Consider the following 114,261-nt stretch of genomic DNA (forward strand, 5'->3'; position numbering starts at 1 on the left):
TGAGACCCATCCTTCACGAACACGGGGCGGTCGAACATCATCAAACTCATCTGGTCCTCCAGGTCGAACGAGCTCTTGCGTGACGGAACTGGCCTCGAGCGCCATCGGCAGAGGCTCAGCGGCGATATGTGATTGGCGCCGAAGCGTTTCAAGGACGGGAGGCCGTTCATTGTCGACACTGCCAATGGCAGAAAGCCGATACATTCAATGGTTTCAGAAGGATGGTAGCCAGACGAGCGACGCCGATGTTAGCTGATGAGAAGGAATGGCACGCCGAAGACGACCTGCGCACGCTGAGCGAAGCGTGCTTGGTGGAAGCAGTGCCTGTGTACTCAGCGGCACGGCATCCAACTTCGACAGGTCGTCGCGCGCCAGCGTCATCAGCCTGGCGATGCTTCGTGCCGAAGGCGTGCGAGCAAGCGCGCTTTGATCGGCCTTTTCGGCCAGACGTCGGCGCCGCGCCCATTCAGAGACGACGCCGCTCTGGCCACGGAAGCCTTTCTCGCGCATTTCGCGCCAAAGCGCCGATGCATTGCGCGCGCATTGCTCCCAGCGGCTGTTCGATGCGTTGTCTAACGCCGCCACGACGGAAGAAATCACGGCTGAGCAGGCGCGGGTGGAACTTCATGAGACGATCATCGCGATGGTCGCCAGAAGCCATGGTTAGACATCGTGGATATTGGCGCAGCTTAATCGTTTAATTTCATACGGGGAGCGGCATGATCTACTTCGACGCCACATCTGATGGAATCTGGGGGCTTCTGTGAGGCCCGCGGACGAGGCCGCCGTACACCTGATGTGAAGAAAGAGAAGTGCCACGGCCACTTCCAGAGCTCGCCAGGGCCTCTTTGGGCGAGCCCTTCATATCGCCCATCGCAATACGCCATCGCGTATGTCTTGGGTTCAAAAGCGGGCCAAGAAAAAGCCCGCCACGTTACCGGTGGCCGGCATTGGCAGGCGCTTTGAGGGGGACTGGAGGTGGCCTACCTGCAATTTTGCGTGAATATTTTGTTAACCATGCCACCGTGAAGCATTCCGCAAGACGGCAACAGATGACGAAAGTCACCATCTTTCGATAGACGCGCCCGGGCGCTGATTTTGTCCTTGTGCGCGGTAGCGATATCATCGTCGCCGCAATTGGCAGGACATCGGAACGACACTCGCCACCAGGGGAGACGTGAACCATGACCCGACTGACAGCGAAAGACTTCGGCCCGGAACTTCTGGAACTCTACGATTTCTATGCGCACGGCATGATTACCAAGCGCGAATTTCTCGACCGGGCTGCGAAATTCGCGGTGGGCGGCATGACTGCCGCAGCAATCCTGTCGGCCATGAGCCCGAACTATGCGCTCGCCGAGCAGGTGTCGTTCAATGATCCCGACATCACGCCGGATTGGATCACCTATCCTTCACCAGAGGGCCATGGCGAGGTACGCGCCTATCTGGTGCGGCCGAACGGGGTCGATGGCGCGCCAGGTGTCGTCGTGGTGCACGAGAACCGCGGGCTCAATCCCTACATCCGGGATGTCGCGCGGCGGGTCGCCAAGGCGGGCTTTATCGCCCTCGCTCCCGACGGGCTGACGACCATGGGCGGATATCCCGGCAATGACGAGGAGGGCCGCGCGCTGCAGCAGCAGGTGGATGGCGAGAAGCTGATGAACGACTTCCTTGCTGCCGTCGAGTTCCTGATGGCGCACGACGCGGTCAGCGGCAAGGTCGGCATCACGGGTTTCTGCTACGGTGGCGGTGTCGCGAACGCGGCGGCGGTGGCCTATCCGGAGCTTGGGGCGGCCGTGCCCTTCTACGGCCGCCAGCCCAACCCGGCCGATGTGCCACGCATTCAGGCGCCGCTCCTGCTTCAATACGCCGAACTGGATACCCGCATCAACGAAGGCTGGCCGGCCTATGAGGCGGCGTTGGAAGAGCATGGAAAGACCTACGAGGCTCACATCTATCCGGGTGTGAACCACGGTTTCCACAACGATTCCACGCCCCGCTATGACGAAGAGGCGGCGGAACTGGCCTGGCAGCGTACCATCGATTGGTTCCGTCGGCATTTGATGGATTGAGGCGGCAGTAGCCATCTGCCTTGCAATCCGCCGGTCGTGATCAGGATGATCGTCGGGGGAGCGGTCGTCATAAGGAATCCATCCCGTGGACTTCAAACGTTTGGGGCCTTGCTGCGCGCAGAGGCGGCACGCAGGTCAGCCGGCCGCTTTCGGTGCGCTCGACCGAAACGGCCACCCCGTAGACCGTGGAGAGCGTCTCGGCGGTCAACACGTCTTCGGGGCGGCCGGCGCAGTGGATCGCGCCGTCGCGCATCAGCATGACCTCGGAAGGGATGCACGTCAGGAACCCCTGGGGCTCTCCGGACAACTGGAGGGAAGTCGGAGCTCACGTCACCGAGCAAATCGCTCGTTGGCCTGGTCATAGGAGCGGATTTCATTGATGCCCTGGATGTATTCAAGCAGCCGCGACAAGGTGTCGGCAAACTGCCCGACGATCGGAGTTTTGCCCCATTTGCGGGGTGATGGATATTCCCACTTGCTGGAAAAATATTCTAGCATTGGTCAAAAGCCCTCCTAAGGCTGAACAAGTGCGCATTACTTAAGGGACGCCATGCCTGCCAGCCGCCTATCCCTCGCATCGTTCGATCCGTGCACCCTGCAGCCGGATAAGGTCGCAATCTTTCTCGATTTCGACGGCACGCTCGCCGACATCGCAGCAAATCCCGATGCCGTTTCGGTACCGCAGGAAACATGTGATGATCTTGCACGCCTTCACAAGCAGACGGGCGGCGCGCTCGCCATCGTCACCGGGCGCGCCATTGCCGACATAGACCGCTTTCTCGCCCCGCTCATCCTGCCGGTCGCCGGCGTGCACGGGCTGGAGCGGCGCGACGGCCGGGGCGCGCGCAGCGACGCGCGCGTCGACGAAGACAAGCTCGCCGTCGTCTTTGCGCAATTGCAGGTGTTCTCGCGTGAAAATCCGGGAACGCTGGTGGAGCGCAAGGCGGGCTCGCTCGCCCTTCACTACCGCCAGCGCCCCGAAAGCGCCGAGGCCTGCTTCATCGCCGTGCACAGGGCGGTGGACGGCCTCACGGGCCTGCATATCCTGCAGGGCAAGATGGTCATCGAGGTCAAGGCCGGTACGGCCGACAAGGGCGGCGCGGTGGCCGCTTTCATGAAGGAAGCGCCGTTTCGCGGGCGCCTGCCCCTCTTCGCCGGTGACGACACGACGGACGAGGATGCCTTTCGGGAGATCGCCTCCCTAGCGGGCATCTCCATCAAGGTCGGCGGCGGCCCCACCGCGGCCGTGCTTCGAAGCGAAAGCACGGATGCCTTCCGGGCCTGGCTCGGCCTTCTGGCCGACAGTTTCGAGTCAGATCGTTGTCAGAACGAGGTATTTTGAGGTGACCACACTAGATCTCGGCGCGATCGGTAATTGCACCTATTCCGCACTTGTCGATCAGCAAGGCAAGGTGGTCTGGTGCTGCCTGCCGCGCTTCGACGGGGACCCGGTCTTCAATGCGCTCCTGAAGGGCGGCAAGGATCCCGACGATGGCTATTTCGCCATCGAGCTGGAGGACCTTGCCCGCACGGAGCAGGAATACGATCCCAACACGGCCGTCCTGACGACGCGGCTTTTCGGCGAGTCCGGCACGCTGGAGATCAGGGATTTCGCGCCGCGTTTCTTCGCCCGCGACCGCATCTTCCGCCCGCAGACCCTGGTGCGTCGCATCCGGCCGCTTTCCGGCACGCCGCGCATTTCGGTACGCATCCGCCCGACCTTCTCCCATGGCACCGTTCGGCCGCAAAAGACACGCGGCTCCAATCATGTGCGCTATGTGGGGCCGGAGTTCGCGCTCCGCCTGACGACAGACGCGCCCATCGACTATGTGGTGGAGGAAACGCGCTTCAGCCTTTCGACGCGGATGAATTTCATCCTCGGGCCGGACGAAACGCTGGATTCGGCCGTCGAGGACACCGCCCGCCATTTCGAGGAACGCACCGTCGCCTATTGGCACAACTGGGTCAGCCAGCTTGCCCTGCCGTTGGAATGGCAGGAAGCCGTCATCCGCGCCGCCATCACGCTCAAGCTGTGCACCTATGAACCGACCGGCGCCATCATCGCCGCCATGACCACCTCGATCCCCGAAGCCCCCGATAGCGGCCGCAACTGGGACTACCGCTATTGTTGGCTGCGCGATGCGTTCTTCGTCGTGCGCGCGCTCAACAGCCTTGGCACCACCCAGACCATGGAGAACTACTTCCGCTTCCTGATGGATCTCGCCGCCGACGCCGACGGCGGCCATTTGCAGCCGGTCTTCGGCATCGGCCGCGAATGCGCACTGGTCGAGCGTATACAAGAGAATTTTTCCGGCTATCGCGGTATGGGGCCGGTACGCATCGGCAACCAGGCCTATGAGCATTACCAGCACGACGTCTACGGCAACGTCATCCTCGGCGCGACGCAGATCTTCTTCGACAAGCGCATCCGGATGAAGCCGACCATCACCGATTTCCACCTGCTCGAAGCGGTTGGCGAGCAGGCCTATAAGGTCCACAACGCGCCGGATGCCGGCATGTGGGAACTGCGCTCGCGCTCACGCGTTCACACATCGTCGAGCTTGATGTGCTGGGCCGCCTGCGATCGGCTGGCCCATATCGCCCGGCAGATGGGCGAACCAGCGCGAGTGAAGCGCTGGAGGGAGCGCGCGAATGAAATCAAGACGTGCATTCTGGAAGAATCCTGGTCGGAAAAGCGCAAGGCCTTCGTCGAAAGCTTCGGCGGGCAGACGCTCGATGCAAGCGTGCTTCTGATGGCCGAGGTGGGCTTCATCGACCCCAAGGATCCGCGCTTTGTCAGCACGGTGGACCGGCTCGAGAAGGTGCTGGCCGACGGCCCCTACATGAAACGCTACGAAGCGGCCGACGACTTCGGCGAGCCGGAGGTCTCTTTCAATATCTGTGCCTTCTGGCGGCTTGACGCGCTGGCGCGGATCGGGCGCCGCGACGAGGCGCGCGAAATCTTCGAGGCGCTGCTCAAGACCCGCAATTCGCTCGGCCTCCTGTCGGAAGACACGCATCCCGAGACCGGCGAGATGTGGGGCAACTATCCGCAAACCTATTCCATGGTCGGCATCATCAACGGCGCGCGCCGGCTGTCGAAATCGTGGGAGACGGTCATTTGAAACGGCTGGTCGTCGTATCCAATCGCGTCGCCGATCTGAGCAAGGCCCAGGCGGGCGGCCTGGCCGTCGGCCTTGCCGACTCGCTCAGCCAGCGCGGCGGCGTGTGGATGGGATGGGACGGCCAGACCCTCAAATCGGTCGACCAGACGGAGCCCACCATTCGCAAGTTCGGTGACGTGACACGGGTGACGATCCCGCTGACGCAGGACGACTACGACAATTTCTATCTCGGCTTTTCCAACAGCGTCTTGTGGCCGCTGTTTCATTACCGGCTCGATCTGGTGGAGCATCAAAGCGCTTTTCTCGAGGGTTACCGGCGGGTCAACGCTAAATTCGCCACTGCGCTTTTGACGGTGCTGAAGCCCGACGATCTCATCTGGATTCACGATTACCATCTGATCCCGCTGGCGGCCGAATTGCGCCAGCGCGGCTGCAAGCAGCGCATCGGCTTCTTCCTGCACATTCCCTTCCCGCCGCCGGAAGTGCTGGCCGCCGTGCCGCGCCACCGCTGGCTGGTTGAAAGCCTTCTGGAATACGATGTCATCGGCTTCCAGACGCACACGGATCTGGGCAATCTCGCGCACTATGTGGAAGAACAACTCGGCCTCACCATGGGCGAGGAGGGCCGCATCGCGATCAACGGCCGCGCGGTGACGGCCGGCTGCTTCCCGATCGGCATCGATGTCGACGCTTTCGCCGAAATGGCCAGCCATTCGAACCAGGAGGTCGATATCGAGACCGCCCGCCGCAAGGTGCTGGAACGCAGCCAGATCATCGGCGTCGACCGGCTCGACTACTCCAAGGGACTGCCCGAGCGGCTAAGCGGCTTTGCCCGGCTGCTCGAACTCTATCCGCAGATGCGCAAATCCGTCGACCTCATGCAGATCGCCACCCCGACGCGCGAGGAGGTGGACGCCTATGTGGAGATCCGCAAGGACCTCGAGGCACTCTCCGGCGCCATCAACGGGCGTTTTGCCGATTTCAACTGGACGCCGGTGCGCTATATCCACGGCACGGTGCCGCGCGAGGCGTTGGCGGCCCTCTTCCGCGCTGCGCAGGTGGGCATGGTGACGCCGCTGCGCGACGGCATGAACCTGGTGGCCAAGGAATATATCGCCGCCCAGTCGATGGACGATCCGGGCGTGCTGGTGCTGTCCAAATTCGCCGGCGCAGCCGAGGATCTTCACGAGGCGCTGATCGTCAATCCCTATGACACGGACGACGTCGCGCGCAATCTGTGCCGCGCGCTCACCATGCCGCTGGAGGAGAGGCAGGAGCGGCAGGAGGCGCTTCTGGTGCGCATCCGCAAGCATGACGCGGCGCATTGGCTAAAATCGTTTCTGGCGGTTTTGGAAGACCAGGGCCTCCTGCCGCCCAATGACGCTCGATCAACAGATCCTGCAAAGAGTTCGCGTCGATGACTACGTGCGCATTTTTTCCTGAGAGTATGAGGAGGCCCCATTGGCATAGAACTCGGCCGGACTCGCTTTTCCAACCCAAGGGATAAATTCAAGTTGCTGTATCTGGCACAGGACGTGAAAACGGCTGTCGCGGAGCTCTTCATCCGCGGCCGTTTTGAAGGGATATCCGAACGCCTGCTTCTCCTCGATCGGTATTCTATGCACGAGTATCCGCAATACGTGTCCGATCCTCCTGCTCGACCTGCGCCGTCGAGACCAGTCGCAAGGCCGATAGGAGGGCAGCCGATCTCCCCGAGTTCGCCTGCCTTCCGTCCACCGTCGAGGAACTTCAGGTCATCATCATTGAGAGACCAGCAACAGCAGAGATTCGGCCCGTAAGATGCGAGAAAACGCTTTAACCCGGCCTTCAAGCCCAAACAATTTCTGCAGTCGAGCGGATCGCACCTCCGCGATGGTCGGGTGAAATATCAGCCTCGGCCTAGCCGGTTCCGTCGCAAACTATTCGTCAAGCTTGCGCTGCCATGAATGCTCGTCCATTTCCGGAAGGCTAATTCATGTTCAAAGGCCGCCATTTCGATCGATCGGTGATCCTGCTGTGCGTACGTTGGTACCTCGCCTGCAATCTCAGCCTGCGCGACCTGGAAGAGATGATGGCCGAGCGCGGCATCCGCGTCGATCATTCCACTGTTCATCGCTGGGTCATGCATTTCTCGCCCTTGTTGCTTGAACGCTTCAATCGGCGAAAGCGCGCCGTCACAGAAAAGTGGTACCTCGACGAGACCTATATCAAGGTTCGAGGACGGTGGATGTATCTCTACCGCGCCATCGACAGCGTCGGCGACACGGTCGAGTTCTGCTTCAGCGAGCACCGCGATCTTCTGGCCGCCAAACGCTTCATCCGCAAGGCCCTGAAGTGTCACGGCCGGCCAGAGCGTGTTGTCATTGACGGCAGCCACACGAACCGGGAGGCTATCATCGCCTGCGACGGTGAAAGCCGCCTGCGGGATCTATCCCAACGGCAAATAAAGCCAACCCGTATTCGACAAAGTCGATATCTCAACAATCGCATCGAGCAGGATCACCGGCGCATCAAACGCCGCATTCGCTCGATGCTCGGCTTCAAGTCCGCCACCAGCACCGTCACTCGCTGAACTGTTCGACATCCTCACGGCTTGAATGGCCACCTCTCAGGCAAATATTGTCCTTTGGCCTGAGTTTGCGACGGAACCTGTTCAACATCGTCAAGCACGGAGCCCTGCTACTGAAGGAGGCGGAGGAACTTGGGTGGGAAACCCAGTTCATGGCGATGAACACGATGGGCGATCCGATCCTCAACGACTTGGCGGGTTCAGCCGCCGACGGCCTGATCGTCAACATCATGACCGCCGTCGATACGATGGAAGACCCCCACGTGCAGAAAGCCAACGAGATCCTCGCCAAATACGTGCCAAACACGGCGCCTGGCTACTATCCCTATCTGGGTATGGCGGGAGCTATCGCCTTCCACAAGGCGACCGAAGCCGTCGGGCCTGACCTGACCCGCGAAAAGCTTATCGAGGCCCTCGAAGGGCTGGGAAATTGGGAGCCGGGGGTGATGCCGCCTCTGGAATGGGGACCGGACAATCATGCCGGACCGTCGTCCTTCGGCTATGTCCAATGGCAGGATGGAAGGCTTACGATCCTGGAAACTTGGTGATCACTTGCCCATGGCGGCACGATAACCCTGCTCGGGATGGGGTCTGTCGCGCATCAGACGCTCGACCAGGATGGCCACGTTGCCGCCGATCCTTTGCGCCCGCCCGATCAGGTTCGCCGGCGTCGTGTTGGAATAGCGCTGATGGGCCTTGGGCATGTGGGGGTTGACGGTGACATGGCCGGAGCGCTGCGAGCGGCGGACATGGCTGGCAGTGAATCGGACCTTGTTGTCACCCATCATGTAACCCCATAGCATTCGGAGCATCTCCGGTCCGGCACGCTCGACGATGGCAACGCCTGCGAGAAGTGCCGGCCGTAGATGGAGCGGCAGGATTGGCTTTGCGGGCGTGGGCAGATTCTCCTGATGCTGGGCGACGACATGGTCGAAATCGGGAACGATCGCCGGCAAGAAACACTGGCTGTGGCGAGCCGTCGATCAGGAAGGCTACGTACTCGATGAAATCGTCCAGACCCGCCGCTCCTCGACCTCGGCACGCTCCCGAGGGAAGAGATGCGTTCCGGCCGCGCCCGGCAGTGGCCCCTTTGCCGAAGGGATGTGTACGGTGAGCCGGTCAGAGCGGCTTGTAGGCGATGGCCTCGATCTCGACAAGGATGTCGATCATCAGCCGCGACTCCGCCGTGGAGCGCGCCGGGGGTTCCTTCGGGAAATACGGCGCGTAGGCGGCATTGAAGCCGGCAAATTCTTCCGCATGCTTGAGCCAGACCGTGGTCTTGACCACGTCGGAGAGCGAGCAGTCCGCGATGGCGAGGACCGAGGAGATGTTTTCCAGCACCTGCTTGGTCTGCGCGCCGACATCGCCCTCGACGATCTTGCCGTCCGCGCCGACCGGAACCTGCCCGGAGACGAAAACGAAATCGCCGGCCCGCACTGCGGGCGACAGCGGTACCTGCGAAGTGCCGAAATGTTTCTTCTGCATCATGCTCCCTTTCGAAAATTCCTTGTCAGGCGGAACGGCCGCGCGCGTCGACGGCCAATGCGCCGAGAAGCCGGCCCTCAGAGACGATCATCACCCTGTCGACGAGATTGGCGACGACGCAGGCGTGATTGGGCAGGACGCGGACGCGCTCACCGACCCGCGGCGGCGTCGTGCATCGCGACACGTCCAACAGGCCGTGCTCCTCGTTGAGCTGGTAGAGCACGGCCTGCGGATGTTCCAGCACCATGCCGTAGCCATCAAGTCCGAGAAGATCGGAGGTCAGCGCCTTAGACCCGGCATCGATGATCGCGCGATCGGCCGTCGGCCGGCTGACGATCGTGGCCAGCACCGTCATCGCGCATTCGTCCAGCGCCGCGGTGCCGCGTGCCAGCAATGAACGATCGTTGTAGATATAGGTGCCGGCGCGATATTCGCTCACCGGGGCAAGCCCTTCGTCGCTCCACATGTCGGGGCTGCCGCCCGTCGTCACCACCGGCACGTCGAGGCCCGCGGCACGTATGGCAGCAATCGCCTTCTCCAGCGCATCCCGCGATTGCGCCCTGAGGCCCGCGGCCGGATAGGTCATCAGACCGCCGAAGGTGAGGCCATCGGTACCGGCGATACGGGACGCCAGCGCGGCGATTTCGGAGGGGTCGGAAAGACCGCAGCGCGCACCGCCAGTGTCGCATTCGACGAAGACCCGCAACGTGGAACCGGCGGCGCGGGCGGTCCCGGCCACAGCGTCTACGACGGCCGCGCTGTCGGCGACGGCGGCAAGGTCGCAGCGCGCCGCAAGCGCGCCCAGACGGGCAAGCTTGGCTTCACCCAGCGTGTTGGTGGCCAGCAGGATGTCGGTAATGCCCGCATCGGCCATCACTTCCCCTTCGCCCACCGTCTGCACCGTGATGCCGCCGGCGCCGAGTTCCATCTGGCGCAGCGCCCACGCCACGCTTCGATGGGTCTTGATGTGCGGGCGATTGGCAATGCCGGCGCGCGCGCAGCGATCCTGCCAGCGCCGCAGATTGGCGTCGGCGATTGGCGCGTCGATCAGCACCGCCGGTGTCTCGAGCGTGTCGATGGTGCGGTCGGCCGGCTGAAGCCGACTCCGCAACGATTGCGGCAAATCGATCATCAGTGGTGCGTAGCCGGTGCTTGCGGGCACGTCAATTTCCGAACCAGCCTTCCTTCAGATAGCGCATATATTCGAACACCACGCCGTGCTTGCGTACGAACGCCACTTCAAGGAAATCGCCGACGATGAAAGGCGCGATCAGCACCTCGACGTCCTCCAGGTGCGGAGCCAGTACCTTGACGCGATAGGCGATATGCGGGTTCTCGCGCACGGCCGCCGGGACGATGCTGTCCTCGCGGTAGCGCAGGAACTCGATGTGCTCGGGATGATTGCGCGGATTGGTCACCCAGATCTTGCTGGCCTCAACCCAATCCTCCTGCGGCTGCGGCTCTGTCGTGGTGATGCCGATATGGTCGAAGACATAATCCGACATCAGCCGATCCTCACGACGTCGCCGGTGCGGGCAGATTGCTCGGCCGCCAGCGTGGCTTCCAGCGCCGCTGTCGCATCCTCGGGAGTGCCGATGGTCACGGGTTCGCCGCCAAGCGCGCGGGAGGCGAAATAGCCGAATTCCTCGCGCAGCGCGCCGCCGCGCACGCCGTCGAACATCGGCCAGTATGTGGTGTCGGGCGAGTACAGCCTGTCGCCGTCGACAATGCCGAGATTCGGGAAGGTGTCCTGGACGTGGATGATGCCTTCCGTGCCGATGATCGACATGCGTTCGTCGATGTCGAACGGCGTCTTCTCCGGCATGCACCAGACGGTTTCCAGCGTCGCGGTGGCACCGCCTGAGAAACGGTACATGGTCTGGCCGATATCGGGATGCCTGAGCCCGCGCACATCGACGGTCTGCGCATAGGCCGAAGCGATGCGCTCGCCGGTGAACCAGAGCATGATGTCGGTATCGTGGATGGCGTCGCCGACGATCGGACCGATCTTGTTCAGGATCGTCGGCGTCCAGGCAGCTGGAATGTTGCGTCGCGAGGACAGCGCAACGATCTTGCCGATACGGCCCTGCTCGATCGCCTGCCTGGCCATGCGATAGCGTGGATTGAAGCGCACCACATGGCCGATGAAGAGGATGCCCTTCGCGCTCTTGGATGCGGCGGTGATGGCGCGGGCGTCCTCCACGGTCGAGGCGATCGGCTTTTCGAGAAACACATGCTTGCCCGCCTCGAGCGCGGCGATCGCCGGTTCGCGATGCTGGTCCCACATGGTGCAGATCGACACGGCATCGATCCCGGGATCTGCGAGCATGTCGTCGTAATCGCGATAGAGCTTGTCGACACCGAACTTCTCGCCCATCTCGGCGAGCCTTTCGGGCGTTCGCGTGCATAGCGCGGCAAGTTCGATGTCGGGGACGCCGGCCATCGTCTCGGCGTGAATCTCGCCGAACCATCCGAGCCCGATGACCCCCATGCGCAACCGGTTCATATTCTCTCCTCCTAGAAGTCCTCCAGCGTCAGTTCGCGCGCCATGACGATGTTGCCCGCCGTCAGCCCGCAATCGACCGGAATGGCGGCGCCGGTCACCGCGCTGGCGGCGTCGGAGGCGAGAAAGGCGATCACGCGAGCCACTTCTTCCGGCTCGACGATGCGCCCCAGCGGATACCATCGCTCCAGCATCTTCAGCACGTCCGGGTCCTTGGCGAGACGGTGGTCCCAGATCGGCGTGCGGACGGTTCCCGGCAGCACGCAATTGGCGCGGATGCCGTAGCGGCCATACTCCATCGCCACTGCCCTGGTCATCGCGATCAGGCCGGCCTTCGCGGCGCTGTAGGCTGGGTCGCCGAGAGCCATCAGGCCGTTGATCGAGCTCACGCTGACGATCGATCCCGCGCCGCGCGCTACCATCTGCGGCAGCACCGCATGGGTACAGGCATAGGCGCCATTGAGGTTCGATGCGATATCCTCGTTCCATCCTTCCGGATCGGTGGCGGCAATGGTCGGATGGCGCGAAACGCCCGCATTGTTGATAAGAAGATGCACATCGCCGAAACTGTCGAAGGCCCCGGCGACCGCGTCCCGGGAGGAAATATCGGCGACCGCCCCGTTGGCCACGACGCCGTCCCGCTTCAGGGTCTCGACGAGTTCGAGCACCTTGTCGCTGCGGTCGAGGGCCGCGATCGTCGCGCCCTCCGCGCCGAAGAAGCGGCAGAGCCACTGTCCGATGCCGCCGGCGGCACCGGTGATGACGATTGTCTGGCCGGCAAGCTGTCCGCTCATCGCGCACCTCGCAACGCTTCGCCGATCCAGGCGAGGTTCGCCCGCCGCAGATGCCCCCAATTGTAGAAGGCGATCTCATCGACGCCGCCTTCGCGCAACGCTTCGACGGCGGCGAGAAATTCACCCTTCGTGGCGAGGTCCGGATGGGCGGGCCGGAGGATGCCGCGTAGCCTGCCCCTGTCCTTCATGCGCCGGCCTATGTCGAATAGATCGGCCTTCACGCGGGCGGCGCTCGGCTCGTAGAAACAGGCCTCGACAATGCCGGCGTATTCGGCGATGGCCGTAAGATCGCTGCCTTCGTACCACGCGCCACCGGTCGGCCGCGCCACGGAGGGGATGACCGCCATTTCGGCATCCCGGCGCACGGCCTTGCGGATCTCGGCGATGAGCGAAGTGACCGCCTCGCAGCGCATGTCGAGATAGCTGCGCAGCGGCGCAGAGGTCGCGATGTCCGCCGTCCAGAAGGCCGCCGCCATGTCGTCGGGATAGTCGATGTCGCTGGCCAGATAGGCTTCGACATCTTCGGCGACCTGCGCCTTGAGCCCGCGGGCATCGATGCCCTTCGTCTCAGCGGCCGCGATGCAGTGGTCGCAAAAGCACAGGCCGAGCCGGTTCTCGAGCCACGGATTGGATTTCACCAGCGCGAATTCGTGGTGATAGCCATGCGCGAAAGGCGCGAAGCCAGGCGATTCCACGGAGATACCGCGAACGGCGTAGTTGCGCGTCACGTCGCGGCAAAGCCCCACCGCATAATCGCGCGCCTTCGACGAAGAAGGGCAGAGGCTGTAATAATAGGGATCACCGAAGGCGTTGCGCGTGACGGCATCGGGATGGGCCAAGCCGAGGCGCGTATTGTGGAGCAGCACCAGCCAGGCATTGACGCCGAGATTGCCCCCTTCCACCAGTTCGCGCAGCATGTCGCGCCCGCCGAGCGGACCGTTGGGAACGGGCTTGATCTCGCCATAGCATGACGGGTCGGGCGTGAAATAGACGGTGCCGTCGTCGGGAAAGACGATTTTGCCGGCAGTACCGCGCGGGCGCAGGAACTTTCCCGCATGGTAGCTGGCGGCGAATGTCACCGTGTCGAGGCCGAGGTCGAGAAACTCCCGTTCGGCGGTCTCGACGCCTGTCTCCGCCAAATCCCAGGCATATGTGTAGATTGCCTTGTAGCTCAACGGTCACCTCCGCAGCCATGCGCATGCACCGTCCGCCCAGCGCCAAGAAGATACGATTCTTCGAACGGACGCCGGGCGACCTCCATCGCCTTGCCGCCGAGATAGACAGCGACCGGCTGAAGCAGCGTGGCGGCGCTGCGGGCCTCGCCCACCACGTCCTTGAACACGTAATCGCTGTCGACCTGCCTGAGCACGGTTATGTCGGCCGGCGCACCGACTCCGAGATGACCCAGTTCCGGCCGGCGGATCGCCAGCGCCGGCCTGCTCGTCACCATGCCGATCACGTCGGGCAGCGCGAGACCGCAATTCAGGAGTTTGCTCATCGTATGAAGCAGGTCGTAGCCCGGCCCCTCCACCGCGACCACATGCGCGTCCGAGGAGATGAGATCGGGCGGGAAGCCGTCGCCAAGCGCGCCTTCGGCGCTTGCATAGCCGAACGCGCCCATGCCGTGGGCGACGTCGAACAGCACCCCGCGCTCGCGCGCCTGGCGCACCGCGGCGAACACCTTGCCGTCGCTTCCCAGCGCCGAGTTCGGCTCCGGTCGGTAGCAATGGGTGAGAATGTCGCCCGGCCGCAGCATGGAGACGACTTCCGCATAGGTCGGCGGTGCATAGCCGATATGGGCCATTAGCGGCAGGCCGGCCTGTTCGGCGGCCTCCAGGGCGAGTTCCAGCGCGCCGAGGCCCAGCTTGCCCGTTTCGCCGCCGCCGATCCTGGCCTTGACGCCGACGATGCGCTCGCGGTTCGCCTCGATCTTGGCAACGCATCGCTCGACCGGGAGCATTTCGCGCAGCGTCGCCTCGCCGACCCCCAATCCCTTGTCAAAACCGAAAATGCCCGCAAAGGAAATGTTGAGGAAGGCGAAGATGCGATAGGGCGAATGGGCGATCACATAGTCGCGGAGCCCGTCATAATTGCCGGCGCCGGCGCTGCCGGCATCGACCAGTGTCGTGGTCGCCGAACGCCGGGCGATGAAACCGGGATCGACGCTGAGCGAGGTTGCCTTGTGATAGACATGGGTGTGGATGTCGATCAGTCCCGGTGCGACGATCGCGCCGCCGACATCCACGATCTCGGCGGCCTGACCGGAAAGGTTTTCGCCGGTCGCGGCGATCGCGCCGCCGCGGATGGCGACGTCCAGCACGGTGTTGATCCCGTTGCGCTCGTCGAGCACACGGCCACCTTTCAGGATGAGATCGTAGCCTGCGGCGGCTACCGGTTCACTCATTGCAATTCTCCGATTGCGTCGGCTGCCGCCACGCCTGCGCGAAGCGCATGCGCGGCCTTGGTGCAAGGGCCGGGCTTCAGGTCAGTTCGATGGCGCGCTTTTCGTGGATCGACTGCTCGGCGGCGAGCACGATGCGAAGGCTGTTGACCGCCGCCTCCATCGATTCGCTCAAATCCAGATCTTCCCGGATCGCCTTGAGGAAGAAGGCCTGCTCGCGATCGCACAGCTCCTGGTGGCCTGGCTCGTCCTCCATGTTGAGCAATTCGTCCTTCTTGACGAAGTTCTTGTCCTCGCCGACCTCGGCGTGGTGGTAGCGGATAGCGTCCGTCTTGGTGTGGCGGTCGATGTCGGCGGAATCGGAGACGTCCGCGAGCTGGTCCTTGTCTTCCGAATGTCCCGGCACGATCGACACCGCGCCCCTTGGGCCGACCACATCCTTCACGAAGAAGGCTTCCTCGCTCATCATCGGCCCCCAGCCGGCCTCGTACCATCCGACGGAGCCATCGTCGAAAGTCACATGGAGATGGCCGTAATTCTGCTTGGCCGCATCGTCCCACAGCTTCGCGCCGATGCCATGCACGCGCACCGGTCTGGCGTCGGTGAGCTGGCACATCACGTCGACATAGTGCACGCCGCAATCGACGATCGGAATCAGACTGTCGATGAGGTTCTTGTGCCAGAACCAAGCGGGGCCGTTGCTCTGCTGGTTGAGGTTGAGGCGCATGACCAGCGGCTTGCCGAGCGTCTTGCCCAACTCGATGAACTTCACCCAGCTCGGATGGACGCGCAGAATGTAGCCGAGCACCAGCTTGCGGTTCTTCTCGCGCGCCAGCTTCACGACCGCCTCGGCGTCCTCGATATTGGTGGCGAGCGGCTTCTCCATGAAGACATGCGCGCCGGCATTCATCGCCTTCGTCGCATATTCGGCGTGGGTGTTCGGCCAGGTATTGATCGAAACCGTGTCAGGCTTCGTCCGCGCCAGCGCGTCCTCGTAATCCTCGAACAGCGGGTAATCCTTCAGCTCTTCGGGGATCTCCTTGGATTTGATCGTGCGGCTCATCAGCCCGACGATCTCGAAGCCCGGATCGCGATGATAGGCACTCGCATGCGAGGCGCCCATATTGCCGAGCCCGACGACCAGAACCTTCACCTTGTCGGCCATGCAGCCCTCCCGATTTCATTGTCGGTATGCGCGGGCGGCGCGAGACCGCCCGCCTTTTCCGGTGTCTTGCGAACGATCAGCTCGGAACCGCCTGGTCGTAGAGGCCGGCTTGGATGGCTTCGACGTCGATCGCGGCGAAGTCCTCGCTCAGCTCATAAACTTCCGCGGCCGCCTTGACCTCGTCATGGTCGAAATCGTTCGCCGCCTCGACGCAGGTATTGGAGCAAACATCCTCCGCCTTCACCGGCTCGGAGATCTGCCCGAGATCGTGGATCTGGTCGAAGAATGTCTGCCATGCCGCCATGTCGTGATCGCCCCAGCCGGCACGCTTGTCCATGTCGCCGCGGAAGACGGCGATCTGCTGCAGGATCGAGGTCACGCCCAGCTCGGGGCCGATATTGCCGGCGAGTGTCGGGAACTCCTCGAACACCGCTTCCACCGCCGCGCGCGGATTCCGGTAGCCGAATTCCAGGCCCATCGCCCAGGCGCGCAGATATTCGTCGAGGAAGGCCTTCCTGTCCGGGTCCTCCAGGTCCGCGGCGCGGACCACGAACGTGTTGGCGAAGAGCGGCGAATGCTGGACGCCGAGCCAGTACTCGAATTCGAGGCCGGTGCCGATCCATTCGGCGCGCAGGCCCTCCCAGCTCAGCGCGGCGTCGCCCTGTCCGGCCTTGAGCGCGGTCGCCCAGGTCGGCCACCCGGCCTCGACATAGTTGACCTTGCTGACGTCGACACCCTGTACCGCCAGCATCGGATCGACGATCGACTGCCAGGCGGCCGAGCCGAGCAGGATAGTCTTGCCCTCCAGCGTCTTGAGGTCGTTCGTTCCCTCGCCCTTGCGGAAGGCGAGGCTGAACGTGTCCTTCGCACCCATATGAAAGGCCGACTTCAGATTCATGTCGTTTTCGATCGCGAAGGAGAATACGCCGGGGGAAGGAAAGCCCATATCGGCCTGTCCGACATCGACGAATTTGACCGTCGCGGTGCCGTCGGACGGACCGGGCTGCATGTCGATCTCGATGTCGAGATTGTCGAAATAGCCCATCTTCCTGCCGATCCAGTACGGATAGTCGTCGAGCACCTCCAGGGTGCCGCGCGGCGAGATCCAGGTGAATTTCGAGTAGGGCTCGGCGAAGGCGCGGCCGGCGGAACCGAGCGAACTGGCGGTGACGACGCCGGCTGCCGATACCTGCAGGAATGTGCGGCGGGTCATATGGCCGGGCATGGAGAATCTGTTCATCGCTTTTCCCCTTTTGACGGAACGTTCCATCTTATGTTCCCGATGCCTGTTCCTCCCGACACCGGATCTGCGATCAGGCCTCCCAGCTCGCGAACTTCTTTCCCAGCAGAAAGAAGGTGACGTAGATCAGGATGCCCAGGATTGAGAGGATCAGGACGACCGCGAAGAATTGCGGCATCTGGATCATCGATGAATAGGAGGTCAGCCTGTTGCCGAGGCCGAAGCCGCCGCCGACCATTTCCGCGCCCACCGCCGTCAGCAGGCCGAAGATGGATCCGATCATCAGGCCGACGAAGATCATCGGCAGCGCCATCGGCGCGCGAACCTTCCAGAAGATCTGGAACGTCGAGGCGCCGTATGAGCGGGCCAGCGCGATCTTCCCCTGGTCGACGCGGCGGAAGCCGGTGGCGGCGTTGATCATCACCATCGGGCCGGAGGCAAGGGCCACCGCGATGATGCGCGGCTCGTAGCCGAAACCGAGACGCAGTATGAGCAGCGGCACCAGCGCCAGCATCGGCGTGGTGACGAGCAGCAGGATATAGGGCGTGACGATCTTCTCGACGAAGGGGAACTGGGTGATCACCGCGGCCAGGATCAGCCCCACCGTGGCGCCGATCGCGAAACCGCAGAGAAGCTCGACGAGCGTGTGGCCAAGATGCGGAGCGATCTGCGGAAACTCCACGACGAGCGCGGTTGCGATCTCGCTCGGCCTCGGCAGCACATATTGCGGAACCTCGAAGACGAGGAGCAGCACCTCGGTGCCGCCGATCACCGCAACGGCGACGAAAAGGATCGCCAGCATTTCGCCAGCCGACCTGATGCCGGGCCCCGATGTCAGGGCCGACATGTTGGTGATGCCTACATCGGTGCGACCTGCCTTGGTCCTGAATTCGGGTATGGCGTCTGTCTCGCTCACGTGATCCTCACCCGGTTGCCTGCTGCGCGCCAACCGCTCCGGCCGCCCCGCCTTGCCGATAGCGGCTCTGCCGCTCGCCCACGATCTCCGCCTTGATCGTGTTTGTCAGGTCGAAGACTTCCTTCGTCGACATGATTTCCAGCGAGCGCGGCCGCGCAAAGGGCACCTCATGGACGCTGGCGACGCGTCCCGGACGCGCGCTCAGCACCAGCACGCGGTCGGCCATGAAGATGGCCTCGTCGATCGAATGCGTGATCAGCACGATCGTAGTGCGCGTATCGAGCCAGATTTCCTCCACGAGCCGGTTCATTTCCTCGCGGGTGAAGGCGTCGAGCGCTCCAAACGGCTCGTCCATCAGCAGGACGGACGGCTTGTAGGACAGCGCGCGCACAAGCGCCGCGCGCTGCTGCATGCCACCGGAAAGCTCGCGCGGGAAGCGGCCGCCGAAGCCTTCGAGCCCGACGCGGTTGAGCAGTTCGTCGATCCATATGCGGTCGGGCCGGGTGCCCTTGATCTCGAAGGGAAAGCGTATATTGGCATCGAGATTGCGCCATGGCAGGAGATTGGCGTCCTGAAAGACCATGCCGATCTCCGGATTCGGACCAGTAATGGGCGCACCGTCGAGAAGCACCTCGCCGGAGGAAAGGCCGTGCAGGCCGGACATCGACCACAAAAGGGTGGTCTTCCCGCAACCGGATGGGCCGACGATGGAGATGATCTCGCCATCCATCACGTCGAGCGAGCAGCGGTCGATCGCCAGCAGGTCGCCCGAGCGCGTGCTGTATACCTTTGTCGCTCCCGACACGCGCAGCTTTGGCTGGTTGAACTGCCCAGGCGTCATCTCACCTCGCAAGGTTCCCCGTCGATTTGTGTCGCATCTTCTCGTGCATCGACGCGCTAGTCTGAAACTATCCGACATTTTGAGTCAAGCCAGCAAATCATGTTTGGGAGAATTTGCACAAAAGCCTTGTGATACAAGCATGTTGTGTCTTGAAGAGTGCGTAAGTTTCCTACATACTGTTTGTGTATGGACGGTTTTGATCGCTTGAGAAGCAGAGACGAGAGGCTGAGAGCCGATGGAAGTCGTGACGGGAAGATCGTTCGGGGATGCTGCCGGAACCAATGAGGCGCGCGCCAGGCCGATCCCCGATATCCTCTCCCAGATCAAGGATTCCTATGGCGAGCTGAGAAAGGCCGAGCGACGCGTCGCCGACATGGTGCTCGCCGACGTGTCGTTCGCCGTTGATGCCTCCAATGCCGAGATCGCACGCCGCGCCAATGTGAGCGAGCCGACGGTGACGCGCTTCTGCCGCGCCATCGGCTGCGAGGGTGTTCGCGATTTCAAGCTCAAGCTGGCGCAGAGCGTCGTCGTCGGCCGGCTCTATCTGTCGCCGGCGTCGCCGGAGCCGGGTGAGGAGGGCTCGCCGCTCTGGAGCGTCGTATTCAATGAAGCGCGCAACGCGCTTTCGGCTGTCGAGCGCAGCATCAATCCGGCGGATGTCCTGCGCGCGGCCGAGATGGTTGCGGGCGCCCATCAGGTGGTGGTGTTCGGGCTCGGCGGCAGTTCCTCTGCGCTGGCGCTGGAAACGCAGAACCGGCTGTTCCGCTACGGCGTGGTCGTCTCGGCCTACTCCGATCCCTATGTGATGAAAATGACGGCATCGACGCTGAAACCGAACGATCTCGTCATTGCGATTTCGAGCACCGGGCGCACGCGCGAGGTAGTCGAAGCGGTGGCGCTCGCCAAGCACTACCGCGCCAAGACGATGGCGATCACCGCTCCGGCAAGTGATCTGTCGGCCGAGGCCGATCTTGCGCTGGCGGTCGACATTCCCGAATTTCCCGATGCGTTGAAGCCGACCGCCTCGCGCTACGCCTTCCTCGCCATACTCGACCTCGTCTCCACCGCCGTCGGATATCATCTGGAGCCGAACGCGCGCGAGACGCTGCGCCGCATCAAATACACCGTCATCAATCACCGCAAGGGCAGGGCGATGGAGCCGCTCGGCGATTGACGTTCAGACCGGGACGGCCTGCCGGCCGCTCCGGTGAAGGAGTTCTCATTCCGGGATAGGTTCGCATGCACGATACCTCGCCAACGGCCAGAGCGTCGGCCTGGCTCGCCCAGTTCTCCGAAGCGCTGAAGGATGAAGACATCGCGGCGGTTCTCGACTGTTTCGTCGAGGATTGCTACTGGCGCGACCTCGTCGCCTTCACCTGGAACGTAAAGACGCTGGAGGGCAAGCCGGCGATCGGCGCGATGCTGCGCTCCCAGCTTTCCGCCGCCCGGCCGTCGGACTGGCAGGTGAGCGAGATATCCGGCTCCGTTCCCCTTGAGGCGTGGTTCACCTTCTCCACGGCCGCCGGCGCCGGCAGCGGCATCTTCAAGCTGGAAGACGGTAAGTGCCGCACGATCCTGACGACGCTGCAGTCGCTTGCAGGCCACGAAGAGCGGGCTGGCCGCACCCGTCCCAAAGGCGTGCGCCACGGCGCCGACAGGAACCGTGTCACCTGGAGCGAGCGCCGCGCCGAGGAGGAAAAGGCCCTGGCGACGGGCAGCGATCCCTACTGCCTGATCATCGGCGGCGGCCAGGGCGGCATCATGCTGGGCGCGCGCCTGAAGATGCTGGGCGTTCCGACCGTCATCGTGGAAAAGAATGCGAGGGCCGGCGATTCCTGGCGTAACCGCTACCGCTCGCTCGTGCTGCACGATCCGGTCTGGTACGATCATCTGCCCTACATTCCCTTCCCCGCCCACTGGCCGGTCTTCACGCCCAAGGACAAGATGGGCGACTGGCTGGAAATGTATGTGAAGGTGATGGAGCTCACCTATTGGGGCGGGACGGAGTGCGTCTCGGCGCGCTTCGATGGGGACGCGAAGCGGTGGACGGTGAATTTGGTGTGCGACGGCAAGCCGGTGACGCTCCGTCCCGCCCAGCTCGTCTTCGCGACGGGCGCCTACGGGCCGCCCAAATTCATCGACCTTCCCGGCAGCGGCGGCTTCGAGGGCGAGATCATCCACTCCAGCCAGTACTCCGACGGGGCCGGATATGCCGGCCGGAAGGTGGCCGTCATCGGCGCGGCGAGCTCGGGTCACGACGTTGCCGTCGATCTGTGGGAGGCCGGCGCGGATGTCACTATGATCCAGCGTTCGCCGACCACGGTGGTTCGCTCCGACACGCTGATGGAGACGGCTTTCGACATCTATTCCGAAGATGCCGTCCAGCGCGGCATCGATGTCGAGCGCGCCGACATGATCGCCGCCGCCACGCCCTTCGCCTTGCTGCCCCCGATCCAAAAGACCCTTTTCGACAGGATTCGTGCCCGCGACGCGGACTTCTACGAAAAGCTAGCCGCCACTGGCTTCCTGCTGGATTTCGGCCCGGACGAGAGCGGCCTGATGATGAAGGCGTACCGTACCGGCGCGGGCTACTATATCGATGTCGGCGCCTCGCAGCTCATCATTGACGGCCAGATCAAGGTGAAGAGCGGCGCGGAGATCGAAGGGCTCACCCGAAACGGCATCCGCTTCGCGGACGGCTCGCGGATCGACGCCGATATCGTCATCCAGTCGACCGGCTTCCACTCCATGCACGAGGTGATCGCCGGCATCGTCTCGCGCGAGGTCGGCGACCGGATCGGAACCTGCTGGGGCCTCGGCTCGGCTACGCGCAACGACCCCGGCCCCTGGCACGGAGAGCTGCGCAACATGTACAAGCCGACCGCGCAGGAAAATCTCTGGATCCAGGGCGGCAATCTGGCGCTTTCGCGCTTCTTCTCCAAATTCGTGGCGCTGCAGATCAAGGCGCGGATGGAAGCGATCCCCACGCCGGTCTACGCACCGCCGCTGTGACGACGCGGAGCGCGAGACGCGGGCGATGAGCTATCTTCTTGCCGACTGCGTACTGGCCAATCATGTGGCCTTCGCCGGAGACAGCGCAACTGACCATATTCGCGGACGCAAGTGCACTCGAACTGCCCGTCCGGCAGCGGCGGCCCGAGGACGCGCACGTAATGTTCGAACCGCCCGTAACGCCACCCCATCTTGTTCGAACGGTTCTTCGCCCTGGAGAGGTCGTTCGCAAGGTCTCGCGTGACATTGCCACAGGCGTCACCTGCATGGAGGTATTTAACGATGAGGGGGCGTCACAAATTGATGAAAACGGCATTGTCACGGAGGATCGCAAGTCTCTGTCGTTCCGCATCGCAGATGACGACCCCGTATCGGTACGCGCCGAGGCGAATGTGAAGCTCACCAACGGCAACGCTGAGGGGTGGAACTCCCGGGTCGAGACCCACTCGACCGTATCTTGTACAGCCACCGACTTCTTTATCGAAGCCGATTTACATGCCTTTGAAGGTAAGCGGTGAATTTTCTCACGCAGCTGGACCAAAGCAATTCCTCGGCAATTCCTCTGAGCTCAACTGAAGAACCCGGACTTCAGGGCTCTTCCCGCGCAATTGGGAACCAATTATCTCAAGCGCAGAATCGATTGTCGGTTCCGCTGCGCCTGAGAGAATCGATAATTGGTTCAGTGGCCACCGGAACGATGTACCGAGACCAGACGGCTCCCGTCAGCCCCTTGCAACGATCCTCGTTCCGTCTTACGATTAGTGCATCGATTAAGTGAAGGTATGAAAATGTCGGAGACTGCAACCCTGTCCTCGAAGTTCCAGATATCGATCCCAAAGGCCATCCGGACCGCCCAGCATTGGCACGCAGGTTTGACCTTTGCCTTCATCCCGAAGGGAACGGGCGTGCTACTCGTCCCTGTGCCGAAGCGGGAAGCGCTGAAGGGGCTGGCGAAGGGCGCTTCGACAACGGAATATCGCGACCGGTCGGACCGATTCTGATGGTGCTCGTCGATACCTCTGCTTGGATCGAATGGCTGACAGGCTCTCCAACTGGAGAGCAGGTGGCCGAGCATCTGCCCGAGCGAGCCGACTGGCTCGTTCCAACCATGGTGCAGTTGGAACTCGCAAAATGGCTCACTCGCGAAGTAGGCGAAGACAAAGCCGATCAGACCATCGCCTTTACGCAGGTCTGTACGGTGGTCCCGCTTGACACAGAAATCGCCCTAGCGGCCGCCGAAGCCTGCCGTAAGCACAAATTGGCGACCGCAGATGCGATCATTTTCGCGACCGCTCGGGCGCATGATGCGACGCTCCTGACCTGTGACAAGCACTTCGAGAGCCTGCCAGCGGTCACTCTTATCGACAAGATCTAGCGCGGACATTGTTGGGCCGTGAGGTGATGTCGGCTCCGGCGGCTCATGGCCGCACGCGTGTGAAAACTCGACACGTCAGTCAACACGGTGAGACCGGTAACTTCTCTGGGGGCGAACACGGGTTGTTAGGCTCGAACAGTTCATCAGTGTCGCTTTGCTCGGAGAGGAAGCGATGGCACTGGCATGGACGATCACGATCGAGGGCAAGAACGAATTTGGCGAGACCTGCCGGAAGGAACTCCGGATCGACAAGACCTGGGAGAGCCTGTTTGACGGCGACTGAGATTGGCTTGTCGGTCGAAGACGGCAAGAAGATCATGGGGGCGCTGCAGACCGCGGTCGTGAACCACGAGGCGGAGACCTATGCGCTGTTTCGTCGACTCTGCCCCGATTGTCACACATTCCGGCCGGTCAAAGATTACACGACACGCCGGATCCGAACGGTCTTCGGCACGGTGAAAGTTCGCAATCCTCGCTGGGTGCTATGCCGGGATCGTTACCCGGGCATGGACGGCGCGCTCGTGCCGCTAAAGGAAATCTGCCCCGATCGGGCGACGTCGGAGCTGATGGAGTTGACAACACGGCTGGGGAGCATAATGCTCTATCGGCAGGTGGCGAAGGTACAGGCTGAATTCCTGCCCATTGAGCCGACCGAGTCGCACGCGACCGTGCGCAAGCGCACCATCAGGATCGGCAAGCGTCTCGACGATCAGATCATGCGAGAAACATGGCGGGTTAGGTCTCAAATGGATGACCGTCACCAGCTTGAGATGCAGCTTCCCGGCGATCGGCGCAAAGAGTTCGTCATGGGAGTACCAAATTGTGTGGGGCGTTAGTAGCCGGCGGGCCGAAAGCTGGGTAGGCTCATTTTGCTGAAGCTGCCGAACCCGGATATGCCACCCACATCCTCCTCATTGCCGCACGCAGGGTCCATCCTCCAGCTCAAAATCCGTCTGCTTGGTCTGAGCCCGATGGTCTGGCGACGTGTCCTGGTTCCGGAGAGCTATTCGTTGCGGGAGCTTCACGGCGTGTTCCAGGTTGCCATGGGCTGGGAGAGCTTGCATCTCTTTGAGTTCAGGATACGCGCGGTTCGTTACGGCTCGCCGGAGATCTGCACCGAACCGCCTGACAAGACGCTCGGAAGCTTTGGGTTCCGCAAGAACGCCAAGTTCGCCTACGTCTATGACATGGGCGACTGGTGGGAGCATGAGATTCGCGTCGAAGACCGGGAAGTGGTGAGGGAACGCGGGCGATATCCGGTCTGCATCGGCGGCGCGGGCGCCTGCCCACCGGAGGATTGCGGCGGCCCCGACAGGTATCTCGATCGGCGGGACGACGCCCTTGGCATGGACACCATGGATGATCTGGCGACCATGGCGGAGTTTGTCGAGCAGGTTGTTCTCAATGGCGACCGCGCCATGCTCGATGACGAAGATACGCGCCGTGCAGTCGAGGGCGCGATCGACCGGTCGCGCGCTCGCGCGCCGTTTATCGCCTGCCGGTTTTCGCGGCGGGACGTCAACAAGAACTTTCACCAGGAAGAGCACCGGCGGCTGATGCATCAATGGTTCATATGAATGATCGCCGCTCAGGAACCGAAGGCACGGCTCCCTTTCCCTCTCCACGCATTCTGCAAAAATCGGATTGAAGGCAGGCGATGAAGATTGAAATCAAGCTGCGGATCGCCATGGCGGACGGCCGCATTTGTGAGGAAGAGGTTCTGAGTCTCGACAAACCCCATGATCGGCTTGAGGCGATCGGCCTGTCGCTCGCGGAGGCCAAGGATCTGCTTGGCCGCCTGCAGGAACATATGGTCGCGGCGCAAGCAGCGAGCTTTGCCGCCGAACGGCGATGCTGCTCACATTGCGGCCGCTCCCAGCGGAGCAAGGGCCGTGCGGTGATCCGCTTCCGCACGCCGTTCGGCGACGTGCCGATTTCTAGTCCGCGGCTGCACCGTTGTACTTGCACTGCCGGCGAGAGCAAAACCTTCAGTCCGCTGACGGAGCTCTTTTCCGAGCATGTCGCACCCGAACTGCTCTATCTCGAAACCAAGTGGGCATCGCTGGTCTCCTTCGGTGTCACCGTCGACCTTTTGAAGGATGTCTTGCCGATCGGTTCTACGCTGAGCCCTGAAACGGTCCGCAATCATCTGCACCGCATGGCCGCCCGCGCCGAAGCGGAACTCGGCGAGGAGCGCCCCTCCTTCATCGAAGGCTTCCCGCTAGTGTGGGCGCGGTTGCCGGTCCCCGAAGGCCCAATCGTTGTCGGGGTGGATGGCGGCTATGTCCGCGCCCGTGACGGCACGCAGAGCCATTTCGAGGTCCTGGTCGGAAAGTCGATCCCGGAAGATCGGGAGAACCGGTATTTCGGCCTGGTCCAGAGCCATGACGACAAGCCCCGCCGCCGCTTGCGAGAGGTGCTGCGCGAGCAAGGCTTTCAGATGAACCAGGACATCACCTTCCTCACCGACGGTGGCGATAGCGTCCGCAACATGGCGGTTGCCATGTCTCCGTGCGCGGAGCATGTGCTCGACTGGTTTCATATCACCATGCGGCTGACTGTTCTCGGCCAATACGCCAAGGGGCTGGCGCATCACAATCCAAGCGAAGCCGAAGACGCCGCGCGCGAACTGAAGCGCATCAAGGGCTATCTGTGGAACGGCAACCACCGGCGGGCGCTACCCTGCGTCGCCTGGCTCATCGATGATCTCGATGCGGTCGAAACCGATTATCCCGGCATGAAGGCATTCCGGAAGGCGGCGGAAGAATTCAACACCTACATCGCCAACAACGCCGGCATGATCCCGAACTACGCCGAGCGGCGGCGCTATGGCGAACGGGTTTCGACGGCGTTCGTTGAATCGACCGTCAACGTCGTGGTCGGCAAGCGCTTCTCAAAGCGCCAGCAGATGCGATGGTCGAAGGAAGGGGCGCATCTCTTGCTGCAGACCCGCACGCGGGTGCTCGATGGAACGCTGCGCAGAAAGTTCGAGCAATGGTATCCCGGCTTGGCTGTCAACAATCCCGCGCATCAGCCGCAGGTCAACATCGCAGCCTAATACCCCACACAATTTGGTACTCCCGATGAAAACTTCTATCCGCAGGCATAGTCGCAGACATAGAACATGACACCCATCACAATCTCAAAGGTGTCACATAATCCCGATCGCCGCGGATTTAACAGATGGGGTGCCCTTCGCGCTTACCATATATCAGCAGATAGCGGTTTCATAAGTGCGGTGCGACAGAAGGTTTCCGTTCCTAATCCACGAGTAAAATTCAAGCGACTGCATCCGGCGCAGGAGAAGGCTAAGGCGCATTCCCGCGCATAAGATCTTTGAAAGGACCAGTCGGTAGTTCTGCACAGGGTACACCGACTTGGCACTGACTACCGGAAATGGCATAGTCGTATTGGTGCAACCAAGGGCTCATTGGCTCCCAAGGGTGGCACTTCGCCGGGGCGCTGGTTGCTCCATAAACACATTGCCAGCGTCTCGGCACCAAGCATAAAAAGCCGTCGCACGGGGCTGTCACATTGTTTTGTCCGAGTTCAGCGCCAATGAGACAATTTCGGCTTAGAGCCCAACCGAAAATTATGTTGAGTGATTTCAGCAGGTTATGATTCTCTGCGGTTTGCGAAGACTACGGAGGATCAGATGGCCTGGACTGAAACCACTCGCGGTCAATATGACCGGAGACGCCTGCGCTATTCAAGTGATTGCACGGACGAGGAATGGGCGTTGATCGCACCGTTCATGCCGGCGCCGAGCAAGGTTGGCCGGCCGCGCAAATGGCGGATGCGCGAGGTCTGGGACGCGATCCAGTATATCGCGGCGGCAGGCTGTCGGTGGGCGATGCTTCCGAAGGACTTTCCGCCGTTCACGACGGTTCAGCACTATTTCTACCGGCTGCGCGACAGTGGCATGCTCGACATCATCAACGAAGCGCTGGTCATGTCGGCGCGCCTTCTGGCTGGTCGGGCGGCGGAACCAACGGCAGGGGTGATTGACAGCCAGAGCGTGAAGACCACGGAAAGCGGCGGGCCACGCGGCTTCGATGCGGGCAAGAAGATCAAGGGCCGCAAGCGCCATATCCTCACCGATACGCAGGGCAACATGCTGGGCGCGATGATCGGCTATGGCAAGGTGTTTGCCGGCCCGGTGACAACCACGCTTGTAGTGGCAGGCAGCAAAGCCGCACTGACCGTACCGCAAAGCCCGTTTTACGGCGGCACGATCGTGGCCGAGCTATCCGCCGACGCCTCCAGCGACGTTCCGGCCATAAAGCTGGATATGGCGATTGCCGACGCGGCTGCTGCATCGCTGCTTGACGATGCAACGGGGTTCAATCGCCTCGAGGGCAAGCTCGCGACGAACGTCGCCGTTTCGGGAGCGGGCAAAACCACAAAAATCCTCAGCCGCTCGCTCGGCGGCACGGCATCGGTGAAGTTCAGCGACGGCGCGGTACGCGGCATCGACATCGCGGAAGTCTACAACAACCTGGTCGGGCTCCTCGCCAGCGGCTTCAAGACGGACGAGAGCAAGAAGACGACATTCACCGAACTCAGCGCCTCCTTTGCCATCGACAAGGGTATTGCGCAGACCAACGACATCAGCCTGCTCGGCCCGCTGGTGCGAATGGACGGTACCGGCAAGATCGATCTTGCTGAGCAGACGCTTGCAATCAATCTGAACCCGCGGGTCGTTGCTTCGCTTTCCGGACAGGGCGGCGACATCGCGGCGGAGGGCATCGGTGTGCCGGTCATCGTCGACGGCTCGCTTTCGGCGCCGCGCATCTATCCTGATCTGAGCAAGCTGCTGCAAGACCCGAAAGGTGCGCTGGATATGCTGGATCGTCTCGGACTGCCTACCGGCAAGCTTGGTCTCGACAAGTTGCTTCCCGGTCAGACGGGAACTGGCGAGACCGGCAAGGGAGCAGCCGACCTCATCGGCGATCTGATCATGGGCGGTGGCGCGGATACGAGCATCAATTCGCCGGATGGCGATCGGCCTCGCGATGCTGGTGCTGCCGCCAAGGCGATCATTGGGGATATTCTTAAAGGCGGGACCACAAAAGCGGATCCTTCGCCGGACGCTTCGCCTGCCCAGGATGGGGACGGTCCCTCGACGGCAGCTGAGCCCAGTCAGGACTCTTCTACGCCACAAACTCTACCTGACGTTTCGAAGAATGCGGAAATCGACTCGCTTCTCGATCAGCTTCTGCGTTGACAGGTTGCCCATCGACGACCGTCGGGCCGCTTTAGTTGTCGACGAACTGATCCCCGGTTCACGTCGCCCCTTCGCTGCCAAGCGACGGTAGGTGGCTGACGGGACTGAACTGCGCCTTACGACCCGTAAGATCGACCTGGCCGATTCTCAGCGGCAACTGCTCGCCGAATTGAGGTTCTTCCGGTTCTCTGCCAGTTTGGCCAGTTGAGCCGTGAACCGGTTCCCGCTACCTCCTTCTATCACCATTGCGTCGAGCAATTCGCCCTCGCGCCCACGATGATCGCCAAGGTAGTGAAGGTGGCCCCTCGTGGCACGCTCAATCTGGTGTCCGAGGTCGGGGTGCGCGAGATAACGGGCTGGGGGCGGTATCGAGGGTGGGGGCTAATCAGATCTCGCTCGTTGGAGTGTTGCTGAAAGGGGAGGGGACGACGCGCAGGCTGGATCTCAGGAGAAGGGTTCACTGCCTACGTCTCGGTTTCAGATCACGGCGCTGTCACTTCCAATCATCGAGTTGTTGACTTCCAATTATCATTTCTTGTATTTCCAATCATCCGAGATTCGGAAAGTGATATGTATAAGCGATTCGTGGAGCGTCGGGCGGAGGAAGCCCTATCAGACACCCCGGTGGTCCTGGTCGTCGGACCGCGCCGGGCCGGCAAGACTACGCTTGTCCGGAACATGGGGGAAGCGGCCCGGACCTACATCACGCTCGACGATCAGACAGTCCTCGACGCCGCACAGTCCGATCCAGCCGGTTTCATTCGTGGCCTGGACCGGGCCATTATCGATGAAATACAGCGCGCGCCCGATTTGCTTCTGGCGATCAAGAAGACAGTGGACGAGGACTACCGCCCCGGCCGCTTCCTGCTGACTGGTTCCGCCAACGTGCTCACCTTGCCACGGGTCGCGGATAGCCTGGCTGGTCGTATGGAAACCATCCGCATGCTGCCGCTGGCGCGCGCCGAAATTGCAGGCACGACACCAACCTTCCTGGAGCGCCTGTTCGCGGGAAAACTGCAAGGTGATCGGGAGGCAGTTGTCGGCGATGATCTCGTCCGGCTCGTGCTGCTCGGGGGCTTTCCCGAGGCGATCCGTCGCGAGAGCGAACGGCGGCGGCAAGATTGGGCGCAGTCCTATCTGACGTCGGTTCTGACCCGCGACCTACGAGACATTGCTGAGATTGAAAAGCTGACCGAGTTGCCGAAATTCGTCCGGCTTCTGGCGGAACATTCGGGACAGTTGGTCAACTATTCGCAGTTCGGTGCCAGCATCAACGTTAGCCACAAGACGGGTCAGCGCTATGTCGCGCTGCTGGAGCAGGTCTTCCTCGTCTCGACATTGCAGCCTTGGTACACGAACGCGTTGAAGCGGATCGCCAAGACGTCAAAGCTGCATTTCCTCGACACCGGACTGCTGGCCATGGCACGTGGATTAAGCTTCGATCGGGTGAAGGCGGACCGCGGCGCGTTTGGTGCCCTTCTGGAAAGCTTCGCGTTTTCCGAAGTGCTTAAGCTCATGACGACGACGGATCTACGACTGACGCCTTATCATTTCCGCGACCAACAAATGCATGAGGTGGACATCGTATTGGAGCGTGATGACGGCATGATCGTGGGAATCGAGGTCAAGGCATCCGCGACGGTCAAGTCCGGCGATTTTGCTGGACTACGGACCCTGGCCGAGGCATGCAAGGATAGGTTTGCCTACGGCGTCGTGCTTTATGACAGCACCGATTTCGTGCCATTCGGCGACAGACTGGCTGCGGCGCCATTGTCGTGTTTGTGGAACTGAGAACCGTGCAACAATCGGCAACATCGTCCCGTATGAGACGCGGCTCTCCAATCGAGCCTGCTTTGGGATGGGCCTATCTGTCGCGAGAGGCGCTGGCGTGCCAAGGCGCAGATGGACGGAGAACCTTTGGGCGTGAGCAATGAGTGTCGCCTTCCGTTCCCTGATGGTACAGACGGATAAGACCACGTCACAGGGGAAACTGCTGTTTTCCATCTTCGGCGCATTGGCCCAGTATGAGCGATCTCTGACCCGGGAGCGGGTGGTCGCGGCTCTTGCTGCGGCCAAGCGGCGGGGCAGACGGGGAGGGCGGCCGCCTGCGCTTGATCAGGATAAGATCGACCAGATCATCGCGGCGCTTGAATGGGGCGCCAGCAAGGCTGCCGTCTGCCGAACCTTTTCCGTCGCGCGATCCACGCTGATCGATACGCTGGCCAGGGTCGGATGGACCGGCCTTGCTGGCAAGACGGCCGCGACAGCGAAGCGGGGGAGGGTTGCGGCATGAAGGCGGTATCCCCCAGTTCGACTTGTTCGATGAGGCTCCCGGCTACGGGGAGGTGCCGCGTCCTGCACCAAAGAAGCGGAGGGCCGCCGCCGTTCAGGATTCTCCGATCTGGAACGCTGAGGAGGCAGCACAACGATTGGAAGAGAGCGGTGACTACAAGGTGCTGCGTAAACTTGTTCCTCGCCTGATCATCCCCCGGAGCGAAAGCCGCCATCCCAACCTTGCAGTTCTGATCGATACCGAGACCACAGGCCTCCACCACGCCCGGGACGAGGTCATCGAGATCGGCGCAGTTGCCTTCACATATGACAATGAGGGCTTCGTTGGTGACGTGGTCGGCATCTACAGCGGCCTGCGCCAGCCTTCTGCGCCAATCCCGCCCGAAATCACCCGGCTCACCGGTATCACCGACGAGATGGTGGCGGGGCAGGCGATCGATATCGCAACCCTCGACGCCCTGATCGAGCCCGCTGACCTCATCATTGCGCACAATGCCGGATTCGATCGTCCTTTCTGCGAGAAGCTGTCGCCGTCTTTCGTACCGAAGGCCTGGGCCTGCTCGGTCTCGGAGATTGGGTGGGCTGATCTCGGCTTCGAGGGTAACAAGCTTGGCTATCTCGTCAGCCAGTCCGGTCTCTTCCATGAAGGCCATCGCGCTGCGGACGATTGCCATGCGCTCCTCGAAGTTCTAGCACGGCCAACAGGCGAGGGGGCGGCCGTTCCCTTCGCGGAGTTGTTGCAATCCAGCCGCCGCTCGAAAGTCCGTATTTTCGCGGAGAATGCGCCCTTCGACATGAAAGACCACCTGAAGGGCAGGGGGTATCGATGGTCGGACGGCAACGACGGACGGCCGAAGGCTTGGTGGGTCGAGGTCGATGAAGACCTTTACGATGACGAGCTCCGCTATCTCCGGACCGATATCTACGGCTGGGACGAGGCCGAGCCCTTGACAATGCGGCTCACCGCGCATGATCGGTTTCGGGCATGACGGATGAGCGCCCACATCAATGCCGGACTCAGCGATAAGGGCAAATCGCCGCTTCAATGCAACTGGCGATGAAACCCAGGCCCGCTGAAATCTCCACTGATGTCCTCGCCGGTCTGGTTGAGCGTGTGACCTTCCATAACGAGGAGAACGGATTTGCGGTCCTTCGCCTCAACGCGCGCGGCAAGCGGGATCTTGTCACAGTCGTCGGCCACGAGGCCATCATCTCGGCTGGCGGATTCATCCAGGCGAGCGGCGACTGGAATAACGACTGGCCAGCCACGGCGCGAGCCCTCGACCGTGCCAGCGACGACAACTGCACGCTCATCATCGAGCGGTAGCCGCTGTCGACCCGCTCGATCTCGCGGGTGACGAGGCCATAGGACACATAGGAAGGACGTTGTTGCAGGGATAGGCCGTTGGCGGGTAGTGAGGACTTGCACGTCTGACAGGATCGCCTGAATGCCGCATAAGTTCAATGACGCGCGCCGCCATGTGTTTCCCAAGCGGTGCTACCGGGTGACGAACTGGGCGGAGTACAACGAAGCTCTTCGCCGTCGTGGGGATCTGACGATCTGGGTTGAGGACGGCGTGGCCGATTTATGGTCGGCGCCACGCCGCCTGGCGCGGGGCGGTCAGGCGCGGTATTCGGATCTGGCGATCGAGATTTGCCCGACCCTGCGGCTCGTAATCGGCCTGCCACTGCGACAGACGCAAGGCTTTGTGCGCTCCATCGCGCGGCTGACTGACTCCTCCATTTCGGCGCCGTGTTTCTCGACTTTATCGCGCCGAGGCGTGGGCTTGAATACAGGCGTCAGGAAGCGCTCGCCGGCCGATGAGCCTGTGCATCTGGTGGTGGACAGCACAGACCTGAAAGTCTTTGGCGCGGGTGAATGGCTCGAGGAAAAGCACGAGACCAGAAGGAAACGCCGCTCCTGGCGCAAGCTTCACCTTGGGCTCGACCTTCTCAGCGGTGAGATCCTCTGTGCCGATCTGACGCTGGAACGCATCGGCGACACCACAGTGCTTCCGGAACTTCTGGGCCAGATCGACGCGCCCGTCGCCCGGTTCATTGCCGACGGCGCCTATGACGGAGCACCCGTCAGCGATCTTGTTGAAGCGCGGTTTGGCGACCAGTAGAATTTATCATCCCTCCGCCGAAGAACGCTGTCCCGAGCGCCGACGCGGCGCAGTCCCCGACCTCGCGGGACCGTCATATCGACATTATGGTAACCCAAGGCACTGGAATACAAGTACGGCGTGAGATCACGCCGCTGTTGGCGCAAATTGCATCTGACTCTGGACGCGCCGGTCGCGACGTAGGATACACGCCGTCAAGTTGACAATGCCTGCAGCGGAAGGCCTGATGCTGGTGGGAACAGGGAGTGAGGATTGCGATGGCGCAGCCGCAGCCAAGGAGCGCCGCAAGAGCTGAGGGGCTGGGCCAGTGGGCCGTAGCAGGGTCGATCTCGTGATAGAGCGACCATGACCCTGCTTGTGGACATCAAGGCCTTTCTGGCCACAGCACGCAACGGCAGTTTCTCGGCCGCGGCGCGCGAGATCGGTCTGGCGCCTTCGGTGGTGACAAAGCGGGTGGGGCGGCTGGAGGATCATCTCGGTATCCAGCTTTTCGTGCGCTCGACCCGAATGCTGGTGATGACCTCCGATGCGGATCGGCTACGCCCGCGCCTGCAACTGCATATCAGCCAGCTCGAGGAGACGCTCGCGGGCGGGCAGGCGCCGGAGCACGGCATTGCGGGACATCTGCGCATCAAGGCGCCGACGACCCTTGGCACGCTGTTCGCCGGGCGCTCGATCGCGCGGTTCCAGGCGGAAAACCCGGCAGTAACGACCGACCTGATGCTGATCGACCGCTCGGTAAATCCGCTGGAAGAGGGCTTCGACATCGCGCTGGGCGCGCTTCCGCAGAGCTATGCAAGCGTGGTCGAGGTACCGCTCTGCCCCTATCCGCGGGTGCTGGTGGCGACGCCCGAGTATCTCGAGCAGAACGGAGTACCGCAGGCGCCGGGCGACCTGGTGGCCCATCGCTGCATCGTCTACGTCGCGGCGGGGATCACCTGGTTCTTCGAGAGTGCAAGCGGGCCGCTCTCGGTGACGGTGAACCCGGTTTTCACGGTGAACGATTCGCGGCTGCTGCACTTCGCGGCGCGTCACCACATCGGAATCGCGGTGGCGCCGGCCTTCCTCGTACAGGATGAGGTTGCTGACGGACGCATGGTGCACCTGTTGCCGGATTACCCGGTGGCGCCGCTCTGGTTCAAGGCGATGGTGCCCTCCAACAAGATGCACCGCCCGGACGTGGCAGCCCTGCTGGCGCGCCTCAAGGCGGATTTCGAGATCCCGCCGTGGGAAATAGACCCTGTTCCGGCACTTTGAGACAGCGGGAGTAACCCCGCTGCCCCGCCGGAACCGATCAGGACGCCAGTGAAAGCTCCGGGGCCCTATCATCCAGCGTCGTGGTGCGGCGCAACTCGCGCGGCTCGTCGAGATCGAAGCGGCGGCCGCGGTGGAGCGTGGCGCGGTTGTCCCAGATCACGGTGTCGCCGGTGTGCCACTGGTGGCGGTGGATGAACTGCGGGCTGGTCGCATGTTCCAGCAGGTCGGCAAGCAGCATCCGGCCCTCGGGCACCGTCAGGTCCGAGACCTGCCGGGCGTGGACGCCGATGAAAAGATGCTTGCGCCCGGTGGCCGGGTTGACCCTGACGATAGGCCACCAGGCGGGCTGGATCGCGGCCTTCTGCGCCTCATCATAGCTGTCGTCGCCCAGAAGGAAACGGGAGTGTAGCGCATAATGCTCGGCCTCCCTGCCGTCGAGGAAATCCTTGGTCCGGTCGTCCAGCGCATCGTAGGCGGCCTTGAGATCGGCGAATTCGGTATCGCCGCCCCATGACGGGTTCACCACTGAATGCAGCATGGAGTATTTAGCCGCCGGTTTCTGGAACGAGCTGTCGGAGTGCCACATCTGGTTGGCGATGTTGTTGAGGATCCGCTTGTCAGTGCGAGCGGCGGGCTTGCCGTCCTTGCCGAGATTGGAGATATCGCCCACCTCTGCCTCGGCGAGGCGGGCATTCTGGGCGACGACCTTCTTGAAGCCGATGTCGAGAGGGCCGAACTGGCGGGTGAAGGCGAGTTGCTCCTCGGTGCTCATCGGCTGGTCGCGGATGATGACGAGGGAATGCCCGTCCATAAGCGCGTCGATCCCGGCGATCTGGTCGGGTGTGAGCGGTTTCGTCACATCGAGCCCACCGGTGATTTCGACGCCGAAGGCGCCGTCGATTGCTTTGTGTTCCATGGTGTCCTCCTTGTTTTCTATCAGGGTGCCACGCCGTCGGTCCGGGTGAGATTGTCGGAGAGGCGGGATTGCAGGGCGGCGATGTCGATCTGGTGAACCGAGCCGGAGCCGGCGAGATCGAGCGCCTGGGCGGCGGCCATACCCTGCGCCATGCAGGGACCCATGACGCGCACGGAACTGAGCGCGGCGGGATCACCGTCGATACAGCGGCCCACCGCGACGAGATTGTCGGCCTCGGGCGAGATCATCGAGCCGAAGGGCACGTAGTGGGTGTGGTTCTCGTCGAAGGTTTCCCAGACGAAACCCTCGGGGGCATTGTGCAGCTCGATCGGCCAGGCGGTGCGGGCGATGGCGTCGTGGAACTTCTTCTGACCGACGACCTCATCGACCACGAGATGATGCGCACCCTTGATCCAGCGGGTCTGGCGGATACCGGGGAAGCCGTAGGAGCGCACCCGCATGTTGCCGAAGAAATCGGGGTATTCATCGCGCAGGAGCCGGATGCCGCGATCCACCTGCTCCTTGCCGATCTGGCCCATGCGGGAGGCCTCTATCGGGTCGAGCGGGGTTTCGAGGTGGGTCATGTTGAGCACCGCCACGTCCTTGTCAGGGAAGTAGAAGGCGATGCCGCCGTGGCGGATCAGGCCGTATTTCTCCGCCTTCTGGGCGATCCGCTCGGAGAGTTCATCCCGCTCGGGCTGGTGCGCGTCGAGATTGAGCCCCTCGACCACGACCTGCTGGGTTCCATAGACCTTTTCGTCCGGCTCGCGACACTGCAACCCGGCCAGGTAGGCCAGCGCGGCATCGCCCGAGCAATCGGCGAAACTCTCGGCGCGGATCGTCACGTCGCCGTAGCGGGTGACGAGCTTCACCGCCTTAATGCGGCGGCCTTCGCGCTCGACCTCGCGCAGGATCGCGCCCGTCACCGGGATCACGCCTGCCGCATCGAGCGATGTCTCGACCCAGCGCGACAGGGCGATCTCATTGTAATGCACCACCGTCGTCATCGGGCCGTGGCGGTAGAAGCAGGCGTCGTTCGCTTCAAGATAGGCGAGCATCTCGTCAGCGATCCCGAAAGTGAAGCGGTGACCATGGGTGCCGTTCCGGTAGAGGCCGCAAAAGGTGCCGATGATCGAGTGGACGGCCTGACCGCCCAGCGCGGGCATCCCGTCGACGATGGCGACCATCTTGCCCAGCCTGGCGGCTTCCAGCGCTGTGGTGGTGCCGGAAATCCCTGCCCCGATCACGCAGAGATCGACCTCCAGCTCGCGGTGCAGGATGGCGCCGTCGTGGCGGACGATGGTGGTTTCCGGATTGATCGGACGGCCGTAGGACATGTGGTAGACTCCGTTGGGTCTTGCTGGGCGTGGTCAGGTGGCGGTGGTCGGGGCGCGGCTGGTGGCAGTGCGGGCCCCGAGAGCAATCAGGGCAACGGCGATCAAAAGGCCGACGCTGGTGCTCTTCCACTCCGGAAAGCCGATCAGCAGGCCGCAGGCAAAGAGGGGTAGCCGCGCCCAGTTTGCCATACGCCCACGGAAGGGCATGTGACCTTCGGAGGCGGCGGCGATGAGGATCACGGCGAGCACGTTGAGCAAGGTCCAGATTACGGTGAGGTGGAAGGGGCCCTGAAAGATCAGCGCGGGTTCGAAGAGGAAGAAGATCGGCACGAAGTAGAGCACGATGCCGAGCCGCGCGGCGTGCATCGAGGTTTTGATTGGGTCACTGTCGGAGATGCGCGAGGCGAGGAAGGCCGCCAGCGCCACCGGCGGGGTGATCGCGGCGAGGGAGGCGTAGTAGGCAATGAAGAGGTGGATCGCGAGGGTATTCAGCCCGGCGATCTGCTCCAGCGCGGGGGCCAGTGTAAGCGCCAGCATCAGGTATGCGGCGACGATCATGCCGAGCATCCCGAAGATCAGGCAGACGCCGATACCGATAGCCAGCACCGGCACCAGCCCATCTCCGCCCATCCGCACGAGGCTCGCGGCGATGACCGGCGCCACGCCGGTGGCCATCAACCCGCCGAGGATGAAACTGGTGGGCAGCAGCAGGCCCATGGTCTGGCTCAGCAGCTTGGAGATCTGATAAAACAGGTCGGGGATGCGGGACACCTTGATGCGCAGGCGCGGGTGCAGGGTGGTCAGAACCAGCAGCAGGGCGGAGGCATAGAAGGGCGTAAGCCGCTCCCAGCGCATGAACACGAGACCCCAGACGAGGAAGACCAGCACCACGAGGAATGGCCATCCGTCCTTGAGCACGGCGCGGACCCTCGGGAGATCGGCGCGTTTGAGACCCTTGAGGCCGTGGCGCGCGGAGAAGCCATCGACGTGACAGTAGAGGCCAAAATAGTAGAGCAGCGAGGGGATCAGCGCCGCCATGACGATGACGCGGTACTCGGTGTTGGTGAAATCGGCCATGATGAAGGCGACGGCGCCCATGACGGGCGGCATCAGCATGCCGCCGGTCGAGGCGCAGGCTTCGAGCGCGCCGGCGTAATGGCCGGGGAAGCCCGCCTTCTTCATCGAGGGGATGGTCACCGAGCCAGTGGAGACGACGTTACCGAAGATCGAGCCGGAGAGGGAGCCGAAGAAGCCCGAGGCCAGCACCGAGACCTTGGCCGGGCCGCCGCGGGAAGTGCCCATCAATGCCATGGCGAGCTGAAGGAAGAAATCCGCCGCGCCGGTGGCGACCATGAGGGCGGCGAGGATCAGAAAGCCAATAATCAGTTCGCCGACGACCCGGGTGACAACACCCAGCATCGCATCGCCGGAAAACACGTTGAAGGCGATGGTGCGCGGCAGCGAAGTGGGCGGGCCCCAGAGGATACCGGGCATGTATTCGGCGTAGACTGGGTAGAGCGCCAGGGCCACGACGATGGCGAGGAAGACATAGCCGCCCGAGCGGCGAGCGGCGTCCAGAACCAGCACGAAGATCGCAGCGGCGATCCAGAGCTGCCAGGGGGCCTTCACCGGAACCCAGGTGCCGAACACCAGGCTTCGGGCATGCCATGCCATCAGAAGGGTCAAAAGGCAGATGGCGAGCGCGGGCAGGTAGCTGGCCCATGTGACGCGTGCCTCGCCCTTCCAGGCGGGCAACAGCAGGTAGGCGACGGGCAGGTAGGCAGCCATCAGCAGGAAATAGTAGGTCAGATCCAGCATGGGGATAAGGGCGAAGATGTAGCTGACCGAAAGGGCCACGCCCGCGGCGGACATCAGCAGGATCACGCCACGCAGCCAGCCGGGCATGGAGGTCCAGCGATCCTCGGCACGGTCACGGAAGCTTTCGGGAACGGTGGCAGCGGCGGCGGCGTGAACTGATGTAATTTCGGCGCTCATGTCATGCCCCTAGGCCAATTGGCCGGTCGAATTGGCGGGAAGGGGCCCGCATGCGTCCGGAACGGCAGCACGCGCGCCCGGAGATCATTCGATGGCGAGGACCATTTCGCCGTAGGAGAGCTTCCCCCCGGCGGCCTCGCGCTTGGCCTTCCAGAGCTCGGCAAATTCCGCGCTGTCCGGCGAGATATCGATGCCCTTCTCCTTGGCCTCGTCGAGGGTTTGCTGCCAGAGCGCCACGCGGGTTTGCGCCAGCTCCACCAGCTTGTCCTGCCGGGCCTGAAAGGTATCAGTCCAGACGCCTTTTTCCTTCAGGTAGCGGATGGCACCTGCGTGCAGGGGCTGAAGGGCGCCGACCTTGAGGAACGTCTCCAGGCTGGCCATGGACATCATCGGGGCGTGGGTAAAATCGTCCTTGAAGTCCTCGTAGTGCTCATCGAGCCACTTGGTGAGCTTGTAGACGAACTCCGGGTCCGCATCGGCGCGCACGTGGTTGGCCTGGAAGGCGTGATCCATGTTGAGCCCCATGGCGCTGGGCACGCCGGAGGAGACCTCGGCGGGTACGTAGCCGGGTTGGATCGCGCGGTAGCGGGCGAAAGCCTCGGGATCGGCGTCCTTCGGGGGTAGGGGCAGCCAGCGCAGCCCGCTTGGGTTGGCCTCGGCCTCGTAGCTTGTGCCGGAGAGCGGCGAGGTGAAGGCCACGTCGGCGCGACCCTCGACCACGATCCGGGTGTTGGCACCGTAGTTGCCGACCTCGATCAGCTCCACATCGTCGCGGCCGAGACCGCGGTAGGCCAGCAGCGCATTGACGCCGGAGACCAGGAAGGAAGAGGAGGGCGAATAGGCGATCCGGGTGCCGGGGCCGATATCCTTGAAGCTCTCGATCTCGCTGTCGCCGCGCACCATGTAGCCCCATGGGGTGATCATGTTCATCACCGCGACGCGGGTATCTGCCGGGCCGGCCTGGGCGGTGGCGAAGCCTTCCTTGGCGTCCATCTGGTCGAAGTAGTCGCTGGCCTGAAGCATAGAAATGTCGCCCTCGCCCGTGGCGAGCCATTCCGCGCGGGCATAGCCATTGGGGGCAGGCAGGACGCGGGCGCGGCTCGCCGTCTGGGCGGAGAATTCCGAGGTCCAGGCGACGCCGAGGGAATGGTTCGCCGTGCCCACGATGGGGGTGACGACTGTGAAATAATCGGGCCATTCGTGGTCCTGGGCCGCCGCAACTGCGGCGGCGAGGCCGAGGCTCACGGACAGGGCCCCCCCTGCGAGCATCCTTTGTGCAAACCTGCGCATCTGGTCGTCCTCCTCCTTGGGTTTTCGGACGGGTCCGGCCCGCCTCGTTGGATCCCCGGCGCGGGCTTCTCCTCCTGCGCCGGGGCCGTCTTACATCCTCATGTCATGGCCTTTGTGATCGTGACGGTTGCGGCCTCCGCATCGACCTCCACCCTGTCGCCGGTTTCGATCAGCTCGAAGGGGTCACCATCGAGATCGGTGATCGCGGGCACGCGGGTGACCACGGCGCCGAGGGCGATCTTGGTGGTCATCCGAGTGAAGATCATCGCCGCGGGGGCGGTGCCGTTGAGCCGGCACATGTGGAAATAGGCGGACCAGCCGGACGAGCCCTTGGCGCCGGGAAAGACCAGCACCTTGCCGGCGAAGCTCTGACCGTGCAGCTCGTGGTGCAGTTCGATCACCGAGCCGTCGCGCTCGCTGATGCCACCCCAACCGGAGATGGTCTGCGAGGTCACGAGAGCTTCGCCCGTGGCGTGCCCCCCAACGACCTTGCGCCCACGAAGTGTGATCACGCGAGGGTTCTGCTCTGTCACGGTCATCGCACCACCCCCAGCCATTCGCCCGCCACAGCACTGTCGACGCACTGCCGGACCGAGCCGAACCAGCCCTGTACCTTGGCTATGGCGGGCAGGTAATGAGCCTGCTTGGCGCTGTCCGTGGCGATGACGCGCACGCCCTTGGGCAGGCGGCGGGAGATCGAGGGGCAGGTGTCGGACATGACCTCGCCCCCGGCGGCCCGGATGACGTCGGTATAGCCGGAACGGTCCGCGATCTGGCGCAGGGCGCGGGGGGTATGGACCCAGAGCGCGGTGTCGGGGTGAATGCGACGGCCCTCCAGCAACTCGGCCACCAGCGACATCTGCTCAATCGAATTGTGCGGGCAGCCGAGCATGACGAAATCGAGCTTGCGGTCGGTAGCGTTTTGCAGCCGTTCCCAAGTGCGCCGCTTTTCGGCCGCGCCGAAGCAGATGGCCTCGGGCTTTGCGCTGGTGCCGAAGGCGGCCTCCATCGTGGGGGCTTCCGGCGTGATGCCCGGCATGTGATAGATCTCAACTCCGCCGGAAGAGGCCGCCGCCGCGCCGAAATGCTTGAGCTTCATCAAGTTAGGCTGGTGGGTGAGGCGCTCGAAGGCGGGGCGGTTCTCTTCCACCGCGAAGCCAGTGAAATAGCCGAGCACGCCCCAGTCGGCCATATCGTCCACCTCGGCTTCGACCCGGATCAGCCGGTTGGCGTGGCGGTTTTCCGGCAGGTGCAGGCCCCAGTAGGGGATACGCCCGGTGAGGGCGGCTGCGCCGGTGCTTTCCTTGCCCTCGACATTGGTGCGCGCGCCGAGCACCGAGTTGCAGTAGATCACAGCCGAGCTTTCCATCCAAGCGCAGTGCTCTCCCTGCACCGGTACGTTGCCGACCTGGTATGGGGTGCAGGTGCACATCATGTTCACGCCGCGCTGGCCAAGATACTTCTCTGACTGGCGCTGCATCTCGGTGAGTGCCGGATCAGCCCCCTGAAGGGCGGAATTCTCCATGTCGATCCCGGTGATGAGCTGGCAGGTGGGTACCGCCATGCGGGGGATCTCGATGGTATCGTCGCTGTCGAGGTTGAGCTCTGAAAAGACCCGGTCAAACCCGTCTTCCGCGAGATGGCGCACCGAGGGGGTCGAGGCATTGAAGGCGCCAGCTACATTGCGGGTTTCCACCAGCCGTTCGGCATCGAGCGCCTCGCCGTAGCGAATGAGGAGATCCATCGAACGTGCGACGGCGGGGCCATTGGCGCCGTCTCGCATCGCTTTTTCATCTTCGGTTAGTCGCATATCTCCTCCCCAGAAGCGCGTCCGTAGAGGGACGCTAACCGGGTTCATCTTTCTTGATAAGGGAGAGTTTCGAGTATCAGCTTTCACGAATCGAGAAAGATAGTTCGGAACAAAGGCGCCGCAAATGAAACGGTAAGCGCAGAAAGCCGACGCCTCGTGTTCTGCGGGTGAACCAGACCGAATTCATATCCGTCCGGGACGATCTCGAAAGAACCCGCCTCGTCCGACAACACGAAACTCGGATGGAAGGCAAGGGAATGCCGGCAGCGCTTGCACGCCTCTACCGTCGTTTCCAGCATCACCGCCGGTGCGGCAGGCACAGCCCGCGCGGTACGGATCAGCCTGCCGATCGCATTGCCTTCCGGGAAATCGATCGCGATCGTCAGGCTGGCCTCTGTCGCCTCGGCAAGAGGCCAATCATGCTCCGATGGATACCCATGGATTACCAGATCTTCGGGTTGCAGGTCGGTGTCCGGCGTGGTCGGCAGCATGCCCGCTGCCATAGGGCATACAGACGAACTCGCCGTGAGATCAACGCCGGGATTGGCGGCGGCGGGATCGAATTGCAGACAAGCCTGATCGACCGCAATTTGTGGTGGAGTGGTGGATCCTTCTGAAATTCCCGCCCGATAACGGCTGAACGTTGATGCAGCGGTTTGCCGTTCTCCCGGCACGAAACCTTCTTAGTGCCGCCGTCATTCGCCCCTGCGGCGCCGGGTGCCGCCATCATCATTGGGGTTGACCGTGCCTTCTGACGACAGATCTGGCAAAATCCTGGCAGTCGGGCCGGCATTTTGCCTGTCTTGCGGCGTTACGCGTTCGGCTGGCGCCGTTTCGCGTTGGTCAGCCGCGGCTGGGTATTTGCCAGTCGCTGGCTGTTCGGGCCAGATCGATGCCTTGGGCTTTTCGGCAAGCTGCTTGCTGCGCCGTTTGATCTCGACCTTGAAGGGCCGGGCAGGGGTTTTCATGATGTTGCTCGCTGCCGCGATAGGCGATTTGATTTCCCGCGTCCTTTGATGCCGACATCTGTTGGGTCACAACACTCCGTCAAGGCTCTTCTGCGACGAGACGGCGGACAGATTATTGCTTCTCACAAGACTGGCGGACGCTGTTGTAGCGGCGCGCCTGACGAGGGCCTGCTTAAATGTGCAGCCGGCGGATCGCATTTGCAAGAGCCGAGGCCCGCAATCACAGCGACTGGCGCAGGACATAGCCGGTCGCAGCCGGCGATCGGGGAGCCAGCCACTTCGGCGGGTCGATTTTTCTGCTCGATGCCTGCCCTGATGAATGCGAGTTCTGTAACGGGCAGAGTCCACAAAACTGCCACGGGCTACGGTGCAGAAGGCGAGCTGCCATTGCATATCGGTTTTCGCCGCGCTCTGTCACGGGTGCCATGAGGCGACCTGCACTGTCATCGATGCGGCAGTATTGTCCCGATCAAGATTGCATGGGTGACCATATGCCCGTCTCCGTGATCGGCCGCTTCGAAGATCATTCCCGCTTTGTGTCACCCTTGTAGAAGACCGCCCGCCTCATGCCGCCAACCCCGCAAGGGGGTTCCCCTCGGCTTTGCTCGGTGACGGCGGCGCGCGGTCCCCTCCTTTGGCTCCATCGGGAACGGTCCCGAGCAACCGAAGGAGACAATAAAATGGCCACCTCAATCGCAACCCTCACCGTGAAGAACGACGGCACGCTCGAAGGGGTGCTTGCAACGCTCAGCATCAACGCCCCGATCGCCATCGTCCCCAACGCCATGAAGGTGAATGACGACGCCCCGGACTTCCGCGTCATCGTACGACGCAGCGGCTTCGAACTTGGTGCCGGCTGGAATCGCATCTCCAGGCAGACCGGCGAGGAATACTGAGAGCGGCGGTGCAAAATTCGTCCACGGTAGCGGCGGGATAGTCCCGCAGCGGGCGGCGTAAAAGTCGTCCACCTATTTTCCTTCTGCAACGCATGCAGGAGGGTCAGGGGATCTATACCGTGGAATTGTATCTGAAGGTCCGTCTGGCGTGCTCGGAAGGGATGACGCAGCGCGCGGCGGCGAAGCATTTCAACATATCGCGCGACAGCGTGCGCAAGATGCTGTCGTATTCGACCCCGCCCGGCTATCGGCGTCAGTCGCCGATCCGGCGACCGAAGCTGGATGCGTTTGTTGCGACCATCGAGGGGTGGCTGGATGAGGACCAGAAGGTTCCACGCAAGCAGCGCCATACGGCCAAGCGGGTTTTTGATCGGCTTCGCGAGGAGTGCGGGTTCACCGGCGGCTACACGATCATCAAGGATTACATGCGCGAGCGCGCGCAGCGCCGCCAGGAGGTGTTTGTTCCGCTGTCGCATCCGCCCGGCCATGCGCAGGCCGATTTCGGGGAAGCGTCGGTCGTCATTGGTGGGGTGGAATGCAAGGCGCGTTTCTTCGTGCTCGACCTGCCGCACAGCGACGGCTGCTATGTACGGGCCTATCCGGCGGCTGTGGCTGAGGCCTGGGTCGATGGCCACATCCATGCATTCGCTTTCTTCGGGGCCGTGCCGCAGTCGATCGTCTACGACAACGACCGCTGCCTTGTGGCCAAGATCCTGGCCGATGGCACGCGCAAACGGGCGACGCTGTTCAGCGGCTTCCTGTCCCACTACCTGATCCGCGACCGCTATGGCCGTCCAGGCAAGGGCAATGACAAGGGAAGTGTCGAGGGGCTTGTCGGCTATGCCCGCCGCAACTTCATGGTTCCGATCCCGCAGTTCGCGACATGGGAGGCGTTCAACGTCTGGCTGGAGGAGCAATGCCGCAAACGCCAGCGTGACAGGCTGCGCGGCGAGAGCGAGACGATCGGAGAACGGCTGCAGCGCGATCTCGCCGCCATGCGCCCGTTGCCGGCTTCGCCCTTCGATGCCTGCGACCAGGTCAGCGCAAAGGTGACGGCTCAGGCGCTGGTGCGCTACAAGACCAACGACTATTCGGTCCCGGTCGCCTTCGGGCATCAGGATGTATGGGTCCGGGGCTATGTCGACGAGGTGGTGATCGGCTGCCGCGGCGAGATCATTGCCCGCCATCCCCGTAGCTGGGATCGGGAAGATGTCATCTTCGACCCGCTGCATTACCTGCCGCTGATCGAGCAGAAGATCAATGCGTTGGACCAGGCCGCACCATTACAAGGCTGGGACCTGCCCGGGGAGTTCGCCACGCTGCGCCGCCTGATGGAGGCGCGCATGGCAAAGCATGGCCGGCGCGAGTATGTGCAGGTGTTGCGCCTGCTGGAAAGCTTCGAGCTGGCCGATCTGCATGCAGCGGTGAAGCAGGCCCTTCAAATCGGGGCGATCGGCTTCGACGCGGTCAAACATCTCATCCTATGCCGGGTGGAGCGCCGACCACCGCGACTGGATCTGTCCATCTACCCGTACCTGCCAAGGGCGAATGTCGAGAAGACTTCGGCGAAGGCCTACATGCGCCTTTTGTCGAGCAATGCGGGAGAGGCGGCATGAGCACCGAAGCACCCGAGATCCTGCTTTCCCACACTCTCAAAACCCTCAAGCTGCCGACCTTCCAGCGCGAGTATCAGAAACTGGCCCGGCAATGCGCCACCGAGGGCGTGGATCACACCGGATACCTCGCTCGCCTTGCCGAAAGGGAGATGATTGAGAGGGATCGCCGCAAGGTCGAGCGCCGCATCAAGGCGGCAAGATTCCCGGTCGTCAAAAGTCTCGACAGCTTCGACTTCGCCGCCATCCCGAAGTTGAACAAGATGCAGGTCCTTGAGCTCGCCCGTTGCGAATGGATCGAACGGCGCGAGAACGTCATCGCGCTCGGCCCCAGCGGCACGGGCAAGACCCATGTCGCGCTTGGACTTGGCCTGGCCGCCTGCCAGAAGGGGCTCTCCGTCGGCTTCATCACGGCCGCGGCATTGGTCAGCGAGATGATGGAGGCCCGCGACGAGCGGCGTCTGTTGCGGTTTCAGAAGCAGATGGCCTCCTGTCAGCTGCTGATCATCGATGAGCTGGGCTTCGTGCCTCTCTCCAAGACCGGCGCGGAGTTGCTGTTCGAGCTGATCTCGCAACGTTACGAACGCGGAGCCACCCTGATCACCAGCAACCTGCCTTTTGACGAATGGACGGAAACGCTGGGATCCGAACGTCTGACCGGCGCCCTGCTCGACCGCATCACCCACCACGTCAACATCCTCGAGATGAACGGCGAAAGCTACCGTCTCGCCCAAAGCCGCGCTCGAAAGGCAGGCTGAAACCCCTCACAAAAACGCCGACGCCGCAAGCGGGAAACTCTGCTCGGGCTACGCCCTCCCGGCGTTCCCCGCTTGCGGCGCCAAGTGGCCTGCTTTTGCGCCGCCCAATGGCCGACTTTTGCTCCGCCGTTGACAGCTCGGACATCGTGGTTCCCGACGCAAAAACATGAGAGCGATCATTCTCACATTAAGTGCTAAAATCAAGCGATTGTTATTATAATTAACTGCTAATTATCAGATTATGTGCCTGCGTAACACATTGATATTGTTGCAAGCCGATTCTTGAGGTTTAATGGAAAGTCACACAGGTCTTCGGCATCGTCTTTGGACACGAAGGATCGACAGATCGCCCTGACCAAGCCGGAGATCGCCATTGAAGAGATCGACCGTGTCATTGCCTCCGGCGCGCGTTTCGGCTGCGTGCTGGCCGATTCAGGATACGGATCAAGTGGACCTTTCCGCCAGGCTTTGAGCGAGCGCGGTCCGCTGTGGGCGGTGGGCCTGTCGCGGCGCCAGAACGTCTACCCGGCTGACGTCGCACTGATCTTTCCCGTCGCGAAAACTGGAAGGCGCCGCAAGTACCACATCCCCGACAGGCCCCCAGTCTCAGCCGAGGCGATGTTGGCCGATGAGAAATGGCAAAAGGTCAGCTGGCGGCGAGGTACCAAAGGTCGGCTGTCCTGTCTCTTCGTGGCCTGCCGTGTCCGCGTTGCGGATGGCCATAAGCACCGGATGCTCGATGATCGCATGCAGTGCATGCCTGGCGACGAAGTCTGGCTCGTCGGCGAGCGGCGGTCGACCGGAGAGCAAAAATACTGTGTGTCGAACCTGCCGACCGATACCACCCTCAAGACGCTCGCCGCGACGATCAAAGCGAGATGGGTCTGCGAACAGGCACACCAGCAACTCAAGGAGGAGCTTGGGCTCGACCACTTCGAAGGCGCGTGCGGGTTGACGCATTAGCGCACGCTGGATAAATCTTGCCGCGGAAATGGTTCCCGCCGCCAGGCGGGTGAAAAGGGAACACGGTACGGCCGATCGGCCAATTCCGTGGCTGCCCCCGCAACTGTAGCCGTTGAGCCTGCCTCCATTCATGCCACTGATCGCAAGATCGGGAAGGCGGAGGCCAGAGCGACGAGACGGAAGCCAGGAGACCTGCCCTTTCCGGTCACCCATGCTTGAATACGGGGTGTGTTCAGGCGCGGCCGTCCGTTGCGGTGACATCGAAAAATGTTGCCGCGCGCCGTGATGGCCGGGGATGATTCGCGCACGCTCATCATCACCTTCCCATCGATTCCGCCCGCGGTTTGTTCAACCCGGAGACGCCGCGCGTCTCTTGAGCCGCAAGGGGCAGGGCATATGCATAAGGGGTTTCAGATCGTCGGTGGATTGTCGCTGATGCTGACGACAGGCGTGGCAGCTCAGGAATACGAGCCCGCGACGGACGGCGACAGCACGGTGCTGGAGCGCATATTGGTGACCGACGGGCTGACGCCGGTTGCCGAAGCACGTTCGGGACGCGCCTACACCGTGATCACGGGTGAATGGCTGGAAGCCAATCAGGTGCGCTACGTTGCCGACGCGCTGCGCCAGGTGCCCGGCTTCTCGGTCTCGCGCACCGGCTCCTATGGCGGCCTGACCCAGGTGCGCGTGCGCGGTGCGGAGGCCAACCAGCTCCTCGTCATGGTCGACGGCATCGACGTCAGCGAAGTCGCGCAGGGCGAGTTCGATTTCTCCAGCCTGCTGGTCGACGACATCGACCGTATCGAGATCCTGCGCGGCCCGCAGAGCGCCTTCTGGGGCTCGAAGGCGATGGCCGGCGTCGTCAACATCATCACCAGGCGCGGCGAGCGCGACGGCTTTTCCGTGCGCGGCAAGTCGGAAGCCGGCACCGATGGCACCTGGCTTGGCGGCCTGTCGCTGAGCGGCGGCGGGACGAATTATGACGTCGCGCTTTCCGGCCTGTTCCGCGAAACCGGCGGCTTCAACATCTCCGATTTCGGTTCCGAAGACGATGGCGACCGCAACGCCACTTTCAACGGCAAGGTGACCGTCGACCTGACGCCGAACCTGACGGTCGACGGAACGCTGCGCTATGTGCATCGCGACAGCGACATCGATGCGCAGGACTACAGCTTCGGCAACCCGACCTACGGTCAGGTTCTCGACACCGACGACGAGGCGAAGACGCGCGAACTCTTCGGCTCGGCCGGCGCCACGCTGATCTCGCTCGACGGGGCGCTGACCCAGAAGGCGCGCTTCACCTTCGGCGATACCGAGCGTGAAAATTTCGAAAGCGGCGCGCGAAGCTCGTGGAACGAGGGCGGCCGCTACACCGGCACCTACCAGGCGAGCTACGAATTCGACACGCCCGGCTTCCTCGACGCGACCCATCAGTTCACCGGCGGCTATGAGTGGGAGCGCGAAACCTTCCTGCCGTCGCATCTCACCGACAGGCTTTCGCGCAACTCCAATTCGCTGATCGGCCAGTATCGCGGCGATTTCCTCGAACAGGTGAGCGTCAATGCCTCTGTGCGACACGACTTCAACGACGCCTTCGATGACGCCACGACCTTCAGCCTGAGCGTCGCCTGGCGCGTTCCCGGCACCGAGGCGCGGCTGCACACCTCGGTCGGCACCGGTGTGACCAACCCGACATTCTACGAGCAGTTCGGCTATGTGCCGAGCGCCTTTGTCGGCAACCCGAACCTGAAGCCGGAGGAGAGCCTGGGCTGGGACATCGGCCTGGAATACGGCTTCTTCGACCGCGCGCTGGTCGTCGATCTGACCTATTTCAACCAGGATCTGACCAACGAGATCTTCACCTCCTATGCCGGCCCGCTGCCGACCCCCGTCAACATGGATGGCGTGAGCGACCGCCAGGGCGTGGAACTGGCGGCGACCCTGAACCTGACGAATGGCCTGAGTGCTACGGCGACCTACACCTATACCGACGCTGCCGAGCAGCAGGTGGCCGGCGGTCCGCAACTGCGCGAGGTGCGCCGTCCCGAACATTCGGGATCGTTCAATGTCGCCTACACCTTCCTGCAGAATCGCGGCCGGGTCTTCGGCGAGGTCGTCTTCAATGGTGACATGCTCGATCTCGACTTCTCGACCTATCCCTCGACGCGCGTAACGCTCGACGGGTACACCGTGGTCAATGTCGGCGGCAGCTACCGCTTCAACGACAGTTTCGAGGCCTTCGGACGGGTCGAAAACCTGTTCGACGAGGATTATGAGGAGGTTCTGGGCTACAACACCCAGGGCCGCGTAGCCTTCATCGGTCTCAGGGGACGGTTCTGACGCATGAAGACCCGACGCGCATGGACTGGAGCCTTTCGCTGCGTGATGGCGGCCGCGGCCGCTCTCGCCTCATGGCCAAGCCTGCCCGCATCGGCAGATGAGACGCCGCGCCGCGTGGTTTCGATGAACCTGTGCACAGATCAGCTCGCCATGCTGCTGGCGGGTGACGGGCAGCTTAATTCCGTCTCCCATCTGGCCTCGAACCGCCAGGCCTCGGTGCTTGCCGACGAGGCGAAGCGCTATCGCGTCAATCACGGTCTGGCCGAGGAAGTGTTCCTGATGCAGCCCGACCTCGTGCTCGCCGGCACCTACACCACGCGGGTAACGGTGGCGCTGTTGCGCCGGCTCGGCTTCCGGGTGGAGGCGTTCGAGCCGGAAGCTTCTTTCGACGATGTGCGGGCCAATATCCGCCGCATGGGCGCCCTCTTGGGGCGTTCCGCGAGTGCCGAGGCGATGGTCGCGGCGCTCGACAGGGCGCTGGCTGAAGAAGCCGCCAGGCCGGGCGCGCCGGCCTCTGTCGCGCTTTACTCACCCAACAGCTATCTCTCCGGGCCCGGAACGCTGGCCGACGCCGCGGTCAAGGCGGCGGGTCTCGAAAACGTCGCCGACGCGCTGGGCATTGCCGGGGCGGGTCGCGTGCCGCTGGAGGCTCTGGTGATGGCCGATCCCGACCTTCTGGTCACCGGAGGCAGCGACTATGGCCGGCCGGCCCTGGCGCAGGAGAATTTTCGCCACCCGGCCTTTCAGGCGCTGGAGGCGCAAAAGACCGCCGTGACGGTCCCCGACAAATACTGGATCTGCGGCGCATCCTTCACCGCCGAGGCTGTGCGCATCCTGCGGCGGGCCGCAGGCAGGGCGAACGTCGTGGAGCACGCCGAATGAGTGAGAATGCCCGCTACCGGCTGGTTCTGGCCGTGCTGGCGGCGCTTGTCGCCGTCCTGTTCGCCATGTCGCTGACGGTCGGTCCGGCAGCCATAGGCTTTGCCGATTCCATCGCCGCGCTGTTTTCGAACGACCGCGGCGCGATTGCGCTCATCATGCGCGAAATCCGCCTTCCGCGCGCCATTCTGGGGCTGATGATCGGCGCCACGCTGGGCCTCTCGGGCGCCGTGCTGCAAGGCTATCTACGCAATCCGCTGGCCGAGCCGGGCCTGCTCGGCATCTCCGCCTCCGCCTCGCTGGGTGCCGTGTTGGCGATCTATACCGGCCTTTCTGCGGCCTTTCCGCTCGGCCTGCCGCTTGCCGCGCTGGCCGGGGCCGTGCTCGCGGTCTTCATCGTGCAGGCGATGGCCGGAATTCGCGGCGGCACCCTGACCATCATCCTCGCCGGTGTCGCTGTTTCCAGCTTCGCCGGCGCGATGACCTCGCTGGCGCTCAATCTGTCGCCGAACCCGTTTGCGGCACTCGAGATCGTCTTCTGGATGCTCGGCGCGCTGACCGACCGCTCGATGACCCATGTCTGGCTGTCTGCGCCCTTCATGCTTGTCGGCTGGGTCATGCTGGCGAGCCTCGGGCGTCCGCTCGACACACTCACGCTCGGCGCCGACGCCGCCCAGTCGATGGGCATCGGCATGCGGCGCGTTCAGTTCCTGGCTGTCTTCGGCACCGCGGCCTGCGTCGGTGCAGCCACGGCGGTTGCCGGCGCCATCGGCTTCGTCGGGCTGGTCGTGCCGCATATCCTGCGCCCGCTCGTCGGGTCGCTTCCCTCACGCTTGCTGCCGGCTAGCGCGCTGGGCGGCGCGGCGGTGCTGCTGGCGGCTGACATTCTCGTGCGGCTGATTGCGCCAAGCAAGGATTTGAAGCTCGGGGTGCTCACGGCGATCGTCGGCGCGCCCTTCTTCCTGTGGCTCGTCTGGAAGACGCGGAGGGCGATGCTTTGACGCTCCTGAAGCTCGACGATCTGAGCGCATTTCTCGGCGGCAGAAGGGTCGTCGACCAGGTTTCGCTCGCGGTCGGCGAAGGCGAATGCGTCGGCCTCATCGGCCCCAACGGGGCAGGCAAGTCGTCGCTCCTGCGCGCCGCGCTGGGTCTCGTTGCAGCCGCGGGAACGGTCGAGATCGCTGGCCGCGACGCCTCGTCCTGGTCGCCCCGCCAGCGCGCCCAGCACGTCGCCTATCTGCCGCAGGATCATGAGATCGCCTGGCCGGTTTCGGTCGAAAGGCTGGTCGCGCTCGGGCGCGCACCGCATCGCGGTCGCTTCGCCGGCCTCGGCCCGCGCGACCGGACGGCCATCGAAGCCGCCATGCGGCGCATGGAGGTCGACCAGTTTCGCACTCAGCCGGCGACCCGGCTTTCGGGCGGCGAGAAGGCGCGGGTGCTGATCGCCCGCGCGCTCGCCCAGGAAGCGCCGCTGCTGTTGGCCGACGAGCCGACGGGCGGCCTCGACCCGGCGCACCAGATCACCCTGATGCGGCTGTTTCGCGCCCTGGCATCGGAAGGCAAGGCGGTCGTTGCCTCGCTGCACGACCTCGGCCTTGCCGCGCGCTGGTGCACGCGGCTGGTCCTCATCGACAAGGGACGCATTGTTGCCGACGGACCGCCCGATACGGTCTTGAACGAAGAGGCGCTGCGCGCCGTCTACGGCGTCACGGCCTTTCGCGGCGAGGCCGAGGGCGGGATGGTGCTGCAGCCGCTCGACATCATCGACACCGACAGACAATGAAGGAACGGGCAATGAATGATTTCGCCACCCTGCTGCGCCAGCATCTCGCCGACTGGCAGAGCGGCTGGAGCATGGGCAGTTTCGGCGCCATAGCCGAGTTCCACCAGGACGAGGGCGAACGGCCCGAGATCGATGCGCCCGACGAACTGACAAGGGCGACGGCGCGCGGCGCCATCCGCATCAACCGCGAGCAGGCAGGCGGGATCGTGCCGGTCGCCTATGAAACGCTGAGCCCTAGGCCGCACCGCTGGAGCCAGGCCGTCGCCCTGTGCCTGCCGGAGGCGGCGGCGCGGCGCAGCGCCCGCGCGGCACTCACCGAGCTCGGACCGGATAGGGACGCCATTCGCCCTCAGGACCGTGACGCCGTGCTCTTCGACATGGGTCTTGCCCTGCCGCAATGCGACTTCTGCATCCGCACCGGCGATACGGACCTCATCGCGGTGCTACGCAAGGCCGAAGGCCGATCGATCTTCGCGCCCGACAATCACACGATGGGCGCCATCCTGAAGGTTCATCCGCATCGCATCGCGCTGACGAGTATCGGGCGCGTGGAGGTCTACCAGAAGATCGGCGGCCCGGACACCGGCGGCGTCTCGCCGCCCGGCCCGCATTCCCATGTCCTGCCCAAGCTCTTGCGGACCGGCCGCACTCATTCGGCCAATACGCCGATCCCGGAGGGGCTCCTTCCGCTCGGGGCGCTGCATCCGGGCAATCCGGTCATTGGGCCGATGGGCGAAGACCAGGCGTTCGATCCGGCATTGCACAAGGCGTTCCAGGCGCTGCATTCGGCCTATGGTCCGCCGGGTATGGCGGCGGTCAAGGACAGCGTGCTCGGCGCTGTCGAAGCGGGAGAAGAGCCGGCCGCCTTCGCGCCGCCGCCCGGACGCGCCGAACGCGCCGCGGTGAGGCTGGCGCTCAGGCAACAGGCGCGCGCAGCGGAGGCCTTGGGCGATGCGGCGGGCCTGGCACGCCTTCAGGCTTGGCTGGCGGTCTTCGAGCCGGGCGGCGCGTCCGAGGCCGAGGAGGACGACGCGCCCGGCTATTGAGCCAGGTCGGGAGGAGCCGTCCCGCTCTCGTGGTTCGACAAGGCAACAAGAGAACTCGCCATGGTGCGTGCGAGCCAAGGCGATAAGGTCGAGCTGGTCGGGCGCTACCAGGCCGGCACGCGGGGGCGTCAAGCAACATACTTGTGCGCCGAACGGTTGTGTTGCAAATGGTTATTCTTCTTGGACAGGCATTCGTCACGGAAGCGGCGGAACCACCGGAAGACAGTGCTTTTCGGTGGAAAGTCGGACGGCAGGAGCCGCCCGCCGATGTCGCTTGGCAGTTAATTGGGTTCTTCCTCACTTTGTGTGGAGTCGTGGCAACATTCGTGCCTTCAGCAGTTCAGGACCGGCCCGACCGTACATCGAGCGCTTGAGGGTCTTGAGGCGGTTGATCTGGCCTTCGGCCTGGCCGTTGCTCCAAGGCAGCTCGATGGCGTTGTTGACGGCATCGATGTCTCTCCGCAGGACGCGGGCGAACCGCATGATAGGAATGAGTTCGGAGTCGATCGCATCGTCGATCCACGCATCCAGTGGTGCCGACCTCTTGTCGCGAAGAATACCGTTGAAGCGCATCGCCAGGCGTCGCATCTCGGCGAACGCCTCAGATCCTTGCTTCAGGGCATCGACCTTCCTTGCCTGCCGGTCAGTCAGCAGGCCTCGCGGCTTGATGCACAGCGCTGCGGCCACCACTGGCGAAATCGCATGACCGGTCTCCGGATCTCGAACCGGCTCCGACTTCAACGTGGTAGGTGGCACATCGTCGGCCTGTTCCCTTTCGGCCCGCCGCCAGGCTCCGAGCAAGCGCTCCAGATTTGCGACGCTGCCGGTGTAGCCGCGCTGCTTGACGTCATGAAACAGATGTCGTCCGCGGCGGTTCCATCCTTCCAGCATTGGGCAAGGAAGGCTTCGAAATTCCATGGTGATGTGGGGTTCAGTGCTGCTCGTCGCCTGTCTGGCGGAGCCGCGAACTTGAGCCACTTCGTTACGCTGCGACGTTCATAGCCGGTCCGACGGGCAATCTCGCTGTAGGACAGCCCTTGCTGGCGCAAAGTGTGGAGCATGTCGAATATATCCTGGCGGGATTGCCTATGCGCGAGACGGGCGCGCCGGCGATGCGTCGCCGCGTCAACAATTGCGTCCTCCGAAAGAATGGCCCTGCCGGTGGAACGCCCGGAAAGGCTCATCTGTTCTTCGATGGCTGAGCGAAGGTTCTGCACCAGATGAAACCGATCGGCGACCTGCTGGGCCTGCGGTGCGCCTTCACGGGTGGCCTGCGCATACAAGCCGCAGCGGTCGCGACTGACAACCTCGATGGAAGGATGGTCACGCAGCCACTCGGCCGCACTCTCGACGCTGCGGTCATCCAGTATGTCGATGACCGAGCGGCGCTCGAGGTCGACCATCATGGTCCCATAGCTCGTCGCGCGCCGCCAACTCCAATCATCGATACCGACCACCCGTATCTCGGAATTGCGTTGGGCAACCGCAGCATCCCGTTTCAGTTGCCGCAGGATGGTGTCGTCGCTGACCGGCATGCCGAGCCGCTGCATCAACCGCTCGCCAGGACGGCCGCCAGTACTGTGGCCGAGCAGGCAGACAATCTCTCCGACCCTTCTCGTCCGACGCGCGTATGGATCAGCTACCGTCGGCAGTCGGTCGGTAAACGTCTGTCGCAAACATGCCTGATGCGCACATCGCCAGCGGCTCAGCAGGAGTTTCACTGTCACCGACCGACCCTGGACCGGCAGATCCTGGAGGCTACGGCGGGACCAGCCATGCCTACTTCGGCTTCGCCGTCCACAGTCGGGGCAGATGCCGATCACGGATCCGGCAGCGGAAACAACCCACCCGTCGTCAACAGTGAGCGCGACACCCAATATCTTGACCCCTGGGCCGGGTGACCATTTCAATTTCGTTCGCATGCCCGCCGATAGCGACAACCTCGCTAACGACGAATGAACCACACAAAGTGAGGAAGAACCTAATTAAGTGCCGAGCGACACCTCGAAATCCGCGTGGCAAAACATATATCGCCGTGAGCGAATAATTTTGATGAATTATTCGTTTGTAATAGAGTTTCCGATCCGACCATTCTGTCGTCACGGGAGCCTGCGGCCGTGTCTTACCGGCATCCGCGCGCTTCATCGGAGCCATCAAGTCCGTTCGGGGGCGGTGTTGGAAGAGCAGAGACAAGACTACGACGTGCTGGTGATCGGGGGCGGAAACGCCGCCCTTTGCGCGGCGATCGCAGCCCGAAGTGCCGGGGCGTCGGTCCTGGTTCTTGAAGCGGCGACCAAGTTTTATCGCGGAGGCAACACGCGACACACCCGCAACATGCGCTGCGCCCACGACAGAGCGACCGAGACGCTTTCAGGCCCCTATACGGAAGAAGAATTCTGGGACGACCTGCTGCGCGTCACCGGAGGCGAAACCAACGAAGACCTCGCCCGCCACATGATCCATCAGTCGAAGGCGATGCTGGGCTGGATCGCGAAGCAGGGCGTCCGCTTCCAGCCATCCCTCGGGGGAACGCTCAGCCTCGGCCGCACCAACTCCTTCTTCCTGGGTGGCGGCCGCTCGATGCTCAACGCGCTCTACAAGACGGCGGGCGGCCTCGGTGTAGACGTGCTCTACGAGGCGGAGGTCGTCGAGCTCGAGATCGAGGACGGCTTCTTCTGTTCCGCAACCTACATGCATAACGGCGAGCGCAGGAACGTGGGTGCGCGCAGCCTCGTCGCGGCGGCGGGCGGCTTCGAATCCAACATCGAATGGCTGAAGGAGGGGTGGGGCGAAATCGCGGACAATTTCCTCATCCGCGGCACGTCGAACAATCGCGGCACGGTGCTGCGAATGCTGCTGGACAACGGCGTCGACCGGATCGGCGATCCCACACAATGCCATGCGGTTGCAATCGACGCACGCGCGCCGAAATTCGACGGCGGCATCATCACCCGGCTGGACTGCGTGGTTTTCGGCATCGTCGTCAACAAGCTTTCGCAACGCTTCTATGACGAGGGTGAGGACATCTGGCCCAAGCGATACGCGATATGGGGCCGTCTCGTCGCCGCGCAACCCGACCAGATCGCCTACATCATATTCGACTCCCCCTCGCTGCGGCGCTTCATGCCCTCGCTCTATCCGCCGATCGAGGCATCGACCATCGAGGAGCTTGCCGGGAAACTCGGACTGGACCCGGCAGCCCTGGCGCGCACAGTCGGCGATTTCAACGCGGCGGTGCAGCCCGGAACCTTCAACGACGCGATCCTCGACGACTGCCGCACCGAGGGGCTGACGCCGCCGAAGTCGCATTGGGCGCAGAAGATCGAGACGGTGCCGTTCTATGCCTACCCGGTGCGACCCGGCATCACCTTCACCTATATGGGCGTGCGCGTGAACAAGCAGGCGCGCATGATCATGGCCGACGGCAGGCCCGCTGCGAACATGTTCGCCGCCGGCGAGATCATGGCAGGAAACGTGCTGGGCCGTGGCTATGCGGCCGGCATCGGCATGACCGTGGGCAGCGTATTCGGAAAGATTTCAGGAGAGGGGGCGGCGGGCAATGCACACAACTAAGGCGCTTGCCGAAGCGAACCGGCTGATGACGGTTTGCAATTCGTGCCGGTACTGCGAGGGTCTCTGCGCGGTGTTTCCGGCAATGGAGATGCGCCGGTCCTTCGCCGACGGCGACCTGAACTATCTGGCCAACCTCTGTCACAGTTGCGGCGGTTGCTACATCGACTGCCAGTTCACGGCGCCCCACGAATTCGACGTCAACGTGCCGCGAACGCTGGCCATCGTCCGGTCCGAATCCTACGCGGCGCATGTGTGGCCGCAGGCTATGTCGGGCGTTTTCCGCCGCAACGGTCTCGTCATTTCCCTGCTGACGGCGGCCACCATCTCGGCGTTCTTCATCGGCATGATGCTGGTGCACAGCAGCGGCGGCATGTTCCGGGCCTATGCGGACGCGGACGGTTCCTTTTATGCGCTGATGCCGCACAACGTCATGGCCGGCGTGTTCACGGCCGTTTCGGCCGTCGCCGCGCTTGCCATGGTCCTGAGCATACGCAATTTCTGGCGCGCGGCCGGCACGTCGCTGCCGATCGCGATGGCGCCCGCCGATATCTGGCAGGCGATCAGGGATGCGGCGACGATGCGCTATCTGGAAGGCGGCGGGCAGGGTTGCTACGAGGACGAGGCGGTCGGAACTGACAATCGGCGCTTCTATCACCATCTCACATTCTACGGCTTCATGCTGTGCTTCGCCTCGACCAGCGTCGCGACGAGCTATCACTATCTGCTTGGAATGGAGGCGCCCTATCCCTGGTACGACCTGCCGGTTGTTCTGGGAACCATCGGCGGTATAGGGCTTCTGATCGGGCCTGTCGGCCTGCTGCTCGCCAAGAAGAAGCGCGATCCGATGGTGCAGGACGATTCGTTTCGCGGCATGGAAGTCGGTTTCATCGTCATGCTTTTCCTGACGAGCCTCACCGGCCTGGCGCTGATGCTGATGCGCGAAACCGCCGCGATGGGCGTTCTCCTGGCGCTGCATCTGGGCATTGTCGCGGCGCTGTTCCTGACGATGCCCTATGGCAAGTTCATGCACGGGCTCTACCGCTTCACGGCGCTGGTTCGTTATTCGGCTGAACGGCGCCTGCACATGTAATCGCGGCCTCCCGGCCTGCCTCGAAAGGAAGCAAATCCGCTTTTTGCCCATTCAAGGCGCATGGCGGATTTCGCTTTACGTCCGGGCTGGTCGGTGGTTAGCCGGCAATCAGGCGGTGGCGCGCTGGCCGTCGAGTTCGTCCGCAGCCGCGACGATGGCGTTGACGATACCCATGTAACCGGTGCAGCGGCAGATCTGCCCGCTGAGCTCGGCACGCACCTGTTCCTCGCTGGGAACGCGGTAGCGGCGGATGATATCGACCGCCATCATCAGCATTCCGGGCGTGCAGAAACCGCACTGCAGGGCATGTTTGTCGTGGAAATGCCTGCGCACCACATCGGTTATCGCGTCGTTGCGCGTGCCTTCGATGGTGAGGATATCGCTGCACTCGCAGCGGGCCGCCAGCACGATGCACGAGCGCACCGGCGTTCCGTCGAGATGAACGGTGCAGGCGCCGCAGGCGCCATGGTCGCAGCCGACATGGGTGCCGGTCAGGTTCAGCTTCTCGCGCAGCAGGTCCGAGAGGCTGTCGCGCGCATCGATCACGACCGTCTCTTCTTCGCCGTTGATGGTGAGCGTCACTTCGACCATGACTGCGCCTCCGTGATCGCGGTTGAAACGGTGTGGTGGTGACAGCGTAGCTGATAGGGCGTCACGTCCTCATGCACCTCGACGATGTCTTCGCGGATCGCCTCTGCAAGCGTGGCGGCGGTCGCCTCGCGGTCTTCATCGAGAATCCCGGATGTCCGGATCAGCAGGCGCGCGCAGCTTGCGATGCCCGTCAGCGCGACGCGCGTCGGCAGGTCGCCGTCTCCCAGCACGGCGATGGCGAGCGAGTCGGCGAAAGCGCCGCTCTTGCGCGTGACCTTGGACACCCCCCACCTCGCCATCGGCCGGCGGGGAATGACGACGCGGGTCAGAAGCTCGCCCGACTCCAGCGCGGTGGTGTAGGCGTCGACGAGAAACTCTTCCATCGCGATCTCGCGCTCGCCGTCGTCAGCTGATGCGGCAATAACCGAGGCGTCGAGCGCCAGCAGGCAGGCCGGCCAGTCGGCCGAAGGATCGCACAGGGACAGGCTTCCGCCGAGGGTTCCCATGTTGCGGACCGCGCGATAGGCGATCTTCGCGGCGACCCGTTGCAGCAGGCCGTTGAAGGCCTCGCGGTGCAGTCCGTCCTCAATGGCGGCATGGGTGACAAGCGCGCCAACGGACACGGTGGTTCCATCGTCGTTCGTGCCTTGAAGCGCGTGCAGCCTGCTGATGTCGACCAGCTTTTCAGCGGCTGTGACGCGCAAATTGAGCATCGGCAGCAGCGATTGCCCGCCTGCGATGACCGTCGCCCCCTCGTCGTCGCGCAGAAGGGCGAGCGCGTCGCTCAGGCTTTCGGGGCGGACATAGTCGAAAAGGGCAGGCTTCATGCGGCGGCCTCACTCTCCAGCGCGGCGACGACCGCATCGGACACGCGGCGGGGCGTCATCGGCGTTTCAAAAAACCAGGCACCGCAAAAGCGGAACGCGTCGTTGAGCGCGTTGGCTATGGCCGCAGGGGGCGCGATAGCTCCGCCTTCGCCCATGCCCTTTACGCCGAACTCGGTGCTTTCAGCCGGCGTGACCATGTGGCCGATGCGGAAACTCGGGATTTCGGTGGCACACGGCATCATGTAGTCGCCGAAGGTGGTTGCGATCGGCTGGCCGTTCTCGCTGAAGGACAATTCCTCGTAGAGCGCGGTGCCGATGCCCTGCGCAACGCCGCCGATTATCTGGCCGTCGACGATCTTGGGATTGATGAGATTTCCGCAGTCCTCGACGATGACATAGTCAAGGATTTCGGTAACGCCGGTGACCGGGTGGGCGAGAAGCGTCACCGCGTGGACGCCATAGGAAAAGACCCCGCCCGATTCCGGCGGCTCGTAGGTTTCCGTCGCTTCGAGACCGGGCCTTGTATCCGGCGGCAGCATCTCCGGCCTCAAATTGGCCGCCCTGGCGATCTCGGCGATCGACACGCTGCCCGAGCCGCCGTGCGCGCACGAGCCTCTCAGCTCGACATCGGCTTCCGACACCTGAAGAAGATGCGCGCCGATGCGGCGGATCTTGGCAGCGAGCTTGCGGCTCGCCTTTGCCACCGCGCCGCCGGAAAAGACGATGCTGCGCGACGCGAAGGTGCCGAACCCTTGAGGCGAAACGCCCGTATCGCCATGCCGGATCAGGATCGCGGCGGGGTCCATGCCAAGTTCCTGCGCGGCGATCTGCGAGAGCGAGGTTTCAAGCCCCTGCCCATGGCTCTGGATGGCGACCAGAACATGCGCGGTGCCGTCGGGCATCATGCGCACCGTCGCGGATTCGTAGCCGGGCACGACACGCGACTTGCGCTTGACCCACTCGACCGTGCCGTGGCCGCTTTGTTCGGTATAGACGGCGAAGCCGATGCCGAGCCTGCGCCCGTCGGGCTCGCCGCGCCGCTGGCGCTCGCGCAGGGCCGGCAGATCGATCATCGCCAACGCCTTGTCGAGCGCCGCTGGATAGTCGCCATTGTCGAGCCGCAAGCCGCCGGCGGTGCGATAGGGCATCATCTGCGGCTGAACGAGGTTTATGCGGCGGATCTCGACCGGGTCGATGCCGAGTTCATCCGCGAGTTCGTCCATCATCCTCTCGATGGCGAAGCACGCGCCCGGCCGCGCGACGCCCCGGTACGGCCCGATCGGCGCCTTGTTGGTGGCGACGGTGTGGGTGCGGATTTGCAAATGCTCGACCGTGTAGGAGCCGGGAAGGTTGCGCGCGGCCATGCCGGTTTCCATGAACGGACCGGAAGGCCAGAGCGCGAACGCGCCGGCATCGACATGCACGCTGCCTTCTATGCCGAGCACCCGACCTTCGCGTGTCGCATGAAGCGTCAGGTCGTAGTGGTGTTCTCTCGCCTGCACCGAAGCAATCAGGTGCTCGTTGCGATCCTCTATCCAGCGCACCGGATGATCCACCTTCATGGCGAGCGCGGCAAGTGCGATCTCCTCCGGCATCAGCCGGTTCTTGCCGCCGAAGCCGCCGCCGACATCCGGCGCGATCACCCTGACCTTGTGTTCAGGCATACCGAGAGCGAGCGCGATGCCATGGCGCATCACATGCGGCCCCTGGGTCGACGAGTAGACCACAAGCTCGTCCAGTCGATGATCGCGGTAGGCGATCACGCCGCGCGTCTCCAGCGGGTTCGTCGCCTGTCGGTTCATCTTGAGCCGGCGCCGCACCTTTACCGGCGCGTCGGCGACCGAGGCGATGTCGCCCTCGGAAATCACCGCATCGATGAATGAATTGTCGGGCCAGCCTTCATGCAGCAGGGGCGCATCGCCTTCCAATGCGGCGATGGCATCGATCACCGCGTCCTGCTCTTCGACATCGACGAACACTTCGGCGGCGATATCCTCCGCACCGGCGCGGTTGCGCCCGATGCACATCGCCACGGTCTGCCCGACGAAGAACACCTTGCCATCGGCAAGGGGAGGATAGGCGACATTGCGGAAGGTCGCCATTTCCGGGCCGCCGCCGATCGGGACGAGCGGCTGGAGATCGGCGAGGACGAAGACGTGCCTGCGATGTTCCTCGGGGATTTCGACGGACTGGATTCGCCCATGCGCCACCGGACTGCGCACGAAGGCGACGTCGCGCATCCTGGGCAGGCGGATGTCGGCGATGAAGGTGCTGGCTCCGGCAAGATGACGCTTGTCTTCCTTGCGCGGCAAAGATTTGCCGACCCACTGTCCCACGCCGTCCGGCGTCGTTTCGGCAGCCATGCCCCACCGTTCCCTGCAAGAATCCGTCTATCCCGCCCATATGCCCGCAGGGGCACAGGAGGGTGTTCGATATGGTCAGAGTATAGTCGAGACCATGCATTGCAAATCATAAAAACGCAGTTATTGATTATCTTGGACGATATATCGTGTTGAGGCGCGCGTGCTCGATCGGGGCAGCGTCTGTCCGGCAAAATGATGGGGAGACGTGTTTTGGGAGCTCAGATTTCGCTCAGGCACCTGCGGTGTTTCGCGGCCGTGGCGCGCACCGGTTCGTTCACCGTGGCGGCGCAGCAGCTTTTCAAGACGCAATCCTCGCTGACCGCGACCATCAAGCAGCTCGAGGACCTCGCCGGCGTGCAACTGTTCGACCGGACCACCCGCCGCGTCGTCCTGACCCGCGACGCGATCTGGTTTCAGGACGTGACTGAACGCATCCTGCGCGATTTCGACAACGCGGTGTCGGATCTGCAGGCGGTGGCGCGGAGCGAGCAGGGCAACATCAAGATCTCGGTTGCCCCGTCGCTGATGCCGCACGTGCTGGCGCCGACGCTCGTCGCGTTCCGGCATTCCTATCCGGACGTCAAGATTTCCGTTCGCGACGAAGGGTCGGACAAGACCGAACGCTCGGTTTTGGACGGCACGACGGATTTCGGCATATCGTCGCCGCTGAACAATTTCGCCGACCTGGACTACCGGCCGGTACTCGCGGACCCGTTCGGCGCGGTGTTTCCGAAGAACCATGCGCTGGTGAATTTCAAGGGGAAGCTCACCTGGGCTGATCTTCGCGACTACGAATATGTGTCACTGACCAAGGACACGGGCATCGGCGCGCTGATCCGGCATTATCCGGACCTCGAACCGAAGCATCAGGGCACCGAGGTCGATCACGCGTCGAGCACGACCTCGCTCTATGCGCTGTTGAAGCTGGGCAACCGGATCACGGTGCTGCCGTCACTCGCGGCCCATACCGATCCGATGTCGGAATTCGAGTTCCGCGAGTTGCACGAGCCGAAGATCGAACGTGAGGTTTGCGTCATCACCCGGCACATGCGTTCGTCGTCGCCGACGACGCGCCGCATCCTCGAAATCATGATGAAGACGATCCGCGAGTCGGAGCCGGTCCACGGCGTGCGGATTCTCGATCCGGACGCCGAAGTCAGCGCCTCGTTCATCGGCGGCCGGCCGAGCGGCACCATCCGTCAATGATGGTTCGAAAGAAGGTCGTCAGCGTGCGCTGACGACCTCGTTGAACCTGGCGAAGAATTCGCCCGCAAGCTTCTTCGAGGTCGACTGGATCAGGCGGTTGCCGAGCTGCGCGATCTTGCCGCGGACATCGGCGCGCGCGGTGTAGGTGAGCACCGTCAGGTCCGGCGCCTCCTCGGCGAGCACGACGTCGGCCCCACCCTTGGCGAAACCCGCGATGCCGCCCTTGCCCTCGCCCACGATGGTGTAGGACAGGGGCGGATTGATGTTGGTAAGCTCGACTTCACCGGCAAAGCGCGCCTTGATCGGGCCGATCTTCAGGGTGACGGCGGCGCTGAACCCCTTCTCGCGATCCGCTTCCAGCTTTTCGCAGCCGGGAATGCACTGTTTCAGCACAGCAGGGTCGTTCAGCGCCGCCCAGACCTTTTCAATGGGCGCGCTGATGCGCTCCTCGCCCGACATGTCGATAGCCATCGCACTCTCCGTCGATAATGTGAATCCCCCGGCGCCGGAAGCCGGTCAGGACTTCGCGCCGGCTTTCGACGTCTGGGTGGTGAGGAAGCTGCCGCGTCCACTGGCCAGAAGCTTTCCCTGCTCGTCGAACACTTCAGCCTCGCTGGTTCCGACCGTGCGGCCGAACTTGATGACCTTGCCGCGAACGATGAGGTCGCCTTTCATCGCCACGCGGTGGTAGTCGATGCGCAGGTCGATGGTCAGCACCGGCCCGCCCATCTTGCTGATCATCGCCAGGTTGGCGGCGAAGTCGATCAATGCGGCGTGGATGCCGCCCTGCGTCTGGCCGACCTTCGGATTGGCCACCCATTCGGGACGCCATGTCGCCTTGATCTCCAGCGTGTCTTCGCCGAGCGACAGCACCTTGATGCCGAGCCATGTGAGATAGGCGCTGCGATCGACGATCGCCTGCACGTCGGCGACGGTCTTTGCGGGAGTTTCGGTGCTCATGCCTGTTCCTTTTCCGCTTCCGATTTCTGCAGCCTTGCCGCCTCGGCCTCGAGGAAGCGCCTGTCGATCTTGCCGACATTGGTCATGGGCAGGGCGTCGAGGAAAATCACCTTGCGCGGATACTGATAGGGCGGCGCGTTCTTCAACACCTGGTCCTGCGCATCGTTTTCCGTCAGCGCCGAGCCGTGTCGCTTGACCACGAACGCATAGGGCACGGTATGCTTGGTCTCGTGAGGGGCGGGAACCACGGCCGCCTGGTCGATATCGGGGTGACGCTCGAGAACGAGCTCCACCTCGGCCGGATAGATATTGTGGCCGCTCGATGTGAACATGTCGTCCGACCGGCCGACGAAATAGTACCAGCCAAGCTTGTCGCGCCGCACGATGTCGCCGGTGTTGTACCAGCCGTCCCCGTCGATCCGCCTTGCCATCTCCTCGGGATTGTTGAGATAGCCGCTCATCATGCCGGGGCCGCGCACATGCAGCGTGCCGAAATCGTCGCTGTCGCCGACCAGCCTGAACTCGTTGCCGGCGATCGGGTAGCCGATGGAATGACGCGGCCGCGCGAGACCCTCAGGATGCCGGCCGAACAGGGCGGCGCTGGTTTCGGTGATGCCGAAGATCAGGTTGATCTGGGCGTTCGGGAAAAGTTCGGCGACCGAATCTATGAGCTGGTCGGATGCCGGTGCCCCACCCATCGTCGCCAGCCGCACGAATGAATAGTCGTTGCCGGCAAGCAGGTCGCGCTGTTGCAGAATCATCGCGAATATCGTGGGGACGCCCGCTGTGACGGTCGGTTTGTAACGGTTGACGGCCTCGACATATGTCTTCGCCTCGAACTTGCGCAGCAGCACGACCGTCGAGCCGCCATAGAGCACGCACTTGATCGAATTCATCGCGTGCTTGTGGTAGAGCGGCGCGGCGACGATCATCGTGTCTTCGGGCGAGAAGTACCGATCCTCGGAGATGGTTTTCGCGACCCAGCTATGCGCCCGGTGAGACAGCAGGGCACCCTTCGGCCTGCCGGTGGACCCCGACGTGTAGGCGATGAATGCCGTGGAATCGTATTCGGGCTCGAAGGGGACGAAATCGCCCGGACGCTTCAGCGCCGAAAGCCCCGTCTCGCCATCCGCATCGACGATGACGGCCGGCGTCGTTTCGGGCAGGTTGGGTTTCAGGCCCTGCTCGCAGAACACGAGCTTGAGGGCGGTCTGCTCGATGATCCAGGCGATGGTGTCCTTCGGCTGAAGGATGCCCATCATCACAGGCACGATACCGGCACGCATCGCGCCGTAGAAGACTTCCAGAAATTCGAGCCGGTTCGAGCAGTAGACGCCGACCCGGTCGCCAGCCACCAGCCCGCGCTCCAGAAGGCCGCGGGCGACGGCGTCGCATGCGGCGTTATAGGTGGGATAGTGGACGCTGCGCGGCTCGGCCGGATTGCCGAGATCGATGACGGCCACATGTCCGGGTGTGTTGAACGTTCGGCCCAGACAGCCGAGATTGGGGATCCGGGCGGTCATGGCGTGACGATGACCTTGCCGAAGATGCGACGGTCCGCCAGCAGGCCAACGCCTTCGGCAGCGCGCTCGAGCGACAGCCAGACCTCGACCACGGGCTTGAGCTTGCCGGAAGCGACGAAGTCGAGGCAGGCGACGATGTCTTCGGGAACGTAAGCGCGGCTGCCGATGATCTCGGTCTCGCGGTGCCACAGGAAGCGCACGTCGATGTCGCACAGATGGCCGGCGGTGGAGCCGCAGGTCAGGATCCGTCCGCCGGTCGCCATGCTGCGCTGCGTCTGGATCCAGGTGTCGCCGCCGGTGAAGTTGATCGCCACGTCGACACCGGTCTTTCCGGTCGCATTCCAGACCGCGCGGGAAAATTCCGGCGTTTCGGTGTAGTTGATGATGTGATCCGCGCCCAGCTCGCGCAGCTTCTGGCCTTTTTCCTCGCTCGACGTGCAGGCATAGACCTCGCAGCCGACCATCTTCGCGAATTGCAGGCAGGAAACGCCGACTCCGCCGCTCGCGCCGAGGATGAGCACCTTTTCGCCGGCCTTGATCTTGCCGCGCGTGAACAGCATCCGGTGCGATGTGCCGTAGGCGATGGGCAGGGCGGCGGCATCCTCGAAGCTCACCCCTTCGGGGATTTCGATCAACTGGCGCTGGTCGGCGGCAATGTATTCGCACAGGCCGCCATTGCCGTTTTCGCCCAGCACGCCGCCGGTGGGAAAGCGGGGGAACAGCACGACGTTCTTGCCGACCCACTCCTCTGGGACGCCCGGACCTGCCTTGCGAACGATGCCGGCAATGTCGCCGCCGGGGATGCGCGGCATGGTCGTGGGCATGTCGGGCATGCCCTGCATCACGAAGACGTCCATGTAGTTGAGGCCGCAGGCCTTGATCTCGACCAGGGCCTGGCCGTCGCCGACCTCCGGTATCGGCCACTCCTCCAGCTTGAGCTGCTCGATGCCACCGTGTGCGCGCAGCGCGCTCACTTTCATGGTCGTGTTGCTTGCCATTTCTTGGATGCTCCTTGTTTCGTGGGGCGAGCATAGGGCTGGCTGTTTTCGACAACAAATGATTAGAAATCGAAAATTGATTATCGGAAACGATAAATAAGAAGCTTGCTCATCTCACGGCCGGCACCGCGTAGATGTGGTGGTCGCTTGGCCACTGAACGCCCGCGCTCTCGCTTGCGCGACGAAATCCAATTTATCGGCCCAAGTGAATAATTTTTGGAAAATAATCATTTGCGCATCAAATTGGTCGTGATTAGCGTTTTGGCTACCGAAGCGGAAGGCCGGCAGTCTTCGCGGCAATATCCGCACGCCGATGTGACTCAGAAAATTAGCAAATCGGGACGGATCACGTGGGATCAGAAGTCGTAAAAGAGGATTGGGCGGAGATTTTCGTCCGCGTCCTGAAAAGCAACGAGATCGATCTTGTTGCCTATGTACCTGACAATGTCCTTCGGCCTCTGATCGACGCCATCGAGGCTGATCCCTATTTCACCGTGGTTCTGCCGGCCCGCGAGGAAGAGGCCATCGCCATCGTCGCCGGCGCCTATATGGGCGGCCGCAAGGGCATAACGCTGATGCAGACGAGCGGGTTCGCCACCGTTCCCAACGCGCTGGCATCGCTGGCCTGCCCGTTTCAGCTTCCGGTGGTGATGGTCGTTTCGGAACGCGGCACGATCGGCGAGTTCCAGCAGGGACAGGCCATGGTCTGCAGGACGATGCGCCCCGTGCTGCAAAGCCTCGGCATCGAGCATTTCGCGATCCAGGACCGCTCGCAGGTCGAGTTCGTGGCCGATGGCATGATCCGTCAGGCATTCGCCACGCGCGCTCCGGCCGCAATCATTCTTTCGCCCTTGTTGACCAAGCGGCCGCACTGAGAGGCGAGCAGAGATGTCTGTCATGGAAACCAATTCGGGCCGCCAGACCGCCAAGATTCTCAATCGCAGCGTGATGACCAAGCGGTTGGTCGCCAGGCTGAAGAATGAGGAAGCCGTCATCGGCGGCATCGGCAACAGCAATTTCGACCTTTGGGCCAGCGGCCAGCGGCCACAGAATTTCTACATGCTCGGCAGCATGGGACTTGCCAGCTCGATCGCGCTCGGCGTTGCGCTGGCGCAGCCGCAGCGCAAGGTCTTCGCGCTCGACGGCGACGGTTCGATCCTTATGCAGCTTGGCGCGCTCGGAACGGTCGCGGCGGTGTCGCCGTCCACCCTGTGCATCGTCATATGGGATAACGGCATCTACCAGATCACCGGCTCGCAGAAGACCATGACGTCCGGTTCGGCCGATATCGTCGCCATCGCCAAGGGCGCGGGCCTCAGTCAGTCCGACTGGGCGCAGGACGAAGAGCACTTCGACGCGCTCGTCGAACAGGCGCTTGCCGGGGACGGGCCGCGCCTGATCGCGGTGCGCATCGACGGCGCCAAGCCTGCGGGCACGACGGACCGCGACCCGGCACGCATTCGTATCAATTTCATGAACGGTCTCGGCGTCTAGCTGCCAGGAAGGGTTCGCGATGTCCAGGCTTCTCATCGGCGGCAAATGGGTGGACGGCGAAAGCGTCGCCCAATTGCGCGACCGCTTCCGCGACAAGGTGTTCGGAGAGATGCACGTCGCATCGACCGAGCAGGTGACGCAGGCCGTGTCGGGCGCCCTCGAAGGCGTCGCCGAATCCAGCCTCGGGCCGTATGACCGCTATCGGATTCTGATGAGCGCCTCGCGCCTGATCCAGGATCGCCGCGAGGAGCTTGTCGCCACGATGCGTGACGAGGCCGGCTTCACCCGCGCCGATGGCGAGAACGAGGTCAACCGCTGCGTCCAGACGCTGGAGCTTTCCGCCGAGGAGGCGAAGCGACTCAACGGCGAGTTGGTGCCGATGCTGGCCGCCGCCGGCGCGCGCGACCGCATCGGGTTCACCATCCGTGCGCCGCGTGGCGTCATCTGCGCGATCACGCCTTTCAACTCGCCGCTGAATACGCTGGCGCACAAGGTCGGGCCGGCTCTGGCGGTCGGAAATTCCGTGATCGTCAAGCCTTCCAGCTATACGCCGCTTTCAGCGGTGGCGCTGTGCGAGGTGTTGCTCGAAGCCGGGCTTCCGCCAAAGCTGCTCTCGCTCGTCCACGGGCCGGGAGGACGGATCGGCCGCACGCTGCTCGCCGACGAGCGCATCGCCTACTACGCCTTCACGGGCAGCACGCAGGTGGGGCGTGAAATCCAGCAGGCGGCCGGGCTGCGCGGCACGCAACTCGAACTCGGCAGCATCGCCAGCACCATCGTCTGCGACGATGCCGATTTCGACCTCGCGATCCCCAAAATTCTCAATGCGGGTTTCCGCAAGGCCGGTCAGGTATGCACGTCGGTGCAGCGGCTTCTGGTCGATCGCAAGGTGCACGACCGCTTCGTCGCCAGGCTGGTTTCGGCGGTCGAGGCTGTGAAGGCCGGCAATCCCGCGGAAGACGGGATCACCGTGGGGCCGATGATAAGCCTTGCACATGCCGAGCGCGCCGAACGCTGGGTGGCGGAAGCCGTCGAAGGCGGCGCGAAGGTTCTGGCCGGCGGCCGGCGCGACGGGGCGGTCATGCAGCCCACGGTTCTGTCCGGCGTGGACGAGCGCATGAAGGTCGTGTGCGAGGAAATCTTCGCGCCGGTTCTCAGCGTCATTCCCTTCGACACGGTCGAGGAAGCGGTCGAACGAGCCAATGCCAGCCCCTACGGCCTGGCGGCTGGCCTGTTCACCTCCAACCTTCATCGCGCGCTGAGGCTGGCCCAGTCGCTGCGGTTCGGCGGCGTGCATGTCAACGAGGCCTCCAGCGCGCGGATCGACGCCATGCCTTTCGGGGGCGTCAAGGACAGTGGCTTCGGCCGCGAGGGACCGGCCTACGCCGTTCGGGAAATGTCGGAAGAGCGTCTGATTACGATTTCCTACTGAATTCTGCAAGACCACGAAGAACAGGTCAACGACGAAATGAATGAGACAAACCACGATCACGAGCGGCTGCGGGTGGCAGTCGATATCGGTGGCACTTTCACCGACGGCGTTGCCACGATGGAACCCGCGGGGCACATCTGGGTCGCGAAGTCGCCGACGACCCCGGCAGATCCGGGACAGGCCGTCTCGACGGTTCTGGAGGACCTGCTGCGTCAGGTCGACGAAACCCTCGGCGCCTGCTCGGAAAAACTTCAGGAAGTCGTTCACGGCACCACGCTCATCACCAACACACTGATCGAGCGCAAGGGCGTCAAGACGGCCCTGGTGACGACTAAGGGCATGAAGGACATGCTCGATATCGGCCGCGAATGGCGCTACGACATCTACGACCTCAACATCGAACTTCCACAGCCGCTGATCGACGGCGACAGCCGCGTCGAGGTGGATGCGCGTCTCGATGCGCGCGGTGAGGAACTCGACCCGCTGAGCGATGAGGCGCTCGACGGGGTGGTGCGCGAACTTTCCGCCATCGACGCGGACTCGATTGCCGTGTCGCTGCTACATTCCTACAACAACACCGAACATGAACGGCGCGTCGCGGAGAAGCTGCAAGCGGCAATGCCGGACAAGGCAGTGTCCCTGTCTTCCGATCTTGCCCGCGAAATCAAGGAATTCGAGCGCACGTCGACGGTGGCCGCCAACGCCTACGTCAAGCCGATCGTCGCACGCTACCTGCATGAACTCGACGGGCGCATCGGCAGCGTCAAGGAAGGCACGCCGCTTCGCGTCATGGTTTCCAGCGGTGGCTTCTGCTCTGCCAAGACGGGCGCCGAGTCGCCGATCCTGCTGCTGGAATCCGGCCCCGCCGCCGGTGTGCTGTCGGCGCTGAACACGGCGCAGCAGGTCGGCGTCGACCAGGTTCTCGCCTTCGACATGGGCGGCACGACAGCCAAGGCGTGCGTGGCCGTCGACGGCGAAGCGCCGGTGACCCACAGCTTCGAATGTGCCCGAGTCGAGCGCTTCAAGCGCGGTTCGGGTCTGCCGATCCTCATTCCCAGCATCGAACTGATCGAGATCGGGGCGGGCGGCGGATCCATCGCCCTCTGCAACCGGATGGGCCTGCTCAATGTCGGCCCGGAATCGTCCGGCTCGGTGCCCGGCCCTGCGTGCTACGGACGCGGCGGCACCGACATGACTGTGACGGATGCAGACCTGCTGCTCGGCTTTCTGAGCAGCAAGAACTTCCTCGGCGGGGACATGCATCTCGACGTCGATGCCGCGCAGGCGGCGGCGGAGCGGCTTGCCGGACAGCTCGGCGTCACCGCCATCGACGCGACCTGGGGCATCTGCAACATCGTCAACGAGAACATGGCGAGCGCGGCGCGCATCCACATCGCCGAAAACGGACACGACCCACGCGATTTCACCATGATCGCCACCGGCGGCGCCGGCCCTGTCCATGCCGTCGACGTGGCACGCAAGCTGCGCATTCCGCGGGTCATAATCCCCATCGCCGCAGGCGCCGGCTCCTGCCTCGGGATGCTTGCCGCGCCGCCGCGCATCGACCGGTCATGGTCGAGCCCGAAGCGGCTGACCGACGTCGACTGGCTCGAGGTCGCCGGGAACCTCGAGGTGATGCGCAAAGATGCGCTGACCGAACTTCAGGCCGCCGGGGCGACCGAAATCGAATGGTCGGTCGGCGCGGAGATGCGCTACGAGGGACAGGGCGCCGAGATTTCAGTCGGGATGCCGCTGGAGGCGCTTTCAAGCAAGCCGGGCGTCACGATCGAGGATGCGTTCGAGGCGCAGTACAAGAAGCTTTACGGCCGCCTCGTGCCCGATGCCGCGGTGCAGGTCATCACCTGGCGTCTCGTCGGTCGCGCGCCAAACACGGGCCAGAAGTTCGAGTGGGGCGACAATCGGATCAGGACCACCCCGGCAGGCAGCCGCAGCATCTATCTGCCACTGCGAAAGGCATATGCCGAGGTTCCCGTCCATGACCGATATTCGGTTCCCGCCGGCACGACGCTGCAGGGGCCGCTGATCCTGGAAGAGAGGGAATCCACGATCGTCGTCGCGGTGGAAGCCGATGTCACCATTCTCGCCGATCTGACCGTCTCCGTCACAATCAAGGAGTTCGACTGACATGAACAGTGTCGAGCGCGTCAACAACATCAAGGCGGAGGATGTCTCCGCCGCGCAGTCGGGATTCGACCCGATCGAGCTGGAAATCTACTGGAAGCGGCTGATCAGCATCGTCGACGAAGCGGCCGCGGCGTTCGTGCGCACCTGCTTTTCGACGCTGGTGCGCGACGGCAACGACTTCGCCATCGTGCTCACCGACACGAAGGGGCGCTCGCTGGCGCAGTCGACGATGAGCCTGCCGGGCTTCATCGGCTGCCTTCCGGCGACGGTTCGCCACTTCATCGATCTCTATCCGATCGAGACGATCAAGCAGGGCGACGTCTTCATCACCAACGATCCATGGAAAGCGTCAGGACACGTGCATGACGTCACGACGGTGATGCCGCTTTTCCACCGGGACGAGCTTGTCGGGTTCGCCGCCGTCGTCTCGCATCTGCCGGATATCGGCGGCAAGCTGCGCAGCAACAGCAGCCGCGAGATCTACGAGGAAGGCCTCCAGATCCCGATGATGAAGCTGCTGGACGAAGGCAAGCCGAACAACATCCTCATCCGGATGATCACCCAGAACATACGCGTGCCGGAGCAGGGCATGGGCGACATCTGGGCCCAGGTGGCGGGCTGCCGCACGATGGGCGAACGCCTTCAGGGGCTTCTCGAGGTGGTGAGCCTCGACGAGCTGGGCGCGGAGGTTCGCCGCCGCTCCGAAAAGGCGATGCGCGACGCCATCCGCGCAATCCCCGACGGCGTCTATCACTCCCAGGTCCAGCACGACGGGTTCGAAGAGCCCGTTATCATCAAGTGCGCGCTGACGGTGAAGGGTGACGAGATCGAGATCGACTATACCGGCACCAGCGACCAACTGCCCTATGCGCTGAACGTTGTGCCGATCTACACCTTCGCCTACACCGTATACGGCATCAAAGCGGTGCTCTGCCCCGACATTCCCAACAATGAAGGCAGCTTCATTCCCATCAAGACCTCCGCGCCGGAAGGCTCGTTGCTGAACCCATCGTACCCCGCAGCGTCGGGCGGCCGCAGCGCCATCGGCCATCTGCTGCCATATGCGGTGTTCCAGGCCTGGGAGGCCGTGATGCCCGACAGGATCTGGGCCGCGGGATCGCCCAACTCCTCGCTGACCATGTCGGGCGAGTACCGGTCGAAGCGTTTCGCCGTCGTCAACTTCCTCAATGCTGGGCAGGGCGCGAACGCCAAGCGCAAAGGCTTCTCCGCCACGAGCTTCCCGGCGAATCTCGGCAACACGCCGGTGGAGATGATGGAGACGCTCGCCCCGATACGGGTCCTGCGCCGGGAACTGCGGTGCGGCAGCGGCGGCACGGGTACGCATGAGGGAGGCTCCGGGCTCAGTTTCGAGTTCCAGATCATGGACGACGCCCCCGACGTCATGACCTCCTTCCTTATGACGCAGTGTAAGTCACCGACGAAAGGGCTCGCCGGCGGCGGCGCCGGAAAACCGGGACAACTGCTTCTCAACGGCGAGAGAATCGACCCCACCATGCCGCGCGTGCTGAAGGCCGGCGACCGCGTGTTGATGGAAACCGCTGGCGGCGGTGGCTACGGAACCGCATAAAGGAAGAGGAAGAAGAATGGCAGCCAATGAAGACATCACCCGCGTCGACCAGAACCATCGCCGCAGCCGTGCGGTGGTTCACAACGGTCTGGTCTACACCGCCGGTCAGGTCCCCGACGACATGTCGCTGGACATAACGGGACAGGCGCGCCAGGTGCTCGACAAGATCGACGCCCTCCTGAGCGAAGCGGGCACGGACAAATCCCGCACACTGACCGCTCAGGTGTGGCTCAGCACCCGAGACGATCTCGCCGTCTTCAACGCGCTCTGGGATAGCTGGGTCGTCCCGGGGCATATGCCCACCCGCATCTGCGGGCGAGTCGACATGAACAATCCGGACTGTCGCGTGGAAATTCAGGTTGTCGCCGCTGTGTAACCCACGCGACCGTTCCGGTCCCTTCTATCCTGTCGCGGCAGGGAGGGGTCGGAAAAACGCAATAAAAACAAGAAAATGCGACACTAGGGGTTCCTTATAAACAACGGGAGTATTCAAATGATCAGTCGCAGAAAGCTTCTCACCAGAACTGCTCAGATGTCCGCGCTCATGGCGCTCGGCTTGCCGGGTGTCGCGGGTGCACAGAACCGAAACGTACCATTCTCGCTCGACTTCCGCGTCTATGGCGGCAACAGTCCGTTTTTCCTCGGAAATGCCGCCGGCATCTATCCCGAGTTGGGCTTTACGGCAGCCGTCGAGGGCGCTTCCGGATCGGCGGAATCGATCCGTCGCGTCGCCACCGGCACACACCAGTTCGGCTATGCCGATATCCAGACGCTGATCGAATTCGCGGTGACGAACCCGGAGGCGTCGCCGCGCCTGATCATGTCGATCCTCGATCACTCGCCGGCCAGCATCATGACCATCGGCGGCGAAACCGTCACAAGTCTCGATGATCTTCGCGGCAAGAAGATCGGCGTCGCAGCCAATTCGGCTGCCACGAAGATCATGCCGATCGTACTGAAGCTCAACGACATCCCGGCTGACGAAATCGAGTTCACGGCGGTGGACGTTCGCATCCGCGATACGATGCTGTTGCGTGGCGAAGTCGATGGCGTCGTCGGATACGACTACACGTCGGTTTTCAACTTCATCGAAAACGGCGTCAGCCGCGACGACATCAACATCCTCTACTTCGATCAGTTCGGCTTCGATTTCCCCGGCAATGCCTTGATCGCGAGCCAGAAGGTGATCGAGGAAGATCCCGAGCTCTGCCGTGCCGTCGCGCTCGGCACCGCGCGCGCGTGGAAGGCCACCTACCAGAATCCGAAAGCGGCCATCGACGCCACGGTCGCGCGGGAAGCCCTTCTCAAGGCCGATGTCGAGGAACAGCGTATCCAGTTCATCCTCGACACGCATGTCGACACTGCATCCGTGAGGGAACACGGGATCGGCTATCTCGAACCGGAGCGCATGGAGACGGGGCTGGCCCTCATCGCCGAGGGCTTTGGCTGGGAGCAGGCGCCGACGCTCGATGACTTCTACGACGACCGTTTCCTCCCAGATGCCGAAGAACTGAAGATTCTCGGCTGAACTGCAGTCCGCCAAGCCCGGCACCGTCCCGCCATGCGGGGCGGTGTCGACGGCAATCGCGGACGGGGCGAACATCCAGCCACACAATGCCCGTCGGCCGGCGAATGCGATGCGCGGCCGCCGTCCGATACGGGCACATGGAGCCGAACACATGGATAATTTTGTAACACTAGATGGCGTCGACCTGCAGTACGGCGGCAGTGGCGGGGTCGTTGCGCTGAAGGGCACCGACTTGCAGATCAAGCGCGGCGAGTTCGCGGCCGTGGTCGGTCCGTCCGGTTGCGGCAAGTCATCGCTGATGAAGCTGGTCACGGGGCTGACACCTCCCACGGGAGGGCGGATCAGCGTCGCCGGGCAGGAAGTTTCCGGGCCGCTCAAATGCGTCGGGATGGCCTTCCAGAACCCGACCTTGCTGCCCTGGCGCAAGCTGCTTTCCAACGTGATGCTGCCGCTGGAAATCGTCCAGCCTCATCGCAAGCGCCTGTCGCGGCATCGTGGCGAATATGTCGAGAAGGCCCGCGGGCTTTTGAAGATGGTAGATCTCGAGGGCTTCGAGGAACGTCATCCGTGGGAGCTTTCAGGTGGTATGCAGCAACGCGCCAATCTGTGCCGCGCGCTGATCCACGAGCCCGATCTGCTGATGCTCGACGAGCCGTTCGGCGCTCTCGACGCGTTCACCCGCGAGGAGCTTTGGGGCGTGTTGCAGGATATCTGGATGGAAAAGCGCTTCACCACCGTTCTGGTGACGCACGACCTGCGCGAGGCGACCTACCTTGCTGACGTCATCTTCGTGATGAGCGCGCGGCCGGGACGGGTCATCGCCACCCACAGGGTCGATCTGCCAAGGCCGAGAACGCTGGAAACGACGTTTGACCCCGCCTTTATCGAGACGGTCCACGCGATCCGCAACCAGATCGCGCAGATCCGCGAAGAGAGCAAGGCTGCCTGACATGGATTCCAAGAACCGTACGCTTCATGCGGCCATGCCCTGGCTGGTGATCGTGTCGCTGCTGGTGGTGTGGCAGCTTTCGGTCGTCATCTTCGAGGTCCCGTCCTTCGTGATGCCGTCGCCGACCGCCATCTTCGCCGCCTTCCAGGAATACCGGTCGATCATCCTGTATCATGCCGGCCTGACCATGATGAACACCATGATCGGCTTCGCGCTGGGGGTGGCGGTCGGCCTGTTGCTCGGGATCATCATCGGGACCATACCGCTCGCCTATTCAGGGCTCTACCCGGTGCTGATCGGGTTCAACTCGGTGCCGAAAGTGGCGCTCGTGCCGATCATCGTGCTGTGGCTCGGCATCGGCCAGCCGACCGCGATCGCCACGGCGTTCGTGCTCTGCTTCTTTCCCATCGCCGTGAACGTCGCCACCGGTCTCGCCACGGTCGAACCGGAAGTGGAGGACGTGTTGCGGTCGCTGGGCGCAAGCAAGCTCGATCTCGTCACCAAGATCGGCCTTCCGCGGGCGATGCCATACTTCTTCGCGTCGCTGAAGATATCCATCACCCTTGCCTTCGTCGGCACGGTGATCGCCGAAACCATCGCGTCGAACGACGGTATCGGCTACCTGATGATGCAGGCTTCATCGCAGTTTCGAGTCCCGCTGATGTTCGCAGGCGTGGCGGTCATCGCCTCGCTCGGCATCTTCACCTATGCGATCTTCGCATTCCTGGAAAAGCGGCTCACCGGCTGGGCGATGCGCGGCAAACGCTGAGCCTGACGTGTTCCTGCGCCGGAACGACCTGAACCATCGCCGCCCAGAGGCGGCGATGGCGAGCGGTTCGCTTGCCGGGAGGCATTTGGGGTAGAAATGGAAGCTGACTCGCTCGTCCTGACCTTCATCGCCATTGCGATCGGGTCGCTTCTCAAGGGGATAACCGGGCTGGGGCTGCCGGTGGTCGCCCTGCCGGTGCTCAGCTATTTCGTCGGCCTGCCGCACGCGATAGGCGTACTGATCATGCCCATCCTGATCACCAATCTGCACCAGTCCATCCAGACCGGCGCGGCACTGCGCGATGTGACCTTTCTCTGGCCCGCGATCCTTACCGGCGCGCTCGGCCTGGGCGCGGGCACATGGTTTCTGACCGTCACGTCGCCCGACAAGCTCAATGTCGGGCTGGGCCTGATGCTGATCTTCTACATCTGCCTGCGCGTGTTCAACCCGCAATTCTCCCTCAGCCCGCGCACCGCCGCGAGGATGTCGCCATCAGTCGGATTTCTGGGTGGTTTCGCCCAGGGCGCGACCGGCCTGTGCGCCGCCGTCATCGTGCCTTTCGTGCAGTCGATCAGGCTTGAGCGGGTGGCGATCATCTTCACGATCTCGACGATCTTCCTGATATTCGCCGTCATCCAGTTTCTGGCGCTGCTGAGCGCGGGACTGCTCAGGACGAGCTATATTCTGGAGGGCGTGCTGGCGCTTGTGCCGGTGGCGATCTTCATGCCTCTCGGCACATGGGTCGGTCGAAGGATTTCGCGCGAGGCATTCGACCGGGTGTTTCTCGTCATTCTGGCAGCGATCGCTGTCGGCCTGATCACAAATCCGCATCCCGGATAGGTCCGGGTGGAGCCGCTGCGTGCTTCCCGTACCCTCAGCCGCAAGCGACGAGGTCTGCCAGGTGCCCGCCCAGCGTGCCCGCTGGGTCGGCGAGGTCGAGGACGACGTTCATGTGGTTGAGACCCGCCACCGGCATAGGCTCCGCGTGCTGTCGATGCGGCGAAGATGAACCGGACGGAGTTCGTTCATGTCCGGAAGTCTCGCTCGACGCGAGAGCGTCGTCCAACGCATTTGCTGAATCGATCAAGGCTGATCGATTCATGCCGTTGATGCCGGAAGCTCTTCGAGCACCGTCCCTGGCTAGTCGTCCGTGATGAACTCGGAAGCGTTTGATATGTCGATGGTTTGTCGGCGAGGTAAGTATTCCGGTTAGCAAGGTCTGATGGCCCTGAGCGGGAAAAGCTTGCGAACATCTCTGGTGATTTGACGACCCTCTTTTCATTTTTGGCGGTTCATGATTCCGTCTTCAGGCTGATTGATCCTGGAGATGACGATGCGCCCGACACAGCCTGCCGAAGATGCCGGTGACGATTTCGACCTGTTCCGCCATCGGCTCTCCAACATGATCGACCTGCATCATCCGCTGGCCCGCCTTGCCGGCCTGATCGACTGGGCGCGCTTCGACGAAGCGTTCGGCGATCTCTACACCGAGGACACAGGCCGTCCCGGCCTTCCGACGCGGCTGATGGCGGGGTTGAATCTAGTCAAACACATCAAGGGGCTTTCGGACGAGGAGGTCTGCGCGCAATGGCTGGAGAGCCCGTATGTCCAGTTCTTCTGCGGCGCGGTGCATTTCCAGACCCGCCTGCCGCTCGACCGCTCATCGATGACACGCTGGCGTCAGCGCATCGGTGCACGCCACCTGGAGGTCCTTCTGGCCGAGACGATCGCCACGGCCGAGCGCGGCAAGGCGCTCAAGCGCACGGCGATGGAACGGGTGACGGTGGACACGACGGTCGAGACCAAGGCGATCGCCCATCCGGCCGACAGCCGCCTTTTGGTGCGGCGGATCGAATGGCTGAACCGCCTTGCCAGGAAACACGCCCTCAAGCTGCGCCAGTCCTATCTGCGGGTCGCCGCCCGTGCTGCCCGCGAGGTTGGGCGGCTGATCCATACGCGCGGCCACAAGCAGGCCATGCGCTGGGTCAGGAAGCTCCGGACATGGCTCGGTCGGCTGGAGCGCGACATTGCCCGTAGGATCGCCGGCAACGCCGCGCTGGAACAGGCCTTCGCCGTGGCGCTTGCCCGCGTGCGCAGACTGCTCGGCCAGAAGCCTGCCGACAAGCACAAGCTCTATGCCCTCCATGCGCCCGAGGTCGAGTGCATTGGCAAGGGCAAGGCCCGAACCCGCTACGAGTTCGGCGTCAAGACGTCGATTGCCGTCACCAATGCTGCAAGCGCCGGCGGACAGTTCATCCTCGGGGCCATGACGCTGCCGGGAAACCCGTATGACGGCCATAGCCTCGAAGGTCAGATCGAACAGACCGAGCGGCTCACCGGCGTGACCGTGCGGCGCGTCTATGTCGACCGCGGCTATCGCGGCCACGGCGGCGATCCGCAACGCGCCGAAGTCCATGTCGCCCATACCAGGGGCATCGTCTCGCCGACGATCCGGCGTGAACTGCGACGACGCAATGCCATCGAGCCCATCATCGGTCATCTCAAGAGCGACGGCCTGGAGACCGGTAATTTCTCTGGGATCGGACACCGGTTGTTAGGCCGGTGCAGTCCATCAACATTGTTTTGTTCGGAGAGGAAGCGATGGCGGTGGAATGGACGATCACGATCGAGGGGAAGAACGAGTTCGGCGACATTTGCCGACGGGAAATGAGGATCACCAAGAGCTGGGAGAGCCTGTTCGATGGCGACCTTGGCCTGTCGATCAATGACGGCAAGAAGATCATGGTCGTGCTGCAGAGCGCGGTCGTTGCTCATGAGGCGGAGACCTACTCCCTCTTCCGTCGTGTCTGCCCGGACTGCCACACGTTCCGGCCGGTCAAGGACTACACGACGCGCCAGATCCGAACCGTCTTCGGTACGGTGAAGGTGCGTAATCCTCGCTGGATGCTGTGCCGGGAATGCCATCTGGGCATTGACGCTGCCTTCGCACCGTTGAACGAGATCTGTCCCGACCGAGCGACGCCCGAACTGATGGAGTTGACGGCGCGGCTGGGAAGCACGATGCCCTATCGGCAGGCGGCCAAGGTACTGGCCGAGTTCCTTCCCATCGAACCTACCGAGACGCACGCGACCGTCCGCAAGCGCACCATCAGGATCGGCGAACGGCTCGACGACCAGATCATGCGGGAAACTTGGAAGGCGAGGGATCAAGCGGATGACCGGCACCAGCTCGAGATGCAGCTTCCCGGGGATCGGCGCAAGGAATTCGTCATCAGCATCGACACGGCTCATGTTCGCAGCGCCGAGCGTAACTCGGCGCGAAACTTCGAGCTTGTCGTAGCCAGATGTGGCCGCGGTGGCCGGGGTGAACCAGGTGGTCGCTATTTCGTCACCGGTAGCACCGCTCAACATGCAATTCGCGATCGCGCCCTCCACGCGCTTGAAGGAGTCGGATATCGCGGCTTTGGCGATGTGACGGTGATTTCGGACGGGGCCGAAATCCTGAAGCGGCTGCCCCGCGCCATGCCGAAGCCGACAACCCACATCATCGACTGGTTCCACATCGCCATGAAGATCCAGCCGATGCAGCAGATCGCCGACCACATCGTACGATCCCGAACCCGTCCCTTTGCAATTCTTCCAACCATCGGCAGGGACATCAGAGCCGAGAAGTGGCGCTTGTGGCACGGCCGCGTGGATCGCGCGATCCGGGACCTGGAGCGGCTCCTGGCGAAGCTGCAGGGATCACGGCAGGTAAGCGAGTTCTCGATCGCACGGCTGCACAGCCTCGGCGTGCAACTCCTGACCTATATCCGCTCGAACCGTGGTGCGATAGTCGACTATGGAAAGCGCCACCGAGCCGGGCTCCGCGTTGCCACGACCCTCGCCGAGTCGGCAGTGAATTCCCTCGTCGGCAAGCGGATGGTGAAGAAGCAGCAGATGCGGTGGTCGCTCCACGGCGCGAATATGCTCATGCAGGTTCGAACTGCGGAGGCGAATGGTGAACTTCGCGATCGATTGCGGGCACCTTTCCGACAGCCTGAAGCGAACGTGCTACCGCTATTCAAACCAAAACCGCCCCTCCTGCATGCCGCCTAACCCCAGAGAAGTTACCGGTCTCTTATATGCCCGCGTAACGCATTGATATCGTTGCAAGCCGATTCTTGAGGTTTAATGGAATGTCACACACGGGTTTCGTGGTCGGACAGAACGCCTTTGGAGGCAAGACAGCCGATCAGTGACGCCAGTACGGATACGGAGACAAGGTCACTGGCGGCAATGGCGTCGAGCCTTTCGTCTCGTTGGTTCATGGCCCTTTTCCGTTTCTCGCCCGGCCTCGCGCCTGGCGGGTTATTTTTTGGCGATCGATACAGATTGAGAATGCGGGGCAGTCTGCCATCGCCTGTGCAATTGGCCGGCCAGACCGCCCCAGCGACGCCCGCCAGGCATGCTTTGGGCGGGGGCGTTGGGCATCCCCGTCAAAACGCCGCTGTCCCCGAAGAGACGCGCTTCCTATAGAGTGAAGCTTCCACGGTGGCTACAAGCAGCAATGCAGTCAAATCGATATGATCGACTGAACACAGCGTACCATTTCGGCATTTACGCAAGATTGTTGCAGGAATATCACGCCACGACGTGCTCCAGTCGGACCAAACGGTCATTCGGCAGCGGCCGCCGCTGCGCCTTCGCTTCTTCCCACGGTGCGGTGATCCAATCTCCTTCGTTCGCTTGGTGTCGTCGCCTGGCGGACGATCGGCCTGAAGGTGTTGGGATAGATGTCGCCTGCGACAGGTCCGCGGCGCGGTGGGAGAGGTCGTTGCGCCGCCCAGACGCACACAACTTGAGAGACTGCCTCCAGTGATCGCGCCATGGTTCCCACTATGGTGATGCATTAGGATCAAGCCATGCGAAGATTCGACACCAATCTCGACCGCCGCATTCGGCGGCTCCACGACGCCGGACTGGCGGTCGACGCCATCGCCACACGGCTTGGCCTATCGAAGCGAGCAGCGGAGCATCGGCTCCACCGAACGCGCGACACTTCGGCCAAGCGACCGGAGAGGCCAAGGTCCGGGGTGCAGGCATAGGTCGAGCCGAGCGCCTCGTCATGGTGGCGGCCCGACTGACACAATGACTTGACCAGAACCAGCGGCCCGCCATCGATTGTACAGTCGCAAACATCTTGGCTACCCTCCGCCGAGGCAGAACAGAAGCATTCGCGGGCTGGTCTATGACGGGACCTTGATGGCTGACACAGTGACGCGACGACCTGACCGTCGGACGGGGACGCGACTTGGTATTCAGGAGGCTACCCCGCCGCGCTCTGCGCCCGACACTGTCATCCACGGCAAGGGTTCGGATACCTCTTCCAGTATGCCTTCCGAATTGGCAAAGTCGGCAAAGGCATCTCGGGCGGCCGACCGCGGATAGTTGGCTTCGAATGCTCGCTTGCATGCACCAAGGGCGGTTTCGTATGTCTCACCGCGTCGCTTCTTCGGCCAATCGTAGAGATATTCCAGTGCGTCTTCGAGACACGCGACTTCCTGAATGATGTGAGACCCATCCTTCACGAACACGGGGCGGTCGAACATCATCAAACTCATCTGGTCCTCCAGGTCGAACGAGCTCTTGCGTGACGGAATTGGCCTCGCGCGCCATCGGCAGAGGCTCAGCGGCGATATGTGATTATCGCCCGCCCGTTTCAAGGACGAAGGGCCGTTCATTGTCGCCTTTACCAATGACTGTCGGCAACGATGACCTCGCGTCGATTATGGGTAAGTGCTCATTTCTCTGCACGTTGACGCCGGCGATTTCGACGGATCGCCTTCGAATTGAGAACGGCATCTGGTCTGATCAGGCAGTGGCGGTTTTGGCAAAGTTGAAGGGCAGAAGATCGTCGATATCAGCGTCTTCAGTGCGCTGAGGCAATTCGGTGAGGACATGGCGCAGCCACGCTAACAGCTCGACGCCGCAAGCCCGGCAGGTCAACATCAGGCTGTAGACGACGGCGCTGGCCTTGGTCCCCTCGACGGTATCGCTGAACAACCAGGATTTCCTGCCGGTGGCAAAGATTCTGATATCGCGTTCGAGAAGGTTGTTGTCTATCGGCATCCTGCCGTCCTCGGTGTAGCGCGTCAGATATTCCCATTGGTTCAGGGTATAGGATCGGCGGGTCAGACAGCGCAATCGGAACGATGCGGCCGCGGACAACAAGTACAAACAAGCGGTGCGCTCTCACAACGTCACAACGCTGCGGTTGAACGCGACCGTCAGCGCAGAATCTCAGCACTGAGGGCACTCATATCAGTAGCCCGCGCTATACCGAGGTGCGGACTTCAGCGTTTGATTTGAACGAGCGGTTTGAGCGGGTCAAACGCGCCGGCCCGAGCAACGCCGATTTGCTGTCGCTGTCTGAACGGGAGGCTGAGCGCAGCGCTACTGTCGCAGTGGCTCTGGCCGCTGACAAACCGAATTAACAGGTCCTGAACCTAGCTCAATGTCTCCAGAAGCCTCAGGTGCAGCGTCGCGATCCGGGCGAGAGATGAAATCCTGATCTGCTCGAAATGGGTATGCGGTCCCTTGCCCTCGGCGCCCATCCCATCGAGCGTAGGGGCGATGGCCGCGGTGAAATTGCCGTCGCTGCCACCGCCGCTGGCATATTCGCCAAGCGGCATGCTGAGTTCCCTGGCGATCTGCCTAGCCTTTGCCAAGAGCGGTTCGACCTCGGGACGCCTTACGAAGCAGGGACGGGTTTCGCCGCCGGTGACGTCGATGCCGATATCGGGAAAATGCGGGCTGGTTTCCTGGATCTGCTTCAACGCCTCTGCGCCGCTGGCAGGATCCGAGAACCGGACGTCTATGTTGAGCGCCGCCTCGGCGGGAACGACGTTCGCCCGGGTGCCGCCCCGCGCGACTCCGACATTCACCGTCAGTCCGCGGTCGTAGTCCGTCATCTCCTCCAGCCTCATGATCTGCCAGGCCATCTCGCGAACCGCGCTGCGGCCGTCCTGATGTCGGCCGCCGGAATGGGCCGGCTGGCCGGTGATGCGCATCTTGAGTCGGGCGACGCCCTTGCGGGAAATGACGATCCGCCTGTCATTCATCGGTTCGGGCACCAGGACGTATTTCGCGCGCCGCGCCTCGCGTTCGATGTGCGCACGGCCGGTGGGGCTGCCATATTCCTCGTCTGAGACGAAGAGATAGCGCAGAGGCAGAGGCCTTGATCGTCCGGAAATCACGGCGGCACGCATGGCCGCAAAGGCCAGGTATGCACCGCCCTTCATATCGTAGATGCCGGGTCCGAAAGCGATATCCCCGTCCACCCGGCAGGGCAGGTCCCGCTCGATCGTTCCGATTTCGTGCACAGTGTCGATGTGGGAAAGCAGCAGAATGCCGGGCGTTTCCTCCTGGGCGCCGGGCGAGGCGACCAGCAACAGGTCGCCCATACCGCCGGTGCCGGTGATGCGCCTGATTTCGGCGCCCCAGGCCGTGGCGTCGGCTTCGATGAAATCGATCATCCGGTTGACCGCGGCGGCGTTCGTCGTGGGGCTTTCGATCCGGACCCAGTCGAGGATGGCCGGCAGAAGATCCTGATTGTCGAATGGAAGTCCGGTTGTCGTCATGCTGTTAATCCGCCCGGCCGATCCTGCCGCACCGGTCCCTCGTTGTTTTATTTCCATTTTGCGTCCCGCCCTTTGCGAGCCTTCGCCGCCCCATCACACAAGTTCGGAAATCAGCTTGACGAGAAGATCGGTCGAGACGACGACCGGCAGGCCCGTGGCTCGCCGGGCCACGTTGCGATGATGCGTGTTGAAGCCGATGCAGTCCGCAACGAGCAGCGCCGCGCCTTCGCCGGCGAGTTCGCGGGCGGCGAAGGCGAGTTCAGCATCGGTGGCGTCATAAGGAGAAATGACACGTGCGAGGGGCGGCGGCGCGGTGGTGCCGTCCGTCAGGCTGGCCCATTTCTTCGGCACCGATGCAAGTTGCGCCTCTACCGCGACCATCAGCCCGATCCGGCGTCCTCCCGCCATCGCCTTGATGGTGGGGATCAAGAGATCCTGCGGCTGGATCACCCGTGCACGGCAATTCTCGAGACCTGGGAAATGGCCTGTGCACAGCAGCAGCACCGTCCGGCATCCGGCCTGTACATGCTGGGCCACCAGCGCGGGGACCCGCGCCACCGCATGACGCTTGGCGATCACCACGGAAGTGCCGTCGACGAGACGCGAGATCAATGCCGGCTCTCCCGGAGCGGGTGCGAAATCGCGTTCGATCTCGGCCCGGCTGAATCCGTCGAGCACACCGATCTCTATCAGTTCGGCGCCCTCCGGGGTCGCCGCTTCGAACAGCGGTGCGAGATCGGGGCGGGGAGCCTGGCCGACCGTGATGGCACCCAGATTTCCAGAGGACAGGGTATCGCCTTCCATTACTTCACGCCTTCCAGTTGCCGGGCTTCAGCGAGGCTGGGATAATCGGATCGCGCGGCAGCCTTCGTGACGTAGCCGAGGCGGATGTCTTCGGCGACCGCTTCGGGATCGCGCAGCCCGGCATGGCCGTAGCCTGAACCGCCGTTGAGCGAGATCTCGACCAGCCTGTCGATGGTCGTGACGCGCACCAGTTCGCCGTCGCCGACATCATGGACTTCATTGCCTGCTGCATCGAGGATGCGGCCTGCCGCACCGCTGCCTGGTGCGCCGCCGAAAAGGCCTTCGACGGCCATACCCGGCGCTTCGGGGAAAAGGCCCACCTGCATCGGCAGACCGTCGTCGTAGAGCTTGCGCATGCGCAATCGCTGCCCCAGCCCACCGCGATAGGCGCCGGCGCCGCCGCTGTCGGGAAGATAGGCCTTCTCGGTCACCAACACGGGTACGCGGGCTTCAAACACCTCAACAGCCGTGTTGGAGGCCGAGGTCGGCCACAGCAGGGCCGACTTTCCATCGCGCCCGTTAGACCCGCCCTGGCCACCGCCCAGGAACATGTGGCCGGCGTCGATGCCGGACGGGGTCTCGCAATAGACCCGGCTGACGATCGGCAGGCCGGTATGGGCCTGCACCTGTCCGGGCGCAGCCTGCGAAAGAGCGCGGAAGATGACGGGCGCGAGATACCAACCCGTCCGGGTTCGCATCGATACGGAAGCCGGGTAGTCCGGGTTCAGCGAAGACCTGGCCGGGGCGTTTACGCGAAACGCGCGGTAGCAGCCCGCATTGCCGCGCACCTCCGGCGTCAAAATGCATTTCAGTGGATAGGTTGCATGCGCTACGGTATAGTTGAGGGTCGAGTTCAGGCCACCGCGCGGCAGTTGCGGCGGCGCGCCTTCGAAGTCGATCCCGACTTCATCACCTGCCACCGTCACCTTCACCGGGTAGCGCAGGGTGTCCCCAAGCTGACGGCACTCGATCTCGGAACGGTACTCACCATCGGGCAACCGGCGCACGGCGTCGCGCATCGCCTTTTCCGACAGACCCTGCAGGAGCCGGGCCATGCCGCGAAGATCGCTGAGGCCATATTCGGACATGAACGACGTCAGCCGATCGGCACCCAGCGTATTGGCGGCGATGAAGCCGTGAATATCGCCGACCACCTGCTCGGGCTCGCGCACGTTCGTAGCGATCATCTCGACCAGCGTCTCGTTGATCCTGCCGCCATCCATGAATTTCATCGGCGGGATCTGCAGCCCTTCCTCGTAGATCTCGGTCGCCCGGATGGTATTCTTGGTGCCGCCGATGTCGGAGACATGGCCGACGGTGCCGATCAGGGCCACGATCCGCCCATCGACAAAGACCGGCGTAACGACCGCGATGTCGAATAGATGACCTGCGCAGAGCCAGGGATCGTTCGTGATCAGCACGTCGCCCGGCTTCAGCGTCTCGGCGGGGAACTTGGCCAGCAGCGCCCGCACCGCGCGCGGCAGGGTCAGGTTGAAGACCGGCATGGCACGCGGCGAGTGCACCATCGACTTCCCCTCGATGTCGAGGATGCCGCAGGCGAAATCCTGGCTTTCGGACACGGTGAGCGAGAAGGCGGTACGGATCACCGTCAGCCACATCTCCTCCGTCACCGTCACGAGACGCGACCACATGATCTCGAGCGAGACGGGATCGGATTCCAGTCGCTCGATTGCCTCGTCGACCGACATAGCCGCTGATATCATCTCCGCGCCCTCGACCTCCGTCGCAACCGCGATGCGCAGGTTGAGCGACGCATCGACCTCCACCCGGTCGCCCAGCGGCACGAGCGTCGTTGATTCGCGCTCTTCGATCACAGCCGGACCGTCGATCACGGTTCCGGGCATCAGCGCGTAGCGGTCATAGACCGCCATCTGGACCTCACCGGCGTCGAACCAGGCGCGCCGATAGCCCTTCAGCGCCGGCGTGTCGGCGCCGCCGCTGGCACCGGCGAGCGAGATGCCAGGCTTGGGACCTGAGCAGAGCACGCGGAAGCTGATCGCTTCCATCCGCTCCTCCGGCCGCACCGAGGCATAGCGTGCCTCGTAGGCCGCCGTGAATGCCGCGCGAATCCGGGTGAAGGCATCGCCGCCGCCAAGATCGGCCGGCAACGGCACGGTGATCTCGTGCATCTGGCCGACCAGCCGCATCTCGGCGAACCGCTGGGTCGCGATATCGCCTGGCACCACTCCTGCCTTCGTCAGCAGCGCTTTGGCCTCGGCAGTGGTCTCACCGAAAAGGTGCTCGATCGCAGCGGCGTCGAAACTCTTGGTGAGTTCGACGGGCATGGAACGACTGATCTCGAAGGACAGTGGCGCGGTCAGGAAGCCGAGCGCGGAGGCGGCCCCGGAGGCTGGAGGCACGATCACCTCGCGCACGCCGAGGACCCGGGCCACGTCCGCCGCATGCGCCGGGCCTGCTCCACCGAACCCAACCATGGACCAGTCGCGCGGATCCTTGCCCTTCTCGACCATATGCACGCGGGTGGCGGCCGCCATGCTCTCGACGACCACGCGGTGTACGCCGCGCGCCGCCTCCATACGACTCAGCCCCAGGGGTTCCGCCAGCCGATCCATCGCGGCTTCCGCCGCCGCAAGATCGAGATTCATGCGCCCGCCCAGGAAGAAGTCGGGGTCGTAATAACCCAGGATCATGTCGGCATCGGTGACGGTCGGCTGCGTGCCGCCCAGCCCGTAGCATACGGGACCGGGATCGGACCCCGCCGATTGCGGGCCAACTTTCAGCAGGCCGACCGAGTTGATGCCGGCAATGGAACCGCCGCCCGCCCCGATCTCGATCATGTCGATCACCGGGGCGCGCATCGGCAGGCCGGAACCCTTGCGAAATCGCGAGACGCGCCCAGCTTCGAGTTCGACGGCGATGTCGACACGGCCGTCCTCGATGATGCAGGCCTTGGCAGTCGTGCCACCCATGTCGAAGGCGATCAGCTTTTCCTTGCCGGCGGTCTCGCCGAACAGCGCGGCGGCAAGGCCACCGCCCGCAGGACCGGATTCGAGCAGCCGGATGGGGAAGGCGCGCGCAACCGAAGGCGACACCAGACCGCCCGCCGAATGCATGAGGCGCAGCTCTCCGTCGAAGCCGAGCGCGGCGAGCGCCGATTCCAGTCGGGTCAGATAGCGATCCATCAAAGGCTGGACATAAGCGTTCGCGCAGGTGGTCACGGTGCGGGGATATTCGCCCATCTCGGGGACGACCTGCGCGGACAGCGAGACCGCGAGTTCGGGAAATTCTGCTGCGGCGATCTCGCCTGCGCGCCGTTCATGCGATGAGTTGCGATAGGCGTTGATGAAGCTGATGGCGACGGCTTCGCAGCCGTTGCGGACCAGCGTTTCCAAGGCGCGGCGCAGCCCGTCTTCGTCCAGCGGCGCGACTTCGTTGCCGTCGCGATCGATCCGTTCATCGACCTCCAGCCGCAAATCGCGCGGCGCCAGAGGATCGGGAAACTCGAGGAACATGTCGTAGATGTCGTAGCGCTGCTCCCGCCCCATTTCGAGGATGTCGCGAAAGCCCCTGGTGGTGACCAGGCCCAGCTTCGCGCCTTTGCGCTCAATCACCGCATTGGTCACCAGAGTGGTGCCGTGGATGATCTCGCTCACTTTGGCCACCGCGATGCCGGCGCCGCCGCACACTTCCGTCAGCCCCTGAAGCGCGGCGACGGACGGGTCGTGTGGTGTGGTCAGCAGCTTGTGCAGCCGGATGCGATTGGTGGCACCGTCGTGCAGGATGAAGTCCGTGAATGTGCCGCCGATGTCGAACCCTATTCGGTAGGTGGGCTGCGTCGATGCGGTCATCCGGCGGTCTCCTGTCCTCGTGCGGGACTGATCCCGCGCCTTCCCGTGGAGCTTAGCGAGGAGAACAGCGAGGAACCATAAGTGAGACCCCGAATGCCCGAGGCGCGCCGTCGATCGAACCGCCCAAGAATTAGGCAGAATTCTCATCCTCGCCATGCCCCATGACCGTCGCGATCAGCGCCGTCGTCGAGCGCGTGCCGATCTTCGTCATGATATGCGCACGGTGCACCTCGACCGTCTTCGGACTGATCGAAAGAGCTTTGGCGATCTGCCTGCTGGACTGGCCGGCGCAGACGAGATCGAGGATTTGGGTCTGGCGGGTGGTCAGGCTGGCTAGCCGTTCGCGCACCTGCCGCGACAGCGTCGCACCGCTGCCCGACCGACCCGTCAGCAGCAACATCCGGATTGCGCCCCCTAGAACGCGGCGTCCCAATAGGACGGGCTTCTGCGTTACCTTGGTGAGGATTCGATAGTCCTCCTCGCCGTAACTCATTGACGGCAGTAGGACGACATCAGCTTCACTAAGTTCGAGCAAAGCCGCCAAAAGCTCGTGTCGATCCCCTTCCTTGGCCGTGACATGCAGCGCGTTCCAGGCGGAAAAGCCCGCATATGGGCTCGAAAGCAGCGAAACATGCGGGTGGATGACACCGATCTTCTGCCCGGACGGCATCAGTGACAGCAGCGCGGATTCCATCGCGTAATGCGCGTTGAGGACCGGCCCTTTGACGACGATCTGGTCAGTGAAACCGGTCGCTAGAATGACCACCAGATCGTATTCATTGGGCCGGAACCTGGCGAGGATGGCATTTAGACGCGAGGCGACACCCGCACGCGACAATCGGATGCGAAAGCTGCGGGGGAGGTATGTCACGAGGACCGGCTCGCCCTCGGTCGCAGTCAGGTCTTCGATCACGCGGTGGGACAAGTCGTCGAGGATGCCCATCTGGTGGACCTCCATCGGCAGATCGATCAGCGCGGCAATCTCGGGAACCATGTCCTCGCGTGGCGCCTTCCCGATGGTCAAGAACATCACCCTCGGCGGTACTGGCGATTGTTTGGCGGGTAGGTCCGACACGACGCCTCCGAGAAACCCTAGGTCCATCACCTAACCGTCATAAGTATTTCTACTTATTTTCTGGCCGATTGCAGCACGAAAAACATCAAGGGCGGAGAAAAATGCGGTAATTTTGGGTAAACGCGCGACCAGCCTATTGGCCACGCCGTTGCGCCGCCGTTCTTCGCCGGGAATCCTTGCCCTCATGCTCGCCTGTCTAACGGATCGCGGGGCTGCAACCCGGCTTCCCCCATTATCTCGGCGCGCAGGAATTTGAGGCGCGCGCGTTGCGCGTTGCGGATGTGGTGCCGCGCGGCCTGGTCGGCGGCATCCGCATCGCGGGCCGCGATCGCGGCAATGATGGCCTCATGCTCCTTACGCGCGCTTTGCGGACGATTGCTGAGCGCCAACGTGGTGCCGCCAAGAAGGATCATGGAATCGCGAAGCGCCAGCAGCGTCTTCAAGAGATAGCGGTTGTGACCGGCCCGATAGAGCACGCCATGGAAAACCCTGTTCAGCCGCGCCAGCGCCGCAGCGTCTTCCTCCAGTCCCTCCTCAGCGGCCACCAGTTCCGCAAGTTCCTGTATCTCCGCCTCGGAGGCATGGCGCGCCGCATACCGGGCCGCGGTACCTTCCAGAACCTCTCTCATGTCGTAAAGCTCGATCACGGCCTGATGGTCGAGCTGGGCGATTATAGCACCCTGGTGGGGCACGTGTGCAATCAGCCCCTCGGCCTCCAACCGGCGTAGCGCGTCGCGCACCGGTGTCCGGCTGATGCCGAAGCGCTCGGCAAGCTCGTTCTCGCGCACGCGACTGCCAGGCGCGAGCGCGCCCGCCTCAACCGCACCCTTGATCTGCATGTAGGCCTGTTCGCTGCGCGATCCGGCGCTCTTTCCATTCTCGTCCTGCATCGGGACAAGATGCGCAGAAACGCTGGTGCATGCAATCGTTGCGATGTTGGATACAAGTGTATACAGATGAATTCAAAAAATCTTATGGAGCTGGCATGAACGCGTACGACGTCATTGTGGTTGGGGCAGGTAACGCAGCATTCTGTGCGGCGCACGCCGCGACGGAGCGCGGCGCCCGGGTCGTCGTCCTGGAGCGTGCACCGTTTGTGGAAAACGGAGGCAACAGCCGCTTCACAGCCGGCGCGATCCGGTTCGCCTATGACGGTGTCGACGATTTGCGCACCGTCATGCCCGACCTCGGCGAAGAGGAGATCGCCCGTACCGATTTCGGCACCTACACGCAGGACCAGTTCTTCGACGACATGTTCCGGGTGACGCATTATCGCTCGGATCCGATGCTATGCGAAATGCTGGTACGGCGCAGCTTCGACACCATGAAGTGGATGCAATCGAAAGGTATCCGCTTCCAGCCGATCTATGGACGCCAGGCTTTCCAGGTCGGCGGCAGGTTCAAGTTCTGGGGCGGCCTGACGGTCGAGGCTTGGGGTGGCGGGCCCGGCCTCATCGATGCCCACACCGAGATCGCCCGCAGAAATGGGGTGGAAATCCGCTACGGCTGCCGCGCCACGGAGCTTTTACGCGACGGCGACCGGGTGACGGGCGTGAGGGTTAAGCAAGATGGCGGCTATGAAGACCTCACGGCCGCGTCGGTCGTGCTGGCGTCTGGTGGCTTCCAATCGGATCCCGAGATGCGGACCCGCTATCTCGGTCCCGGTTGGGAGCTGGCGAAGGTCCGCGGCACGCGCTTCAATACCGGCGACGGCATCACTATGGCGCGAGCGATCGGCGCCGCCGCATATGGCAACTGGTCCGGCTGTCATGCCGTGGGATGGGATTTCAACGCCAGCGAGTTCGGCGACCTTGCTGTCGGCGACGGCTTCCAGAAGCACTCCTATCCCTTCGGTGTCATGGTCAATGCCGAGGGTAAGCGCTTCGTCGACGAAGGCGCCGACTTCAGAAACTACACCTACGCCAAATATGGCCGGGTGATCCTCGAGCAGCCAGGCAATTTCGCCTGGCAGATCTTCGACCAGAAGACGCTGCATCTCCTGCGTGACGAGTACCGGATCAAGCAGGTGACGAAAGTCACAGGCAATACGCTCGACGCGCTAGCCGCAAAGCTCGAAGGTGTGGACGCGGCCGCCTTCCTCGAGGAGATCGAGAGCTACAATCGCGCCGTTCGCAACGACATTCCCTTCAATCCGAACGTCAAGGACGGCCGACGCACCGAAGGTCTGGCCGTCAACAAATCGAACTGGGCCCAGGCGATCGACGAGGGGCCGTTCGACGCTTATCAGGTGGGTTGTGGCATCACCTTCACCTTCGGCGGGCTGCGGATCGACGAGACCGGGCGCGTGCTCGACACGGACCTTGCTCCGATCGACGGGCTTTTTGCGGCTGGCGAGTTGGTCGGCGGCATCTTCTATTTCAACTATCCCGGCGGCACGGGGCTGATGGCCGGTTCGGTATTCGGACGTCTGGCCGGCGATTCGGCCGGCCGGAGGGAGTCGAAATGACGACGGCAAGTGTCGTCGTCACCGCAAGGCAGGTGTCCGCATTCCGGGTGGAGCGCGTTTCGACCTGACCGGGTGCATGCGAGGATTGCCGGAGCCCCGGCCGGGGCGGGCAGCATCAAACTGCCGTTGGGATCAAAAATATCGGCGGACGGTTGAAGCCGTCGAAATTGTACTTTATCGTTCATAAAAACAAAAATGCTTTTGCGTGTGACGGGCGGCGCGCAGAGCAGGCGGGCGGTCGACAGGAACCGAGAGGACCTAGAACCTATGGCGCAATTTCTCGTGAAGCGGTTGCTTATGGCGATCCCGACGCTGCTTCTCGTCGCGCTGCTGGTATTCATGCTGGTGCGGCTCATTCCGGGCGATCCTGCGCTGATCCTGCTCGGCGACGGAGCCGACGCCAACTCTGTTGCAGCCATCAATCGGCGCCTCGGGCTCGACCAGCCGCTTCCCGTCCAGTTCTTCATTTGGCTGGGCAATGTGTTCCAGGGCGATCTGGGCAATTCGATCCTGACTGGCGATCCCGTTCTCGCGCTCGTATGGGACCGCTTCCAGCTTTCGGCAACGATCATCCTCCTAGCCGTCGGCACGGCAACTCTGATTGCCGTTCCCGTCGGCATCTTCGCCGCCTGGCGACAGGGCAGTGGGATGGATTTCACTCTCGTTGCGCTCGCCACGCTCGGCCTGTCGATCCCCAGTTTCTGGCTGGGTCTGATGCTCTTGATGCTGTTCGGCATCCAGCTCGGCTGGCTGCCGGTCGTCGGCTATGTCTCCTTCGGTCAAGATGCCAGCCTAGCGATCACCTACCTCGTCCTGCCTGTGCTGACGCTGATCCTTATCGAGGTCGGAGTGCTGACCCGTATGGTCCGGTCCAGCGCCATCGAGGTGCTGCGGCTCGAATATGTCACGCATGCGCGGGCCAAGGGGCTTTCCGAGCGATCGGTGCTGTTCCGGCACGTCCTGCCCAACTCGTTCGCGCCGACATTGACGCTGATCGGCATCGTGCTCGGTACGCTGCTGGGCGGCATCGCGGTCGTGGAAACGGTTTTCACTCTCCCGGGCCTCGGGCGGCTGCTGGTGGAATCGATCTATTCGCGCGACTATCCGGTAGTTCAGGGCTGCCTGCTGATGATCGCGACCGGCTATGTCGTCGTGAACCTGATCGTCGATCTCCTTTATCCGTTCTTCGACCCGCGGGTCACGCTGGAGTAGCCGGTCATGTTCGCACGCCTCAACCTCATTTTCGGTGGCATACTCGGCTCCGTGGTCCTGGGAATGGCGCTGCTGGCGCTGGTCTGGACACCAGCGAGCCCCGTCGCGATCGACCCGATCAACCGACTGTCGGGTCCGATACCGGGGCACCTGTTCGGGACCGACGAATTCGGCCGCGACATACTGAGCCGCATCATGACGGGAGCCTGGACGAGCCTTTCCGTGGCGTTCCTGACGGTGGCCTTCGCCGTCATTTGCGGTTCGGCGATCGGTCTGCTGACCGGCTTCTACCGCGGCTGGTTCGATCGCATCGCCATGCTTCTCAACGATGCGCTTCTGGCCTTCCCGGGCATTCTGCTGGCACTCGGCATCGTCGCCATCATCGGGCCGAGCAAATACGGGATCATCATCGCGCTGGGCATCGCCTATACGCCGAAGGTGATCCGAATCGTGCGCGGCACCGTGTTGTCTTTGCGGCAGAAGGAGTTCGTCGAGGCGTCGCGCGCGCTGGGCAACGGATCGGTGTTCACCATGCTGCGCCACGTCCTGCCCAATTCGTTCGCGCCGATCGCTGTGCTCGCGACATCGTTGTTCGGCTGGGTCATCCTTGCGGAGAGCGCGCTGAGCTTCCTCGGTCTGGGCGTGCCGCCGCCCGCCGCAACATGGGGCAACATGTTGTCGGCGGCGCGCCCGCATCTCAGCACCGCGCCATGGATGTCCATCATTCCCGGTGGCTTCATCGCACTCACCCTGCTTTCCATAAACCTGCTGGGCGACGCGCTGCGCGACTGGCTCGATCCCAGGATGTGAGATGATTTTCAACGCACCACAGCCGACGCTGTCAGTGAGCGACATTCGCATCGGCATGCGTGGCTCCGAACTCATCAAGGGTGTGAGCTTCGACGTGCACCCCGGCCAGGTGGTCGCGCTGGTCGGCGAGTCCGGAAGCGGCAAGACGATGATCGGCCGGGCCGTATTGCGGCTCCTGCCGGATGTCATCCGGCCGACCAGCGGCGACATCCTCTACCACGGTACCTCCATCCTGTCCCTGTCGCAGCGGCGCATGCGCGCGCTGCGCGGCGAGAAGATCGGCATGGTTTTCCAGGAACCGCTGGTCTCGCTGAATCCGGCGATGCGGATCGGCCGACAGATGGCCGAGGCTATGCGCCTTCATACCTCGCTCTCGCCCGCCGAAATCCGCGAAAGATCCATCGCGATGCTGCGACGGATTCAAATTTCCGACCCCGAAGCATGCCTCGCGGCCTACCCTCACCAGTTCTCCGGAGGCATGCGACAGCGCATCATGCTGGCCTCCGTGATGCTGCTGCGCCCCGACCTGCTCATCGCGGACGAGCCGACGACCGCGCTCGACACGCTCAGTCAGCTCGAAGTGCTTGAGACGATGATGGACCTGACTCGCGATGTTGGGACGTCGGTCCTCCTGATCACGCACAATCTGGGTCTCGTCGCGAAATATGCCGACTACGTCGTCGTTCTCAAGCAGGGCGAGGTCGTGGAGGCAGGCCCGACCCGCGACATCCTCGACAATCCGCAGCGCGAATACACTCGCCGGCTGATCGAGTCGGTTCCCACACGCGACCCCCATCAGCCACAGCTCTCACACGACGGTCGCCCATCGATCCTCGAAGCGCGCAATGTCGTCCTGTCCTATGATCAGGGCACGGCCTTATGGGCGCGCCGACCGCGTAAGCAGGTGCTGCGCGATGTGAGCCTCGCGATCGCGCCGGGTGAGATCGTCGCGGTGGTGGGCGGCAGCGGTTCGGGAAAGACGACGCTTGGCCGCGCGATGCTGCGCCTGCAGGACATCGACGCCGGGCAGATCCTCTACAACGGGCAGGACGTCGCGCGGCGGGCGGATCGGCAGCTCGGCGATTTCCGCCGCAAATGCCAGATCGTGTTCCAGGACCCTTTCTCCTCGCTGGACCCGCGCATGCGCGTGGGCGCGATCGTGGCGGAGGCCCTGCGCCATGAACGCGGACTGTCGGCCCGGCAGCGGCGCGAGCGCACCGAGCAGGTGCTCAGCGAGGTCGGCCTGGCCGATTATAGACGACGCTATCCGCACGAATTGTCGGGCGGGCAGCGGCAGCGCGTGGCAATCGCCCGTGCGATCGTCAGCCAGCCTGACGTAATCGTGGCCGACGAGCCGATCTCGGCGCTGGACATGACGATCCAGAAACAGGTGCTCGAACTCTTTGAACGGCTGCAGCGCGAACGAGGCTTTGCCTGCATCTTTATCTCGCACGATCTCGCCGCGGTCCAGCAGGTCGCACAGCGCATCATCGTGATGGAGAACGGCACGATTGTCGAAGAGGGGCCGTGCGACGCGGTGTTCGAGAACCCGCAACACGAATATACGCGGCGACTTCTCGCCGCCTCGCCCATGCTTGCGCGACCATCGGAAACCAGAGGGAACGAAAAAAGAGAGGAACCGGTAAATGAATAGATTGCCTTGCATTTTCGGAACGGTTGCTGCCGCGCTCATGATCGGCGGCAATGTGATAGCGGCCGAGCTCGTATCGGGCTTGGCGGGCGACATGCGCGCCGTCATACCGGCCGGCAGTACCGACGACAGCACGCTGACGGTGCAGCAGCACGTCTATGAAGGACTTGTCACCTGGAAGGAGAACGGCGAAGTCGCACCGATGCTTGCCAAGGACCTTCCGCAGGTCTCCGAAGACGGCCGCTCCTACACGTTCAAGCTGCGCGAAGGCGTGACCTTCCATGACGGCACGCCCCTGACCGCGGAAGCCGTCGCGAAATCCTGGAACTACCTTCTCGAACCCGAGCGCGGCTGGTCCTGCCGTCAATACTTCGACGGGTCCGGCCCCGTCGAAATCGCTAGTGTCGAAGCCTCCGGCGAGCTCGAAGTCACGTTCACGCTGGTGGAGGCGGCGCCTGCGCTGCTGACGCAGATGGCGCGCGCCGACTGCGGCGAGGGCGGCATCATGGCCGAGGCAATCACCTCGACCGACACGCCTCAAAAGCCGATAGGGACCGGCCCCTACATGATCGAAAGCCGTCGTAGCAACCAGGACATCGTGCTGACCCGCTTCGAGGACTACAGCCCGCGCGAGGAGCCGGCCGACGGGTATGCCGGCAAGAAGGAAGCGCTTCTCGACAAGATCACCTTCCTCATCATCCCCGATCCCGCCGCCAACTACTCGGCGCTGCGCGCCGGCGAGATCGACGTTTGGCCAGCCATCGCACTGTCCTATGCCGAAGAGCTGGACGGTCTCGACAGCATCTCCGTCGATTCGGTGAATATCCCCTCGATCAGCACCTTCGCCTTCCAGACCTCCAAAGGGCCCCTTACCGATCCGGCGTTGCGCAAGGCTGTGAACCGTGCCCTGGACCGGAAGGGGATGGTCGACGCCATCGCGATGGGCTACGCGACGCCGAGCGCGTCGGTCATCCCGGTCTCCTCGCAGTTCTTCGATGAGGCCGGATCCGAAGCCCTGTCCTATGATCCGCAGGAGGTTGCCGCGCTTCTGGAGGCGGCCGACTACGATGGGACGGAGATCGTCATCACCACCAACAAGAACTACTCCGTCATGTACGAGACGGGCGTCATGGCGCAGGCCTATCTCGAGGCCGCCGGCATTCGCTCGCGTCTGGAAGTGATCGACTTCGCAACGCAGCTCCCGAACTACTACAGCGGCGACTATCAGATGATGACGTGGAACTATGCGCCTACGCTCGATCCGGCGCTCATCCTCGACCGCGTGACCGGCCCCAAGGCGACCACCGCCTCCAAGATCTGGGACAACCCGCAAGCGCGCGAGCTGGTCGACCGGCTGATCGCGGCACCGATCGGCGAGCGCCAGGCGATTTACGATGAGATCCAGACACTTTATGCGGAGGATGCCCCGATGCTCGTGTGGGCGAGCTCGCAGGCGACTTCGGCCTATTCGGACAAGGTCCAGGGCTATGAAGTCTGGGCCGGCCGCAAGCCGCGCTACTGGGGCGTGACGGTCGAAGAATGAGCGCGCCATTGACATCCGCTCCCAGGGAGCGCGTTCACGCCTGGCCCGGAGGCAGGAAATGTGTGGCCACAATCACCGTCGATTTCGACGGTGATTGCCGCGAGGTCGGCCGCAAGGAGACGCCGCTCGGTCGCAACTCCCACGGCCGCTACTCTGCCAAATGCGGCGTGCCGCGCTATCTCGACATGTGCGACGAGCTCGGCATCAAAGCGACGTATTTCGTGCCTGGATACGATGCCGAGCAGCACCCGGATCTCGTCCGCGAGATCGTCGCGCGGGGGCATGAGGTCGCCGCGCACGGCTATCTCCACGAAGGCTGGGATCCCGGCGAGGCCGAGCCCGAACTCCTGCGCAAGAGCCATGACATCCTGACGCCCCTGATCGGCAAACCGCCCCTCGGCTGGCGCTCGCCCGGCGGCAGCAAGAACGAACAGACTATGCGTACCCTTCTGGAGCTGGGTTACATCTACGATTCCAGTGAGAAGGACTACGACCTGCCCTTCATGGCCGACGTACCCCGCGACACGCCCCGCCGGCTGATGACTCTTCCCAACAACGTGTCCAGCCTGGACGATTATCCGTTTTACCGGGTCAGCTACACGCCGCCTTCCGCAGTGCTCAAGCATTGGATCGAGGAATGGGAAGCGATCCGCACCGAAGGCGGATTCTTCGATCTGACAGTGCATCCGCGTGTGGGATACGGTTCGGGATCGCCCGCCAGGGCCAATGTCGTGCGCAATCTCGTCCGTCACATGCAGGACAGCGGGGACGTGACCTTCGTCACGCTCGAGGAACTCGCTCGCTGGTGCCTCGCGCATGAGGCGCAATGGCAGCGCGACTGGAGGAAGGAGGGCGCGCCAGATGCCCGGCAATGAGAATCGCACATGTCACGTTTCGCTCACCGTCAACCTGCAGGGTATGAGCGTCGACCGCCGCAAGCATGGTGAAGATGCCGCCAAGCATTTCGGCGGCAAGGCCCATGGTCGCTACATGGCGTCCACGGGCGCCGAGCGCCTGTTCTCGATGTTCGACGATCTCGGACTGAAGGCGACGGTGTTCGTGCCGGGCTCCGAGGCCCTCGAGCATCCCGAACTGGTGCAAGCGATCGCCGCTGCGGGACACGAGATCGCGGCGCACGGCTTCGCCCATGAGGATTATGTCGGTGGGGAAGACGAAGCCGCGCTCCTGGCGCGCACGCACGAGATCTTGTCCAACCTGATCGGTGCGGTTCCGAAGGGGTGGCGCGCGCCCACTGGGCTTCTGGAGCGCGCGACGCTCTCGGCGCTCGCCGATCTCGGCTACGTCTACGACGCCAGCAATCAGGACGACGACTTTCCTTATCGGCTGGACGACGACGGCGCGCCCGGCATGATCGAACTGCCTCAGCATGAAATGCTGACCGATCAGGAGCACTACGAGAGGCGCGCCACGCACGATAAGCTCATGAAGTGGTGGCGGGAGGAATTCTTCGCACTCCACGCGGAACGATGCTACGCCCAGATCACCGTCAGCCCGCGCGCGGACTACGGCAGCGGCCGCGCAAGCCGCGTCGCTGCGCTGCGTGGATTCCTGGAAGAGATCCGCAGCCTGGACGGCGTGCGGATCGGACCCTGCCGCGACGCGCTCGCCGCCATCGGCACCGGAGACCTGTTCTGTCGTTCATAGCGCGCGGGCGCGATGATCGCCCGCGCGTTTTACGCATCGAGGCGGCCGGCGGAGGCGATCATCCTGCGCCAGCCGGGGCCATGAACGGCCGCTTCATCTCGAACGTGTCGGAGGCCCTGAGATAGAGCGAGGCGAAGATGCGACCGACGGGGCGGTAGGCCTCGATGTCGACACGCAGCGTCTCGGGATCGAGAAGCCCGTCGCGGATGTGCATCGAGACGATCTCGCCTATGATGATGCACCGATCGGGTACGGTGCCGAGGCACTCCAAAAGCCGGCACTCGAATGAAACCGGGCTTTCCGTGATTCGTGGCGGATTGATGACGTTGCTAGCCGTCAGCGTGAGGCCGGCGAGGTCAACCTCGCTGACCTCTGGAGGACAATCGATCGAACACTGGTTCATCGCCTCGGCGGTCGCCTCGTCAACCATGTTGACCACAAATTCGCGCGTCTCGACGATATTGGCGGCCGTGTCCTTCATCGTCCCGTCAGGATTGTTCTTGATGCCCACGGCCACGACCGGCGGGGCCTCGCCGAGGATGTTGAAGAAGCTGAAGGGAGCGGCGTTGTCGATGCCCGCCGCCGAGCGGGAGGATATCAGGGCGATCGGCCGAGGAACGACTGTGGAAGACAGGAGCTTGTACTGGTCCGCCGGCTTGTAGCTCGCGATGTCGATGTCCAAGTAGGCCTCCTCAATTCACGAATGTGGCGGGCGCGCGGTCCGTGTCCGGCGCGGCGATTTCCATGTCGAGTTCGTAGGTCGTGAACTCGGGATAGAGCGCCGGCAGCATCGCCACCGACATGCGACCCTTGGCCGGTTCCATGACTACCATGGCGACGGTGGCCGTGAGGTTGTTGACCATGCTGGGGCGGGGAGGACGGCATACGGACCACGGCGTCTCGAAATCGTCGCGCAACGACTCGATGACATGATCGCGGGTCACCGCCCCCAAATGGGGTACCAGCAATTCGCGGACACGAAGGTCGCGGTAGAGGGAGTCGGGCATGTTGCGGATGCCTCGATCCCTTAGCTTGGACAAGGCGACCGGGCTAACGAAGTGATTGGCGTGGCAAAGCAGGCCATCTTTGGGCAGCACTTGGAAGGTCTCGTCGGGCGCGCATTCGAAATCGATCACGACGCCGTTCGCATGCGCCACCATCATGTTGTTCGCGCAGGATTTGGCCGTCGTATAGACGGTGTGCATGGCCTCGCCGACCCTGGCTTTCTCGAGGACCTTGCGGCGAATGAACGGCAAGGGAACAGCCAGGTTGCGGTAATCGCGATCGCTCTCGAGATAATTCGCGGCGATCGAGACTCCCGCGGCGTTCATCCCGCAGCGGGCGAGTGCGCCGGCCTCCGTGAAGGTCAGGAAATCGGGACCGTCGTCGCGGCGCACACGCAGGACAACGGTCGTCTCCGCGCATTCGGCCTTCCAATCCCAGTTCTGTGCATGGATCAGGTCTCCGTCGCGCGTGGCTCGCGGCAGCACCGCGACGCTGGTGCAGCCATCCGGCTCATCCTTGTCCGCAGACATCCCGTCGCCGCGACGTTCGGCGAGCTTCAGGATCTCGGTGCGTGCATTCAGCAACACGATGGTCGCGGGGTCGACGCTTGCGCCTTCGGCGATCCCTTTCATCTCTTCCACGTAGGCTGGGTCGAAGCCGGCGATCGTCGGTTCGAACTCCTCGGCAATCCGTGCGACCTGCTCCCATCCGATCGACTTGCGGGCCAATTGTTCCACGTAGTGATCGATCCCGCGCTTGACCCGTTCCCGTGCCTGCTCACCATACTGCCGCCCGCGTTCGATCGGGCTGCCGGAGACTTCGATGAGGGGGCTCGCAGTAGGTTTTGTCATTTTGTGAGGGCCTTCAGGTTTGTCGCGCGAACGGGTTTGCATTTGAACTCATCGCGTTGCGCGTCTACCGTGAAGGGCATCGGCAAGCGATTGAGAATTGTTCTTATTGGTAGTATAAAACAATCAGGAGGTAAACCGGATGAGTGCTGGAGCGCGTCTGCAACGTGATCTTGTCAGTGGCATCTGGCGGCTCGTTCACGAGGATGGCCTGCGGCCCGGAGACCGGATCGTGGAAAGCCGACTCGCCGAACGATTGAGGGTTTCACGCACGCCCGTACGCGCCGCCATCGACGCGCTCGCCGCCGAAGGCTACATCGAAAGGCTCAAGAACCGCGGCGTGAGGTTGCTGCACAAGCCGGCAGAAGATGCGGCAAGCGATACCGTCCACGAGCGGGACGAACTCCTGCAGCAGATATCACAGGACAGGAACCTGCAGCGCCTCCCGGACGACGTGACCGAAACACAGATCATGCGGCGTTACGATCTCAGCCGTATCGAAGCCAACCGTATACTCGAACGGTTGTCGGCACTCGGCGTGCTCGAGCGAAAGCTGGGCTACGGCTGGCGATTCCTCGACAGCCTCCAAGACCTGAAGGCCAGGGCGGAGGCCTATGCCTTTCGCATCGTGGTGGAGCCGGCTGCCTTGCTGCAACCCGGCTTCGCCCTGCCGAAGCCCTGGGCCGTGAACATGCGTCGCCGTCACGAACACGTGCTGGCATCGGAGTGGAGCTACGGTTCGAGCATCGGTTTCTTCGAGATGAATGCCGAATTTCATGCGGGTTTGGCCGAGGCTTCCGGAAACCGCTATTTCGCGGACGTGGTGCGCAGGCAGAACCAGCTTCGCCGACTGATCAACTACCAGTGGCGGCACGGGCGCGAGAGGGTTGAAACGAACTGCCGGGAGCATCTCGAAATTCTGAAGAAGCTGGAGGACGGCGACAACGAAATGGCGGCATTGCTCCTGCGCCAGCATATCATGAACGCCAGCAATCTGCCGACTCCTTTCGGCGATGGGAATCCAGACCACAGCGCAAAATAGGAGGCGGGCCACGATGATTGAGCCCGCCAGAACCCGGCCCGAGTATAGGTCAGGCTCCGTAACAGGGAGAAGACGGGCTACGCCGCAGTGAGGCGCGCAAAGCGTGAAGCGAATGGTTGAGCATGCAGTTTCGTGCGAACCCGTCTCCTTGATAATTTGCGTGGACAGGGAAGTTATCAGGCATTTTCCACGACTTCCCCTGGATTGCGCCGGAAAGGGGGTCGGCGCGTCGATGATGGTAGCAATGACAAATCTATGCACGTTATGATAGTCTCGGCGTATGGCTTCAGCGCGGCGACTTATGCGGGAGGATGAGATTCCCGCCTTCGTTCAGGACGTCATTGCTGTCGGTTGCGACATATGCGCGATCGGGTAGGCCTACTATGTCATCGGCGATGCCGATTTGCCGGAGACGGACGACAAGGCCGCGGCCCCGCATCTGCGCTGCATCCATGAACGCTATGGCAAGCGTGATCACCTGTTGCTGCAAATCGTCGCCCATTTGCGGGCCATCGGGCGCTATGTCGACCTGCCGCCGGCAGCGACGTCTCATTAGGGGGGCTGCAAGTTCTGTCTCGGAAATTGGCGAAATGTGCAGCGACTTCACGTGCCCTGAGACGATAGAATTGGCGGTGGCTGTCAGATTGAACCCTATTTGCTCCAAGGCCACGTCTCGGCTCGCCAGGGGCCTCTTTGGGCGAGCCTCTTTTTTGCTCCTTGCCATGCTGGCAAGCGACGGGCGCGTTGTTATAGTGGTGTGTGGGGGCATCGAAGATTTCGAGTGATGCAATGCGTATCGTTCTTGTTGCGGCGACGCTCTCGATCCTGTCGGCAATCCCGCTTTTCGTCGAGGAACTGTTCATGCCAGAGGTCGAGATGCTGGGAGCAGGCATAATCTTCAGCATTGGTCAGGTGGTTGCGGCCGCCCTGTGCCTACCTCAGATCCTGAAATCCTTGCTCCACAACACAGGGACTGACTGACAGCCATTTGGGTCCCTAAATCGCAAACGCTCCGCCAGCGGGCCTTGTTTGGAGTGCACCGAATGTCCTGACCGGCCCCGATTTGCCCTCCTGCAACGAGGGCAATACAGAGCTTATGCTCTCCGACACTCTCCGGATAATGGCGCTATCGCGTACCTGAAGAGGATGCTCGCCACTTTGGGACGTGGCTGGCGTTTATCGCCTGAAAATTGGAGCACTGTTTTAACGGACGGCTGAGGACACTGTGCGAAGCGATGTCGCCCATATCTCAGGTCGCCCATCCCCGTTGGGAAAGCGCGTGTTCGGGTAGAGTGCTGAAGGTTCCGCAAATTCGCTGAGAGTAGGCGGTTACGGTAGGATGGTGATCGCGCGTGGAAAACGATCGTGTTCATAACGTTGATCGCAGAGATCGATAAAGGCGTTCAATCATAACCCGACATACAATGCCGACGTTCACACAGGTCGAGGCAAGCATCCGCGACGCCAACGGAATAGGCTCGGCGCTCCGGAACGTGCGTGCCTAGAAGATCCGCTGCACCTGCTTCTCGCCTTCAGATGGGGCTTATGGTTGATGACGATTGCCTATCCGGTCGCCGCAATATCCAGCCCGATATCGAGGATCGGTGCACTGTGGGTGAGCCAACCGACCGAGATCAAGTCGACTCCAGACGTTGCCACGGCCGGGGCGGTCGCAGCGGTGATGCGGCCGGAGGCTTCGGTGATGGCGCGGCCGCCCACCATGTCCACCGCGCAGGTGAGGTCATCGAGCGCCATGTTGTCGAGCAAAACGGCGTCGACTTCGAGCTCCAGTACCTCTTCGAGCTGGGAAAGCGTGTCGACTTCGACTTCAATCTTGACCATGTGCCCGGCATGAGCGCGCGCCCGCTCGACGGCAGACTGGAGGCCGCCGGCGATTGCGATGTGGTTGTCCTTGATCAGGATGGCATCGTCGAGACCGAAACGGTGGTTCGAGCCGCCGCCAGCACGCACGGCATATTTTTCCAGCGTTCGCAGGCCGGGCGTCGTCTTGCGGGTGCAGACGATCCTTGCCTTGTGCCCCGAGACCGTCGCCACCAGAGTCGCCGTTGCGGTGGCGATGCCGCTCAGGTGGCAGAGGAAGTTAAGGGCCGTGCGCTCGGCGGTGAGCAGGCCGCGCGCGGGACCGCGGACGATGGCGATCGTCTCGTTGGCCACGACCTCGCTTCCGTCCGGGCGCCGAACCTCCACCTCGATCGACGGGTCGATGAGACGGAAGGTGAGGGCCGCGACATCGAGCCCGGCAACAACGCCCGCCTGCCGCGCTGTCAGCACCAGGCTGGTTATGAGATCGGGCGGGACGATCGCATCGCTCGTCACGTCGCCGGCACGGCCGAGGTCCTCCAGGAGAGCGGCACGGACGACGGGCTCGACTATGATTGAGGGAAGGGGTGGCAGTGTCATGTCAGGCGCTCCGTACGAGAATGTGCTTGGTCTCCACCGCAGACTCTTGCGCCGCTTCGAGCGCTTGCTCCAGCGTCAAATGCGAGCGGCGCGCAATGGCGGCTTTGGAAGGAAAGTCGCTGCGGAAGTGGGCGCCGCGGCTCTCGCGCCGCCGCCGGGCTGCCACGGCGACCATCAGCGCAACGAGCGCCGGGTCGGCCTCTGGGGCTTCGCTCACAGCCATCGGAAGGAGGCTGGCCACGGCATCCGTGAGGTCCGGACCATTGCGGACAAGACCGAGCGCGGCCGAGACGATGGGACGCACAAGAGCGGGGTTTGCTGGCGGCAGGAAGCCAACCTGCGTGGGCCTGGAGCGGCCGGCATGGGTGCCGGCGACGCTTTCGGCAACGGCTCGCGCGAACACGGCCCCTTCCAGTAGCGAGTTGCTGGCGAGCCGGTTGGCGCCGTGAAGGCCGGTGCACGCCGCCTCGCCGCAGGCCCAAAGCCCTTCGATAGAGCTGCGGCCGGCGAGATCAACCGCAATCCCGCCCATATGGTAATGGGCGGCGGGGCGGACAGGGATCGGCTCCCGCGCCGGATCGATGCCCGCGGCCTTGCAGAAGGCGGCGATCGCCGGAAAGCGGACGGCAAAAGCAGAGCCCGTTCTTTCTCGGGCATCGAGATAGACGCGGTGGCCTTTAGCGAGATGCCGCGCCACGGCACGCGCCACCACGTCGCGCGGCGCCAGCTCCGCGCCTGCGACGTCGGCGACTATGCGACGGCCCGTCTCGTCGATCAGGGCGGCGCCTTCGCCACGCACGGCCTCGCTGACCAGCGGCATCGGCCGTGACGATGCATCGAGCGCGGTCGGGTGGAATTGGACGAACTCCAGATCGGCAAGCACCGCACCCGCTCGTGCGGCGAGCGCCAGCCCCTGCCCGAATGAGCTTTCCGGGTTGGTTGTGTCGAAGAACAGCCCGCCTATGCCACCGGTCGCAATGATGACGCGGCGGGTGGTAAGGAAGGCCGCGCTGTCGGTAGTGGCGACGACGAGGCCAGCTACCGCCCCGTCCTCCATCGCCAGACGTCGAACTTCCAGGTCTTCGATAACGGTGATCGAGGGCATTCGGCGGACGGCCTGCGTCAGCGCTCGCATCAATTCTCTGCCGGTGCCGTCACCGGCGGCGTGGACAATGCGGCGCCGGCTGTGCGCCGCCTCCAGACCGAGTGAGGGGCGGCCGTCCTCGCTTCGGTCGAAGTCGACGCCGAAACGGATCAGGGCGTCGATCGCCGCCGGTGCGGCGTGCACGACATAGCGAACGACCTCAGCATCGCAGAGCCCGTCGCCGGCCGCAATCGTGTCGGCGGCATGCAGGGAAGGGTCATCATCCGAGCCTAGACTCGCCGCAATGCCGCCCTGGGCGAGCTGGCTAGAGGTTTCGTGGCCGAGCGGTGCCCTGGAGATCAACACCACGGGCTCGGGCGCCAGACGCAGCGCCGTCATGAGCCCCGCCAGTCCGCCGCCGACGATCACTGGCCGGCCGGCGAGTGCCTCGAAGTCGCGGCTCATATGGCGAGCATCCGCTCGACTGCACGCCGCGCGCGCCCGGCCAGTTCCGGATCGATCGTGACCTCGTGCTGGTTCCCCTCAAGCGCTGAGCGGATGTTGGCAAGCGTGATCCGCTTCATGTGCGGGCACAGATTGCACGGGCGGACGAATTCGACGTCGGGATGGGCGACGGCGACATTGTCGCTCATAGAGCATTCCGTCATGAGCACGACGCGCTGCGGTTTTTCTCGACCGACATAGTCCGACATGGCCGCGGTCGAACCGGAGAAGTCGGCTTCCGCCACGACCTCGGGCGGGCATTCGGGATGGGCGAGCACGATGACGCCGGGATTGGCCTCGCGCAATTCGCGGATGTCGGCGGGCATGAAGCGCTCATGCACCTCGCAGTGACCCTGCCAGGCGATGATCTCGACGTCCGTCTCGGCGGCGATGTTCTTCGCCAGATACTCGTCAGGCAGCATGATGACGCGTGGTACGCCCAGCGATTCCACCACCGCCCGCGCATTGCCGGAAGTGCAGCAGATGTCGGACTCCGCCTTTACGGCAGCCGATGTGTTGACATAGGTGACGACCGGTACGTCCGGAAAGCGCCGCCGCATCAGGCGGACGTCGTCGGCCGTAACCGACTCGGCGAGCGAGCAGCCTGCCTCCAGGTCCGGGATCAGTACGGTCTTTTCCGGATTGAGCAGCTTCGCCGTCTCGGCCATGAAATGCACGCCGGCGAGCACGATCACATCCGCCTCGGTTTCGGCGGCCTTGCGGGCGAGTGCCAGACTGTCGCCGACGATGTCGGCCACACAGTGGAAGATCTCCGGCGTCTGATAGTTGTGCGCCAGGATGACGGCATTGCGCCGCCGCTTCAGCGCAAGAATGGCGTCGACATCGTCGGCAAAGAGCTCCCATTCGACCGGCGGGATCACGCGCTTTACCCTGTCGTAGAGTTCGTCCGTTCGCCTCGGGACGTTGAGCATGCCGTTCTCCTATTATGCTCATGTCGAGTATAATAGAGATATGCTTAATTGGAGCATAAGGAAAGTCAAGCCTTCGCGATCGGCAATTTCGTACCTGCGACAGTTCGCTCCATCAGCACGGCCGGGCGGAAGCGAAACAGCTTGGCGGGGCGTCCGCCGGTCTCAGTGGTGGTTTCACCGGTGTCTTCCACCAGTTCCTGCTGCTCGATCAGCCGCCGAAAATTCTGCTTATGGACCAGTCGGCCGGCGAGCGCCTCCACGGTGCGCTGCAACTGCAGCAGCGTGAAGAAGGGCGGCATCAGCTCGAAGACGACCGGGCGGTATTTGATCTTGGTGCGAAGCCTGGCGATTCCCGTCGCCAGAATGCGGCGATGGTCTGCCACCATCTTTCGTCCGAGCGCTGACGGTTCATGTGCGTTGTCGGGGCCGCGCAGCGCCTCGGCTACCAGTCCGGCTTCGTAGAGGAGTTCATAGCGCTGGAGAACGAGTTCGTCGTTCCAGGGGCGGCCGTCGAGCCCGAAGGCGAGCGCGGCACGATGCCAGCGCTCCTCCCTGGAAGCTGTACCGGAATTCTCGGCCCAGTTCTTCAGCCGTGGCGTGAGGGTCTCGGCGATTGCCGGTGGCGGAGCCGCGCGATGGTCCTCCCACGGAAAGTAGCCGTACCAGCTTCCCCAGTCGCGTCTCGGTCGGCCTTCGGCGGAGTCCTCGCGCGCGAGACCGAGATAGCTGATCGATATCGCTCGAAGCGCATGTTCATCGGAAATGCGGTCGCGGTCGGCAAACGTGTAGAGCTGCTCGATATAACCAAGTGGATGTCCTGTCTGCTGTTCCACCCATTCGCGGAGCCCCGCTTGGAGGGAGCGGTGTCCGAGTTCGAACGGGCCGGAGGGCAGGGCGCTCCCTTGCCCGATGGTCAGGACCACCGGCTGGCCGCCGGCCACCGCCGCCACCACGGCGATCAGCTCGACCTTCACCGCGTGGCGCTCATCTTTACCGTGGCTCTGCTTCATACTGTCGTCGTTGTCCTGCCGGCGATGTGTTTCACCACCAGCATGTAGCAGGAGGAGGGGCTGGCCGGAACACCGGCGCGACATCGCGAAAAGGACGTTGCGTCGATGGCCAGGCTCTTGTGCAGTGCAATTTATCCTTCGCACCTGCACAATTCCGTGCGAAAGGACCTGCGGGTACAGCGGACGTAAGGGAAGAGGCGTCATGAGCGCAACGGCAGGAAGCAAGGCTCTCACCCCGCCAGATGTCGCGGCATGCAAGGGTGAGAAACCTCTCGTCTGCCTCACGGCCTATACCACCCCAGTTGCGAGGCTGGTCGATCCGCATTGCGATGTCGTCCTGGTCGGCGACAGTGTCGGCATGGTGCTGCACGGCCTGCAGTCGACGATCGGTGTGACGCTGGACATGATGATGCTGCATGGTAAGGCCGTGCGGCGCGGTCTCGAGCATGCGCTGATGGTCGTCGACATGCCATTCGGCTCCTATGAGGAAAGCCCCGAACAAGCCTTCCGCAATGCCGCTCGCGTGATGGCGGAGACTGGCTGCGCAGCAGTCAAGCTCGAAGGCGGCGAAGCGATGGTCTCTACGATCCGCTTCCTCGCCGCGCGCGGCGTGCCGGTGATGGCCCATGTTGGTCTTACGCCGCAGGCGGTTAACGCCTTCGGCGGCTACAAGGTCCAAGGCAGGGGCGAGGACGCACAACGCATCCGGCACGACGCCTTTGCAGTGGCCGAGGCCGGCGCCTTCGCGGTCGTGCTGGAGAAGGTGCCCGAGGCGCTTGCCCGCCGCATCACGGAGGAGATAGCGATTCCCACGATCGGCATTGGCGCCTCGCCGGCCTGTGACGGCCAGATTCTCGTCGTCGACGACATGCTGGGTCTGTTCGGCGACTTTCGGCCGAAATTCGTCAAGCGCTATGCTGAACTCGGCGAAACTGCGTCAGAAGCAATCGCGTCCTATGCGCGGGAGGTGAGAGAACGCCGATTTCCGGCGGCCGAACATGTCTTTGCCGATGCGCCGGAAACTGTCAAAGGAGGAGAAACCGCATGAGCGTACCCATCGTCCGCACTGTCGCGGAACTGCGCAAGACCGTCGCCGCATGGCGCAAGACGGGCCTGACAGTCGCTGTCGTGCCGACCATGGGCGCTCTGCATGAAGGGCATCTGAGCCTCGTGCGCGCAGCATTGGACCGTGCCGACCGGGTGATCGTGACACTCTTCGTCAACCCAAAACAGTTCAACAGCGCTGCCGACCTTGCCGCCTATCCGCGCACCGAACATGAGGATGCCGCCAAGCTGGCGCCGCTCGGCGCCCACATGCTCTACGCGCCGGACGGGGCGCAAGTCTATCCCGAAGGCTTCGCTACGACAGTATCGGTAAGCGGCGTCAGCGAGGGCCTGTGCAGCGCGCATCGTCCCGGCCATTTCGACGGCATGGCAACCGTGGTCGCGAAGCTTTTTCTACAGACGGGTGCGGATCTCGCCTTCTTCGGCGAGAAGGACTTCCAACAGTTGCACGTCGTGCGCCGGCTCGCCCGTGACCTCGACTTACCCATTGATATTGTCGCCTATCCGACCGTGCGTGAAGCCGATGGTCTGGCGATGTCGTCGCGCAATCTCCGCCTCTCGGCGGCGGAGCGCCAGGCCGCGCCGAAGCTCGCTGAAATCCTGTTCGCGACCGCAGAGCGGCTGACGGCGGGAGAATCGACGGAAAACGTGCTTGCAGAGGCCCGGCAGGCGGTTGTTCAGGCCGGTTATACAAAGGTCGAATACCTCGAATTGCGGGCCGAAGACGACCTTTCGCCGCTCGAGGCAGCGGAGCGCCCCGCGCGTCTGCTGGTGGCCGCATGGCTGGGCGACGTCCGTCTCATTGACAATGCGAGCGTTCAGCCAAGGCAAAGTGCCACGGAAACGCTCGCTCCGGCCACTGCCGCCTGACGCGCGTTCGATTCTGACTTGAGCGCGCAGCGGCATCTGTCGATGCGTCCTGAACCTATGGGCGGGATAACTTCTGCTCTTGACAAATCCGTACGTATCTATACGAAAAATTTTCGTACACATAAATACGGTTTAGGAGGCTTCCGATGGCTGCAACCGGACCGCACGCCCGCGCTCAAGCGGCATTGCTTGCACTCATCATCTTGCAGGTCGTCATGCTGGCCGCGCTTTACACGCAAACTCCGCCGCATCCGCCCAGGGCGATCTCTCTTTTCGCGCTCGGTCCGTTTCTGGGCGCATCCACAGCGATAGCCGCGGCGGCGATGATGCTGGGTGCCACGGCTACGCGACAGGGAATGATCGCCAGCATCCTGGCAGCGGCGTTTGCCCTCATCTCCTTCGGGCCGCAGAAGTGGATCGATCCCGCCATAGGTGAGATCTGGCCGGCGGTGTTCGTGGCCGAGGTCGCTGCCGCCGTCCTCATTGTCGAAGCTTTCTTGCGGAAGCGGGTCGAATGACACCGAAACAGGCCGCCCGACGCGCGCGGATCGAGCAGGCCGCCTATGAGGTGCTCAGCGAGGCGGGCTACAACAGCGCCTCGCTGCTGACCATTGCCAAGCGGGCGTCGGCGTCCAATGAGACGCTCTACAAATGGTATGGCAACAAGCAGGCCCTGTTCCGTTCGTTGGTCGAGGCCAATGCAAGCGAAGCCAAAGTCCTGCTGGAACAGGCACTCGGGGAGGGAAGCGATCCACTTGAGGCATTGGCCAGGCTTGGGCCGGCGCTGCTCGCGCTGGTAACCGGAGGGCGAGCTGTCGCTCTCAATCGGGCGGCAGCCGGCGATGCCAGCGATACGGGCACACTGGGCAAAGCGATCGCCGATGCCGGCCGGGAGACGATTGCGCCATTGCTATCCGCACTGCTGGGTCGGGCACAGCAGGAGGGTTTGATTGCCTGCCGCGACCCGGCGGAGGCAGCGGAGACCTATTTCCACCTCCTGATCGGCGATCTTCAGATCAGACGAGTGATCGGCGTGATTGATGAACTCCCGCAGCAGGAGATCGAGCGCCGTGCGCAGCGGGCGTTTCACCTGTTTCGCAAACTCCATGTGCCGGAAGCGAGTAGGGCTGATCTGTGACCGTTCTGCCGACGACAGAAGACGTTGGACCCACCGAGGCCTATGTCTCAAATGGGTCGAACGCAGACGTTCCACAGATCACCGATCAACACCGGAAGCGACTACTCCACCGGGATCATCAGGTGCTCGTAAGGTGTGCCCGGCCACATGACATAAGGTTGGCTCGTGTCCGGATTTTCCGCTGGGCTTGGGTAGTCCTGCACCATCTCGCCGGCATTGAAGATCATCACGTGTGGCCCGGTGTCGACCCAGTCTGCGCCCTCTGCCGGTCCGCTCGCATGTGGGTCTGCATTGCTCGCATCCGATCCACCTTGCAGCATGTAACCGAAGCCTACCTTGCCGGCCGGCGGCTGGATCTTGCCCATCCACGCCTCGGCCCATTCCATCCCGTTCGCGTCGAGGCACATCGGGTCGTTACCCGGCGAAGCGGGGTTGTCGGGCAGGCAAGTGAAATTACCGGTGCCTTCGCGCACCGTCCTGACGTTCATCTCCTCGTCGAAGGCGATGATCGTCGCGTTACGCGCCACCGCATCAGGTGCCGCGGACATTGCATTCTCGATCAACTCCTCGTCATTCATATCGCCTGCTAGCGCAACGGTTGGAAGGCCAAGTCCGGAAAGACCGCCAATCAGGCAAATTGACCACAAGCGCATTTCATCCTCCCACATCAAGCGTTGGTCGGCGCGAGCGCTGTTATCCGAAATTGGTCCGCTCGCCATGACCGAACGCACCAAACAATCACCATACATTGCAGGCGATCCAACTCCCAGTCAGCTAAAGGATTTAGCTAGGGTGGCACCGACGAGATGACCCCTGAATTTGATATTAGGGGAGCCGAACAAACGTTGGGGTGATCAGCCTGTCAGACGAAGCTGACCGCCCGAGAGCCGACCATCGACCACAGCAGCGCGGACCTGCAGCACGCGGTGCGCACCTTTTGGCGACCAGCGCATCTGCCGGCGCTTGTTCATTCGCGTATTCACAAGGCTATTCACGGTCGACTCGGCGCGTGATGTCGAGATGGGCAGGCCGGCTCGATAACGGCGTCCGTAGTCAACTAAGGCGCTGGTGTTCAGCCCCAAGTAGGTCTCGAGCTCCCGGACGAGCCGTGCAAAACGCCCAATACGGACTCGTCCTTGCCGCCCGTTCAGGACCACGGCGTTGGCGGCCATCTGCCTGATGCCAGGCAGTGTGCGGCGAGCCTCATCGGCATAGCCGTTCCAGATCAGGTGTCGCAGGCGATCGACGTTGAAAGCGGCATAGTCCAGCGGACCCTTGTGCTCCAGATCCGATCCGAGCAGGCCTGCCAACGCCTGCTCGACATGACGCACCCGCATGGAAATGTGAAACCAATCCAGAATGTGCGTCACGGACCCACGTACTGCTGTTCGCACCGCGCCAACGAGCGAGGGATCACCATCGCTGAGTACGATCACCTCGCGGTCGGGGAGCCAACCTTGAGCTCGGAGAGCGTTGCGGATTGTGTCTGGCCGGCTCACCGAGACGTTCGGCGCGACTGCAAAGTGCCGCGCCGGTCGTTCCTTCGCATCGACACACGTCTGGATCGCCCGCCAGATCCCGAAGTATCGGCCGCGGATCGGCGGCAAGGGCAAGGACGGAGCCGCGGTTGGCGTACAGGTACCGTGCCGAACAGGGTTTGGATGACCCGCTGCCGGCGATCGTGAAGAGGACGCGTCAAACCACAATGACAGCATCTGCGATCCAGGGCGGCGCTCTGCTCGATCTGGCCCTCGATCATCCGAAGCTGAAGCTGCAGCAGCAGATCTTTCGCCTCCACAAGCCGAAGACCAAGGTCGTCCGGAACGGGTGCTGACAGGTCGCGGCGGATGGCACCGATTTCGCAGCGCTCGCGAGTCCCGTCGGGTCGACTCGTCTCAATATAGATTGCCCACTCCGTCACCGCCATTGCGCGCTCATCCCAGTTCTGTCGCCAAAGCGCTCATAATCGGATGCAATCGTTACCCCCAAGTTTGTTCCGCTCCCGTCGACGGCGCTGTCAACCGCAGGACGCTAGCGGGCGGCAATGAGTGATCAGCCGAGATTGCCCCACGTGCCCCCCGTCCGCGAGTCCAGCAACGGCGAGGCGTTGCCGAGGAGTGCGAGTTCTCCTGCGGTTGACAGTAAATCGGTGGCACAGGCAAGCATTCGCTCCTCTGTGAACCGAATGGACGGGCCAGCGATCACGACCGCAGCCGTCACGCCTTCGCCACGCCTGCGAACCGGGGCGGCCATTGAACTCATCCCTGGCGCATAGACGTCCCTGATGACGCTGAAACCCAGCTGGCGATGGCGTTGCAGCATCGAGAGCAGCGCCTGAATCGTGGTCGGTGTCCGAGGTCCAAATTCCTTTGGACTTCCCAGTCCCTGCCGGCTTGCGGCCTCGGCTGCGTCCGCGTCGCTCATAGTCATCAGCAGTGCATGACCGGCCGCGCTGCACGAGAGTTTCAGATCTATGCCCATGTCGGGATCATAGAGCACGCCGGAGTTGGGTCCCTGCGCCTTGGCGACAAGCGTAAGCCGCTCCCCGTCGACGATGGCCAGCCGCACCAGTTCACCCGACCGGTCAGCCAGACGCTGAAGGGCCGGCTGGGCGATATCGACCAGCCCGGATTTGCTCAGCCAGTTCAGCCCGAGCGCCGGCAGCTTGGTGGTCAGCCTGTAGTCGCCCTTCTGCCCCTGGCGCACATAGCCGTATCCCGTCAGCTCGATGAGGGTGCGATGGCAGCCGCTTCGCGATTGGTTCAGCTCGGTCGCGATGTCCACGAGCTGGGCGCCCTGCGGCCGGGCCGCGAGATATTCGAGGATGCCAAGCGTCTTGTCGATCGCGCCACTCATGTCCGTACCCTTCCCTTGTGTTTTTAAAAAATGAACGATATACAAAAAATGAAAGCCATAAAAATCATGTAGACGCAAGGCCGAGATTGCTTATTCTTCGGCCGCTGAGACGATTGGTCGACATTGGGAGAGGAGCCGGATGCCTTTGCTCGGGAAAGCAGCCGTTGCCATGTGGTGGAACGTGGCGGAGGAGCATTTGAGCGAGTTCCACGAATGGCATTCCAAGGAACACCTGCCCGAGCGGTTGGCGATTCCAGGCTTCGAGCGCGGATCGCGGTGGCAGCGCGAAAACAGTGGCGCGTTCTTCGTCATCTACGAACTTACCGCTTATGAGGTGCTCGTGTCGGAAGCCTATCGCGCGCGGCTGAACAATCCGACGCGGTGGTCCACGACGATGATGCCTCTGCATCGCGATATGGTGCGCAGCCAGTGCCGCGTCGCGGCCAGCTACGGGCGCGGGCTGGCTACCTTCATGCGCACGATAAGGCTCTCGCCTGAGGACGGTCGTGCGGACCAGCTTGAGCAATACCTGCGGCAAGCCTTGTCGAAGGTGCCCGAACGCTTCGGTGTCACCGGCGCTCATCTGCTGCGGACGGAAACGCCTTCGGCGCCTGCCACCAGGGAACAGCAGATTCGCGGCGCAGATGCGGCTGCTGACTGGATCGTGCTCGTGCCCGGCCACAACGAGGCCGCGCTAAAAGCTGTCTGCTCGGTCGTGCTCGGCCGCGAAGCGTTGCGCGAGAGCGGCGCGGCGGCGGTGGACCATGACGAGCCGTTCCGGCTCGTGCACGCCCTGGTACCGCAGGACGTCTAACC

At 63.1% G+C, this 114,261-nt stretch carries 104 protein-coding genes, 11 pseudogenes and 1 riboswitch; of the genes and pseudogenes, 65 read left to right on the forward strand and 50 right to left on the reverse strand.

All coding sequences use genetic code 11. From position 1 onward, the window contains the following. Positions 1 to 213: 213 nt before the first annotated feature. A complete protein-coding gene (locus GM909_RS25790) occupies positions 214 to 600 on the reverse strand; it encodes a hypothetical protein (RefSeq protein WP_198174252.1) in 387 nt (128 codons plus the stop codon). Between GM909_RS25790 and GM909_RS26040 the strand changes: the two are divergent. Together GM909_RS26040 and yghX are read left to right on the forward strand one after the other, a co-directional pair. Then, positions 563 to 667 (forward strand): annotated as a pseudogene (locus GM909_RS26040) (TetR/AcrR family transcriptional regulator); the annotation flags it as partial. The gene GM909_RS25790 and the pseudogene GM909_RS26040 overlap by 38 nt on opposite strands. A gap of 517 nt (positions 668 to 1,184) precedes the next feature. Beyond that, on the forward strand, positions 1,185 to 2,072 hold the full coding sequence (gene yghX, locus GM909_RS14310) for a YghX family hydrolase (RefSeq protein WP_157017081.1): 888 nt from the start codon (positions 1,185 to 1,187) through the stop codon (positions 2,070 to 2,072). A 67-nt stretch (positions 2,073 to 2,139) separates the two neighbouring features. Here the strand turns inward: yghX and GM909_RS14315 are convergent, their stop codons facing one another. Both GM909_RS14315 and GM909_RS14320 read right to left on the reverse strand, forming a co-directional pair. Continuing rightward, on the reverse strand, positions 2,140 to 2,331 hold the full coding sequence (locus tag GM909_RS14315) for a hypothetical protein (protein WP_157017082.1): 192 nt from the start codon (positions 2,329 to 2,331) through the stop codon (positions 2,140 to 2,142). A 71-nt stretch (positions 2,332 to 2,402) separates the two neighbouring features. Continuing rightward, positions 2,403 to 2,570: a hypothetical protein gene (locus GM909_RS14320; RefSeq protein WP_157017083.1), complete on the reverse strand. Its 168-nt coding sequence runs from the start codon at positions 2,568 to 2,570 to the stop codon at positions 2,403 to 2,405. A gap of 52 nt (positions 2,571 to 2,622) precedes the next feature. Here GM909_RS14320 and otsB point away from each other — a divergent pair, with 52 nt between their 5' ends. From otsB to GM909_RS14350, 6 genes and pseudogenes are all read left to right on the forward strand, one after another. Beyond that, positions 2,623 to 3,414 (forward strand): trehalose-phosphatase, encoded by a 792-nt coding sequence (gene otsB / locus GM909_RS14325; RefSeq protein WP_157017084.1) that lies wholly within the window; start codon positions 2,623 to 2,625, stop codon positions 3,412 to 3,414. A 1-nt stretch (position 3,415) separates the two neighbouring features. Further along, a complete protein-coding gene (locus tag GM909_RS14330; protein ID WP_198174253.1) occupies positions 3,416 to 5,197 on the forward strand; it encodes a glycoside hydrolase family 15 protein in 1,782 nt (593 codons plus the stop codon). Continuing rightward, a complete protein-coding gene (locus tag GM909_RS14335; RefSeq protein ID WP_157017086.1) occupies positions 5,194 to 6,618 on the forward strand; it encodes an alpha,alpha-trehalose-phosphate synthase (UDP-forming) in 1,425 nt (474 codons plus the stop codon). The genes GM909_RS14330 and GM909_RS14335 overlap by 4 nt, the downstream gene beginning before the upstream one ends. 93 nt (positions 6,619 to 6,711) lie before the next feature. Next, complete coding sequence (locus GM909_RS26045; protein ID WP_328600461.1) at positions 6,712 to 6,996, forward strand: hypothetical protein; 285 nt, start codon at positions 6,712 to 6,714, stop codon at positions 6,994 to 6,996. 176 nt (positions 6,997 to 7,172) lie between these two features. Next, positions 7,173 to 7,754 (forward strand): annotated as a pseudogene (locus GM909_RS14345) (IS6 family transposase); the annotation flags it as partial. A gap of 80 nt (positions 7,755 to 7,834) precedes the next feature. Continuing rightward, a complete protein-coding gene (locus tag GM909_RS14350) occupies positions 7,835 to 8,314 on the forward strand; it encodes an ABC transporter substrate-binding protein (protein ID WP_198174254.1) in 480 nt (159 codons plus the stop codon). 6 nt (positions 8,315 to 8,320) lie between these two features. On the opposite strand, the pseudogene GM909_RS14355 reads toward GM909_RS14350, so the two are convergent. Continuing rightward, a pseudogene (locus GM909_RS14355) lies at positions 8,321 to 8,524 on the reverse strand (IS21 family transposase); the annotation flags it as partial. A gap of 184 nt (positions 8,525 to 8,708) precedes the next feature. Here GM909_RS14355 and GM909_RS14360 point away from each other — a divergent pair. Next, positions 8,709 to 8,810, forward strand: a pseudogene (locus GM909_RS14360) (DDE-type integrase/transposase/recombinase); the annotation flags it as partial. Positions 8,811 to 8,885: 75 nt separating this feature from the next. Here the strand turns inward: GM909_RS14360 and GM909_RS14365 are convergent. From GM909_RS14365 to GM909_RS14415, 11 genes are all read right to left on the reverse strand, one after another. Then, complete coding sequence (locus tag GM909_RS14365; RefSeq protein WP_198174255.1) at positions 8,886 to 9,254, reverse strand: RidA family protein; 369 nt, start codon at positions 9,252 to 9,254, stop codon at positions 8,886 to 8,888. A 22-nt stretch (positions 9,255 to 9,276) separates the two neighbouring features. Beyond that, the gene (locus GM909_RS14370) at positions 9,277 to 10,413 is read right to left on the reverse strand and encodes an alanine racemase (RefSeq protein ID WP_235911900.1); all 1,137 of its coding nucleotides are present in this window, start codon (positions 10,411 to 10,413) and stop codon (positions 9,277 to 9,279) included. 1 nt (position 10,414) lies between these two features. Continuing rightward, positions 10,415 to 10,756, reverse strand: coding sequence for a hypothetical protein (locus tag GM909_RS14375; RefSeq protein WP_157017088.1), 342 nt, complete (start codon positions 10,754 to 10,756; stop codon positions 10,415 to 10,417). After that, positions 10,756 to 11,757: a Gfo/Idh/MocA family protein gene (locus GM909_RS14380; protein ID WP_157017089.1), complete on the reverse strand. Its 1,002-nt coding sequence runs from the start codon at positions 11,755 to 11,757 to the stop codon at positions 10,756 to 10,758. The genes GM909_RS14375 and GM909_RS14380 overlap by 1 nt, the downstream gene beginning before the upstream one ends. Positions 11,758 to 11,768: 11 nt before the next feature. Then, positions 11,769 to 12,548, reverse strand: coding sequence for an SDR family oxidoreductase (locus GM909_RS14385; RefSeq protein WP_157017090.1), 780 nt, complete (start codon positions 12,546 to 12,548; stop codon positions 11,769 to 11,771). Beyond that, positions 12,545 to 13,723, reverse strand: a complete 1,179-nt coding sequence (locus tag GM909_RS14390) for a hypothetical protein (RefSeq protein WP_157017091.1) — start codon at positions 13,721 to 13,723, stop codon at positions 12,545 to 12,547. The genes GM909_RS14385 and GM909_RS14390 overlap by 4 nt, the downstream gene beginning before the upstream one ends. Further along, complete coding sequence (locus GM909_RS14395; RefSeq protein WP_157017092.1) at positions 13,720 to 14,952, reverse strand: amidohydrolase/deacetylase family metallohydrolase; 1,233 nt, start codon at positions 14,950 to 14,952, stop codon at positions 13,720 to 13,722. The genes GM909_RS14390 and GM909_RS14395 overlap by 4 nt, the downstream gene beginning before the upstream one ends. A gap of 76 nt (positions 14,953 to 15,028) precedes the next feature. Next, entirely contained in the window at positions 15,029 to 16,114 is a 1,086-nt protein-coding gene (locus tag GM909_RS14400; protein ID WP_157017093.1) for a Gfo/Idh/MocA family protein, read from the reverse strand. Positions 16,115 to 16,190: 76 nt separating this feature from the next. After that, a complete protein-coding gene (locus GM909_RS14405) occupies positions 16,191 to 17,354 on the reverse strand; it encodes an ABC transporter substrate-binding protein (protein WP_157017094.1) in 1,164 nt (387 codons plus the stop codon). Positions 17,355 to 17,427: 73 nt separating this feature from the next. Further along, complete coding sequence (locus GM909_RS14410) at positions 17,428 to 18,270, reverse strand: ABC transporter permease (protein ID WP_157017095.1); 843 nt, start codon at positions 18,268 to 18,270, stop codon at positions 17,428 to 17,430. Between the two features lie 7 nt (positions 18,271 to 18,277). Then, positions 18,278 to 19,111, reverse strand: a complete 834-nt coding sequence (locus GM909_RS14415) for an ABC transporter ATP-binding protein (RefSeq protein ID WP_157017096.1) — start codon at positions 19,109 to 19,111, stop codon at positions 18,278 to 18,280. Between the two features lie 235 nt (positions 19,112 to 19,346). Between GM909_RS14415 and GM909_RS14420 the strand changes: the two genes are divergently transcribed. From GM909_RS14420 to GM909_RS14495, 17 genes and pseudogenes are all read left to right on the forward strand, one after another. Next, complete coding sequence (locus tag GM909_RS14420; RefSeq protein WP_157017097.1) at positions 19,347 to 20,285, forward strand: MurR/RpiR family transcriptional regulator; 939 nt, start codon at positions 19,347 to 19,349, stop codon at positions 20,283 to 20,285. 65 nt (positions 20,286 to 20,350) lie between these two features. Continuing rightward, complete coding sequence (locus GM909_RS14425) at positions 20,351 to 22,123, forward strand: NAD(P)/FAD-dependent oxidoreductase (protein WP_157017098.1); 1,773 nt, start codon at positions 20,351 to 20,353, stop codon at positions 22,121 to 22,123. Positions 22,124 to 22,284: 161 nt separating this feature from the next. Continuing rightward, positions 22,285 to 22,641 (forward strand): hypothetical protein, encoded by a 357-nt coding sequence (locus GM909_RS14430; protein ID WP_157017099.1) that lies wholly within the window; start codon positions 22,285 to 22,287, stop codon positions 22,639 to 22,641. 264 nt (positions 22,642 to 22,905) lie between these two features. Further along, on the forward strand, positions 22,906 to 23,124 hold the full coding sequence (locus tag GM909_RS14435; RefSeq protein WP_268890774.1) for an AbrB/MazE/SpoVT family DNA-binding domain-containing protein: 219 nt from the start codon (positions 22,906 to 22,908) through the stop codon (positions 23,122 to 23,124). After that, positions 23,124 to 23,498, forward strand: coding sequence for a type II toxin-antitoxin system VapC family toxin (locus GM909_RS14440; RefSeq protein ID WP_157017101.1), 375 nt, complete (start codon positions 23,124 to 23,126; stop codon positions 23,496 to 23,498). Before GM909_RS14435 ends, GM909_RS14440 begins: the two co-directional genes overlap by 1 nt. 290 nt (positions 23,499 to 23,788) lie before the next feature. Further along, positions 23,789 to 24,334, forward strand: a complete 546-nt coding sequence (locus tag GM909_RS14445) for a hypothetical protein (RefSeq protein WP_157017102.1) — start codon at positions 23,789 to 23,791, stop codon at positions 24,332 to 24,334. A 33-nt stretch (positions 24,335 to 24,367) separates the two neighbouring features. After that, positions 24,368 to 25,075 (forward strand): plasmid pRiA4b ORF-3 family protein, encoded by a 708-nt coding sequence (locus GM909_RS14450; RefSeq protein ID WP_235911901.1) that lies wholly within the window; start codon positions 24,368 to 24,370, stop codon positions 25,073 to 25,075. Between the two features lie 80 nt (positions 25,076 to 25,155). Beyond that, entirely contained in the window at positions 25,156 to 26,556 is a 1,401-nt protein-coding gene (locus GM909_RS14455; RefSeq protein ID WP_157017103.1) for an ISKra4 family transposase, read from the forward strand. A gap of 597 nt (positions 26,557 to 27,153) precedes the next feature. Further along, positions 27,154 to 27,630: pseudogene (locus tag GM909_RS25795) on the forward strand (IS5 family transposase); the annotation flags it as partial. Positions 27,631 to 27,669: 39 nt separating this feature from the next. Continuing rightward, positions 27,670 to 28,725: pseudogene (locus GM909_RS14460) on the forward strand (AsmA family protein); the annotation flags it as partial. Between the two features lie 276 nt (positions 28,726 to 29,001). Beyond that, positions 29,002 to 29,139, forward strand: coding sequence for a helix-turn-helix domain-containing protein (locus GM909_RS14465; protein WP_157017401.1), 138 nt, complete (start codon positions 29,002 to 29,004; stop codon positions 29,137 to 29,139). Between the two features lie 156 nt (positions 29,140 to 29,295). Then, the gene (locus GM909_RS14470) at positions 29,296 to 30,516 is read left to right on the forward strand and encodes an ATP-binding protein (RefSeq protein WP_157017104.1); all 1,221 of its coding nucleotides are present in this window, start codon (positions 29,296 to 29,298) and stop codon (positions 30,514 to 30,516) included. Between the two features lie 139 nt (positions 30,517 to 30,655). Next, positions 30,656 to 31,018, forward strand: coding sequence for a recombinase family protein (locus GM909_RS14475; RefSeq protein ID WP_157017105.1), 363 nt, complete (start codon positions 30,656 to 30,658; stop codon positions 31,016 to 31,018). Positions 31,019 to 31,040: 22 nt separating this feature from the next. Continuing rightward, positions 31,041 to 32,006: a 3'-5' exonuclease gene (locus tag GM909_RS14480; protein WP_157017106.1), complete on the forward strand. Its 966-nt coding sequence runs from the start codon at positions 31,041 to 31,043 to the stop codon at positions 32,004 to 32,006. A 68-nt stretch (positions 32,007 to 32,074) separates the two neighbouring features. Then, entirely contained in the window at positions 32,075 to 32,344 is a 270-nt protein-coding gene (locus GM909_RS14485; RefSeq protein ID WP_198174256.1) for a YrrC family ATP-dependent DNA helicase, read from the forward strand. 121 nt (positions 32,345 to 32,465) lie between these two features. Next, positions 32,466 to 33,143 (forward strand): IS5 family transposase, encoded by a 678-nt coding sequence (locus GM909_RS14490; RefSeq protein ID WP_157017107.1) that lies wholly within the window; start codon positions 32,466 to 32,468, stop codon positions 33,141 to 33,143. 345 nt (positions 33,144 to 33,488) lie between these two features. Next, on the forward strand, positions 33,489 to 34,400 hold the full coding sequence (locus tag GM909_RS14495) for a LysR family transcriptional regulator (protein WP_157017108.1): 912 nt from the start codon (positions 33,489 to 33,491) through the stop codon (positions 34,398 to 34,400). A gap of 37 nt (positions 34,401 to 34,437) precedes the next feature. On the opposite strand, the gene GM909_RS14500 is transcribed toward GM909_RS14495, so the two are convergent. From GM909_RS14500 to GM909_RS14535, 8 genes are all read right to left on the reverse strand, one after another. Continuing rightward, positions 34,438 to 35,316, reverse strand: coding sequence for a TauD/TfdA dioxygenase family protein (locus tag GM909_RS14500; protein ID WP_157017109.1), 879 nt, complete (start codon positions 35,314 to 35,316; stop codon positions 34,438 to 34,440). A gap of 20 nt (positions 35,317 to 35,336) precedes the next feature. Then, entirely contained in the window at positions 35,337 to 36,653 is a 1,317-nt protein-coding gene (locus GM909_RS14505; protein ID WP_157017110.1) for an FAD-dependent oxidoreductase, read from the reverse strand. A gap of 33 nt (positions 36,654 to 36,686) precedes the next feature. Beyond that, the gene (locus GM909_RS14510) at positions 36,687 to 38,648 is read right to left on the reverse strand and encodes a TRAP transporter permease (protein WP_157017111.1); all 1,962 of its coding nucleotides are present in this window, start codon (positions 38,646 to 38,648) and stop codon (positions 36,687 to 36,689) included. Between the two features lie 84 nt (positions 38,649 to 38,732). After that, positions 38,733 to 39,893, reverse strand: a complete 1,161-nt coding sequence (locus GM909_RS14515; RefSeq protein ID WP_198174257.1) for a TAXI family TRAP transporter solute-binding subunit — start codon at positions 39,891 to 39,893, stop codon at positions 38,733 to 38,735. A gap of 143 nt (positions 39,894 to 40,036) precedes the next feature. Next, positions 40,037 to 40,450: an aconitase X swivel domain-containing protein gene (locus GM909_RS14520; protein ID WP_235911902.1), complete on the reverse strand. Its 414-nt coding sequence runs from the start codon at positions 40,448 to 40,450 to the stop codon at positions 40,037 to 40,039. 23 nt (positions 40,451 to 40,473) lie between these two features. Next, positions 40,474 to 41,796, reverse strand: a complete 1,323-nt coding sequence (locus GM909_RS14525; protein ID WP_328600462.1) for an aconitase X catalytic domain-containing protein — start codon at positions 41,794 to 41,796, stop codon at positions 40,474 to 40,476. A gap of 35 nt (positions 41,797 to 41,831) precedes the next feature. Beyond that, the gene (locus GM909_RS14530) at positions 41,832 to 42,422 is read right to left on the reverse strand and encodes a hypothetical protein (RefSeq protein ID WP_157017115.1); all 591 of its coding nucleotides are present in this window, start codon (positions 42,420 to 42,422) and stop codon (positions 41,832 to 41,834) included. Between the two features lie 21 nt (positions 42,423 to 42,443). After that, positions 42,444 to 42,716: a hypothetical protein gene (locus tag GM909_RS14535; protein WP_157017116.1), complete on the reverse strand. Its 273-nt coding sequence runs from the start codon at positions 42,714 to 42,716 to the stop codon at positions 42,444 to 42,446. Between the two features lie 680 nt (positions 42,717 to 43,396). Between GM909_RS14535 and GM909_RS14540 the strand changes: the two are divergent. The 9 genes and pseudogenes from GM909_RS14540 to GM909_RS14580 form a co-directional block, all read left to right on the forward strand. Beyond that, positions 43,397 to 43,609: pseudogene (locus GM909_RS14540) on the forward strand (DUF736 domain-containing protein); the annotation flags it as partial. Positions 43,610 to 43,731: 122 nt separating this feature from the next. Next, on the forward strand, positions 43,732 to 45,228 hold the full coding sequence (gene istA, locus GM909_RS14545; protein ID WP_157017118.1) for an IS21 family transposase: 1,497 nt from the start codon (positions 43,732 to 43,734) through the stop codon (positions 45,226 to 45,228). Then, entirely contained in the window at positions 45,225 to 45,983 is a 759-nt protein-coding gene (gene istB / locus GM909_RS14550; protein WP_157017119.1) for an IS21-like element helper ATPase IstB, read from the forward strand. The genes istA and istB overlap by 4 nt, the downstream gene beginning before the upstream one ends. A gap of 348 nt (positions 45,984 to 46,331) precedes the next feature. Further along, positions 46,332 to 46,925 (forward strand): annotated as a pseudogene (locus GM909_RS14555) (IS701 family transposase); the annotation flags it as partial. 33 nt (positions 46,926 to 46,958) lie between these two features. Further along, positions 46,959 to 47,160, forward strand: a riboswitch (cobalamin riboswitch). 182 nt (positions 47,161 to 47,342) lie between these two features. Next, on the forward strand, positions 47,343 to 49,286 hold the full coding sequence (locus tag GM909_RS14560; RefSeq protein ID WP_198174258.1) for a TonB-dependent receptor plug domain-containing protein: 1,944 nt from the start codon (positions 47,343 to 47,345) through the stop codon (positions 49,284 to 49,286). Between the two features lie 3 nt (positions 49,287 to 49,289). After that, the gene (locus tag GM909_RS14565; RefSeq protein WP_157017121.1) at positions 49,290 to 50,168 is read left to right on the forward strand and encodes an ABC transporter substrate-binding protein; all 879 of its coding nucleotides are present in this window, start codon (positions 49,290 to 49,292) and stop codon (positions 50,166 to 50,168) included. Beyond that, positions 50,165 to 51,166, forward strand: a complete 1,002-nt coding sequence (locus GM909_RS14570; RefSeq protein WP_157017122.1) for a FecCD family ABC transporter permease — start codon at positions 50,165 to 50,167, stop codon at positions 51,164 to 51,166. The genes GM909_RS14565 and GM909_RS14570 overlap by 4 nt, the downstream gene beginning before the upstream one ends. Next, positions 51,163 to 51,948, forward strand: coding sequence for an ABC transporter ATP-binding protein (locus tag GM909_RS14575; RefSeq protein WP_157017123.1), 786 nt, complete (start codon positions 51,163 to 51,165; stop codon positions 51,946 to 51,948). Before GM909_RS14570 ends, GM909_RS14575 begins: the two co-directional genes overlap by 4 nt. An 11-nt stretch (positions 51,949 to 51,959) precedes the next feature. After that, positions 51,960 to 52,994: a DUF6925 family protein gene (locus GM909_RS14580; RefSeq protein WP_157017124.1), complete on the forward strand. Its 1,035-nt coding sequence runs from the start codon at positions 51,960 to 51,962 to the stop codon at positions 52,992 to 52,994. A gap of 167 nt (positions 52,995 to 53,161) precedes the next feature. Here GM909_RS14580 and GM909_RS25800 read toward each other — a convergent pair. Both GM909_RS25800 and GM909_RS14585 read right to left on the reverse strand, forming a co-directional pair. After that, a pseudogene (locus GM909_RS25800) lies at positions 53,162 to 53,263 on the reverse strand (transposase); the annotation flags it as partial. A 28-nt stretch (positions 53,264 to 53,291) separates the two neighbouring features. After that, a pseudogene (locus GM909_RS14585) lies at positions 53,292 to 54,916 on the reverse strand (ISL3 family transposase). Between the two features lie 253 nt (positions 54,917 to 55,169). Between GM909_RS14585 and tcuA (GM909_RS14590) the strand changes: the two are divergent. Next, positions 55,170 to 56,567 carry an FAD-dependent tricarballylate dehydrogenase TcuA gene (tcuA, locus tag GM909_RS14590; protein ID WP_235911904.1) on the forward strand — a complete coding sequence of 466 codons (1,398 nt, stop codon included), beginning with the start codon at positions 55,170 to 55,172 and terminating at the stop codon, positions 56,565 to 56,567. Next, positions 56,554 to 57,657, forward strand: a complete 1,104-nt coding sequence (gene tcuB / locus GM909_RS14595; protein ID WP_157017126.1) for a tricarballylate utilization 4Fe-4S protein TcuB — start codon at positions 56,554 to 56,556, stop codon at positions 57,655 to 57,657. The genes tcuA (GM909_RS14590) and tcuB overlap by 14 nt, the downstream gene beginning before the upstream one ends. Before the next feature lie 108 nt (positions 57,658 to 57,765). On the opposite strand, the gene GM909_RS14600 is transcribed toward tcuB, so the two are convergent. Genes GM909_RS14600 through GM909_RS14610 form a run of 3 tightly spaced genes read right to left on the reverse strand, consistent with a single transcriptional unit; the run spans position 57,766 to position 61,438 of the window. Further along, entirely contained in the window at positions 57,766 to 58,248 is a 483-nt protein-coding gene (locus tag GM909_RS14600) for a (2Fe-2S)-binding protein (RefSeq protein ID WP_157017127.1), read from the reverse strand. Beyond that, positions 58,236 to 59,075, reverse strand: coding sequence for an FAD binding domain-containing protein (locus GM909_RS14605; RefSeq protein ID WP_157017128.1), 840 nt, complete (start codon positions 59,073 to 59,075; stop codon positions 58,236 to 58,238). Before GM909_RS14605 ends, GM909_RS14600 begins: the two co-directional genes overlap by 13 nt. Continuing rightward, the gene (locus GM909_RS14610) at positions 59,072 to 61,438 is read right to left on the reverse strand and encodes a xanthine dehydrogenase family protein molybdopterin-binding subunit (protein ID WP_157017129.1); all 2,367 of its coding nucleotides are present in this window, start codon (positions 61,436 to 61,438) and stop codon (positions 59,072 to 59,074) included. Before GM909_RS14610 ends, GM909_RS14605 begins: the two co-directional genes overlap by 4 nt. A gap of 210 nt (positions 61,439 to 61,648) precedes the next feature. Here GM909_RS14610 and GM909_RS14615 point away from each other — a divergent pair, with 210 nt between their 5' ends. After that, positions 61,649 to 62,644 (forward strand): LysR family transcriptional regulator, encoded by a 996-nt coding sequence (locus tag GM909_RS14615; RefSeq protein ID WP_198174259.1) that lies wholly within the window; start codon positions 61,649 to 61,651, stop codon positions 62,642 to 62,644. 18 nt (positions 62,645 to 62,662) lie between these two features. On the opposite strand, the gene GM909_RS14620 is transcribed toward GM909_RS14615, so the two are convergent. The 4 genes from GM909_RS14620 to GM909_RS14635 are packed head-to-tail and all read right to left on the reverse strand — an operon-like array spanning position 62,663 to position 66,125. Next, on the reverse strand, positions 62,663 to 63,115 hold the full coding sequence (locus GM909_RS14620) for a CoxG family protein (protein ID WP_157017131.1): 453 nt from the start codon (positions 63,113 to 63,115) through the stop codon (positions 62,663 to 62,665). 45 nt (positions 63,116 to 63,160) lie between these two features. Beyond that, positions 63,161 to 63,604, reverse strand: coding sequence for a PaaI family thioesterase (locus GM909_RS14625; RefSeq protein ID WP_157017132.1), 444 nt, complete (start codon positions 63,602 to 63,604; stop codon positions 63,161 to 63,163). Next, positions 63,601 to 65,127, reverse strand: a complete 1,527-nt coding sequence (locus tag GM909_RS14630) for a class I adenylate-forming enzyme family protein (RefSeq protein ID WP_157017133.1) — start codon at positions 65,125 to 65,127, stop codon at positions 63,601 to 63,603. Before GM909_RS14630 ends, GM909_RS14625 begins: the two co-directional genes overlap by 4 nt. Further along, positions 65,124 to 66,125, reverse strand: coding sequence for a zinc-binding dehydrogenase (locus GM909_RS14635; RefSeq protein WP_157017134.1), 1,002 nt, complete (start codon positions 66,123 to 66,125; stop codon positions 65,124 to 65,126). The genes GM909_RS14630 and GM909_RS14635 overlap by 4 nt, the downstream gene beginning before the upstream one ends. Positions 66,126 to 66,475: 350 nt before the next feature. Between GM909_RS14635 and GM909_RS14640 the strand changes: the two genes are divergently transcribed. The 12 genes from GM909_RS14640 to GM909_RS14695 all read left to right on the forward strand — a co-directional run bounded on the left by GM909_RS14640 (position 66,476) and on the right by GM909_RS14695 (position 80,089). After that, positions 66,476 to 67,000, forward strand: a complete 525-nt coding sequence (locus GM909_RS14640; RefSeq protein ID WP_157017135.1) for a thiamine pyrophosphate-binding protein — start codon at positions 66,476 to 66,478, stop codon at positions 66,998 to 67,000. A 13-nt stretch (positions 67,001 to 67,013) separates the two neighbouring features. Beyond that, entirely contained in the window at positions 67,014 to 67,619 is a 606-nt protein-coding gene (locus tag GM909_RS14645) for a thiamine pyrophosphate-dependent enzyme (RefSeq protein WP_157017136.1), read from the forward strand. Positions 67,620 to 67,638: 19 nt separating this feature from the next. Further along, positions 67,639 to 69,051, forward strand: a complete 1,413-nt coding sequence (locus GM909_RS14650) for an aldehyde dehydrogenase family protein (protein ID WP_157017137.1) — start codon at positions 67,639 to 67,641, stop codon at positions 69,049 to 69,051. Between the two features lie 36 nt (positions 69,052 to 69,087). Then, positions 69,088 to 71,196 (forward strand): hydantoinase/oxoprolinase family protein, encoded by a 2,109-nt coding sequence (locus GM909_RS14655; RefSeq protein ID WP_157017138.1) that lies wholly within the window; start codon positions 69,088 to 69,090, stop codon positions 71,194 to 71,196. Between the two features lies 1 nt (position 71,197). After that, positions 71,198 to 72,784, forward strand: coding sequence for a hydantoinase B/oxoprolinase family protein (locus GM909_RS14660; protein ID WP_157017139.1), 1,587 nt, complete (start codon positions 71,198 to 71,200; stop codon positions 72,782 to 72,784). 16 nt (positions 72,785 to 72,800) lie between these two features. Continuing rightward, positions 72,801 to 73,160, forward strand: a complete 360-nt coding sequence (locus GM909_RS14665) for a RidA family protein (protein WP_157017140.1) — start codon at positions 72,801 to 72,803, stop codon at positions 73,158 to 73,160. 117 nt (positions 73,161 to 73,277) lie between these two features. Continuing rightward, the gene (locus GM909_RS14670) at positions 73,278 to 74,312 is read left to right on the forward strand and encodes an ABC transporter substrate-binding protein (protein ID WP_157017141.1); all 1,035 of its coding nucleotides are present in this window, start codon (positions 73,278 to 73,280) and stop codon (positions 74,310 to 74,312) included. 151 nt (positions 74,313 to 74,463) lie between these two features. After that, positions 74,464 to 75,261, forward strand: a complete 798-nt coding sequence (locus tag GM909_RS14675) for an ABC transporter ATP-binding protein (RefSeq protein WP_157017142.1) — start codon at positions 74,464 to 74,466, stop codon at positions 75,259 to 75,261. 1 nt (position 75,262) lies between these two features. Then, positions 75,263 to 76,030, forward strand: coding sequence for an ABC transporter permease (locus GM909_RS14680; RefSeq protein WP_157017143.1), 768 nt, complete (start codon positions 75,263 to 75,265; stop codon positions 76,028 to 76,030). A 96-nt stretch (positions 76,031 to 76,126) separates the two neighbouring features. Next, positions 76,127 to 76,870, forward strand: coding sequence for a sulfite exporter TauE/SafE family protein (locus tag GM909_RS14685; RefSeq protein ID WP_157017144.1), 744 nt, complete (start codon positions 76,127 to 76,129; stop codon positions 76,868 to 76,870). A 493-nt stretch (positions 76,871 to 77,363) separates the two neighbouring features. Then, complete coding sequence (locus tag GM909_RS14690) at positions 77,364 to 78,701, forward strand: IS5 family transposase (RefSeq protein WP_198174260.1); 1,338 nt, start codon at positions 77,364 to 77,366, stop codon at positions 78,699 to 78,701. After that, positions 78,632 to 80,089: an ISKra4 family transposase gene (locus GM909_RS14695; protein ID WP_235911905.1), complete on the forward strand. Its 1,458-nt coding sequence runs from the start codon at positions 78,632 to 78,634 to the stop codon at positions 80,087 to 80,089. Before GM909_RS14690 ends, GM909_RS14695 begins: the two co-directional genes overlap by 70 nt. An 83-nt stretch (positions 80,090 to 80,172) precedes the next feature. Here GM909_RS14695 and GM909_RS26285 read toward each other — a convergent pair whose 3' ends face one another. From GM909_RS26285 to GM909_RS14730, 8 genes and pseudogenes are all read right to left on the reverse strand, one after another. Beyond that, positions 80,173 to 80,301, reverse strand: a complete 129-nt coding sequence (locus tag GM909_RS26285; protein WP_268890775.1) for a hypothetical protein — start codon at positions 80,299 to 80,301, stop codon at positions 80,173 to 80,175. A gap of 990 nt (positions 80,302 to 81,291) precedes the next feature. Next, a complete protein-coding gene (locus GM909_RS14700; protein WP_328600463.1) occupies positions 81,292 to 81,714 on the reverse strand; it encodes a DUF982 domain-containing protein in 423 nt (140 codons plus the stop codon). 130 nt (positions 81,715 to 81,844) lie between these two features. Next, positions 81,845 to 82,156: pseudogene (locus GM909_RS14705) on the reverse strand (IS66 family transposase); the annotation flags it as partial. A gap of 323 nt (positions 82,157 to 82,479) precedes the next feature. Then, a complete protein-coding gene (locus GM909_RS14710; RefSeq protein WP_157017146.1) occupies positions 82,480 to 83,613 on the reverse strand; it encodes a M20 family metallopeptidase in 1,134 nt (377 codons plus the stop codon). A 93-nt stretch (positions 83,614 to 83,706) separates the two neighbouring features. Then, positions 83,707 to 84,417 (reverse strand): AroM family protein, encoded by a 711-nt coding sequence (locus tag GM909_RS14715; RefSeq protein WP_157017147.1) that lies wholly within the window; start codon positions 84,415 to 84,417, stop codon positions 83,707 to 83,709. Then, positions 84,417 to 88,247: a hydantoinase B/oxoprolinase family protein gene (locus tag GM909_RS14720; RefSeq protein ID WP_157017148.1), complete on the reverse strand. Its 3,831-nt coding sequence runs from the start codon at positions 88,245 to 88,247 to the stop codon at positions 84,417 to 84,419. The genes GM909_RS14715 and GM909_RS14720 overlap by 1 nt, the downstream gene beginning before the upstream one ends. Before the next feature lie 130 nt (positions 88,248 to 88,377). Next, positions 88,378 to 89,322 carry an AroM family protein gene (locus GM909_RS14725; RefSeq protein WP_198174261.1) on the reverse strand — a complete coding sequence of 315 codons (945 nt, stop codon included), beginning with the start codon at positions 89,320 to 89,322 and terminating at the stop codon, positions 88,378 to 88,380. A gap of 182 nt (positions 89,323 to 89,504) precedes the next feature. Continuing rightward, positions 89,505 to 90,212: a GntR family transcriptional regulator gene (locus GM909_RS14730; RefSeq protein WP_157017150.1), complete on the reverse strand. Its 708-nt coding sequence runs from the start codon at positions 90,210 to 90,212 to the stop codon at positions 89,505 to 89,507. 95 nt (positions 90,213 to 90,307) lie between these two features. On the opposite strand from GM909_RS14730, the gene tcuA (GM909_RS14735) reads away from it, so the two are divergent. The 7 genes from tcuA (GM909_RS14735) to GM909_RS14765 all read left to right on the forward strand — a co-directional run bounded on the left by tcuA (GM909_RS14735) (position 90,308) and on the right by GM909_RS14765 (position 98,670). After that, on the forward strand, positions 90,308 to 91,789 hold the full coding sequence (tcuA, locus tag GM909_RS14735) for an FAD-dependent tricarballylate dehydrogenase TcuA (protein WP_157017151.1): 1,482 nt from the start codon (positions 90,308 to 90,310) through the stop codon (positions 91,787 to 91,789). 267 nt (positions 91,790 to 92,056) lie between these two features. Continuing rightward, a complete protein-coding gene (locus GM909_RS14740; protein WP_157017152.1) occupies positions 92,057 to 93,001 on the forward strand; it encodes an ABC transporter permease in 945 nt (314 codons plus the stop codon). Positions 93,002 to 93,007: 6 nt separating this feature from the next. Further along, positions 93,008 to 93,811: an ABC transporter permease gene (locus tag GM909_RS14745; protein WP_157017153.1), complete on the forward strand. Its 804-nt coding sequence runs from the start codon at positions 93,008 to 93,010 to the stop codon at positions 93,809 to 93,811. Between the two features lies 1 nt (position 93,812). Further along, entirely contained in the window at positions 93,813 to 95,465 is a 1,653-nt protein-coding gene (locus tag GM909_RS14750; RefSeq protein WP_157017154.1) for an ABC transporter ATP-binding protein, read from the forward strand. Further along, positions 95,458 to 97,005 (forward strand): ABC transporter substrate-binding protein, encoded by a 1,548-nt coding sequence (locus tag GM909_RS14755; RefSeq protein WP_157017155.1) that lies wholly within the window; start codon positions 95,458 to 95,460, stop codon positions 97,003 to 97,005. The genes GM909_RS14750 and GM909_RS14755 overlap by 8 nt, the downstream gene beginning before the upstream one ends. A gap of 62 nt (positions 97,006 to 97,067) precedes the next feature. Further along, entirely contained in the window at positions 97,068 to 97,880 is an 813-nt protein-coding gene (locus GM909_RS14760; RefSeq protein ID WP_235911907.1) for a polysaccharide deacetylase family protein, read from the forward strand. Further along, positions 97,867 to 98,670, forward strand: coding sequence for a polysaccharide deacetylase family protein (locus GM909_RS14765; protein WP_157017157.1), 804 nt, complete (start codon positions 97,867 to 97,869; stop codon positions 98,668 to 98,670). The genes GM909_RS14760 and GM909_RS14765 overlap by 14 nt, the downstream gene beginning before the upstream one ends. 58 nt (positions 98,671 to 98,728) lie before the next feature. Here the strand turns inward: GM909_RS14765 and GM909_RS14770 are convergent, their stop codons facing one another. After that, the gene (locus GM909_RS14770; protein ID WP_157017158.1) at positions 98,729 to 99,352 is read right to left on the reverse strand and encodes a flavin reductase family protein; all 624 of its coding nucleotides are present in this window, start codon (positions 99,350 to 99,352) and stop codon (positions 98,729 to 98,731) included. A gap of 10 nt (positions 99,353 to 99,362) precedes the next feature. Beyond that, positions 99,363 to 100,526: a C45 family autoproteolytic acyltransferase/hydolase gene (locus GM909_RS14775; protein ID WP_157017159.1), complete on the reverse strand. Its 1,164-nt coding sequence runs from the start codon at positions 100,524 to 100,526 to the stop codon at positions 99,363 to 99,365. Positions 100,527 to 100,665: 139 nt separating this feature from the next. Between GM909_RS14775 and GM909_RS14780 the strand changes: the two genes are divergently transcribed. After that, positions 100,666 to 101,565 (forward strand): GntR family transcriptional regulator, encoded by a 900-nt coding sequence (locus GM909_RS14780; RefSeq protein ID WP_157017160.1) that lies wholly within the window; start codon positions 100,666 to 100,668, stop codon positions 101,563 to 101,565. Between the two features lie 286 nt (positions 101,566 to 101,851). Here GM909_RS14780 and GM909_RS26390 read toward each other — a convergent pair whose 3' ends face one another. Further along, a complete protein-coding gene (locus GM909_RS26390) occupies positions 101,852 to 102,067 on the reverse strand; it encodes a hypothetical protein (protein WP_198174262.1) in 216 nt (71 codons plus the stop codon). Between the two features lie 287 nt (positions 102,068 to 102,354). Here GM909_RS26390 and GM909_RS14790 point away from each other — a divergent pair, with 287 nt between their 5' ends. Continuing rightward, a complete protein-coding gene (locus GM909_RS14790; RefSeq protein ID WP_157017161.1) occupies positions 102,355 to 102,546 on the forward strand; it encodes a hypothetical protein in 192 nt (63 codons plus the stop codon). 582 nt (positions 102,547 to 103,128) lie between these two features. Here the strand turns inward: GM909_RS14790 and nadC are convergent. From nadC to GM909_RS14810, 4 genes are all read right to left on the reverse strand, one after another. Further along, complete coding sequence (gene nadC / locus GM909_RS14795; RefSeq protein WP_157017162.1) at positions 103,129 to 103,986, reverse strand: carboxylating nicotinate-nucleotide diphosphorylase; 858 nt, start codon at positions 103,984 to 103,986, stop codon at positions 103,129 to 103,131. A 1-nt stretch (position 103,987) separates the two neighbouring features. After that, complete coding sequence (locus GM909_RS14800) at positions 103,988 to 105,535, reverse strand: L-aspartate oxidase (RefSeq protein WP_157017163.1); 1,548 nt, start codon at positions 105,533 to 105,535, stop codon at positions 103,988 to 103,990. Next, the gene (nadA, locus tag GM909_RS14805; protein WP_157017165.1) at positions 105,532 to 106,506 is read right to left on the reverse strand and encodes a quinolinate synthase NadA; all 975 of its coding nucleotides are present in this window, start codon (positions 106,504 to 106,506) and stop codon (positions 105,532 to 105,534) included. Before nadA ends, GM909_RS14800 begins: the two co-directional genes overlap by 4 nt. Positions 106,507 to 106,571: 65 nt before the next feature. After that, entirely contained in the window at positions 106,572 to 107,516 is a 945-nt protein-coding gene (locus tag GM909_RS14810; protein ID WP_157017167.1) for an NUDIX hydrolase, read from the reverse strand. A 202-nt stretch (positions 107,517 to 107,718) separates the two neighbouring features. On the opposite strand from GM909_RS14810, the gene panB reads away from it, so the two are divergent. The 4 genes from panB (at position 107,719) to GM909_RS14830 (ending at position 110,589) form a co-directional block, all read left to right on the forward strand. Further along, entirely contained in the window at positions 107,719 to 108,564 is an 846-nt protein-coding gene (gene panB, locus GM909_RS14815) for a 3-methyl-2-oxobutanoate hydroxymethyltransferase (protein ID WP_157017169.1), read from the forward strand. After that, positions 108,561 to 109,451 carry a pantoate--beta-alanine ligase gene (gene panC, locus GM909_RS14820; RefSeq protein ID WP_157017171.1) on the forward strand — a complete coding sequence of 297 codons (891 nt, stop codon included), beginning with the start codon at positions 108,561 to 108,563 and terminating at the stop codon, positions 109,449 to 109,451. Before panB ends, panC begins: the two co-directional genes overlap by 4 nt. Positions 109,452 to 109,597: 146 nt before the next feature. Next, positions 109,598 to 109,969, forward strand: coding sequence for a hypothetical protein (locus tag GM909_RS14825; RefSeq protein ID WP_157017173.1), 372 nt, complete (start codon positions 109,598 to 109,600; stop codon positions 109,967 to 109,969). Further along, the gene (locus GM909_RS14830) at positions 109,966 to 110,589 is read left to right on the forward strand and encodes a TetR/AcrR family transcriptional regulator (RefSeq protein ID WP_157017175.1); all 624 of its coding nucleotides are present in this window, start codon (positions 109,966 to 109,968) and stop codon (positions 110,587 to 110,589) included. Before GM909_RS14825 ends, GM909_RS14830 begins: the two co-directional genes overlap by 4 nt. Before the next feature lie 101 nt (positions 110,590 to 110,690). Here GM909_RS14830 and GM909_RS14835 read toward each other — a convergent pair whose 3' ends face one another. Both GM909_RS14835 and GM909_RS14840 read right to left on the reverse strand, forming a co-directional pair. Next, the gene (locus tag GM909_RS14835) at positions 110,691 to 111,308 is read right to left on the reverse strand and encodes a hypothetical protein (protein ID WP_235911908.1); all 618 of its coding nucleotides are present in this window, start codon (positions 111,306 to 111,308) and stop codon (positions 110,691 to 110,693) included. Between the two features lie 135 nt (positions 111,309 to 111,443). Further along, complete coding sequence (locus tag GM909_RS14840) at positions 111,444 to 111,959, reverse strand: hypothetical protein (protein ID WP_157017177.1); 516 nt, start codon at positions 111,957 to 111,959, stop codon at positions 111,444 to 111,446. A 335-nt stretch (positions 111,960 to 112,294) separates the two neighbouring features. On the opposite strand from GM909_RS14840, the gene GM909_RS26290 reads away from it, so the two are divergent. After that, on the forward strand, positions 112,295 to 112,423 hold the full coding sequence (locus tag GM909_RS26290) for a hypothetical protein (RefSeq protein ID WP_268890776.1): 129 nt from the start codon (positions 112,295 to 112,297) through the stop codon (positions 112,421 to 112,423). Positions 112,424 to 112,641: 218 nt separating this feature from the next. Here the strand turns inward: GM909_RS26290 and GM909_RS14845 are convergent, their stop codons facing one another. Continuing rightward, positions 112,642 to 113,445 carry an IclR family transcriptional regulator gene (locus GM909_RS14845; protein WP_157017179.1) on the reverse strand — a complete coding sequence of 268 codons (804 nt, stop codon included), beginning with the start codon at positions 113,443 to 113,445 and terminating at the stop codon, positions 112,642 to 112,644. Positions 113,446 to 113,584: 139 nt separating this feature from the next. Between GM909_RS14845 and GM909_RS14850 the strand changes: the two genes are divergently transcribed. Next, positions 113,585 to 114,259: a hypothetical protein gene (locus tag GM909_RS14850; protein WP_157017181.1), complete on the forward strand. Its 675-nt coding sequence runs from the start codon at positions 113,585 to 113,587 to the stop codon at positions 114,257 to 114,259. Positions 114,260 to 114,261 lie beyond the last annotated feature (2 nt).

The organism is Mesorhizobium xinjiangense (assembly GCF_009749525.1).
GTDB lineage: Bacteria > Pseudomonadota > Alphaproteobacteria > Rhizobiales > Rhizobiaceae > Mangrovimarina > Mangrovimarina xinjiangensis.

What these genes read in the sequence shown, in the direction of transcription:
- yghX (WP_157017081.1), top strand. Translation starts at nt 1,185, where the DNA reads ATGACCCGACTGACAGCGAAAGACTTCGGCCCGGAACTTCTGGAACTC.
- GM909_RS14315 (WP_157017082.1), bottom strand. Translation starts at nt 2,331, where the DNA reads ATGCTGATGCGCGACGGCGCGATCCACTGCGCCGGCCGCCCCGAAGAC.
- GM909_RS14320 (WP_157017083.1), bottom strand. Translation starts at nt 2,570, where the DNA reads ATGCTAGAATATTTTTCCAGCAAGTGGGAATATCCATCACCCCGCAAA.
- otsB (WP_157017084.1), top strand. Translation starts at nt 2,623, where the DNA reads ATGCCTGCCAGCCGCCTATCCCTCGCATCGTTCGATCCGTGCACCCTG.
- GM909_RS14365 (WP_198174255.1), bottom strand. Translation starts at nt 9,254, where the DNA reads ATGATGCAGAAGAAACATTTCGGCACTTCGCAGGTACCGCTGTCGCCC.
- GM909_RS14375 (WP_157017088.1), bottom strand. Translation starts at nt 10,756, where the DNA reads ATGTCGGATTATGTCTTCGACCATATCGGCATCACCACGACAGAGCCG.
- GM909_RS14380 (WP_157017089.1), bottom strand. Translation starts at nt 11,757, where the DNA reads ATGAACCGGTTGCGCATGGGGGTCATCGGGCTCGGATGGTTCGGCGAG.
- GM909_RS14385 (WP_157017090.1), bottom strand. Translation starts at nt 12,548, where the DNA reads ATGAGCGGACAGCTTGCCGGCCAGACAATCGTCATCACCGGTGCCGCC.
- GM909_RS14395 (WP_157017092.1), bottom strand. Translation starts at nt 14,952, where the DNA reads ATGAGTGAACCGGTAGCCGCCGCAGGCTACGATCTCATCCTGAAAGGT.
- GM909_RS14400 (WP_157017093.1), bottom strand. Translation starts at nt 16,114, where the DNA reads ATGGCCGACAAGGTGAAGGTTCTGGTCGTCGGGCTCGGCAATATGGGC.
- GM909_RS14405 (WP_157017094.1), bottom strand. Translation starts at nt 17,354, where the DNA reads ATGAACAGATTCTCCATGCCCGGCCATATGACCCGCCGCACATTCCTG.
- GM909_RS14415 (WP_157017096.1), bottom strand. Translation starts at nt 19,111, where the DNA reads ATGACGCCTGGGCAGTTCAACCAGCCAAAGCTGCGCGTGTCGGGAGCG.
- GM909_RS14420 (WP_157017097.1), top strand. Translation starts at nt 19,347, where the DNA reads ATGGAAGTCGTGACGGGAAGATCGTTCGGGGATGCTGCCGGAACCAAT.
- GM909_RS14425 (WP_157017098.1), top strand. Translation starts at nt 20,351, where the DNA reads ATGCACGATACCTCGCCAACGGCCAGAGCGTCGGCCTGGCTCGCCCAG.
- GM909_RS14430 (WP_157017099.1), top strand. Translation starts at nt 22,285, where the DNA reads ATGTTCGAACCGCCCGTAACGCCACCCCATCTTGTTCGAACGGTTCTT.
- GM909_RS14435 (WP_268890774.1), top strand. Translation starts at nt 22,906, where the DNA reads ATGAAAATGTCGGAGACTGCAACCCTGTCCTCGAAGTTCCAGATATCG.
- GM909_RS14440 (WP_157017101.1), top strand. Translation starts at nt 23,124, where the DNA reads ATGGTGCTCGTCGATACCTCTGCTTGGATCGAATGGCTGACAGGCTCT.
- GM909_RS14455 (WP_157017103.1), top strand. Translation starts at nt 25,156, where the DNA reads ATGAAGATTGAAATCAAGCTGCGGATCGCCATGGCGGACGGCCGCATT.
- GM909_RS14465 (WP_157017401.1), top strand. Translation starts at nt 29,002, where the DNA reads ATGATCGCCAAGGTAGTGAAGGTGGCCCCTCGTGGCACGCTCAATCTG.
- GM909_RS14470 (WP_157017104.1), top strand. Translation starts at nt 29,296, where the DNA reads ATGTATAAGCGATTCGTGGAGCGTCGGGCGGAGGAAGCCCTATCAGAC.
- GM909_RS14475 (WP_157017105.1), top strand. Translation starts at nt 30,656, where the DNA reads ATGAGTGTCGCCTTCCGTTCCCTGATGGTACAGACGGATAAGACCACG.
- GM909_RS14485 (WP_198174256.1), top strand. Translation starts at nt 32,075, where the DNA reads ATGAAACCCAGGCCCGCTGAAATCTCCACTGATGTCCTCGCCGGTCTG.
- GM909_RS14490 (WP_157017107.1), top strand. Translation starts at nt 32,466, where the DNA reads ATGCCGCATAAGTTCAATGACGCGCGCCGCCATGTGTTTCCCAAGCGG.
- GM909_RS14495 (WP_157017108.1), top strand. Translation starts at nt 33,489, where the DNA reads ATGACCCTGCTTGTGGACATCAAGGCCTTTCTGGCCACAGCACGCAAC.
- GM909_RS14500 (WP_157017109.1), bottom strand. Translation starts at nt 35,316, where the DNA reads ATGGAACACAAAGCAATCGACGGCGCCTTCGGCGTCGAAATCACCGGT.
- GM909_RS14505 (WP_157017110.1), bottom strand. Translation starts at nt 36,653, where the DNA reads ATGTCCTACGGCCGTCCGATCAATCCGGAAACCACCATCGTCCGCCAC.
- GM909_RS14510 (WP_157017111.1), bottom strand. Translation starts at nt 38,648, where the DNA reads ATGAGCGCCGAAATTACATCAGTTCACGCCGCCGCCGCTGCCACCGTT.
- GM909_RS14525 (WP_328600462.1), bottom strand. Translation starts at nt 41,796, where the DNA reads ATGAACCCGGTTAGCGTCCCTCTACGGACGCGCTTCTGGGGAGGAGAT.
- GM909_RS14535 (WP_157017116.1), bottom strand. Translation starts at nt 42,716, where the DNA reads ATGAAAACCCCTGCCCGGCCCTTCAAGGTCGAGATCAAACGGCGCAGC.
- istB (WP_157017119.1), top strand. Translation starts at nt 45,225, where the DNA reads ATGAGCACCGAAGCACCCGAGATCCTGCTTTCCCACACTCTCAAAACC.
- GM909_RS14560 (WP_198174258.1), top strand. Translation starts at nt 47,343, where the DNA reads ATGCATAAGGGGTTTCAGATCGTCGGTGGATTGTCGCTGATGCTGACG.
- GM909_RS14565 (WP_157017121.1), top strand. Translation starts at nt 49,290, where the DNA reads ATGAAGACCCGACGCGCATGGACTGGAGCCTTTCGCTGCGTGATGGCG.
- GM909_RS14570 (WP_157017122.1), top strand. Translation starts at nt 50,165, where the DNA reads ATGAGTGAGAATGCCCGCTACCGGCTGGTTCTGGCCGTGCTGGCGGCG.
- GM909_RS14580 (WP_157017124.1), top strand. Translation starts at nt 51,960, where the DNA reads ATGAATGATTTCGCCACCCTGCTGCGCCAGCATCTCGCCGACTGGCAG.
- tcuB (WP_157017126.1), top strand. Translation starts at nt 56,554, where the DNA reads ATGCACACAACTAAGGCGCTTGCCGAAGCGAACCGGCTGATGACGGTT.
- GM909_RS14600 (WP_157017127.1), bottom strand. Translation starts at nt 58,248, where the DNA reads ATGGTCGAAGTGACGCTCACCATCAACGGCGAAGAAGAGACGGTCGTG.
- GM909_RS14605 (WP_157017128.1), bottom strand. Translation starts at nt 59,075, where the DNA reads ATGAAGCCTGCCCTTTTCGACTATGTCCGCCCCGAAAGCCTGAGCGAC.
- GM909_RS14610 (WP_157017129.1), bottom strand. Translation starts at nt 61,438, where the DNA reads ATGGCTGCCGAAACGACGCCGGACGGCGTGGGACAGTGGGTCGGCAAA.
- GM909_RS14620 (WP_157017131.1), bottom strand. Translation starts at nt 63,115, where the DNA reads ATGGCTATCGACATGTCGGGCGAGGAGCGCATCAGCGCGCCCATTGAA.
- GM909_RS14625 (WP_157017132.1), bottom strand. Translation starts at nt 63,604, where the DNA reads ATGAGCACCGAAACTCCCGCAAAGACCGTCGCCGACGTGCAGGCGATC.
- GM909_RS14630 (WP_157017133.1), bottom strand. Translation starts at nt 65,127, where the DNA reads ATGACCGCCCGGATCCCCAATCTCGGCTGTCTGGGCCGAACGTTCAAC.
- GM909_RS14635 (WP_157017134.1), bottom strand. Translation starts at nt 66,125, where the DNA reads ATGGCAAGCAACACGACCATGAAAGTGAGCGCGCTGCGCGCACACGGT.
- GM909_RS14645 (WP_157017136.1), top strand. Translation starts at nt 67,014, where the DNA reads ATGTCTGTCATGGAAACCAATTCGGGCCGCCAGACCGCCAAGATTCTC.
- GM909_RS14650 (WP_157017137.1), top strand. Translation starts at nt 67,639, where the DNA reads ATGTCCAGGCTTCTCATCGGCGGCAAATGGGTGGACGGCGAAAGCGTC.
- GM909_RS14655 (WP_157017138.1), top strand. Translation starts at nt 69,088, where the DNA reads ATGAATGAGACAAACCACGATCACGAGCGGCTGCGGGTGGCAGTCGAT.
- GM909_RS14660 (WP_157017139.1), top strand. Translation starts at nt 71,198, where the DNA reads ATGAACAGTGTCGAGCGCGTCAACAACATCAAGGCGGAGGATGTCTCC.
- GM909_RS14665 (WP_157017140.1), top strand. Translation starts at nt 72,801, where the DNA reads ATGGCAGCCAATGAAGACATCACCCGCGTCGACCAGAACCATCGCCGC.
- GM909_RS14670 (WP_157017141.1), top strand. Translation starts at nt 73,278, where the DNA reads ATGATCAGTCGCAGAAAGCTTCTCACCAGAACTGCTCAGATGTCCGCG.
- GM909_RS14675 (WP_157017142.1), top strand. Translation starts at nt 74,464, where the DNA reads ATGGATAATTTTGTAACACTAGATGGCGTCGACCTGCAGTACGGCGGC.
- GM909_RS14680 (WP_157017143.1), top strand. Translation starts at nt 75,263, where the DNA reads ATGGATTCCAAGAACCGTACGCTTCATGCGGCCATGCCCTGGCTGGTG.
- GM909_RS14685 (WP_157017144.1), top strand. Translation starts at nt 76,127, where the DNA reads ATGGAAGCTGACTCGCTCGTCCTGACCTTCATCGCCATTGCGATCGGG.
- GM909_RS14690 (WP_198174260.1), top strand. Translation starts at nt 77,364, where the DNA reads ATGCGCCCGACACAGCCTGCCGAAGATGCCGGTGACGATTTCGACCTG.
- GM909_RS14695 (WP_235911905.1), top strand. Translation starts at nt 78,632, where the DNA reads ATGGCGGTGGAATGGACGATCACGATCGAGGGGAAGAACGAGTTCGGC.
- GM909_RS26285 (WP_268890775.1), bottom strand. Translation starts at nt 80,301, where the DNA reads ATGAACCAACGAGACGAAAGGCTCGACGCCATTGCCGCCAGTGACCTT.
- GM909_RS14700 (WP_328600463.1), bottom strand. Translation starts at nt 81,714, where the DNA reads ATGAACGGCCCTTCGTCCTTGAAACGGGCGGGCGATAATCACATATCG.
- GM909_RS14710 (WP_157017146.1), bottom strand. Translation starts at nt 83,613, where the DNA reads ATGACGACAACCGGACTTCCATTCGACAATCAGGATCTTCTGCCGGCC.
- GM909_RS14715 (WP_157017147.1), bottom strand. Translation starts at nt 84,417, where the DNA reads ATGGAAGGCGATACCCTGTCCTCTGGAAATCTGGGTGCCATCACGGTC.
- GM909_RS14720 (WP_157017148.1), bottom strand. Translation starts at nt 88,247, where the DNA reads ATGACCGCATCGACGCAGCCCACCTACCGAATAGGGTTCGACATCGGC.
- GM909_RS14730 (WP_157017150.1), bottom strand. Translation starts at nt 90,212, where the DNA reads ATGCAGGACGAGAATGGAAAGAGCGCCGGATCGCGCAGCGAACAGGCC.
- tcuA (WP_157017151.1), top strand. Translation starts at nt 90,308, where the DNA reads ATGAACGCGTACGACGTCATTGTGGTTGGGGCAGGTAACGCAGCATTC.
- GM909_RS14740 (WP_157017152.1), top strand. Translation starts at nt 92,057, where the DNA reads ATGGCGCAATTTCTCGTGAAGCGGTTGCTTATGGCGATCCCGACGCTG.
- GM909_RS14745 (WP_157017153.1), top strand. Translation starts at nt 93,008, where the DNA reads ATGTTCGCACGCCTCAACCTCATTTTCGGTGGCATACTCGGCTCCGTG.
- GM909_RS14750 (WP_157017154.1), top strand. Translation starts at nt 93,813, where the DNA reads ATGATTTTCAACGCACCACAGCCGACGCTGTCAGTGAGCGACATTCGC.
- GM909_RS14755 (WP_157017155.1), top strand. Translation starts at nt 95,458, where the DNA reads ATGAATAGATTGCCTTGCATTTTCGGAACGGTTGCTGCCGCGCTCATG.
- GM909_RS14765 (WP_157017157.1), top strand. Translation starts at nt 97,867, where the DNA reads ATGCCCGGCAATGAGAATCGCACATGTCACGTTTCGCTCACCGTCAAC.
- GM909_RS14775 (WP_157017159.1), bottom strand. Translation starts at nt 100,526, where the DNA reads ATGACAAAACCTACTGCGAGCCCCCTCATCGAAGTCTCCGGCAGCCCG.
- GM909_RS14780 (WP_157017160.1), top strand. Translation starts at nt 100,666, where the DNA reads ATGAGTGCTGGAGCGCGTCTGCAACGTGATCTTGTCAGTGGCATCTGG.
- GM909_RS26390 (WP_198174262.1), bottom strand. Translation starts at nt 102,067, where the DNA reads ATGGGCGACGATTTGCAGCAACAGGTGATCACGCTTGCCATAGCGTTC.
- GM909_RS14790 (WP_157017161.1), top strand. Translation starts at nt 102,355, where the DNA reads ATGCGTATCGTTCTTGTTGCGGCGACGCTCTCGATCCTGTCGGCAATC.
- nadC (WP_157017162.1), bottom strand. Translation starts at nt 103,986, where the DNA reads ATGACACTGCCACCCCTTCCCTCAATCATAGTCGAGCCCGTCGTCCGT.
- GM909_RS14800 (WP_157017163.1), bottom strand. Translation starts at nt 105,535, where the DNA reads ATGAGCCGCGACTTCGAGGCACTCGCCGGCCGGCCAGTGATCGTCGGC.
- nadA (WP_157017165.1), bottom strand. Translation starts at nt 106,506, where the DNA reads ATGCTCAACGTCCCGAGGCGAACGGACGAACTCTACGACAGGGTAAAG.
- GM909_RS14810 (WP_157017167.1), bottom strand. Translation starts at nt 107,516, where the DNA reads ATGAAGCAGAGCCACGGTAAAGATGAGCGCCACGCGGTGAAGGTCGAG.
- panB (WP_157017169.1), top strand. Translation starts at nt 107,719, where the DNA reads ATGAGCGCAACGGCAGGAAGCAAGGCTCTCACCCCGCCAGATGTCGCG.
- panC (WP_157017171.1), top strand. Translation starts at nt 108,561, where the DNA reads ATGAGCGTACCCATCGTCCGCACTGTCGCGGAACTGCGCAAGACCGTC.
- GM909_RS14825 (WP_157017173.1), top strand. Translation starts at nt 109,598, where the DNA reads ATGGCTGCAACCGGACCGCACGCCCGCGCTCAAGCGGCATTGCTTGCA.
- GM909_RS14830 (WP_157017175.1), top strand. Translation starts at nt 109,966, where the DNA reads ATGACACCGAAACAGGCCGCCCGACGCGCGCGGATCGAGCAGGCCGCC.
- GM909_RS14835 (WP_235911908.1), bottom strand. Translation starts at nt 111,308, where the DNA reads ATGGCGAGCGGACCAATTTCGGATAACAGCGCTCGCGCCGACCAACGC.
- GM909_RS26290 (WP_268890776.1), top strand. Translation starts at nt 112,295, where the DNA reads ATGACAGCATCTGCGATCCAGGGCGGCGCTCTGCTCGATCTGGCCCTC.
- GM909_RS14845 (WP_157017179.1), bottom strand. Translation starts at nt 113,445, where the DNA reads ATGAGTGGCGCGATCGACAAGACGCTTGGCATCCTCGAATATCTCGCG.
- GM909_RS14850 (WP_157017181.1), top strand. Translation starts at nt 113,585, where the DNA reads ATGCCTTTGCTCGGGAAAGCAGCCGTTGCCATGTGGTGGAACGTGGCG.